The organism is Neobacillus sp. PS2-9, assembly GCF_030915525.1.
Classification (GTDB): Bacteria; Bacillota; Bacilli; order Bacillales; family Cytobacillaceae; genus Neobacillus.
In genome coordinates this window covers 3,992,817-4,108,159 of the sequence record NZ_CP133269.1, presented here as the reverse complement: position 1 = coordinate 4,108,159, position 115,343 = coordinate 3,992,817, and the positions used below count along the sequence as shown (strand labels likewise).

At 37.3% G+C, this 115,343-nt stretch carries 113 protein-coding genes and 2 riboswitches (2 of these 115 cut by a window edge); of the genes, 66 read left to right on the top strand and 47 right to left on the bottom strand.

Translation table 11 applies throughout. The features are described 5' to 3' along the window. A protein-coding gene (locus RCG25_RS20595) for an undecaprenyl-diphosphatase (protein ID WP_308080694.1) crosses the window boundary here: on the bottom strand, positions 1-229 show its start. 353 nt of this gene lie to the left of the window's left edge; the window shows 229 of its 582 coding nt (coding positions 1-229); it begins with the start codon at positions 227-229; its stop codon lies off the left edge, out of view. A gap of 72 nt (positions 230-301) precedes the next feature. After that, on the bottom strand, positions 302-3,424 hold the full coding sequence (locus tag RCG25_RS20590; protein ID WP_308080693.1) for an efflux RND transporter permease subunit: 3,123 nt from the start codon (positions 3,422-3,424) through the stop codon (positions 302-304). A 244-nt stretch (positions 3,425-3,668) separates the two neighbouring features. Between RCG25_RS20590 and pssA the strand changes: the two genes are divergently transcribed. The 4 genes from pssA to RCG25_RS20570 all read left to right on the top strand — a co-directional run bounded on the left by pssA (position 3,669) and on the right by RCG25_RS20570 (position 7,758). Further along, entirely contained in the window at positions 3,669-4,160 is a 492-nt protein-coding gene (gene pssA, locus RCG25_RS20585; RefSeq protein ID WP_308080692.1) for a CDP-diacylglycerol--serine O-phosphatidyltransferase, read from the top strand. Positions 4,161-4,366: 206 nt separating this feature from the next. Continuing rightward, positions 4,367-5,644: a VTT domain-containing protein gene (locus tag RCG25_RS20580; RefSeq protein WP_308080691.1), complete on the top strand. Its 1,278-nt coding sequence runs from the start codon at positions 4,367-4,369 to the stop codon at positions 5,642-5,644. A 58-nt stretch (positions 5,645-5,702) separates the two neighbouring features. After that, positions 5,703-6,419, top strand: coding sequence for a response regulator transcription factor (locus tag RCG25_RS20575; protein ID WP_308080690.1), 717 nt, complete (start codon positions 5,703-5,705; stop codon positions 6,417-6,419). Then, positions 6,397-7,758, top strand: coding sequence for a sensor histidine kinase (locus RCG25_RS20570; RefSeq protein ID WP_308080688.1), 1,362 nt, complete (start codon positions 6,397-6,399; stop codon positions 7,756-7,758). The genes RCG25_RS20575 and RCG25_RS20570 overlap by 23 nt, the downstream gene beginning before the upstream one ends. Positions 7,759-7,820: 62 nt before the next feature. On the opposite strand, the gene RCG25_RS20565 is transcribed toward RCG25_RS20570, so the two are convergent. The 4 genes from RCG25_RS20565 to RCG25_RS20550 form a co-directional block, all read right to left on the bottom strand. After that, positions 7,821-8,426 (bottom strand): YdhK family protein, encoded by a 606-nt coding sequence (locus RCG25_RS20565; protein WP_308084235.1) that lies wholly within the window; start codon positions 8,424-8,426, stop codon positions 7,821-7,823. A gap of 172 nt (positions 8,427-8,598) precedes the next feature. Further along, entirely contained in the window at positions 8,599-9,783 is a 1,185-nt protein-coding gene (gene alr, locus RCG25_RS20560; RefSeq protein ID WP_308080687.1) for an alanine racemase, read from the bottom strand. A 65-nt stretch (positions 9,784-9,848) separates the two neighbouring features. Continuing rightward, entirely contained in the window at positions 9,849-10,982 is a 1,134-nt protein-coding gene (gene ald, locus RCG25_RS20555) for an alanine dehydrogenase (RefSeq protein WP_308080686.1), read from the bottom strand. A 128-nt stretch (positions 10,983-11,110) separates the two neighbouring features. Further along, positions 11,111-12,343: a PucR family transcriptional regulator gene (locus tag RCG25_RS20550; RefSeq protein WP_308084234.1), complete on the bottom strand. Its 1,233-nt coding sequence runs from the start codon at positions 12,341-12,343 to the stop codon at positions 11,111-11,113. Between the two features lie 344 nt (positions 12,344-12,687). Between RCG25_RS20550 and alaP the strand changes: the two genes are divergently transcribed. Continuing rightward, positions 12,688-14,088 carry an alanine permease AlaP gene (alaP, locus tag RCG25_RS20545; RefSeq protein WP_308080685.1) on the top strand — a complete coding sequence of 467 codons (1,401 nt, stop codon included), beginning with the start codon at positions 12,688-12,690 and terminating at the stop codon, positions 14,086-14,088. A gap of 43 nt (positions 14,089-14,131) precedes the next feature. On the opposite strand, the gene RCG25_RS20540 is transcribed toward alaP, so the two are convergent. Together RCG25_RS20540 and RCG25_RS20535 are read right to left on the bottom strand one after the other, a co-directional pair. Continuing rightward, the gene (locus RCG25_RS20540) at positions 14,132-16,363 is read right to left on the bottom strand and encodes an MMPL family transporter (RefSeq protein WP_308080684.1); all 2,232 of its coding nucleotides are present in this window, start codon (positions 16,361-16,363) and stop codon (positions 14,132-14,134) included. An 82-nt stretch (positions 16,364-16,445) separates the two neighbouring features. Continuing rightward, positions 16,446-17,087 (bottom strand): TetR/AcrR family transcriptional regulator, encoded by a 642-nt coding sequence (locus tag RCG25_RS20535; protein WP_308080683.1) that lies wholly within the window; start codon positions 17,085-17,087, stop codon positions 16,446-16,448. A 150-nt stretch (positions 17,088-17,237) separates the two neighbouring features. Here RCG25_RS20535 and RCG25_RS20530 point away from each other — a divergent pair, with 150 nt between their 5' ends. The 3 genes from RCG25_RS20530 (at position 17,238) to RCG25_RS20520 (ending at position 19,916) form a co-directional block, all read left to right on the top strand. Continuing rightward, positions 17,238-18,023 (top strand): 5'-nucleotidase, lipoprotein e(P4) family, encoded by a 786-nt coding sequence (locus RCG25_RS20530; RefSeq protein WP_374121088.1) that lies wholly within the window; start codon positions 17,238-17,240, stop codon positions 18,021-18,023. Positions 18,024-18,168: 145 nt separating this feature from the next. Beyond that, positions 18,169-19,053 carry a permease gene (locus RCG25_RS20525; protein ID WP_308080680.1) on the top strand — a complete coding sequence of 295 codons (885 nt, stop codon included), beginning with the start codon at positions 18,169-18,171 and terminating at the stop codon, positions 19,051-19,053. Positions 19,054-19,067: 14 nt separating this feature from the next. Then, positions 19,068-19,916, top strand: coding sequence for a TIGR03943 family putative permease subunit (locus tag RCG25_RS20520; RefSeq protein WP_308080679.1), 849 nt, complete (start codon positions 19,068-19,070; stop codon positions 19,914-19,916). Positions 19,917-19,989: 73 nt separating this feature from the next. Here RCG25_RS20520 and RCG25_RS20515 read toward each other — a convergent pair whose 3' ends face one another. The 5 genes from RCG25_RS20515 to atpB form a co-directional block, all read right to left on the bottom strand. Beyond that, positions 19,990-20,355 (bottom strand): cytochrome-c oxidase, encoded by a 366-nt coding sequence (locus RCG25_RS20515; RefSeq protein WP_308080678.1) that lies wholly within the window; start codon positions 20,353-20,355, stop codon positions 19,990-19,992. A gap of 324 nt (positions 20,356-20,679) precedes the next feature. Then, on the bottom strand, positions 20,680-21,936 hold the full coding sequence (locus RCG25_RS20510) for a DUF445 domain-containing protein (RefSeq protein ID WP_308080677.1): 1,257 nt from the start codon (positions 21,934-21,936) through the stop codon (positions 20,680-20,682). A gap of 117 nt (positions 21,937-22,053) precedes the next feature. Next, complete coding sequence (locus tag RCG25_RS20505) at positions 22,054-23,004, bottom strand: AtpZ/AtpI family protein (RefSeq protein WP_308080676.1); 951 nt, start codon at positions 23,002-23,004, stop codon at positions 22,054-22,056. Between the two features lie 3 nt (positions 23,005-23,007). Further along, positions 23,008-23,406, bottom strand: coding sequence for a F0F1 ATP synthase subunit B (locus tag RCG25_RS20500; RefSeq protein WP_308080675.1), 399 nt, complete (start codon positions 23,404-23,406; stop codon positions 23,008-23,010). Between the two features lie 23 nt (positions 23,407-23,429). Then, the gene (atpB, locus tag RCG25_RS20495; protein ID WP_308080674.1) at positions 23,430-24,143 is read right to left on the bottom strand and encodes a F0F1 ATP synthase subunit A; all 714 of its coding nucleotides are present in this window, start codon (positions 24,141-24,143) and stop codon (positions 23,430-23,432) included. 318 nt (positions 24,144-24,461) lie between these two features. Here atpB and RCG25_RS20490 point away from each other — a divergent pair, with 318 nt between their 5' ends. After that, positions 24,462-25,010, top strand: a complete 549-nt coding sequence (locus tag RCG25_RS20490) for a hypothetical protein (RefSeq protein WP_308080673.1) — start codon at positions 24,462-24,464, stop codon at positions 25,008-25,010. A gap of 70 nt (positions 25,011-25,080) precedes the next feature. On the opposite strand, the gene RCG25_RS20485 is transcribed toward RCG25_RS20490, so the two are convergent. After that, positions 25,081-25,392: a HesB/YadR/YfhF family protein gene (locus RCG25_RS20485; protein WP_308080672.1), complete on the bottom strand. Its 312-nt coding sequence runs from the start codon at positions 25,390-25,392 to the stop codon at positions 25,081-25,083. Positions 25,393-25,673: 281 nt separating this feature from the next. Between RCG25_RS20485 and RCG25_RS20480 the strand changes: the two genes are divergently transcribed. Next, positions 25,674-25,934 carry a CGCGG family putative rSAM-modified RiPP protein gene (locus RCG25_RS20480; RefSeq protein WP_308080671.1) on the top strand — a complete coding sequence of 87 codons (261 nt, stop codon included), beginning with the start codon at positions 25,674-25,676 and terminating at the stop codon, positions 25,932-25,934. 132 nt (positions 25,935-26,066) lie between these two features. Then, positions 26,067-26,363: a hypothetical protein gene (locus RCG25_RS20475; RefSeq protein WP_308080670.1), complete on the top strand. Its 297-nt coding sequence runs from the start codon at positions 26,067-26,069 to the stop codon at positions 26,361-26,363. Positions 26,364-26,436: 73 nt separating this feature from the next. On the opposite strand, the gene RCG25_RS20470 is transcribed toward RCG25_RS20475, so the two are convergent. The 4 genes from RCG25_RS20470 to RCG25_RS20455 form a co-directional block, all read right to left on the bottom strand. Beyond that, entirely contained in the window at positions 26,437-26,619 is a 183-nt protein-coding gene (locus tag RCG25_RS20470; protein WP_308080669.1) for a hypothetical protein, read from the bottom strand. Between the two features lie 113 nt (positions 26,620-26,732). Then, positions 26,733-28,085: a hemolysin family protein gene (locus RCG25_RS20465; protein ID WP_308080668.1), complete on the bottom strand. Its 1,353-nt coding sequence runs from the start codon at positions 28,083-28,085 to the stop codon at positions 26,733-26,735. 61 nt (positions 28,086-28,146) lie between these two features. Then, a complete protein-coding gene (locus RCG25_RS20460; RefSeq protein ID WP_308080667.1) occupies positions 28,147-28,581 on the bottom strand; it encodes a MerR family transcriptional regulator in 435 nt (144 codons plus the stop codon). A gap of 152 nt (positions 28,582-28,733) precedes the next feature. Next, on the bottom strand, positions 28,734-30,044 hold the full coding sequence (locus RCG25_RS20455; protein WP_308080666.1) for a hemolysin family protein: 1,311 nt from the start codon (positions 30,042-30,044) through the stop codon (positions 28,734-28,736). A 189-nt stretch (positions 30,045-30,233) separates the two neighbouring features. Between RCG25_RS20455 and RCG25_RS20450 the strand changes: the two genes are divergently transcribed. Both RCG25_RS20450 and RCG25_RS20445 read left to right on the top strand, forming a co-directional pair. Continuing rightward, positions 30,234-30,701, top strand: a complete 468-nt coding sequence (locus RCG25_RS20450; RefSeq protein WP_308080665.1) for a hypothetical protein — start codon at positions 30,234-30,236, stop codon at positions 30,699-30,701. Beyond that, positions 30,698-31,195: a hypothetical protein gene (locus RCG25_RS20445; RefSeq protein WP_308080664.1), complete on the top strand. Its 498-nt coding sequence runs from the start codon at positions 30,698-30,700 to the stop codon at positions 31,193-31,195. Before RCG25_RS20450 ends, RCG25_RS20445 begins: the two co-directional genes overlap by 4 nt. Here RCG25_RS20445 and RCG25_RS20440 read toward each other — a convergent pair. Both RCG25_RS20440 and RCG25_RS20435 read right to left on the bottom strand, forming a co-directional pair. Continuing rightward, positions 31,192-31,746, bottom strand: coding sequence for a GNAT family N-acetyltransferase (locus tag RCG25_RS20440; RefSeq protein WP_308080663.1), 555 nt, complete (start codon positions 31,744-31,746; stop codon positions 31,192-31,194). The two genes, RCG25_RS20445 and RCG25_RS20440, sit on opposite strands and share 4 nt — an antisense overlap. 133 nt (positions 31,747-31,879) lie before the next feature. Beyond that, a complete protein-coding gene (locus tag RCG25_RS20435; protein WP_308080662.1) occupies positions 31,880-33,004 on the bottom strand; it encodes a histidine kinase N-terminal domain-containing protein in 1,125 nt (374 codons plus the stop codon). Between the two features lie 235 nt (positions 33,005-33,239). Next, a riboswitch (TPP riboswitch) is annotated at positions 33,240-33,347 on the top strand. Between the two features lie 87 nt (positions 33,348-33,434). Between RCG25_RS20435 and thiT the strand changes: the two genes are divergently transcribed. From thiT to RCG25_RS20395, 8 genes are all read left to right on the top strand, one after another. Continuing rightward, the gene (gene thiT / locus RCG25_RS20430) at positions 33,435-34,013 is read left to right on the top strand and encodes an energy-coupled thiamine transporter ThiT (protein WP_308080661.1); all 579 of its coding nucleotides are present in this window, start codon (positions 33,435-33,437) and stop codon (positions 34,011-34,013) included. Positions 34,014-34,176: 163 nt separating this feature from the next. Further along, positions 34,177-34,401 (top strand): FeoA family protein, encoded by a 225-nt coding sequence (locus RCG25_RS20425; RefSeq protein ID WP_307289639.1) that lies wholly within the window; start codon positions 34,177-34,179, stop codon positions 34,399-34,401. Then, a complete protein-coding gene (gene feoB, locus RCG25_RS20420; RefSeq protein ID WP_308080659.1) occupies positions 34,401-36,404 on the top strand; it encodes a ferrous iron transport protein B in 2,004 nt (667 codons plus the stop codon). Before RCG25_RS20425 ends, feoB begins: the two co-directional genes overlap by 1 nt. A 21-nt stretch (positions 36,405-36,425) precedes the next feature. Continuing rightward, complete coding sequence (locus RCG25_RS20415; protein WP_308080658.1) at positions 36,426-36,584, top strand: FeoB-associated Cys-rich membrane protein; 159 nt, start codon at positions 36,426-36,428, stop codon at positions 36,582-36,584. Between the two features lie 115 nt (positions 36,585-36,699). Then, the gene (locus RCG25_RS20410; protein ID WP_308080657.1) at positions 36,700-37,152 is read left to right on the top strand and encodes a helix-turn-helix transcriptional regulator; all 453 of its coding nucleotides are present in this window, start codon (positions 36,700-36,702) and stop codon (positions 37,150-37,152) included. A 317-nt stretch (positions 37,153-37,469) separates the two neighbouring features. Continuing rightward, the gene (locus tag RCG25_RS20405) at positions 37,470-39,500 is read left to right on the top strand and encodes a transglycosylase domain-containing protein (RefSeq protein WP_308080655.1); all 2,031 of its coding nucleotides are present in this window, start codon (positions 37,470-37,472) and stop codon (positions 39,498-39,500) included. Between the two features lie 595 nt (positions 39,501-40,095). Then, a complete protein-coding gene (locus RCG25_RS20400; RefSeq protein WP_308080654.1) occupies positions 40,096-41,853 on the top strand; it encodes an ABC transporter ATP-binding protein in 1,758 nt (585 codons plus the stop codon). Next, positions 41,850-43,865: an ABC transporter ATP-binding protein gene (locus tag RCG25_RS20395; RefSeq protein ID WP_308080653.1), complete on the top strand. Its 2,016-nt coding sequence runs from the start codon at positions 41,850-41,852 to the stop codon at positions 43,863-43,865. The genes RCG25_RS20400 and RCG25_RS20395 overlap by 4 nt, the downstream gene beginning before the upstream one ends. Before the next feature lie 40 nt (positions 43,866-43,905). On the opposite strand, the gene RCG25_RS20390 is transcribed toward RCG25_RS20395, so the two are convergent. Then, positions 43,906-44,526, bottom strand: coding sequence for an NAD(P)-dependent oxidoreductase (locus tag RCG25_RS20390; protein ID WP_308080652.1), 621 nt, complete (start codon positions 44,524-44,526; stop codon positions 43,906-43,908). Positions 44,527-45,010: 484 nt separating this feature from the next. On the opposite strand from RCG25_RS20390, the gene fumC reads away from it, so the two are divergent. Next, positions 45,011-46,390, top strand: a complete 1,380-nt coding sequence (gene fumC, locus RCG25_RS20385; RefSeq protein WP_308080651.1) for a class II fumarate hydratase — start codon at positions 45,011-45,013, stop codon at positions 46,388-46,390. A gap of 73 nt (positions 46,391-46,463) precedes the next feature. Here the strand turns inward: fumC and RCG25_RS20380 are convergent, their stop codons facing one another. From RCG25_RS20380 to RCG25_RS20340, 9 genes are all read right to left on the bottom strand, one after another. Further along, complete coding sequence (locus RCG25_RS20380) at positions 46,464-46,670, bottom strand: alpha/beta-type small acid-soluble spore protein (RefSeq protein ID WP_308080650.1); 207 nt, start codon at positions 46,668-46,670, stop codon at positions 46,464-46,466. 552 nt (positions 46,671-47,222) lie between these two features. After that, complete coding sequence (locus RCG25_RS20375; protein ID WP_308080649.1) at positions 47,223-48,323, bottom strand: ABC transporter ATP-binding protein; 1,101 nt, start codon at positions 48,321-48,323, stop codon at positions 47,223-47,225. Positions 48,324-48,429: 106 nt separating this feature from the next. Continuing rightward, positions 48,430-49,338 carry a PucR family transcriptional regulator gene (locus RCG25_RS20370; protein WP_308080648.1) on the bottom strand — a complete coding sequence of 303 codons (909 nt, stop codon included), beginning with the start codon at positions 49,336-49,338 and terminating at the stop codon, positions 48,430-48,432. A gap of 120 nt (positions 49,339-49,458) precedes the next feature. Next, positions 49,459-49,650, bottom strand: a complete 192-nt coding sequence (locus RCG25_RS20365; RefSeq protein WP_308080647.1) for a hypothetical protein — start codon at positions 49,648-49,650, stop codon at positions 49,459-49,461. Between the two features lie 62 nt (positions 49,651-49,712). Then, complete coding sequence (locus tag RCG25_RS20360; RefSeq protein WP_308080646.1) at positions 49,713-49,922, bottom strand: YheE family protein; 210 nt, start codon at positions 49,920-49,922, stop codon at positions 49,713-49,715. 78 nt (positions 49,923-50,000) lie between these two features. Next, a complete protein-coding gene (locus RCG25_RS20355; RefSeq protein WP_308080645.1) occupies positions 50,001-51,041 on the bottom strand; it encodes a YheC/YheD family endospore coat-associated protein in 1,041 nt (346 codons plus the stop codon). Then, positions 51,038-52,402: a YheC/YheD family endospore coat-associated protein gene (locus RCG25_RS20350; protein ID WP_308080644.1), complete on the bottom strand. Its 1,365-nt coding sequence runs from the start codon at positions 52,400-52,402 to the stop codon at positions 51,038-51,040. Before RCG25_RS20350 ends, RCG25_RS20355 begins: the two co-directional genes overlap by 4 nt. Next, positions 52,380-53,483 (bottom strand): YheC/YheD family endospore coat-associated protein, encoded by a 1,104-nt coding sequence (locus RCG25_RS20345; RefSeq protein ID WP_308080643.1) that lies wholly within the window; start codon positions 53,481-53,483, stop codon positions 52,380-52,382. The genes RCG25_RS20350 and RCG25_RS20345 overlap by 23 nt, the downstream gene beginning before the upstream one ends. Further along, positions 53,480-54,865: a YheC/YheD family endospore coat-associated protein gene (locus tag RCG25_RS20340; protein ID WP_308080642.1), complete on the bottom strand. Its 1,386-nt coding sequence runs from the start codon at positions 54,863-54,865 to the stop codon at positions 53,480-53,482. Before RCG25_RS20340 ends, RCG25_RS20345 begins: the two co-directional genes overlap by 4 nt. Positions 54,866-55,207: 342 nt before the next feature. Between RCG25_RS20340 and RCG25_RS20335 the strand changes: the two genes are divergently transcribed. The 5 genes from RCG25_RS20335 (at position 55,208) to RCG25_RS20315 (ending at position 62,087) form a co-directional block, all read left to right on the top strand. Next, positions 55,208-55,555: a YlbF/YmcA family competence regulator gene (locus RCG25_RS20335; protein WP_308080641.1), complete on the top strand. Its 348-nt coding sequence runs from the start codon at positions 55,208-55,210 to the stop codon at positions 55,553-55,555. Positions 55,556-55,704: 149 nt separating this feature from the next. After that, a complete protein-coding gene (locus RCG25_RS20330) occupies positions 55,705-56,574 on the top strand; it encodes a Cof-type HAD-IIB family hydrolase (protein WP_308080640.1) in 870 nt (289 codons plus the stop codon). Positions 56,575-57,021: 447 nt separating this feature from the next. After that, a complete protein-coding gene (locus RCG25_RS20325; RefSeq protein WP_308080639.1) occupies positions 57,022-58,533 on the top strand; it encodes a coproporphyrinogen III oxidase in 1,512 nt (503 codons plus the stop codon). 998 nt (positions 58,534-59,531) lie between these two features. Then, complete coding sequence (locus tag RCG25_RS20320) at positions 59,532-61,151, top strand: long-chain fatty acid--CoA ligase (RefSeq protein ID WP_308080638.1); 1,620 nt, start codon at positions 59,532-59,534, stop codon at positions 61,149-61,151. A gap of 150 nt (positions 61,152-61,301) precedes the next feature. Beyond that, positions 61,302-62,087 carry an enoyl-CoA hydratase gene (locus RCG25_RS20315; protein WP_308080637.1) on the top strand — a complete coding sequence of 262 codons (786 nt, stop codon included), beginning with the start codon at positions 61,302-61,304 and terminating at the stop codon, positions 62,085-62,087. Between the two features lie 517 nt (positions 62,088-62,604). On the opposite strand, the gene RCG25_RS20310 is transcribed toward RCG25_RS20315, so the two are convergent. Beyond that, a complete protein-coding gene (locus tag RCG25_RS20310; RefSeq protein WP_308084233.1) occupies positions 62,605-62,790 on the bottom strand; it encodes a YhzD family protein in 186 nt (61 codons plus the stop codon). Between the two features lie 122 nt (positions 62,791-62,912). Between RCG25_RS20310 and RCG25_RS20305 the strand changes: the two genes are divergently transcribed. From RCG25_RS20305 to RCG25_RS20280, 6 genes are all read left to right on the top strand, one after another. Continuing rightward, positions 62,913-63,812 carry an ABC transporter ATP-binding protein gene (locus RCG25_RS20305; protein WP_308080636.1) on the top strand — a complete coding sequence of 300 codons (900 nt, stop codon included), beginning with the start codon at positions 62,913-62,915 and terminating at the stop codon, positions 63,810-63,812. Then, positions 63,805-65,058: an ABC transporter permease gene (locus tag RCG25_RS20300; protein ID WP_308080635.1), complete on the top strand. Its 1,254-nt coding sequence runs from the start codon at positions 63,805-63,807 to the stop codon at positions 65,056-65,058. Before RCG25_RS20305 ends, RCG25_RS20300 begins: the two co-directional genes overlap by 8 nt. A 103-nt stretch (positions 65,059-65,161) precedes the next feature. Next, a complete protein-coding gene (locus RCG25_RS20295; protein ID WP_308080634.1) occupies positions 65,162-66,382 on the top strand; it encodes a metallophosphoesterase family protein in 1,221 nt (406 codons plus the stop codon). Between the two features lie 18 nt (positions 66,383-66,400). Further along, entirely contained in the window at positions 66,401-69,403 is a 3,003-nt protein-coding gene (locus RCG25_RS20290) for an AAA family ATPase (protein ID WP_308080633.1), read from the top strand. 51 nt (positions 69,404-69,454) lie between these two features. Further along, positions 69,455-70,399 (top strand): 3'-5' exoribonuclease YhaM, encoded by a 945-nt coding sequence (gene yhaM / locus RCG25_RS20285; RefSeq protein ID WP_308080631.1) that lies wholly within the window; start codon positions 69,455-69,457, stop codon positions 70,397-70,399. A 104-nt stretch (positions 70,400-70,503) separates the two neighbouring features. After that, on the top strand, positions 70,504-70,692 hold the full coding sequence (locus tag RCG25_RS20280; RefSeq protein ID WP_308080630.1) for a sporulation YhaL family protein: 189 nt from the start codon (positions 70,504-70,506) through the stop codon (positions 70,690-70,692). A 132-nt stretch (positions 70,693-70,824) separates the two neighbouring features. Here RCG25_RS20280 and RCG25_RS20275 read toward each other — a convergent pair whose 3' ends face one another. Next, entirely contained in the window at positions 70,825-71,709 is an 885-nt protein-coding gene (locus RCG25_RS20275; RefSeq protein ID WP_308080629.1) for a peptidylprolyl isomerase, read from the bottom strand. Between the two features lie 207 nt (positions 71,710-71,916). Between RCG25_RS20275 and RCG25_RS20270 the strand changes: the two genes are divergently transcribed. Continuing rightward, positions 71,917-72,003: a YjcZ family sporulation protein gene (locus tag RCG25_RS20270; RefSeq protein ID WP_074432824.1), complete on the top strand. Its 87-nt coding sequence runs from the start codon at positions 71,917-71,919 to the stop codon at positions 72,001-72,003. 40 nt (positions 72,004-72,043) lie between these two features. Beyond that, positions 72,044-72,133, top strand: a complete 90-nt coding sequence (locus RCG25_RS20265) for a YjcZ family sporulation protein (RefSeq protein WP_307289594.1) — start codon at positions 72,044-72,046, stop codon at positions 72,131-72,133. An 84-nt stretch (positions 72,134-72,217) separates the two neighbouring features. On the opposite strand, the gene RCG25_RS20260 is transcribed toward RCG25_RS20265, so the two are convergent. Then, a complete protein-coding gene (locus RCG25_RS20260; RefSeq protein ID WP_007084261.1) occupies positions 72,218-72,397 on the bottom strand; it encodes a hypothetical protein in 180 nt (59 codons plus the stop codon). A gap of 209 nt (positions 72,398-72,606) precedes the next feature. Between RCG25_RS20260 and RCG25_RS20255 the strand changes: the two genes are divergently transcribed. Then, the gene (locus tag RCG25_RS20255; RefSeq protein WP_308080628.1) at positions 72,607-72,945 is read left to right on the top strand and encodes a DUF1878 family protein; all 339 of its coding nucleotides are present in this window, start codon (positions 72,607-72,609) and stop codon (positions 72,943-72,945) included. A 7-nt stretch (positions 72,946-72,952) separates the two neighbouring features. Here the strand turns inward: RCG25_RS20255 and RCG25_RS20250 are convergent, their stop codons facing one another. Then, positions 72,953-73,528 carry an HTH-type transcriptional regulator Hpr gene (locus RCG25_RS20250; protein ID WP_308080627.1) on the bottom strand — a complete coding sequence of 192 codons (576 nt, stop codon included), beginning with the start codon at positions 73,526-73,528 and terminating at the stop codon, positions 72,953-72,955. Positions 73,529-74,061: 533 nt separating this feature from the next. Between RCG25_RS20250 and RCG25_RS20245 the strand changes: the two genes are divergently transcribed. Beyond that, entirely contained in the window at positions 74,062-74,253 is a 192-nt protein-coding gene (locus RCG25_RS20245) for a membrane protein YhzF (protein ID WP_308080626.1), read from the top strand. Between the two features lie 64 nt (positions 74,254-74,317). Here the strand turns inward: RCG25_RS20245 and RCG25_RS20240 are convergent, their stop codons facing one another. Beyond that, on the bottom strand, positions 74,318-74,845 hold the full coding sequence (locus RCG25_RS20240; protein WP_308080625.1) for a tryptophan transporter: 528 nt from the start codon (positions 74,843-74,845) through the stop codon (positions 74,318-74,320). A gap of 148 nt (positions 74,846-74,993) precedes the next feature. Next, the gene (locus RCG25_RS20235; protein ID WP_308084232.1) at positions 74,994-75,413 is read right to left on the bottom strand and encodes an HIT family protein; all 420 of its coding nucleotides are present in this window, start codon (positions 75,411-75,413) and stop codon (positions 74,994-74,996) included. A gap of 750 nt (positions 75,414-76,163) precedes the next feature. Between RCG25_RS20235 and RCG25_RS20230 the strand changes: the two genes are divergently transcribed. From RCG25_RS20230 to RCG25_RS20220, 3 genes are all read left to right on the top strand, one after another. After that, entirely contained in the window at positions 76,164-76,904 is a 741-nt protein-coding gene (locus tag RCG25_RS20230; protein ID WP_308084231.1) for an ABC transporter ATP-binding protein, read from the top strand. Then, a complete protein-coding gene (locus RCG25_RS20225) occupies positions 76,897-78,108 on the top strand; it encodes an ABC transporter permease (protein WP_308080624.1) in 1,212 nt (403 codons plus the stop codon). Before RCG25_RS20230 ends, RCG25_RS20225 begins: the two co-directional genes overlap by 8 nt. A 98-nt stretch (positions 78,109-78,206) precedes the next feature. Continuing rightward, complete coding sequence (locus RCG25_RS20220) at positions 78,207-78,926, top strand: EcsC family protein (RefSeq protein ID WP_308080623.1); 720 nt, start codon at positions 78,207-78,209, stop codon at positions 78,924-78,926. Positions 78,927-78,948: 22 nt separating this feature from the next. Here RCG25_RS20220 and RCG25_RS20215 read toward each other — a convergent pair whose 3' ends face one another. After that, the gene (locus RCG25_RS20215; RefSeq protein WP_308080622.1) at positions 78,949-80,121 is read right to left on the bottom strand and encodes a M20 family metallopeptidase; all 1,173 of its coding nucleotides are present in this window, start codon (positions 80,119-80,121) and stop codon (positions 78,949-78,951) included. Between the two features lie 330 nt (positions 80,122-80,451). On the opposite strand from RCG25_RS20215, the gene RCG25_RS20210 reads away from it, so the two are divergent. Then, positions 80,452-81,090, top strand: coding sequence for a phosphatase PAP2 family protein (locus RCG25_RS20210; RefSeq protein ID WP_308080621.1), 639 nt, complete (start codon positions 80,452-80,454; stop codon positions 81,088-81,090). A gap of 220 nt (positions 81,091-81,310) precedes the next feature. Here RCG25_RS20210 and RCG25_RS20205 read toward each other — a convergent pair whose 3' ends face one another. Continuing rightward, positions 81,311-82,708 carry a hypothetical protein gene (locus tag RCG25_RS20205; protein WP_308080620.1) on the bottom strand — a complete coding sequence of 466 codons (1,398 nt, stop codon included), beginning with the start codon at positions 82,706-82,708 and terminating at the stop codon, positions 81,311-81,313. Between the two features lie 284 nt (positions 82,709-82,992). Between RCG25_RS20205 and RCG25_RS20200 the strand changes: the two genes are divergently transcribed. Then, positions 82,993-83,259, top strand: coding sequence for a hypothetical protein (locus RCG25_RS20200; RefSeq protein ID WP_308080619.1), 267 nt, complete (start codon positions 82,993-82,995; stop codon positions 83,257-83,259). Positions 83,260-83,750: 491 nt separating this feature from the next. Here the strand turns inward: RCG25_RS20200 and RCG25_RS20195 are convergent, their stop codons facing one another. Then, a complete protein-coding gene (locus RCG25_RS20195; RefSeq protein WP_308080618.1) occupies positions 83,751-84,242 on the bottom strand; it encodes an antibiotic biosynthesis monooxygenase family protein in 492 nt (163 codons plus the stop codon). A gap of 266 nt (positions 84,243-84,508) precedes the next feature. Between RCG25_RS20195 and hemE the strand changes: the two genes are divergently transcribed. The 11 genes from hemE to RCG25_RS20140 all read left to right on the top strand — a co-directional run bounded on the left by hemE (position 84,509) and on the right by RCG25_RS20140 (position 97,727). Continuing rightward, positions 84,509-85,555, top strand: coding sequence for a uroporphyrinogen decarboxylase (hemE, locus tag RCG25_RS20190; protein WP_308080617.1), 1,047 nt, complete (start codon positions 84,509-84,511; stop codon positions 85,553-85,555). 178 nt (positions 85,556-85,733) lie between these two features. Further along, positions 85,734-86,666 (top strand): ferrochelatase, encoded by a 933-nt coding sequence (gene hemH / locus RCG25_RS20185; protein WP_308080615.1) that lies wholly within the window; start codon positions 85,734-85,736, stop codon positions 86,664-86,666. Between the two features lie 37 nt (positions 86,667-86,703). Further along, positions 86,704-88,146 (top strand): protoporphyrinogen oxidase, encoded by a 1,443-nt coding sequence (gene hemY, locus RCG25_RS20180; RefSeq protein ID WP_308080614.1) that lies wholly within the window; start codon positions 86,704-86,706, stop codon positions 88,144-88,146. A 237-nt stretch (positions 88,147-88,383) separates the two neighbouring features. Further along, on the top strand, positions 88,384-90,657 hold the full coding sequence (locus tag RCG25_RS20175) for a YhgE/Pip domain-containing protein (protein ID WP_308080613.1): 2,274 nt from the start codon (positions 88,384-88,386) through the stop codon (positions 90,655-90,657). A 103-nt stretch (positions 90,658-90,760) separates the two neighbouring features. Further along, positions 90,761-91,495, top strand: coding sequence for an MBL fold metallo-hydrolase (locus RCG25_RS20170; protein WP_308080612.1), 735 nt, complete (start codon positions 90,761-90,763; stop codon positions 91,493-91,495). Positions 91,496-91,511: 16 nt separating this feature from the next. After that, on the top strand, positions 91,512-92,501 hold the full coding sequence (locus tag RCG25_RS20165) for a lipoate--protein ligase (RefSeq protein ID WP_308080611.1): 990 nt from the start codon (positions 91,512-91,514) through the stop codon (positions 92,499-92,501). Between the two features lie 166 nt (positions 92,502-92,667). Beyond that, the gene (locus tag RCG25_RS20160; protein ID WP_308080610.1) at positions 92,668-94,230 is read left to right on the top strand and encodes a fatty acid--CoA ligase family protein; all 1,563 of its coding nucleotides are present in this window, start codon (positions 92,668-92,670) and stop codon (positions 94,228-94,230) included. Between the two features lie 75 nt (positions 94,231-94,305). Then, positions 94,306-95,082, top strand: coding sequence for an enoyl-CoA hydratase-related protein (locus RCG25_RS20155; protein ID WP_308080609.1), 777 nt, complete (start codon positions 94,306-94,308; stop codon positions 95,080-95,082). A 93-nt stretch (positions 95,083-95,175) separates the two neighbouring features. Beyond that, positions 95,176-95,907, top strand: coding sequence for an AzlC family ABC transporter permease (locus tag RCG25_RS20150; protein ID WP_308080607.1), 732 nt, complete (start codon positions 95,176-95,178; stop codon positions 95,905-95,907). Further along, positions 95,897-96,205 (top strand): AzlD domain-containing protein, encoded by a 309-nt coding sequence (locus RCG25_RS20145; RefSeq protein WP_308080606.1) that lies wholly within the window; start codon positions 95,897-95,899, stop codon positions 96,203-96,205. The genes RCG25_RS20150 and RCG25_RS20145 overlap by 11 nt, the downstream gene beginning before the upstream one ends. Positions 96,206-96,455: 250 nt before the next feature. Further along, complete coding sequence (locus RCG25_RS20140) at positions 96,456-97,727, top strand: M48 family metallopeptidase (protein ID WP_308080605.1); 1,272 nt, start codon at positions 96,456-96,458, stop codon at positions 97,725-97,727. An 88-nt stretch (positions 97,728-97,815) separates the two neighbouring features. Here RCG25_RS20140 and RCG25_RS20135 read toward each other — a convergent pair whose 3' ends face one another. Beyond that, positions 97,816-98,052: an IDEAL domain-containing protein gene (locus RCG25_RS20135; protein ID WP_308080604.1), complete on the bottom strand. Its 237-nt coding sequence runs from the start codon at positions 98,050-98,052 to the stop codon at positions 97,816-97,818. A gap of 189 nt (positions 98,053-98,241) precedes the next feature. Between RCG25_RS20135 and RCG25_RS20130 the strand changes: the two genes are divergently transcribed. Continuing rightward, on the top strand, positions 98,242-98,820 hold the full coding sequence (locus RCG25_RS20130; RefSeq protein WP_308080603.1) for a competence protein ComK: 579 nt from the start codon (positions 98,242-98,244) through the stop codon (positions 98,818-98,820). 18 nt (positions 98,821-98,838) lie between these two features. Here RCG25_RS20130 and RCG25_RS20125 read toward each other — a convergent pair whose 3' ends face one another. Further along, positions 98,839-99,204, bottom strand: coding sequence for a YhjD family protein (locus RCG25_RS20125; protein ID WP_308080602.1), 366 nt, complete (start codon positions 99,202-99,204; stop codon positions 98,839-98,841). Positions 99,205-99,470: 266 nt separating this feature from the next. Here RCG25_RS20125 and RCG25_RS20120 point away from each other — a divergent pair, with 266 nt between their 5' ends. From RCG25_RS20120 to addA, 5 genes are all read left to right on the top strand, one after another. Next, entirely contained in the window at positions 99,471-100,412 is a 942-nt protein-coding gene (locus RCG25_RS20120; protein ID WP_308080601.1) for an LCP family protein, read from the top strand. 49 nt (positions 100,413-100,461) lie between these two features. Next, positions 100,462-101,127: a TVP38/TMEM64 family protein gene (locus tag RCG25_RS20115; RefSeq protein WP_308080600.1), complete on the top strand. Its 666-nt coding sequence runs from the start codon at positions 100,462-100,464 to the stop codon at positions 101,125-101,127. Continuing rightward, on the top strand, positions 101,117-101,671 hold the full coding sequence (gene lepB / locus RCG25_RS20110; RefSeq protein ID WP_308080599.1) for a signal peptidase I: 555 nt from the start codon (positions 101,117-101,119) through the stop codon (positions 101,669-101,671). The genes RCG25_RS20115 and lepB overlap by 11 nt, the downstream gene beginning before the upstream one ends. A 165-nt stretch (positions 101,672-101,836) precedes the next feature. Continuing rightward, complete coding sequence (gene addB, locus RCG25_RS20105; RefSeq protein ID WP_308080598.1) at positions 101,837-105,334, top strand: helicase-exonuclease AddAB subunit AddB; 3,498 nt, start codon at positions 101,837-101,839, stop codon at positions 105,332-105,334. Next, positions 105,327-109,109, top strand: coding sequence for a helicase-exonuclease AddAB subunit AddA (gene addA, locus RCG25_RS20100; protein WP_308080597.1), 3,783 nt, complete (start codon positions 105,327-105,329; stop codon positions 109,107-109,109). Before addB ends, addA begins: the two co-directional genes overlap by 8 nt. 42 nt (positions 109,110-109,151) lie before the next feature. Here the strand turns inward: addA and RCG25_RS20095 are convergent, their stop codons facing one another. Genes RCG25_RS20095 through RCG25_RS20070 form a run of 6 tightly spaced genes read right to left on the bottom strand, consistent with a single transcriptional unit; the run spans position 109,152 to position 111,164 of the window. Then, the gene (locus RCG25_RS20095) at positions 109,152-109,370 is read right to left on the bottom strand and encodes a spore germination protein (RefSeq protein ID WP_308080596.1); all 219 of its coding nucleotides are present in this window, start codon (positions 109,368-109,370) and stop codon (positions 109,152-109,154) included. A gap of 54 nt (positions 109,371-109,424) precedes the next feature. Beyond that, a complete protein-coding gene (locus RCG25_RS20090; RefSeq protein ID WP_308080595.1) occupies positions 109,425-109,823 on the bottom strand; it encodes a spore germination protein GerPE in 399 nt (132 codons plus the stop codon). A gap of 2 nt (positions 109,824-109,825) precedes the next feature. Further along, positions 109,826-110,008, bottom strand: coding sequence for a spore gernimation protein GerPD (locus tag RCG25_RS20085; protein ID WP_308080594.1), 183 nt, complete (start codon positions 110,006-110,008; stop codon positions 109,826-109,828). Then, positions 110,005-110,619 carry a spore germination protein GerPC gene (gene gerPC / locus RCG25_RS20080; RefSeq protein WP_308080593.1) on the bottom strand — a complete coding sequence of 205 codons (615 nt, stop codon included), beginning with the start codon at positions 110,617-110,619 and terminating at the stop codon, positions 110,005-110,007. Before gerPC ends, RCG25_RS20085 begins: the two co-directional genes overlap by 4 nt. Positions 110,620-110,673: 54 nt before the next feature. Then, the gene (locus tag RCG25_RS20075; RefSeq protein WP_308080592.1) at positions 110,674-110,925 is read right to left on the bottom strand and encodes a spore germination protein GerPB; all 252 of its coding nucleotides are present in this window, start codon (positions 110,923-110,925) and stop codon (positions 110,674-110,676) included. A gap of 17 nt (positions 110,926-110,942) precedes the next feature. After that, entirely contained in the window at positions 110,943-111,164 is a 222-nt protein-coding gene (locus RCG25_RS20070; RefSeq protein ID WP_308080591.1) for a spore germination protein, read from the bottom strand. Positions 111,165-111,424: 260 nt separating this feature from the next. Next, a riboswitch (cyclic di-GMP riboswitch) is annotated at positions 111,425-111,511 on the top strand. A gap of 127 nt (positions 111,512-111,638) precedes the next feature. Between RCG25_RS20070 and RCG25_RS20065 the strand changes: the two genes are divergently transcribed. The 7 genes from RCG25_RS20065 to RCG25_RS20035 all read left to right on the top strand — a co-directional run. Then, positions 111,639-111,980 (top strand): DUF192 domain-containing protein, encoded by a 342-nt coding sequence (locus RCG25_RS20065; protein WP_308080590.1) that lies wholly within the window; start codon positions 111,639-111,641, stop codon positions 111,978-111,980. 16 nt (positions 111,981-111,996) lie between these two features. Then, positions 111,997-112,179, top strand: coding sequence for a Flp family type IVb pilin (locus RCG25_RS20060; protein ID WP_308080588.1), 183 nt, complete (start codon positions 111,997-111,999; stop codon positions 112,177-112,179). A 106-nt stretch (positions 112,180-112,285) separates the two neighbouring features. Further along, a complete protein-coding gene (locus RCG25_RS20055) occupies positions 112,286-112,795 on the top strand; it encodes an A24 family peptidase (protein WP_308080587.1) in 510 nt (169 codons plus the stop codon). Beyond that, positions 112,792-113,175, top strand: a complete 384-nt coding sequence (locus RCG25_RS20050) for a TadE/TadG family type IV pilus assembly protein (RefSeq protein ID WP_308080586.1) — start codon at positions 112,792-112,794, stop codon at positions 113,173-113,175. The genes RCG25_RS20055 and RCG25_RS20050 overlap by 4 nt, the downstream gene beginning before the upstream one ends. A gap of 9 nt (positions 113,176-113,184) precedes the next feature. Continuing rightward, positions 113,185-114,102, top strand: coding sequence for a pilus assembly protein TadG-related protein (locus RCG25_RS20045; protein WP_308080585.1), 918 nt, complete (start codon positions 113,185-113,187; stop codon positions 114,100-114,102). 10 nt (positions 114,103-114,112) lie between these two features. Next, positions 114,113-114,814 carry a Flp pilus assembly protein CpaB gene (gene cpaB, locus RCG25_RS20040; protein WP_308080584.1) on the top strand — a complete coding sequence of 234 codons (702 nt, stop codon included), beginning with the start codon at positions 114,113-114,115 and terminating at the stop codon, positions 114,812-114,814. 20 nt (positions 114,815-114,834) lie between these two features. Continuing rightward, positions 114,835-115,343: the 5' portion of a CpaE/TadZ family protein gene (locus RCG25_RS20035; RefSeq protein ID WP_308080583.1), read on the top strand. Its footprint extends 334 nt past the window's final position; only the first 509 of its 843 coding nucleotides appear in the window; its start codon is at positions 114,835-114,837; the stop codon falls past the right edge of the window.

The window sequence follows — 115,343 nt, the reverse complement described above, 5'->3', positions numbered from 1 at the left end:
GTTCATAATAAATATGCCCTAGGATAAAATTTATAAACAGCCCTAACCCACCAGTTATTGCAGCATACACAACAGAATATTTATGTTGTTCTTTGCCAAAAAACCACATAAGAAGTAAAACGATAGCGTAAACAATCAGAGCATAGTGCGTAGTAAAAACCATTAATCTATCCATAATGGGATGTTTACCTGCAAATTGATTGATTGCTTGAAATATATTGTAATTCATTTTATCACCCATTTCTTTTATCTGACTTCATTCATTGTTAATGAAGCCAGATACAAAATTGTACATAAAATTCTAATTAATAGTTTTTGTAGTTGTTGTAATATTTTTTGAAGCAGATTTTTTATGCAACCATTCATAAATGATTGGAATGATGATAAAGCTGTTGATTGTAGAAGTTATCATGCCACCAATCACAACAATACCAAGTGTTTGAGAAATGACCGTATCAGCATTATGAGAAAATGCAAGTGGTAACAACGTAAGGACTGTTGCTGCTGCTGTCATTAATATAGGTCTAATCCTTGAAAGGCTACCATTTAATACTGCCTCTTTAATAGGCATTCCTTCTCTGCGATTTCTTTCAATTTTATCAATTAACACTATTCCGTTCGTCACTACAATACCTGTAAGCATAAGAACACCGATTAATGCGGCCAAATTCCATTCTCCATGGAACAAAATTAGTGTAATGACTACACCACTTAAAGCAAGTGGAATGCTTAAAAGTACAGATAACGGTGCTCTCCATCCCTTGAAAATGGAAGACGTGATTAGTAAAACTAATAGGATCGAAAAAGCAACGGCAACTGACATATCGAAAATCATTTGTTTTACTTGTTCTGAAATTCCTCCTAATGAGTACGTTACATCTTTAGGAAGTTTCATGCTGCTTAGAGCTTTGTCTGCTTGACTTGACACTTTACTAATATCATTTGATGTAATCTGTGCTGTGACAAGGGAGAATGGTTCGCCATCTCGTTCGCTAATCGTTGAAGGAGCCTGATTTTTTGTAATCTTTGCTAATTGGTCAAAACGGACCATTTCACCATTATTGCCAATAAACGTTTCAGTAGATAGAGATGCAATAACATCATCAGCAGTTGCATTTATGCTAATCGTTGCATTTGTTCCTGATGCGATTTGATCTAAATATTGGTCAACAGGAAGTGCTTTGTGATCCACCGTAATAGTTGCGTCTTTCGATTGAGACATATAACGATTGATGACCATTAGAATGTCCGCAACTTTTACACCTTTATTTTGAATTGCTTTTTGGTCAAATGTTACTTTGTACTTAGGTGCACCGTTCGTTAAATCAACTTTTCCATCAACACTTAAGTCGGCAATTTTTGATAAGTTCGTTCTTGCTTCTTGAGCTACTTGATCCAAAGTCGCTTGATTTGAACCAGTAAACAAGATACGCATTTGTGAATCATCACCAGAAATGTTTTGGCTTGTTACAGTAAAAGTAACATCTTTAGATAATGACGGAAGTTGCTTTTTCAATTGTTTAATGACTGAATCAGCATCTTTGTCATTCTTCAATACGACGGAAAGGTTAGCGACGTTTGGATAGGTTATAAAGCCGCCACCCTGGTCAAACACATCATCACTTTGTGGTGTCATGGTTGAACCGAAATTGGCTGAGTATGCCGTAACCTTTGAATTTTCTTTTAATGCTTTCTCGATTTTTTGTACTTCAGAATTTACTTGAATTAAGGTGCTTCCTTTTGGCAATTCTGCTTTAATGGCAATTTGTCCGATTTTTCCACTAGGTAATAAACTTACTGGAAGAAAAGCGGAATAAGCACCAGCAGCTAAAAACACTAAGATCGATACAATAATCATTTCTTTCTTATGTTTAAAAGCTGATTGAAGAATTGGCTTCATTTTTGAGTCGAGTTTGACGGTTTGTTTTTCCCCGTTTCCGCCTTTCCATCCTATAAAAGCAAGTGCAGGAATCACAAGCATCGCAACAAAGAATGAAATGATTAAGGCAATTACGACCGACCAAGCAAAACCGCTGTATGAAGCACTTATGGCTCCACCAACAAATGCAATAGGAATATAAACAGAAATCGTTGTTAACGTAGAACCTAAGATTGCTGGAATCATTTCAACGACAGATAATGCGAGAATAGCAAGTAAGGGCTTATCCTTCTGTTCTTCTCTCTTTCGGTACATGTTGTCAAGGATAACAATCGAGTCATCGACAATTCGGCCCATCGCTACAATCAAACCTGAAACGGTTAGAATATTTAGCGTGATACCCATTGATTTTAAGAAGGCCGTTGTTGCTAGTAATGAAATTGGTAGTGAAATCGCAATTAATAATGTGCTTCTTACATTTCGGAAAAAGAAGAACACACAAATCATTGAAAATAAACAGCCAAGTAAACCTTCTCGTACCAATCCGAACAGAGAACTGTTTAATTCTTTTTCACGGTCAAGTAGAACTTTGAACGAAACATCTTTTGGATTTACGGTATCCAATTGAAGATGTGCCACACGGTCTTTTACTTGGTCAGCCACATCTGTAATATTGGCCGATGGTGTTTTGATAACATTTAAAGTTACACTCGGCGCTCCGTTTGTTCTGGAAACGGTTTTTACGTCATTTAAAGAATGAGTGATGGTACCAAACGCTGATATAGGAATAACTTTTCCTTCCTTATTTTTAATTGTTGCGTTTTCCATTTGTTGCACTGTTAATGGTAATCCATCAAATGAAACTGGTATGGATAATTGATTGTTTACGATATTCCCTTGAGGCATGGATGGAACTGCCAACACAAAAGATTTATTCACATCATCCAAAGTTAATCCGTTTTTTAATAGGTCCTTCATACGGATGGTTAATACATATCCATCTTTCGCTCCACCAATGACTGATACATCTGATACACCAGGAACAGATTTTAATTGTTTCCCAATTTCCTGTGTTGCAGTTGAACGTAGTGTTTGTTCATCCAATTTTGAACTGGTGACACTGTAAGTCAAAATCGGGAATGAACTAGTTGTTAAACGTGTTACCGAAGGAGTGCTTGTAATAGTTGATGGAAGATCCGCATTTGCCAACGCTTTGTTTACTTGATCTTCCGCTAGTTTCATGTCTGTATCCATTGGGAAATACAAACTCATAAATAATCCGCCATCATAAGATGTGCTTTCCACATTAGAAAGTTCATCTACTACTTTGACAGCACTTGCCAAATTATCGGTCACTTGCTGTTTTACTTGTTCAGCCTGTAAACCAGGAACTCTCATACTAACTGAAAGAGTAGTATTGTTAATCCCAGGCAAATAATCTTTTTGCATCTGGTAAGCAGAGATTCCTCCCCAAGCCAAAATGATTACAACACACACAATCATAAGAATGGCTCTTTGCATGGTAGCTTCTATTAGTCTTTTCATTGCTTTTCCTCCCCAAAGTTTTATATCAACTTAACCCAAATAACTTTGTTGTTTTTGTAGTGAATTCAAGAATAATACTTCAATCAAGTAGGGCAAGTTAATGATATAAAATAAACCTGTATATTCCCCTAATAAATCATTAATCTTTCATTAAGATGCAAAATGTGGTTTAAAGAATAAACGGAAGGATATATAGAAAATTCTAATTAAAGTGGTGAAATTGCTAAAGTCAGGAGGGACAACCTTGTTTAGTCAGGTAGCAAAAGCGGTACCCAATTTATTTACATTGGGAAATTTATTGTGTGGAGTTCTTTCCATAACTTGTAATATGAGTGGATTTTTAGAAGTTGCTTCTATTTTAATTGTTATTTCAGCTATTTTTGATCTTCTTGACGGGAGGGTTGCAAGAGGATTAAAAGTTAACAGTGAAATAGGTGTACAATTGGATTCCTTAGCGGATATTGTTAGTTTTGGTGTTGCTCCTGCGCTGATATTTCATACAATTGAATCAACGTCCATTTTAACTTCTTTGGCATTTATCCTTTTCCCAATAATGGGTGCGTTAAGATTAGCTAAGTTTAATGTTAAACCAACCATTGGGTATTTTAGCGGATTGCCAATTCCAGCAGCTGGATTGCCGCTTGCTGCAATGGGGTTCTTTTCTTATAGCAATGCATGGATTACTTTAATTCTTGCTCTTTTAATGGTAAGTCCTATTAAGGTTAAAAAACTTTAATCTATAATTCAGAAAAAAGCTAATAACCTTTTCGAAGGGAAATAGCTTTTTTATTTTATCCATTAATCTTTTTGTACTCTTAATAAAACATTAATTATCCATTAAAAAATAAAATCCAATCTAAAATGGTGGTACATTGTTAGTAAAGCTAACACGATTGTTCTACTTAAGTTGATTTCCTTTTCATAAACTATGGGGGCATTAATATGTCATATTTAATATCATTATTTGAACAACACAGTTATCTGATATTATTTATTGGTATTTTTCTAGAACTCTTAGCTCTGCCAATATCAGGGGAATTTTTAATGAGCTATGCTGGCTATTTCGTATTTCAGGGGAAAATGAATTACGCTTTGGCACTCTTTACTGTCTTTCTTTCAGGTGGTGTTGGTATTACCGTAACGTACTGGATTGGTAAAGCTGGAGGCTATAAATTAATCGAAAAATATGGGAAATTCATTCATCTGGGACCTGAGAGATATAAAAAAACGGCCGCTTGGTTTGATCAATCAGGTAGTAAACTCTTGGTCTTTGCCTATTTTATTCCAGGGATAAGGCACTTTACTGGTTATATTTCGGGTATTTCTAGAATGCCTTTCCGAAAATTTTTCATTCCCGCTTACACAGGATCATTTCTATGGGGATTTTGTTTTATTACTTTAGGAAAAGTTTTGGGACCTCGTTGGGAGGTTTTTCATCAATCAGCAAGTAAGTATTTTATGTTTTTTATTATTGTTTTTATGATAGTGTTACTTGGGTATTTAGCTTATCGATATTATAAAGTTAAAATAAAGGAATCTATTATTCATTTGTTGAAGCAATTGATTGTACGATTGAAAACAATTAGAGCAACTGAAATATTTCTTATTTTTCTTACTTTAGTTTTAATTGGAATGGTTACCTTGATGCTTGGACTAGCTCAAGATTATTTATATAATGAGTTCACTCAATTTAATGAAATTGTTGAATACATGGTTCAATCTGTGGTTTATATGAACTGGATGAAAATATTTCTCGTATTCAAAACTCCATATGCTCTAGGTGCATTGATTTGTGTAACGATTATAAGAATTTGGACAAAAGGAAGGAACAAGCTCTTAGAATATCTTCTACTCATTGTTTCAATATTAGGAGCAATGCTGTTTCATGAAACAATCATACAAATTTTTAGCTATCTTGAATTGATAGGGTTCACTGGAAAATATCATTCCGATAAATTTCCTGATCTAAACGCTACTATTACCTTCATTATATATGGAGCATGTTTATTTTTACTTAACCGACATTCGCAAAAGAATTATAAGCCTATTTTGGGAAGTATCTTTGGATTTATCTTATTAATAGGTATAGCAATTGAAACAATTGCATCGAATAATGCACTGCCAAGTGATATTGTTGGTGGTTATGTATATGGCTGTGTCTGGCTAGTTTTTAATATCTTATTGTTTGAAATGTTACGACTTGTGATGGAAAAGTATTGAGCGGAAATTAAGGTAACAAAGGGGTTTATTTACTATTGGTTAGAAGGGATGAGTGTAGATGAGTACACATATTCTTGTCATTGAAGATGAGGTTCAGATTGCTCGTGTTTTAAAAGTGGAATTAGAGTACGAGGGCTATCAAGTAACAGTAGAACATGATGGTAAGGCAGGATTAGAAACCGCCTTGCAAACGAAAATGGACTTGATTTTGTTGGATGTCATGCTGCCGGGGTTAAGCGGAATAGATGTTTTAAGAAGATTAAGAAAGGAAAATTGTAATACCCCTGTCATTCTTTTAACAGCTAGAAATACTACTTTTGATAAAGTAGCGGGATTGGATCAGGGTGCTAATGACTATGTCACAAAGCCTTTTGAAATAGAAGAATTATTAGCAAGAATACGTGCATGCCTGCGAAATACTCCTAAAAATGAAGAATCCTACGAAGAGAAATCTATATTGACAGTGGATGACCTAATCATAAACACAGAAACAAGAGAAGTAAAAAGAGGAAGAAAATCTATTACATTAACACCCAAAGAATATGATTTCTTGGTGTATTTAGTACTCAATAAAAATAAAGTGGTTACACGAGATAATATTATTCTTAAGGTTTGGGGGTATGAATACGAGGGTGAAACTAACGTAATTGATGTTTTTATTAGACATCTAAGAAAAAAAATTGATGAAGACTTCCCTACTCAATTAATTACTACTATAAGAGGAATTGGTTTTACCATAAGGGAGATTATTGATGAAGATCACAACAAAAATTAATTTATTAACGACTGCTTGGATGCTTTGCATATTAATCCTTATAAATTTCGGTGTTTTTTTATTATTTATGAAAACAACAGTAAATATGGAAGAAGATATGCTTTTTCAAAAAGCAGGAGATATAGTAAAAGACCTTAATACAATTCAATCTTTTACTAGTATGAAAAGGGAATTAGAAGATTATTTAACAGAACATTCCTATATAAGAATTATGGATCAAAAGAACAAGCTGATTTATGAGGTGACAAATGACAAGTTACTTTCAAAAAAAATTAAAGGTCAATCAACATTAATAAAACAGACTAAAACCCATCTGATTTCTACTGAACATGGAGAAGAGGAAGTATTGATTGTTCGTGTTCCATTTTATAATGGAAATAAAACCTTGGAAATTGGAGAACGATTAAGGGGGCTAGAAGCGAGAAAAGAAATGTTAAGGGCAATCTTAATTATTTCTACTGTATTAGCTGCTTTATTATCTTTGCTGGGAGGAAGATGGCTAGCTAATATGATAATGAGACCGATAGCTAATATGATTAAAACGATGGAGGAAATAGAAAAGAGTGGTGTTCCTAAAATCATCACCGTTCAAAATAAGACAAAAGATGAACTCCAAACCATGGCGAGAACCTTTAACCGTATGATTAATAGGCTTCTAATAAATATGGAAAGACAAAAACAATTTGTTTCTGATGCATCGCATGAATTAAAGACACCATTAACAGTCATTAAGAGCTACGCTAATCTTCTAAGGAGACATGGAATAGAAAATAATGAAATGGCGGAAGAAGCACTTAAAGCCATTCATTCTGAGGCAACTAGAATACAAAAAATGACCGAAACTTTTTTAGAATTAGCCACATTAGAAAAAGAAAATGTATTAGAAATAAACGAAGTAAATTTGGTTAATTTATGCAAAGATATTTTAAAACAACTAAAAGATGTTTATAAGCGGGAAATAACATTACATTATGAAGAAATTCCCATCATCATTCGTGCAGATGAATTAAAGATTAAACAAGTTATCATCATCTTGCTGGATAATGCGATTAAATATAGCAATGACAGAATTGAAGTCTTTTTAAAAAAGGATCAGCATCATGCAATCATTGATATAAAAGATTATGGAATTGGGATACCAAAAGAAGAAATAGACAATATTTTTGAACGGTTTTACAGAGTGGATAAAGCAAGAAGCCGAGAAACTGGAGGTTCTGGATTGGGTCTTCATATTGCCAAAAGTATTATAAAACTACACAAAGGGGATATTAAAATAATTAGCAAAGAAGGATCAGGAACCAATGTAGAGTTACTTTTACCAATTAATAATGGAAATTGAAATAAGTTATAGTGAAAAAGGAATAGCCAAATATGTAAGGGCTATTCCTTAAACTTTTATGATTATTGCTTAGCTGAAAGTTCGCCTTCTGTTACCCATTTATGATTTGTCACTTTTTCTCCACCAGTTGTCGGTGTGTAATCAACCATATAAACTGTTGTTTGTTCGGCTGAATCAATTACAGCAGTCGCACCCTTCATCCCCTTCATATGGTCTGCCTCTACGTTAATTTCGTCCCCTGGATTATAGGGCTTGTCACTAGCGTCTTTAATTTCTTCATGTATAATCCATTTGTGATTTGTCACCTTGTCTCCGCCAGTTGTCGGTGTATAAGAAATTGTATAAACAGTAGTATCATAAGCACCTACAATGGTTGCTTCTGCACCATTCATTCCTTCCATATGGTCTGCGTGAATTATTGCATGACTTCCGACTTTAAAGGTTGGATTTTCGGCTTCTTTTAAATCTTCTGGTACTTCACCAGTACTTGAATGATTCATGCCTTCCATACCTTTATGGTTCATATTACTTGAATCCTTATCTTGCTCTGTTTTTTTCTCACCATGATTAGTATTTGAATGTTCATTCCCGTTAACATTTGAACATGCCGCTAAAAATAAGGCAGTAATCACGGTGAAAAGAAATAAGACAGTACGATTTTGCACTATTATTACCTCCTTGTAGTTAGTTACTGATTCATTATACAACCTAAATGTGCAGGATTTATGCAGAACGAATCATACTCGGGTGCTCTAAAATTGTTTTTCCCTTTTTTATGAAAATAACACATCAATAAAGCCCAATGAAATAATCCCTCTTGTGTTAAAAGAGGGATTATTTTTAGCTAACATAGCATTTATGTTTATTTATTTCAAAATCAACTGAGTCTTTCTTAAATAAATATACTCTTGGTACTCGTTTTCCGATCAAACAAACAACTTCGTAATTGATGGTGCCCATCCATTCTGCCAGTTGATCTACGGATTGAAAGGAGGAATGACTGGTCCCAAAAATGGTCACTTCATCACCTACCGTGCAATTTTCTATCTCTGTTATATCAATCATTGTTTGGTCCATACATACCCGGCCTGTAATCTTAGCATGCTGATTACGAATTAAAACCGTTCCTTTATTTGAAAGAAGACGGGAAAGGCCGTCAGCATATCCGATTGGAAGAGTGGCAATCTTACTATCTTTTTTTGGACTCCAAGTACATCCATAGCTAATTGGTTGAGAAGCCTCTACATTTTTCAAAGCAGCAATTCTAGTTTTCAGACTCATGGCTTGTTTTAGTTGAAGGGGGTGACTTTTTAAAGACCTATCTGGATACAAACCGTACAAGGCAATTCCAATTCTGACCATATCCATATGCATTTCTGGAAAATTCATGGTGGCAGCACTATTACAACAATGCTTAATTGGAATGGGAATTTGCTTGCTGTCCAAATAGGACAGGATTGATTGGAACTTTTGGAACTGCTTATAAGTATAAGTGGGATCCTCATTGTCTGCATTGGAGAAATGAGTAAATACCCCTTCAAGATATACGTATTCAGCAGTCATAACTTTTTCGGCAAGAAGTGAGGCCTCTTCAGAGGAAGTCACACCAATTCTAGACATGCCAGTATCAATCTTTAAATGGACATATGCGGTTTTACATAACTGAGCAGAATGGAAGATAATTTCGTCCAATACTTCATCATCAAATACAGTTAGTGTAATGTTGTACTGAATAGCTTCTTTAACTGATCGTGGAGGCGTATAACCTAGAATGAGAATGGGTGTTACTAATCCAGCCTCTCTAAGCTGAATAGCTTCATCTAAAAGAGCCACCCCTAAATAGTCAGCACCTGCCAAAATGGCAGCTTTAGCGACGTATACAGCCCCGTGTCCATATCCATCTGCCTTTACAACAGCCATTAGTTTAGATTGATGTTGGACAAATTGTCTGAACTGAATCACATTAGCTTGAATATGATCAAGCGATACTTCGGCCCAAGTATCACGGTAACTCATTTGGTGCATCTAATACCATCTCCCTATAAAGAAAAAATCCCCTCAAGAGTTGTCTCGAGGGGATTAATCAATTATTAGTTAGCAGCTAGTTCTTTTTCTAATGCCTTTTCTACTGTTACATAGTCATAGCCTAGATCTTTTGCCACTGCTTCGTAAGTGATTTCTCCGTTTGCCACGTTCACACCAAGCAATAATGCAGCATTTTCAGAAATAGCTTTGAATACCCCTTTGTTTGCAATCTGCAACGCATATGGTACAGTAACGTTTGTTAGAGCAATAGTAGAAGTTCTTGGAACTGCTCCAGGCATATTAGCTACAGAATAATGTACGACACCATGCTTAACAAATGTTGGGTTATCATGAGTTGTTACATGATCGATTGATTCAACGATACCACCTTGGTCGATAGCTACGTCGACAATCACGGAACCAGGTTTCATTGCCTTAACCATTTCCTCAGTCACAAGCTTAGGAGCTTTTGCACCTGGAATTAAGACTGCACCAATTAAAAGGTCAGCTTCAGCTACAGCTTCAGCGATATTGAATGGATTAGACATTAATGTTTTGATTTGGTTTCCGAAAATATCATCAAGCTGACGGAGACGGTCCGCACTTAAATCGATAATAGTTACATCAGCCCCAAGGCCGATTGCCATTTTAGCTGCGTTTGTTCCAACGATACCGCCACCAACTATGGTTACTTTCCCACGGTTCACACCAGGGACACCCGCAAGTAAGATACCTTGTCCGCCGTTATTTTTTTGTAAGAACTGTGCGCCAATTTGAGCAGCCATACGTCCTGCAACTTCACTCATTGGTGTAAGAAGTGGAAGAGTTCTGTTTACTGATACAGTTTCATAAGCGATGGCGATTACGCCTGACTGCTTTAATGCTTCTGCTAAAGCAGGTTCTGCTGCAAGGTGTAAATAAGTAAATAATATTAACCCTTGACGGAAGTACTTGTATTCACTTGATAAAGGCTCTTTAACCTTCATGATCATTTCAGCTTTTGTCCATACTTGCTCTGCTGTATCAATAATCTCAGCACCAGCTTTAGCATAATCCTCATTAGTGAAACCGCTTCCAATTCCAGCGTCCTTTTCAATTAAAACTGTATGACCAGCATTTAAAAATGAAACAACACCAGCCGGAGTAAGAGCTACACGATTTTCATTATTTTTAATTTCCTTAGGAACCCCAATAAACATAATCTATTTCCTCCCCTTGAAACATTGAATTGATTTGCTATGGCTAAAGTATAAAACGTTTACAAAAGAATTTCTTTGTTAAGAAAGGAGAAAGATTTTCATTCTTTTTGGGGATTTTCACAAAATGTTCAAATCCCCTGGTATTTGGCTAGCTTCAAATCGAGAAGAAGCATTATTTTTTGATTGGGGTCCTTGAAATTAACTTCACCAATCTCTGTAATGCGTTTGAGTCGATAATTTAGCGTGTTGGCATGGACATTTAATTCCTTGGCTGCATCATTAATGTTTGAATCCTTATTTAAAAAGACCTCTAACGTTTCAATGAGATTGCTTTTATGTTTTTGGTCATACTCTTTGATTCTTTTTAATGCGTAATTTTCGTACGCTTCATTTTTTCTGTTTTCTAGGATCATTTCAAAGAGTTGATAAATTCCCAGTCGTTGATAACTAAAGATCTCCTTCGTTTCTATAGGGAATTTTTCGTTTATTGATAAAACAATTAATGCTTCCTTATAGGCTTTTCCTATTTTTTGAAAGTCATCATAAATACTGCTATAGACCGGATGGATATTCCTCATTCCATAGCGGTCGTTCATTTTTGAGAGGAAGTTTTCGGCAAAATGATCGAGTTCTTGTAAGGGATTCTCGATATGAGATGCTTGTACCAGTAAGATCAGTTGGTTGCAGTCAATGGTATTTAGTAAAATCTTCATTCGCTGAGCGGTCTTTAATAGATAAGAAATTTCATGTTCTTCTTTAGTTGTGATATTTTGTTGGAACTGAAAAACAAAAACAGCAAAAGACGATGGGGGAGTAATTTGCAATGTTTGAAAGTGCTGAATAATCTCCTCTTTCTCTTTTAAGTGGCCAGTTAATAGTTTCCAAAAGAATTCTTGGGAGCGTTCTTCTTTTTTATTTTTTCTAGTTTGTAGCTGTAACAGTTTATTTTTTACGGCATCTGCGGCCTTTTTTAACAGGGTAAAGTCCTCATCTGTTAATGTTTTATCAATCTCTATTGCCCAAATAAATCCTAATACCTCATCCTGTTTCCAAATCGATATTGCCACTCTATCGCCAAGACCAATGTCATTCATACTTTTCACACGAATAGGTTCATCCGTTTTTAAAAGCGCTGGAATAGTTCCTTCTTTCCACAATTGGTTGATTACTTTTTCCGGAACTCTTCGGCCGATAATCGTAGAAATTCTAGCGGGATCTGTCCGTTCGTCATGTGTACTATAGGCAAGAAGGCGGTGATTCGCATCTTCAATGGTGATTGGGCATTTAAGAACTTGGCTGATAAGATCGGCAAATTCATCTAAGCTTTCAAAGGTAATTTTAAATGGATCATGGTGTTTCATATTCAATTCGGTTTCCTCCAAGATTACGAGAAATAAAAGTTACTTTGTTTAATTTTACAAAAAAAACATGGAAATTTCTCGTATTTCTACAAAAAACTTTGTTCACAAAAATGTTAAGATAATTTCGAGTATTTGTCACAATAGTATTTATTTTCGTAAATACTAATTTGTAAGCGCTAACACATTCTGAAAAGGAGGATTAGAGCGAAAAAATTAATGAATTTTCTTAAAAATAATAGTATTATTTATATTTTAAGAAAGTTTATTATTAAAGGGAATTGTGAGTTTTAACAAAGTGGAGAATGGGAATATTAGAGGTTTGATGATCAAGGGGAGGTTATGATATGAGTAATAACACTCATGGGAAAGAACTTCATCGCGGATTAGAAGAAAGGCATATTACGTTAATGTCATTAGGGGCAGCTATTGGAGTTGGTTTATTTCTTGGGTCTGCAACAGCGATAAAAATGGCTGGACCTGGGATTCTGCTCGGATATGCATTTAGTGGTTTAATCATGTTTTTTATTATGAGAGCCCTTGGAGAAATGGCTATTCAAAAACCTGTTGCAGGGTCATTTAGTAAATATGCAAGAGACTATTTAGGACCACTTGCTGGGTACATAACAGGCTGGAACTATTGGTTCTTATGGGTAGTTACCTGTATGGCAGAGATTACAGCCGTTGGAATTTATATGGAATATTGGTATCCGGATGTTCCACGCTGGATTTGGGCGTTAGCAGCTCTTGTCATCATGGCTACGGTTAATTTTCTTGCAGTAAAAGCATATGGAGAACTCGAATTTTGGTTTGCATTGATTAAAATTGTTACCATTCTGGCGATGATCGTTGTCGGAGCGGGGATGATTTTCTTCGGGTTAGGAAATGGCGGAATTGCAACTGGTATTCATAATTTATGGCAACATGGCGGTCTATTCCCTAATGGAATAAAGGGGGTTTTACTGTCATTACAGATGGTTATGTTTGCATACCTTGGCATTGAAATGATAGGTGTTACTGCAGGTGAGGTAAAGAATCCAGAAAAATCTCTTGCAAGGGCCATTGATTCTGTGTTCTGGCGTATTCTTATTTTTTACGTAGGGGCTTTGTTTGTTATCATGTCTATCTATCCTTGGGAAGAAATTGGAACAAAGGGAAGTCCGTTTGTACTTACATTCGAGAAAATTGGAATCCCAGGTGCAGCAGGAATTATTAACTTCGTTGTACTGACAGCTGCACTTTCATCTTGCAATAGCGGAATTTTTAGTACCGCAAGAATGTTGTTTAACCTTGCAGAGCATGGAGAAGCACCAAAAAATTTTGGTAAGGTTACGAAAAATGGGGTTCCAGGCATGGCTGTAATAGCTTCTGCTGGGGCCTTGTTAATCGGTGTTGTCTTAAATTATATCGTTCCGGCAAAAGTCTTTACATGGGTTACGAGTATTGCTACATTCGGAGCTATTTGGACGTGGGCCGTCATCCTTTTATCACAAATTCGTTACCGTAAAACGTTAAAGCCAAGTGAAATAAAAACATTAAAATATAAGGTGCCGTTCTTCCCTTATACCTCTTATATTTCCTTAGCGTTTTTAGCATTTGTTATTGGTTTGATGGTATATAATCCAGATACTCGAATTGCGTTAGTTATTGGGCCGCTATTTTTAGTATTCTTGGTGGTAGTTTACTATATGAAAGGATTCCATAAGAAAGAATCCCTTCAATCTTCAACGAAAAAACGTGTAAGCTAATTGAAAAGAAAGCAGTGGATTTTCTCCACTGCTTTTTGCTTTGTTATTTTTCTATGTTCCGTTCGACTGCTAACAAGTTCCGCTTGGAGGGCCAGAATGCCCATTTTCCGAGGAGCACAGTAAGCGCAGGAACTAGTAATGGACGAACAATAAATGTGTCTAACAAGACACCGATTGCTGTGATCGTGCCAAAGTGGACTAGTACTTGAATTGGCAGAGTAGTTAAAATGGCAAAAGTTCCTGCGAGAATTAGTCCCGCAGAGGTAATTACAGCACCAGATTCAGCCACCCCTTCTTTAATGGCTTGAAGCAGTGGCATTTCCTTGCTCTTTTTCCAAATACTCGAAATCATAAAGATGTTGTAATCCTCCCCTAATGCCACAATAAATACAAAGGAATAAAGAGGAATAAATCCTTGGATTGCGTCTACATCAAATAGATAATGCAGAACGACCCAACCAAGGCCAAGCGCACTGAAGTATGACAACAGAACTGTTCCTATTAAATAAAGCATGCTAGTAATTGAACGAAGATAGACTAATAATAGTAAGGCAATGATACCAATAACAATGGGGATGATAACAAATGCATCATCTGTTGTCGTTTGTCTGGTATCAAATTGTACGGCAGTTTGACCACCTATCCAAACTTTTTTAGAAGTATCAGCAATACCATCATTTTTCATGATGGATTCAATCTTCTTACGGAGGTCAGGGATATAATCCATGGCTTCATTTGAGTATGGATTAACGTCTAATTCCACATTGTAGCTAACGATATTTTGATCCTGGGCTCCTTGATTTGGATCAGAGACATGTGCCACGTATGGCAGCTTTTCTACACCAGTTTTAACTGAACTTTCTTTCCCGTCTGTTTGCAGGATGATTTGAACAGGGGCAAGTTCGCCTGGATTAAAGTGTTCTGCAATTAGGTCAAATCCCTCTCTTGATGGCATATCCTTTGGAAAAGAAGATAAGGTATCGTACGTATATTGGATCTTAGTTGAGAATAAAGCGAATACCCCTAGAAAGAGAATGGTAGCCGTCATTAGAAGCTTCGGCCTTTTAATAATGAAATCTCCCAGCTTTAATCCAAACCCTTCTTTCTTTATTTTTACTGGGATGGATTTTCCTTTTTTACGTGCCCGTTCTTCTTGCATCTCAGTTGTACGTGGGATGAGCGGGAAGAAGGAGACTCTGCCAAAAATGCTTAATAGGGCTGGAATCAAGGTTAAGCTGGCAATCATCATAATTAAAATTGATACGCTAAAAGGTATAGCAAAACGATGGATGGCACCGTATTTTGATAACAATAACACTAACAATGAAAAGACAACGGTTAGACCACTCATCGCAATGGCTCCGGATGAACCTTTTAAGGAGCGGATCATTGCCACACGTTTATCTTTTTCTACTTCCAAATAACTTCTAAATCTTGAGATAAGGAATAAGCAATAGTCTGTTCCTGCGCCAAAGAGTAGTACCGTCATAATGGAAAGCGCTTGTGAATCGAAGACTGCCCAGCCTGCTTTACCAATTCCTCCAAGTATTGGACTTATAACCCCGTATGCAATTCCTACTCCAAGTAAAGGGATAAGAGCTAAAATAGGGGAGCGGTAAATAACAAGTAGGAGTACTAGAACGATAGCAACTGTACCAAGCAGTAAGGAAAGATCCCCTTGGCTAAATAATTCTGTTGCATCTTGTGCGATACCTGCAGGACCTGTTACCCGCAGAATTAACTTGTTTGCATCTTTGATTTTTGCTTTCGTTGGATCTGGTGAAAATATCGAAGCTGATTTATCTTTTAATTGTTTTATTCCTTCTGCAATCTTTTCCTTGTCTGCCCCCTTTTTAAAGCTTAGGGGCAAAATGAGTGTTGTTCCATCCTTAGATAACTGTTCCTTTAGTACAGGGAGTGGGAACTGATAAAACGGAACAATTGTATCTTGGGATGAAACCGGATTTTCCGTTACATCCTTTGTATATTGCTGAATAAGTGAAAGATCATTGTCTGTAATCCCTGAAACTCGGTACCAGGTTAGGAGCGCAGGAGTCCCTGAGCTTGCTGGAAATTCCTTCTCGGCAATTTTATTTGCTTGCTCCGACCAAGTTTCCTCCGCTAAATTTGGTGCCATTTCATTCTTTTGCGAATTGGCTTGAGGAAGAGTCACGTTTAGAACAGCGGCAAGGACGAGCCAAGCCAAAAGGACAATCCATCTTCCTTTTTTACCACTGACTGCATTTCCATAATTTTTTATCCATTTTTTCTCCAATGTAGTTCACTCCAATCTAAAATTCTCCTTATCAATTGATAAGCTATAGGCAAAGAGAAAAGGCTGTTATTCAGCCTTCTATTTAACGACTAATCCCTTTTAAAAAAATTTCAACAATGAGATTGGCTTTATGCTTTATCATTGCGGTTTGTTCATTCTTTGGCAAGCTTCCAATGTTTGAGGGCTGCAGAATGGATTTAATAATGTTAAGTATTAAAAAAGCCATCTCAGTAGAAGTTGAATCAATCTCTTCTGGATTTTTTATTTCTCCATTAGAGACCCCATCATTAATCATTGTAACTATTGGCATTAGAAACCCTTTTACCCACAATTGATGAACTCGTTGCTGATCTTCAGGGCTTATTTCATGCTGCATGTCATGGAACATTTGTGACATATCCATTTCAAAATGCACCATCATGTAGGTGGTAATTTGAGCGAGTCTATCATCAAAGGCAGCAAATTGAGTTAAGATCCCATTTAAATCCTTTTCAGTGTGATGGAGTGCATGCTCGATCACTGCCACATAAAGTGTTTGTTTGTTTTTAAAGTGATGGTATAGAGCAGGTTGGCTTATGCCGCATAGGTCTGCAATTTGCCTTGTGGATACAGCGCGATACCCATATTCCATAAATAAACGCTCAGCTGTTTTGATTATGATTTGATAGGTTTCTTTAGGATTTATTTCATCATTATGCTTAAAATCTTTACCCATTTTAGACATAGGGTCCTTTCGGAATAATTTGCTTATCAGTTGATAAGTAAACTATATAGAAAAAATAGGAAAATGTAAAGTGAGTAAAAAAGATTTTTTTTTCCATACTAACAAGAAAAAAGTGGGGGGACCTCAGTGAAAAGATGGTTTTCGATTTGCATGACAATTACAGTATTTTTAGGATGCTGCAGCTATACGAAGGCACAAACTATCCAAGGTACACAAGCCAAGTTGCATGAACAAAATACGATGTCTGTATTATGGTTTCAACAATCTGGTGAAGCTAAAGCTTTATATTATCAAGGTTATAACTTAGGAAAATTAAGATTGGATGATTATTTAGGCAAAAAGAAGAAGCACACTAGCTTAAAGCCAGCTATTGTTTTGGATATCGATGAAACGATACTAGACAATAGTCCATACTTGGCTTCGTATGCTGTTTCAGGGAATGGAAACCCTTTTGATTGGAGTAAGTGGTTTAACCGTGCAGAAGCCAAACCTCTTCCAGGCGCGCTTGAATTTTTGAAGTATGCAGATTCTAAAGGAATTGAGATATTTTACATAACAAATCGTTTTGAAGCACAGAAAAATGCAACAATTAAAAACTTAAAAATGGTGGGTGCTCCACAAGCAGATAGAGAACATGTCCTATTACTTCAACCAGGTGAAAAAGGGAAAGAGTCAAGGCGCCAATATGTAGCCAAAACACATGATATTGTCCTATTATTTGGCGATAATTTAGGCGATTTTAGTGAATTTGAAGGATTATCCGTCAAAGAAAGAATAAAGGAAACTCAAAAATACAAAGATATATGGGGAAAGAAATTTATCGTTCTACCTAATCCAATGTATGGGGATTGGGAAGAAGCCATTTATAATTATGATTATAGGAAAACGGACGAAGAAAAAGCTAAACTAAGGATAGAAAACCTGGAGAAAAGATAGCAACCGAAGGGGCTGATTTATTTGTAATGAAATCAGCCTTATTGTTTTGGGAAAATTTATCACTTAAGACCATATTTTTCGTTGGACGTACTAATAAAATAAGAGTATAGTAGACTCCATGATTATAGGTAATAGGAGGACTACTATGTTTGGAATAACATTACCGCAATCATTCTACCAAATGAACACTATATTTATCTCGATCCTAATTGAGGCATTGCCGTTTGTGACGCTGGGAGTTCTAATTTCTGGTATCATTCAAATTTTTGTTACAGAAGAAATGATAGCGAGGATTATGCCAAAAAATAAAATCCTAGCTGTCATTTTTGCTTGTTTTCTGGGGATATTATTTCCATCATGCGAATGCGGGATTGTTCCCATTGTTAGTCGTTTAGTATCAAAGGGTGTACCGATTTCAGCTGGGATTGCCTTTATGTTAACTGCACCGATTATTAATCCCGTTGTATTGTTTGCGACATTCATCGCGTTTGGAAGTGATTGGAAAATTGCGCTTTATCGTGCTTTAGGTGCTATCATTGTTTCCATTCTAGTTGGTATTTTAATCGCCTATGGCTATAAGGATTCTCCATTTAAAGAACAATTTCATCACCATCATGTACATCGAGAGAAGAGTTTGTTAAAGAAAATATGGCAAACACTTGAGCATGCAGTAGAGGAATTTTTCTCCATGGGTAAGTATTTAATTATTGGCTCCTTAATTGCTGCAGCCGTACAAACGTATGTTAAAACAGCTACACTTGTTTCTATAGGTCAAGGTCCAGTATCATCTTCCTTCGTGATGATGACACTATCATTCATTTTATCTCTATGTTCAGAAGCGGATGCTTTTATCGCTTCCTCGTTCAGAACGACTTTTTCTACAGGATCACTATTAGCATTTTTAGTATTTGGACCAATGATCGATATCAAAAATTTAATGATGATGTTGGCAACATTTAAAAAACGGTTGGTATTTATGATTGTGACAGGCGTAACAATTACCGTCTTTTTATACTCTTTATTGTTTTAAGGAGTGATTATATTATGATAAGAAGTTTAATACTCATTGGATTTACTTATTTTTTATTTCATTTGCATATAACCGGAGATATTAATAAATATATTAATATGAAATATTCCTATTTATCTGCAACCGCAGGCTATGCCCTGTTGGTCTTAACAATTGTTCAAATATTTATGCAGAACAAGGACCAATCTAAAGAGCATGAGTGTGGCCATGATCATTGTGGACATAATCATGCTAAGGAAGATAAATGGTACAAAAAGCTTTTCATTTATCCTATCTTTATCTTCCCTATTATTTCGGGATTATTTTTCCCAATCGCAACGCTTGATAGTAATATTGTAAAGGCGAAAGGTTTCCACTTTCCTATTTATGATGAAGGGAAAGGGGATTCGTTCATGCAGCAGCAATTCTTACGTCCTGATACCAGTGTTTATTATGGGAAAGAAGCGTACGATGCGTTAATGAAAAAAGAAAAAAAGAAATATATTAACAAAGATACAATCGTTATAAATGATCAAAATTATTTAAAAGCAATGGAGACTATCTATAATTACTCGGGGGATTTCCTAGGGAAAGAAATTGAGTTCAAGGGCTTTGTTTTTAATGATAGTGAAACGATTGAAAAAAATCAGCTGTTTGTTTTCCGATTTGGAGTCATTCACTGTATTGCAGACTCAGGTGTGTTCGGGATGCTTGTTGACATGCCAAAGGGAACTAACCTCAAAAATGATGAGTGGATTCGTGTAAAAGGAGAAGTCTCAACGATTTATTATCAACCTTTTAAAATGAATATTCCTTATTTAAAGGTTAAAGAGTGGTCAAAGACCACGGCTCCAAAAGAACAATACGTTTTTAGAGGATATTAAGAAGACACCGGATTTTCCGGTGTCTTTTTACTTGATATTGGAAAATGTAATTAGAGTATGATAACAAAGACAATTAGTTCTTCACATTCTTAAGGATGTTAATGGCAAAGAGGATGATGCCTAATACCATTAGGGTGCCACCGACCGCAACGGCTGGCCCTGCAGCCTTTACTCCTGATACTAAAAAGGCAAGCCCGATCATCATGATGGGCAATGCAATATTATGGAGCCAAAAGTGAACCTTCGCTAAAGTTGTTTCCGCCGCTGTTGGAAAAGCTACATAAATAAGTCCAGCAAGAGTCATGGCCGTCCAACCTAATAAATTAATATGGACGTGAACAGGCCTAAAATCAAACTTCTCAGTCATTGACATATACATACCTAAACATACCCCAACAACAAAATAACAGACAGATATTTTAATAAACTTTACGCCCATTTTCCTACCCCCTTTTACCTAAAAATAGTACCTATAGTAGTAAATATGTGACAAAAATGTGAACTAGAACATTGATTTTTAGGGACAATGGCGATATTTTAAATGAAAGGCTGTGTTAAAGAACAGTGTTGATTTTTACACCCTGTTGATTGGAGCGGAAGGCACGAAGACTCCTGTGGGAGTATGGTTCAGGGGAGACCCCGCAGGCGCTAGCGCCGAGGAGGCTCGCCGAAACACCCACGGAAAGCGTAGTGCCTGGAGCGGAAATCAACAGGCAAGTTTAACAGAGCCAAATGAAAAAAGAGCAACCGAGGTTGCTCTTCCTTAGAAAAAGGCTTTAATTCCTACTAATACTAGTCCGATTAGAAACCCACATACAGCCCCGTTTACACGGATCCACTGAAGGTCTTTTCCGACATTTGTTTCCACCATTTTGATGAGTGTTTTATCATCGAGCTTTTCTAAGTTTTCTTCTACCAACTTACCAATTTTTTCGTGATTTTTATCTACAAAATTAGAAATTTGCGACTTAATCCAACCCTCAAACTGACTAACTTTTTCAGGATTTGCTTCGATTTGATTAAGACTATTTTTTAAAAGGGGAAGCAGGTATTCATCGAAAAAGGTAGGTTCTGAAACAAAATCAAGTACCTTTTTCTGAAACTGATTTAGAAGTTCAGTTAATTGTTCTTGTGGTTCCCATTTTTCAATTAGATGTGTTTTGAGATTATTTAGTTCTCCATACAACTGTTCATCATTTTTTATCGAATGCAGTTTAGTGTGAATATGACTGATTAATGATTGTCTATTTTGATTAAAAGGGTCACGGTAGCTATCAACCCCTTTTAAAATAAGGTTTTGAATAATATTACCGAGCTTTTCTTCATTAACAAGGCTGCTAAAGGATTTTAAAGCGAACTGCATAAATCCATCTGCTTTAATATTTTCAACGGCATCGACTGCCATTCCGCCAAGCCTATATTTTGTACTATCCTTTTGAGCCCATTCGTCGATTTCTTTTAGAATATAATCAAGTGTTTTTTCATCATATTTTCTGACCATCACTTGATCAATCAGAAGTGGAAGATAGTCCTTACTATCTAATTTAATTAAATGTTGCTTTATTTCTTTTTCAATCATTGGCGCTATTTTCTTACTATCGACTTTCATAATAAAATGCTGAATGAGTGTAATGAGATTTTCCTTAACCCCTTGAGAAGTAATTTCTTTTTGAAAAAGAGCAAATAATTTTTCAGTAAAAGGAATGGTCTCAATTTTACTTCGGATACTTTCTTTTGTTAACCAATCATTTTCTAGCATGGAGATTATTCCAGCAATAATTCTTTTTCGATTTTTTGGCAGAAGTGCTGTGTGTGGAATGGGAATACCTAATGGGTGCCGAAATAAAGCAGTCACTGCGAACCAGTCAGCCAAACCACCTACAAGACCCGCTTCAAACCCTCCTTGTAAAATCATACCCCATATTGAATGCTGTAATGGAAGGGTAGCTAGAAAACCTACTCCCATCACAGCAAGAGAAATTGTTGCTAAATGCTGTGATTTATTTTTCTGCTTTTGCATACTACTTGTACCCCTTTATAATATTTACTAATGCTATTATCTCAATTTAGCAGAAAAAAAAGCAAAAAAAAACATCCGATATATATGATTGCAAGAATCTAAGCCGAAAAAATCCTCTCAAGATAGAGAGGAGTTTTTTTTCTTTGGTTTTATATGTGTGATTAATCCATCTAGGTCTGTGAGATAAAATTGGATTTCGGGTGTTTTCTTTAGATAGTGGTCTTGTAATAACTGATAATAATTCACTCTGTGCTGCGGATCAAATTTTAACATAGGAAACTCCTTATGGTCCTTTACATATTGGTCAACAGCCTTTTGCACCATATCCATTTCGATGGGGATTTGTTTCTCATGCTCTTCAAATAAATCATAAGTTTCTTTAGACATATAGAAATCTTTAGATGGGACACCTCCGAGGATGGGAGCAAGTTGGTTGAAGTCGATACTATGATCCTCTTTAACCAGGATGGTCCTATAGACACCCTTTGGTAAATTATCGGAAAAGGTTCTAACCGCTTTTCGAACCTCATCGATACTAACTTCTATAACGGGATAGTCTTTAATTTGTTCCACTTTTGGTTCAGGTATCTCATTTTTTTGTGAGGTTAGAAAATATTTATGGACCAATGAATAAACGGTAGCCCCTCCAACACCAATACCTAGAAATATCCCAATTAGAGTAAATAAAGGGTAGATATCATAACGATTATCTAATAAATCACCTAGTTTATAGCCAGCAAAAACGGAGATAGCAATAGCTATACCAAAAACCATATTCAAGGACACGGCTTTCATTAGAAAGTTTGTCGAATCCTTCCAATGTTTATCGCTTTGTGACTGTCCGTTTATAAAAAATGTTTTAATTTCTTTTCTCATTTCCTCAGACACCTTATTTTCTTCAAGAAAAGCCTCAAGATATGCTTCCTCTGATTTATTTTCATTCTTTAACAGACACGCTGTTTTTTCAATTGATCCTTTTGTATAGTGAACATAAATCCATTTCTCTTCTAGTCCAATTTCTAGGTTTTCCGTAATTCTACCTAAATATTTAGTGAACTTGTGTTTCATACATTATGCCCCCTCTTTTATTTGGTCTGAGTGTGAAAAGGGTCGGGCATGTTGCAAAAAGGCCTCTTCTTTTGCTTTTTTTACTATATTTTTGGCCTCTACTTTAGCGTCATGAATAATTTGCTTTGCTTCACTCTCAGAATACGTTCGGATCTCTCTTGCCTCTTTTTTTGCCTGTTTAAGAACGTCTTTGCTCGCTTCTAAGTGTTGTTCCGCTTCCAGCTTATACTGTTCAGTTAAAAGTAGCTGTCTTTCGATGTGGTGTTTCCTCTTCTCAAGAATATCCACCATCTTTTTAAAAACCAACTTTTTTAGTATAAAAACAAGAATGGTAAAAATGATAGCTTGATAAATCATGGTCCCTAAAGAAACTGGAAGTCCGAATAATGAAAAGTCGCCCAAAACAATCAACTCCCTTCATATTATTATGTTAATCGGTGAGCAATATAAACCATTGTCAGAGTGACAAAGATATAAGCCTGTATGGCGCCAATAAAGATACAAAATGCCTGCCAAATCAACATAGGGATAGATGCCAGAGCAGCAACAATAAAACCATGATTTACTGCATTTGCTAACAGGGCAAGAAGGATTTCCCCTGCATAAATATTTCCAAACAAACGTAACCCTAAGGTTAAGGTTGTTGCAAGTTGTTCTACAGCATTGATAGGAAAAAAGAATGTAAAGGGTTTGAAAAAGCTAAGAGCAAAATGTTTAAATCCATTCATACGGATATCAATAAAATGTGTATAGGCAATTATCATTATAGCCAGGGTCATGGTTACATGTGCATCTGCAGTAGGAGATTTCCACCAAGACACAGGATGTTCTTCAGTAGTAACAATTAAAAATGGTACTCCTAAAAGATTTGAAATAAGTAGATACATTAGTAAGACTACACCAGTGGATAAGATGAATATATTGTTAGAGTTTCCAATGGAGTTATTCATAATATCCTTAACAAACTCTAAAATCCATTCCATGAGATTTTGCCATTTATTTGGAGTGTGTAAGGAAGAATTTTTTGTCAATAGATAGGCAATGAGGAAAACAATTATAGCGACAATAGTTGTGGTAAGTAGAATGGATAAATCAAACGTTAAATGAAACAACGATATTTGTGGTCTTGTATGTTCCAAGATGTCCAACCTCCCTTTAACAAAAAATGAATGGACTTTAGTAATGGAACGAGGAGAAAATAGAAAACTTATGTCATGTTTATTATATACAAAAATAGTTATTATTGTAAGATAGTTCACAACTTATTCTTAATTTTCTGAAAAATAAAGCGAGTAACGTAAAAAATATAAAAAACTTATATTACGTTACATATATTCTTTCAGTGAGAGGAATTTTATAAAAAAGTACATTTTTTTGTAACCTTTAAAAACTTTCCTCGTCAGATAAGTTGTTGTAGAATTAACAATGCACAAAAAGAGAAATTGGGGGAAGTAACGATGAAGAAGAAGTTTTTATTAGTAGTATCAGCATTTACAATGGCAATCGGACTTGCTGCTTGTTCAAGCTCTGATGAAACGAAAACAACAGAAAAGAAAGAAGTAACCAAAGAAGCAGAAGCACCGAAAGTTGACGTTAAAAAAGAATTAGTGAGATTCTATATGGATCTTGGAAAGAGAATTAATGCAAAAGATGGGGATTTAAATGCTTACTTAGCAAAGGCAGCTAAAGCAGCTGCACCAGATGCTAAACCTGAGGATGCACCAACGGCTGAGGAAAAAGCAAAAGCCAGTGAAGCAGCAGCAGCTGTTGCTGCTGATTTAAATAGTGTGCAAGTACCTGATTCACTAAAAGATCAAAAAGCTGACCTTGAGGCGGCTGTGAAGGACTATGCAGCATCTTACCAAGCTAAAGCGGACGAACTGAAAAAGGATGCACCATCATTAGATGCGGCAGATGCAACTTTTGCTCAAGGTGAAGAAAAACTTAAAACCGTATTTGAAAGTGCAAAACTAATGGCACCAAGCTTAGATAAACAAGTAAATTAAATTAATTTACGTCAAAAACAAAAGGTATCCACTAGTAAAAACGTGGATACCTTTTGTTTTTATTGGAACGTTAATTAATTGTAGTTTTATATTCTTCCTTGAACGTAACTAAAATCTCATCCACCAAGTCATCAACTGATAGGTATGTTTCCGTATCTTCAAAAAACCACACATCATTTCCCTCTACAAAAAAGGTAATTCCATTGATTTCTTTTACATATCCAGCATTTGCAGGAATCTCAGCAGAAAAAGCAAGGCTGTAACCCTTATGCTTCTCACCAAATCCTGCATATTGAGGAAACATGCGAATACTGAATGGTTTATTGAATTCAAATTCTTTCGTAAACCATGAGGTAGCTTTTTCGTCGATTGAAATAAACATATTTATACACCAACCTTTTCCTAGTTGATTATCAATTTAAGGCCAGAGTGAAGGCAAATAATGATTGTTTAATTGCCTTTTTCCTTATAGTGAAAGAGTATAACTTTTCTATTGTTTTGCCTGTGATAAAATTCACGGTTAACGCACACCAGTTACCTAATTAAAAAAATGTTCATTTTTTCGATTCGAATTGTTCACATGTGTGAGATAAAACAATAACTTTGACTAAAAAAAAGGGTTTAATTAAATTACAAATAAAATTCACATGCATGGAGGATTATATGAATAAAGATTGGACGAAGGATTTAGAGCATGATGAATATGAGCACGATGTAGACCTGATAATAAGTGATGCATTATTATCAATAGAAGAAACTAAAGTTGGCTGTTTTGTTAATCTAGTTACATCTGTTGTATTTGGTAATCCGATGGACTATTTACAGCCCTTAATCCAAGAGTTGTATGCAGAACATGTAAGAATAAAATTTATTGACCAATGTGGGTGTGGAGGGTATGTACTGAGGGTTTGGAAATTGAAGTAGGAATGATGTAGAACCTCCTTAGACTTATTATTGCTCACTTTTTCATTGTTGCTGTTTTTGTAACATGTTGATAGTGAAAACGATGTTAAAATAAAAGAAAAAGAAAAAGAAAAAGTTAAAGGAGTGTTCGAGATGGAAAAAGAACTTGAAAAATTAACGGAAAATATCACGGATATTAAAAGTTTAATTCATACATTTAATACAACTTTAGAGAACATTGAAAAGAGGCTTTCCAGACTAGAAAAGATGGATAGCATTGAACATAGAGTAGAGGTCAATCAAATTGACTTATCTGATATTAAAGATTCTTTACAACGTATTGAGGACACACAGAGCAAAGAAATTCAGCACATTAATCGCCGGCTTGATTCACATTTAGTTAAAATAGCTAAAGCGGAAGAGGAGCTCATCATATTAAAAGACAGATAATTTTTGAATATTGATACAAAAAGGGATCAGAGGGGTTTCATCTGATCCCTTTTTTAAAAATTATTTAAAACGCTTACATTTTTGTGAGCGATTTAAGGCCAAGGTAAATAATTGCAAGAGCAAAAACGATAACTACTAGTGCACCAACAATAATAATAAATGATGACAAGCTTGATAAGAATCCAACTGTTGCCACTTTCATTAGGGCAAACCCAGCCAGAATACAAGCTAAAAATAAAACTGAAACATGGTTCATTCTTCATCCCTCCTTTACAATAAAATACGTAAAAAGCGGGCTAATTGATTGGATATATGTCCTATAAATTGGTTATTTAGGCAAAAAAAATAGACCAATCTGATTGGTCTATTTTATGAAAGTACTTCTGAATTCGGTACGGCCATTTGCTGAATTACAGCTTCGCCATCATTAGAGATTTTTGTGACTTCAATATACCGGATATGATGTTCCTCCATATCCAGGATTTTAAAGGTAAAGGCGTCGTGAATAAAGGTGTCTCCTTCTTTTGCTTCATAATTTTCAGTTAGGATCCACCCACCAATAGTATCTATATCTTCATCATCAATTTCAATTCCCAATAAATCATTAACCTCGGTAACTAAAACCTTAGAGTCTATGATATAATGGTTTTCTTTTATTTTACGGATTTCTGGAATTTCATCCATATCAAATTCGTCACGAATTTCCCCTACAATTTCTTCGAGTATATCTTCAACGGTTACAAGGCCCGAAGTACCACCATATTCATCCATTAAAATAGCCATATGGACTCGATCCTTTTGCATTTTTACAAGAAGGTCATGAATAGGAATCGTCTCTATCACTCTAATAATTGGTCGAGTATAGTTTTCTAATGTTTGAGAAGAAAGACTTTCATTGCCTATTATATCAGTCATCACTTCTTTAATATTCACTAATCCGATAATATGGTCTTTATCTCCATCAATAATTGGATACCTTGTAAACTTTTCTTCTCGTAACACTTGTAGAAATGTTTCTAATGAGTCATCTTTTGATAAAGAAACCATTTCTGTCCGAGGGACCATTATTTCTTTAGCAATTCGATTATCAAACTCAAAAATTTTATTTACATACTTAAACTCTGATTGGTTAATTTCACCACTTTTATAGCTTTCAGAAAGGATGATTCGAAGTTCTTCCTCTGTATGAGCAATTTCGTTCTCTGATACGGGCTTCAGTCCAAATAGACTGGAAACAACCCGTGCAGACCCATTCAGTACCCAAATAAAAGGGTACATGATTTTATAGAAGAGGATGAGTGGACGTGACACAATTAAGGTAATTAATTCAGCCTTTTGAATGGCCAAAGTCTTAGGTGCGAGCTCTCCAACCACTACATGCAAAAAGGTAATGGCTGCAAACGCAATTCCTACCGATAATACCTGCGTTGCACTCTCAGGAATGTTTATTTTATGGAAAAGAGGACTTAGCATATGCTCAATGGTTGATTCCCCAATCCACCCTAAACCTAAGGCAGTGATTGTAATTCCTAACTGACAGGCAGAAAGATATTCATCCAGGTTTGAAATCACCTTTTTTGCAGAAACTGCCTTCGAACTTCCTTCCTCAATTAACTGGTCTATCCTTGAACTTCTTATTTTTACAATTGCAAACTCTGAAGTTACAAAAAAAGCAGTTAAAGCAATTAAAATGGCTATAATAACCAAGTTAAATATGTCCAAATAAGTTCCCTTAACCCGTTGTAAGACGAGTAAGGAGTCACCTCCCAATATAATAAAAAAATTAACTCGTTACTTTCATCAGTGACGTCTTTAGTGCATTTCTGAGCAGGCTCAAGTTGTTCATTAATTTTTCCTTCTGATGTTCATCCAAGTTTTCTAAAACTGGTATGAGATCAAATAAATCGCTATGAAGCTGCTTCATTTGCTGTGTTACTGCACTAACATGTCTATCCACTTCTGATTCACGAATATTCTTTGCCTTTCTCATTTCTAGCTTTCTTCTAATCTCGTCTAAAGGGTAATGCAGACTCTTGCATTCTTCTATAAATTTTAGATCCTCTAATGAATCATCCGAATAGATGCGGTAATTTGACTTAGAGCGTTCTGCTTTTAATAAGCCAATAGACGTGTAATAGTCGATCGTTCTCTTTGACACATGCGCTATTTCGGCTATTTCGCCAATACGATAGACAGCCCCATCATACCACCTCAACATAATTAAAATTACAATAATTATAAATAATTTAAACTATACAGTCAAACGTTCTGGTTAATTAGCAGTTGTTATCAACATTTTATGGGAAAGCAATGTAAATATGAATAATAAAATATAGGTTTATAATAAAAAAATGATCAAAAAAACGCCTCCTACTGAACAGAAGACGTTGGTGCTTTTTTAACTTCAATATATAGTATATGGTGTCCTTCAATTTCTTTTATCTGAAAAACAAATCCTTCCATTTCAATGCTTTCTCCTTCATGTACATCAAATTTTTGTGTTAAAAACCAGCCTCCAATCGTGTCAACCTCTTCTTCTTCGAGGTTGGTACCTAAAAGATCATTTACCGCACTAATTAGTACTTTTCCATCCAGCACGTAGTGGTTTTCTCCCTTTTTCTGAATAAGAGGGAGCTCGTCCAAATCAAATTCATCCCGTATTTCTCCCACAATTTCTTCAAGTATGTCCTCAACGGTTACAATACCGGCTGTGCCACCATACTCATCTAATAACACTGCCATATGGCTTCTGTTTTTTTGCAGTTTTACTAATAGTTCTTGAATGGGAATCGTTTCTATCACATGAATGACTGGTTTCAAGTATGGAAGGAGGGGTTCCTTACCATTGCATTTTTGCTGGATACAATCCGTTAGTACTTCTTTAATATTTACAACACCTAAAATATTGTCCTTATCCCCATCAATTAATGGATATCTTGTATATTTTTCTTCCTTTACAATATTAATAATTTCTTCCATACAAGCATCTTTAGAAAGGGTGATCACTTCTGTCCTTGGTACCATAATTTCTTTCGCAATCCGATTATCAAACTCGAAAATTCGATTCATATAGCGATATTCAGATTGATTAATTTCTCCACTCTCATAGCTTTGGGAAAGTATCATCCTTAGTTCCTCTTCGGAAAGAACCATGTCTTGATCAGAGATTGGGGCAATCCCGAAAAGACCGGTAACAAAGCGTGCTGATCTATTGAGGGCCCAAATAAAAGGATACATTAGTCTATAAAACAAAATAAGTGCTGGAGCAAACAGCAAAATGATTTGTTCCGCTTTCTGAATAGCAAATGTTTTAGGAGCGAGTTCTCCAACCACAACATTAAAATAAGTGATAACACCAAAGGCCACTATAAACGAGAGGATCTGTTTTATTGAAAAGGGTAATTGAATCCATTCAAATAGGGGATTTAGTAATATTCTTATGGTTGGCTCCCCTAGCCAGCCGAGTATTAAGGAGGTAATAGTAATTCCTACTTGAGTAGCGGATAAATATCCATCCAAATTGGAGAGTATTTTCTTCGCCTTCTCTGCTTTTGTATTGCCTTCTGCGATTAATTGATCAATTCTTGTTGTTCGTACCTTTACCATTGCAAATTCAGAGGCCACAAAAAATGCAGTAAAAGCAACTAGGATAACAATAATCCCTACATTTATCCCAATCATATCTCACCTTACAATAGTAAGGGTGCCACCTCACTTACGATTACTTTTCTTTCATTATGCCCTAACTCCGTAATTCTACTTGAAGAGAGGCAATAAACTTATAATCGCTTCCTATGGAATATGATAATGCTTAAATTTTCTACAATGTGGAATAATAAAGGAAATTTTCTAGTGCCAAGTGGGGGAAAAATGATTATTTTCTTTTCAACACTAATGACCTTAATTTTAGCAGCTATTTTTACCTTTCAATCGAAAAAAATATCTTTTGTGAATCAGTTGAATCTTTTCTTTCTTTCTTCGATGCTGCTGATCAATTCAATGACTATCCTTTCGTTAAATAAGCATTTCATTGAATACACACATCAAAAGGAAGGTTTCTTTGCATTCATTCTCTATCGTGATGGCGTATGTCCACTACTTTTTTTAATATTCCTTAATGCTTATAAACAAATAAAAAAAAACAAGGCGAAAACACTCCTCGTTTTAGGGATGATAGCTTCATTCTTTTTAATTGAATTTACAGCCATTAAGGCAAAGCTTTTAGTTTATATACATTGGCATTTGATATTATCTGTCCTTCTTTACTTAAGTTTTTTTGTGATATTGGTTTATGTTCTTAAATTTCTAGAGCATAAAGAAAGTGAGGAAGAAATATGACCATATATGATCATTCATTCAATCAAAATGAATGGTTTGTCATCATTATGAATATTGTTGGATTCGGGGCCATTTTTTTTATGAAAAAGCGTTTTTCATTTAATATAAGCCTCTTCTTAGTGTTATTTGGTATTTTTGTTGGTTTCTTTTTCGATCATACCATTAGTATCGAACCATTTAATTTTTACAATGTAAATGATAATTCTTCCTTTCAGTTGATTGATTTTTTCTCTTATACCATGTTTGGCCCATCCTCATATTTTTTTATTTATATTTGGGACTGGTTTAAGATACCATTCAAGTATTTCTTTTTCTACATTCTTTGCTGGTCACTTTTTGGGTTTACTCTTGAATGGTTCGCCCATGAACTTGGTGTGTATCATTATAGAGAAGGGTATATGATTTTTTATTCATTTCCGTTCTATCCGATTGTCCAAATAATGTTAATTTGTCTTTTTTTTAAGGTGAATCAATCTATAAAAAAAATAGCTTAACTCGAGACAAAACCATTCCAGTCGCGAGCAAGCATGCCATAGCAAATGAGGTCATGATATTTACCGTATAATTGTTCACCGTCTCTTATTGTGCCTTCCTTTACAAAACCAAGCCTTTCAGGAATGGCACGACTTTTTTTGTTATTTTCACCGCAGCGTATTTCTACCCGATTTAAACCCAAATCGAAGAAAGCATAATTAAGTAAAGCTTGAACGGAACGTGTCATGACGCCATGTCCTACTGCGGATTGGGAAAGATAGTAGCCAATACTAACCGTTCTGTTATGCCAATCTATTTGGTGTAAGCCAACGGAACCGACGAGTTCTCCCTTAAAGAGAATTCCAACATTGAACCCTTGATTTTCAGCAAATTGGTTGAGCCAGATGGGGATAATCGATTCAAATTGATAAGGGGAATTCATGGAGTCCACCCAAGGCAGCCATTCTCGTAAATGGTCTCGATTCTTTTCAACCAGTTGATAAAGTTTTAAAGCGTGGTGGTGTTGAAACAACTGAAGTTCAATTTCATTATCAACTTTTAATGTAAACATACGCCTAGTCTCCCCAAATTTTTAGTACATCATATGCAAAATGGTTATATTGCGGAAGATGTATATAAGGAAGAAATAAAAAAATCCCTGCTTTTTAAAAGTGGGATTTGAAAGGAGGTAGGTTTGTCCCTTTTTAAGATAGTACAGGTAAGCAGATAGAAAAAGTTGTTTTATCAAGAGAGGAATCGCATGTTAATTCTCCCTTATGTTTCTCAATAATTTCTTTACAAACAAATAATCCAAGACCAGTACCTAGCTTTTTAGTTGTAAAAAAGGGTTCAAAAATGGTTTTTCTTAATTCCGCCGGAATGGCAGGTCCATTATTAGATATACTGATTTTAATCAACTCTTCATTTTCCACACAGGTGCTTATTTCAATTGTAGGTAAGTCCACTTCGTGATGATTTAGAACATCAATTGCATTAAAAATAATATTAATAAAGACTTGTCTAATTTCATCAGCATATCCATTCAAAGTGAAATCTTTGCTCAAATCTCTTTTAATTTTCACTTTTCCATCCAATATACTAGGATAAAGGAAATTTAACACCTCATCGATAAGTTGATTCAATTTGAAATCAATTTTTTCTTTCCCAATAAGTTCCTTCTTTGAAAGCAGAAGAAACTGGGATATTCGAAAATTAAGTTGGTCTAACTCCCCTGAAATGATATCTAAATATCTCATGTTTGGATAATCTGCCTTAAGTAATTGGATGAATCCTTGAACTGAAGTGAGCGGATTCCTAAATTCATGAATAAAGCTTGATGTCATTTGACCGAGAAGGGTTAATCGGTCCTGGTGAGTTGAATCAATGAACATCGTCTTTTCTTCAATAATCTTGTTTTTTGCTTCTGAATAATGGGAAACTGCATAGTATAAAAATTTATCAAAACAAAAATTGATCTTATTTATGGATTCCTGCAAATCTGACCAGGAAATTCCTGTTTTACTCAAATAACTATATAGAATGGTCCGACCGAGATTAACATTGTAGACAAAATCACCAATATTGATATTAGCCAGTACCCTTTCTTCTGAAACTTCTATGGCAATCTTTTTTACGATTTCTATAAGTTCCTCTTTAGATACCTTATGCATTGAAAGGATTACATTAAGTAGGGCTTCCCCATTTTCCCTGATTTTCAACTTGAAGGGGTCCCCATGATTAATCACAATGGAATCTTCCCACTCTTGAACTAGTTTCTCTTTATTTTTTTGAAAAAAAGCAACTAAATCCGTTTGTTCTCCCGTAAACATTGTTGTGTCCCCCTATGGTTTTAACAAAACTGATTACCATGTAAATTCGAGGGTAAAGGCAAAAATCCTCTAAGATATAAATAAAAAAAATATTTCCCAATAATTTCTATAAATAAAACGAAGGTGGATTTTCGTATTTTATCTTTTAAGTTATTGTTTCTATAAGGCCCAGCATGTAGATATTCCTTGTAAAAACAAAGAAACAGTAGTATATTTTTAAGGGAAAACAATAGAATATTTCCACAAGGGGAGCTGCTTTTATGCGGCTGAGAGTGAACGGTAGAGTTCTGACCCTATGAACCTGTTAGTTAACGCTAGCGTAGGGATGTGGTTTGCCGATAGCAAAGCAATGCAGACATTCCTAATAGTCATGCATTGCTTTTTTTGTGGACTGTTTTATTGGATTTACATATAAAAGGGGGAAACAAAAATGAACAAGAACAGGAGTAACACGCTTTTTATTACAGAAGTAGCGGTGTTTACCGCACTTGCTTATTTATTAGATTATGTTGGGAATATCCTTTCATTTAAAATTTGGCCACAAGGCGGATCTATTTCGATTGCCATGGTCCCGGTGTTTCTTATGGCTTATCGCTGGGGGGTTAAAGGTGGCGTCCTTACAGGATTCTTACTAGGCCTGTTACAATTTATTCTTGGATATTCACAAATTTATACCCTGATTCAAGGAATTATTGATTACTTTATTGCCTTTACTGTTGTGGGCTTCGCCGGTATTTTTGCAGCACAAATAAAGAATGCACTTAATGATCAGAACAAAGGAAAATGGATGACCTACGTAGTACTTGGAGCCTTCTTAGGAAGTGTTCTTCGTTACCTTTGCCATGTTGTATCAGGAATTGTATTTTTTGGAGAGTATGCTCCAAAAGGGCAGCCAGTAGCTGTTTACTCCCTGCTATATAATGGTACCTATATGCTCCCAAGTTTTATTATCAGTGCCATTATCATTATTCTAGTTATCAGTGCATTACCAAAAAGACTGTTCAAATAAACCAGGTTAGTAAAAAAAAGGAAAAGCGAGACGCTCTTCCTTTTTTTTATGAAATTTTTTCGAAACTTTGTCAAATTTAATATGCTTATTACCTAAAAAAAGTGTTAAAATGGCAATATAGAAAGATAATCATTCTCAATTAACCTAGATAAGGGTGATATACATGTTTGGTTCATTAAAAGCGGGAGATAAAGGGAAAATATTAGATCTTTCTCATGTTGGTCACCTAGTTCAAAGACGATTGCTTGATTTAGGAATCACAGAAGGCTCAGAAGTATGTGTAAAATGCGTCATGCCGTTTGGTGGCCCAATTATGATAGAGTCCTGCGGACAATGCGTTGGAATCCGCCGCAAGGAAGCCGTTCAGATTGAGGTGGAAAGAATCTAATGGAAATTGCTCTTATAGGAAACCCAAATACAGGAAAGACATCATTGTTTAATAACTTAACAGGTTCCTATGAATATGTTGGGAACTGGAGCGGTGTAACAGTTGAAAAAAAGGTTGGAGTATTTAAGAAAAACCTTGGACATTTAATAGATTTACCTGGAGTATACACTCTTAATCCATTATCAAAAGATGAAGGTGTTGTCACTTCCTTCTTTTTAAATGAATCAGTTGATCGTTTATTGAATATTTTAGATGCCTCACAATTGGAGCGGAATCTCCATTTAACACTCCAATTGCTTGAGTTTGAAAAGCCTGCACTTATCGGATTAAATATGATAGATGTTGCTAATAAGCGAGGCATTCAAATTGATTATATGAAACTTTCAGAGATTCTCGGTGTTTCAGTAGTGCCTGTTGTGGCAAGAAGTGGGAAAGGGTGCGATAAGCTTGTAGATGTAATCGGAGCGAAATCCATCCAACCAACTAAAAAGAATCTCACTTATTATGGTAAAGAGCTCGAGGAAGCAATTACTGCATTTTCAGGAGAATTAACTGGAAAAACAAATCACTCTCTACGTTTTTTAGCGGTCCAATACTTTGAAGGCAATGAATATGTAAAAAACTATGTTAATGGCCTAACCAACCCACAAAAGCTTAAAGCTATTATGGGAAAATTAGAATCGGAGTTACAAAAACAGACCGACTTTAAATCATTAACAAACTTTATTTATCTAAAAAGAAAAGAAGTTATTGAAAAAATCATTGCTGAAGTGGCTAGAAAAAGTGATACCGTAATACCTTTGTCTGAAAAGATAGATTCTATCGTTACAAATCGATACCTTGGTATGCCGATCTTTTTGCTGTTAATGTATTTTATGTTTATGTTAACGTTTGATTGGTTGGGAACTCCCTTATCAGACGTTTTAGATGCTTTCTTAACCGGCCCTGTAACGGCTGGCTTTGAGAAAGTGTTAGGAGCCATTCATGCATCAGCATTTATTCATGCATTAATTATTGAAGGTTTGGTAGCAGGTGTCGGTGGCGTACTTGTGTTTGTTCCACAAATTTTTATACTCTTCTTTTTCATTTCATTACTTGAGGACTCTGGGTACATGGCTCGTGTTGCACTAGTAATGGATCGAATTATGGAATCGGTTGGACTAAACGGAAAAGCATTTATTCCGATGATGATAGGTTTTGGTTGTAATGTACCTGGAATCATGGCAGCACGAACAATTGAAACCCCACGTGAGCGTTTGTTAACGATCCTGCTCACCCCGTTAATGTCATGTTCCGCACGATTACCTGTATATGCCTTATTTGTCGGAGCATTTTTCGCCGCTCATAAAGCATTTGTTGTGTTAAGTCTTTATGTTCTAGGGATTGTTGTTGCCTTAGTATTGGCCAAAGTATTCTCTACTACCTTACTAAAATCTGAAACTTCCTTGTTTGTTATTGAACTGCCGCCATATAGGTTGCCACAGTTTCAATCTCTTTGGAGAAGTACATGGGATAAAGGGAAAGGGTTTGTAAGAAAGGCTGGTACATTTATTTTTGCAGGTTCTGTATTTATTTGGTTGTTATCCTATGCGGGCCCCAAAGGACTAAATGTAGATATGGATCATAGTTTCTTAGCAGCAATTGGAAACGTAATTGCTCCAATCTTTGATCCAATTGGCTTTGGAACATGGCAGGCTTCGGCATCGTTAATTACTGGATTTCTAGCAAAAGAAGCGATTATCTCAACGATGAATATTATTTATTTTGTTCCAAATGATGCTGGTTTGCAAGCATTGCTGGCTAATTATTACACACCGCTTGCTGCTTATAGTTTCATGGTATTCATTTTGTTATATATTCCATGCTTAGCAACTGTAGCAACGATATATAAAGAAACTAATTCAAAAAAATGGACAGCTTTTTCTATGATTTATGCCTTTGTGATTGCCTATGTATTGTCATTAATCATTTACCAAGGTGGTATGTTGTTGGGAATTGGTTAATTCTAAAAAGAGGTGAGAGCTATGATTGCCAATATTATTATTGGTGCAGCGATTTTTGGATATGCAACATGGGCTTTAGTAAAGTTCATAAATAAATCTAAAAAAGGGAAATGCGCTGCATGTGAACTTAAAAATTCCTGTTCAAGTCAGTGTGGACTTCCGCCAAACATAAATAAATAACCTAGATATAAAACTGCTATCAGTTGAATGGATAGCAGTTTTTTTCATAATATTTGAACGAGAGACGGAAGTTGTGTAAAATTACACTAGATGTTAGTGAAGGAAGGGCTTATATGTGACCAGGGATGAAATTATTATGCAGGTTTCTGAAAAGCTTCGTCTTATTCGGACGGAAGCAGGATATACTCAGGATAAAATGGCAGAAATTATTGGTGTCTCAAAAAAAACACTTGTACAAATTGAGAAGGGAAGAGTTCTTGCCAACTGGTCCACTGCTGTTTCTATATGTGCTCTTTTTCGTGAAACAGAAACAGTTCAATTCTTATTTGGAAATGAGCCTTTAGAAGTATTGGAAACTGTCGCACGTGAAGGAATAGATTTTCGTAAAACGAAAACACTTGGCGGCCGAATTTGGTGGAAAGTAGTATATAAGAAGAATGGATTTATTCTTCAACAAAATATACTTAGTAAACATTTTCGAATACTAGATGAGCAAAACTATAGGATTTTTAGTAGCTTCGATGAAAAGCTTACAAAACAACGCTTTAAAGAAATAACAAAAAGCTAATTATAATGACGAATGAAGAAAGATGGCACTTGTCCATCTTTTTTTATTTTTAGCTGTGTAAAAGAAACTTGATGATTTTTATACCCTGTTGATTGGAGCGGAAGGCGCGAAGACTCCTGTGGGAGTACGGTTCAGGAGAGACCCCGCAGGCGCAAGCGCCGAGGAGGCTCGCCGAAACGCCCACGGAAAGCGAAGCGACTGGAGCGGAAATCAACAGACACGTTTAACAGAGAATTATTTTTATTGAAACCGTCATAAAACATTGCGAATCATCGAAAATTATACCTGTCATAATTTACAGAGAAGGAAGTCATCAAATGATATTTAAAGATATTTTTAAGAACTGGAAAAAGTGGCATTTGCTTCAATTCATTGTTTTATTTGTATTAATCATCATCCTAGGTTTTTTTGGAATTATTTCTTACTTTGCAAATAGTGCCGATATATCTAAATTGAAAAATGAACTGCCACAGCCCACAGTTTTTTATGATGTGAATGAAAAAGTGGCAAGTAAGGTTTCAGCTAATAAGAATGAAGGAGTTCCTATTAAGGAAGTTCCCGTGTCAATGAAAAATGCTGTTGTTGCCATCGAGGATCATCGATACTATCAACATAATGGTGTCGATCTGATAGGTACCTCGAGGGCTCTCTTTCGGGACCTTAAAGCAGGAGGAATGGTCGAAGGGGGTAGTACGATTACCCAACAATTAACAAAAAACACACTACTTACATCTGAAAAAACATTGAACAGAAAAATACAGGAAGTTTTCTTATCCCTTGCGGTTGAAAGAAAATATTCAAAACAAGAAATCCTCCAAATGTATTTAAATCAAATATATTTTGGGAATGGAGCATATGGAATTAAACAAGCAGCGAGTAAATATTTTGCTAAAGAGGTGAAAGATTTAACTGTTAGTGAATCTGCATTACTTGCAGGCTTAATTAAAGCTCCTTCTGCTTTAAATCCGTATGACCATATGAAAAGTGCAACGGAACGTCGTAATATCGTCTTATTACAAATGAAAAAACAAGGATATATTTCGAGTAAGCAATATGAACAAGCTTTACATGAGGAAGTAGTTTTAAATGATAAGGGAGGAGATCCGTTTCGTGGAAAATTCCCTTATTATGTTGATCAAGTGTTAGAGGAAGCAATTAAACAATATGGTTTATCACAAGATGATTTATTAACAGGGGGATACCGAATTTACACGGAGCTTGACCCAAAAGTGCAAGTAGCGATGGAGAAAACGTATGAAAATGATACCTTGTTCCCTAAAGGAAACGATCGGCTTGTTCAAAGTGGTGGTGTCATCGTTGACCCTAAAACTGGAGGAGTCAGAGCACTTGTTGGTGGTAGGGGCGAGCACACTTTCAGAGGATATAACCGTGCTACACAGTTAGAAGCACAACCAGGATCTTCTTTTAAGCCGTTAGCCGTGTATACGCCTGCACTTGAAGAAGGTTGGAAAATTACTGATATGTTAAAGGATGAGCCAATGAAGTTCGGAAGCTACCAGCCGAGTAATTATGACCATCAATATGAGGGCGAAGTACCGATGTATGAGGCAGTGAAAGAGTCGAAAAATGTCTCTGCCGTATGGCTACTTAATCAACTTGGGATACAAAAAGGGTTGGATTCAATCAAAAGGTTTGGTATTTCCTTGGATAAAGCTGACCGTAATCTATCACTTGCTCTTGGCGGGTTGCATAAGGGGGTTTCCCCTCTTGATATGGCAGAAGCCTTTTCCGTGTTTCCTAATAATGGCGTCCGTATAGAAGCACATGTAATCAAAAAAATTGTTGACGCAGATGGTCAGGTTGTCGCCGAGTGGAAAGAAAAGAAAGTGAAAGTGACGACAAAATCAGTTACGGATAATATGACTACCATGCTCTTAGGTGTAGTGGAACAAGGAACAGGAAAAGCGGCGCAAATACCTGGTAGGGAAACAGCAGGGAAAACAGGTTCCACTCAGGTGCCAATTAAAGGGATCAATGGGTTGAAAGATCAATGGTTCGTTGGCTATACTCCTCAACTAGTTGGAGCGTTTTGGGTTGGCTATGACAAAACAGATGCCAGTCATTATATAACTCCAACAAGCGGTACAGGTTCAGCGGTGTTATTCCGTGATGTGATGACGGACGCTCTTAGAAACCAACCTAATCAAAGCTTTAAAGTGACCCATATTTCTACTTTGATGGAGAAGAAAAAGAAAGAAGAAGAGAGTAAACGGGGAATCGAACAGCAGTTTAATAACGAAGTCCAAAAATGGGAAAATAAATGGAATAAACAAAAAGAAAAGTGGGATAAAAAGAACAAGCATAAAGGAAAAGGTAAAGGGCATTAAGCAGAAGTTTGAAGGTTTCTGAAAAATGGGAATTGACTTTAAAAACCGTCGATGATAATCTAACAAAGAAGAAAAAAAAGGAAATGGAGGGTTACAACATGAAAAAGAACAATTTAAATTCAACAACTGAATATGTGAATGTAACCTTACCATCAATCGTTTTCTGTTAATTATTTTCTGTTTGACGTGATTAAACCAAACACAGGTTGCGTTTACTTCGCTGCGCAACTTGTGTTTTTTTGTCCCATTTTAAAAGGAGGCATACTGCACCATTTGCAGTATGCTTTTTTTTATAAAGGCTGTGTTATGAACATGGTTAATTTTTATACCCTGTTGATTGGAGAGGAAGGTGCGAAGACTCCTGTGGGAGTACGGTTCAGGGGAGACCCCGCAGGCGCAAGCGCCGAGGAGGCTCGCCGAAACGCCCACGAACCGCTCGCACCTGGAGCGGAAATCAACAGACAAGTTTAACAGAGGCTTTATGAATATTAATCTATAGGAGGAATGAACGATGTTAATCATTTCAGAAGTGAGACTAGCACACACAAAAAAGGAGCCAGAGGGCGGATAGGTTAACAAAGGGAGGAATTCGGAAATGTTTTCGGTATTAAAAAAATTAAGCTGGTTCTTTAAAGAGAATTGGAAACGATATGTGGTAGCTGTGACGCTATTGATTTTAGTAGGTCTTCTAGACGTAATACCGCCAAAAATAATTGGTATGGCAATCGATGATATTCATATCGGTGTAATGAATAAAGAAAAAATTATACACTATCTTAGTATTCTTTTAATCATCATGGTAAGCTCCTATGCTATCACCTATATATGGATGTATCAATTGTTTGGAGGAGCCTTTTTAGTTGAGCGAAAGCTAAGGTCCCGTTTTATGAACCATTTGTTAAAGATGACACCAGCCTTTTACGAACAAAACCGTACAGGTGATTTAATGGCACGTGCCACTAATGACCTAAAGGCTATTTCGATTACAGCTGGATTTGGAATATTAACCCTTGTTGATTCAAGTGTCTGGATGTTGACTCTACTTATCACGATGGGAGTTATGATTAGTTGGAAGCTAACTCTAGCTGCCATTCTTCCACTCCCCATAATGGCACTACTAATGAAAATGTATGGAAAAAGACTTCATACTCGCTTTATGGAAGCCCAAGATTCTTTTGGTGAGCTCAATGACAGTGTCTTAGAATCAATCGCTGGAGTAAGGGTTATTCGGGCCTATGTTCAAGAAAAGGCTGATTGTGAGCGATTCCATCAATTAACGGAAGATGTGTATGAAAAAAATATCAGAGTAGCAAAGATTGATTCATTGTTTGACCCAACTATCAAAGTGCTTGTTGGAATTAGTTATTTAATTGGACTTGGATATGGAGCCTATCTAGTTTTCCACCAAGCAATTACATTAGGAAATCTTGTATCTTTTAATGTTTACTTAGGAATGCTAATTTGGCCGATGTTTGCAATAGGAGAGTTAATTAATGTCATGCAGCGCGGAAATGCCTCATTAGACCGTGTTAATGAAACTCTTAGTTACAAAGAGGATGTGGTAAATCCAGTTCAAGTGGTTGAAGTATCAAATCCTAGTCGAATTGACTATAAAGAGGTTACCTTCCGTTACCCATCTTCTAAGGAGAATAATCTTATCAATGTAAATGTTGAGCTGTTCCAAGGGCAAACATTAGGGATCGTTGGGAAAACGGGTAGCGGAAAGACAACTTTTATTAAACAATTATTAAGGCAATACCCATTAGGATCAGGGGAGTTGTCCATATCCAATGTTTCGTTAGAGCAACAAACACTTAACCAGATTCGCCATTGGATAGGCTATGTGCCTCAGGATCATGTGCTTTTTTCAAAAAGTGTGAAAGAAAATATCCTCTTTGGTAGACGAGAGGCGAGTGAGAAAGATTTAGAAATGGCTATAGATTTAGCTGCCTTTCGTAAAGACTTAGACATGCTTCCTGATGGTCTAAATACTCTTGTTGGTGAAAAAGGAGTGGCTTTATCTGGTGGGCAAAAACAAAGGATATCCATTGCGAGGGCATTAATTAGAAATCCAGAAATACTTATTCTAGATGATTCCTTGTCAGCGGTAGATGCCAAAACGGAAAAAAGAATCATTGAGAATATTCGTAAAGTTAGACAAGAAAAAACGACCATTATTACTACTCATCGAATGTCAGCAGTACAGCATGCCGATCATATTTTAGTCTTGGACGAAGGCCGGATTATCGAAGAAGGAACACATGAACAGCTTTTAGAAAAAGACGGGTGGTATAAGGAACAATTTTTACGCCAGCAGATTGAAAATAAAGTAGAGAGTGAGGTGACAGCATGACAACAGGACGTCGTTTAGTTAAATATGCTTTGGGTTATAAGAAAATTATTGTTGCTGCATTGTTCATGCTGACCATCTCGGTTGTAACTGATTTGGCTGGACCGTTTATTGCAAAAAATATCATTGATCAGCATATTTTAGGGATTGAGTCCACTTGGTATGAAACAAAAGAGGGCAAAAAGGCTGTCAAATTTAATGGGAAATATTATATAAGAGAGAAATATCACACTAGCAATCAAGAAATAGGGAAACCCATTCGTATTTTGCAGGTGAATTCAACATTTGTATTCGTAGACCAAAAGCTTAAATTCGATGGAAAAAGAAGCTTAAAGGGAGAAAAGCTAACTATTCAAAAAGGAAACAATAAGGCTGAATATCAGGTGGAAATCCTGACTGGCTCAGAATTATTAGCATTTTATCAGCCAGAAATTCCGAGTATCTTTCAACTATTAGCTCTCTATTTTGGTCTTTTAGTACTGTCAGCCATTTTTCAATATGGGGAACGGTTTTTCTTGAAAAAGTCAGCTAACCGTATTATTCAAAAGATGCGTGAGGATGTTTTTGGACAGATTCAACGATTACCTATTCAATACTTTGATACCTTTCCCGCCGGTAAAGTGGTGGCACGGATCACAAATGATACAGAAGCAATAAGAGAGCTTTACGTCACAGTTTTAGCCACATTTTTTACAAGTGCCATTTATATTACAGGGATTTATGCAGCTTTGTTCATTCTAAATGTAAAACTTGCTGCGATTTGTTTATTATTATTACCTATCTTATATGCTTGGACTATTATTTACAGAAAGTATGCAGCGAAATATAACCGTGTCATACGATCAAGAAACAGTGATATAAATGCGATGATTAATGAATCAATCCAGGGAATGAGCATTATTCAAGCATTTAGCAGAGAAAGGGATACAAAAGAAGAGTTTGGAAAGCTTAACCAGGAACATTTTCACTATCAAAATAAATTATTAAGCTTGAATAGCTTAACATCACATAATTTAGTCGGGATTTTAAGGAATTTAGTATTTGTAGCCTTCATCTGGTATTTTGGTGCACAAGCACTACTCCCAGCTAACGTTATTTCCTTAGGGGTGCTATATGCTTTTGTCGATTACATTAATCGTTTGTTTCAGCCGGTTCAAGGGATTGTCAATCAATTAGCTAACTTAGAACAGGCATTAGTTGCAGGTGAACGGGTGTTTAAATTAATGGATGAACCTGGGGAAGATGTTAGCAATGTGAGAACTGACCGCTTTAAAGGAAATGTAAAGTTTGATCATGTTTCTTTTGGTTATAAAGAAGGGGAATATGTATTAAAGAGCATTGACTTTGAGGCGACCCATGGTGAAACGATTGCTTTAGTAGGTCATACTGGTTCCGGAAAAAGCTCCATTATGAACTTACTTTTCCGCTTTTATGATGTTCAGAAAGGGCAGATAACCATTGATGGAAAGGATATTAAAACTATTCCTCGCCAAACCATTAGGAACCATATGGGGATTGTCTTGCAGGACCCTTACTTGTTTACCGGAACTATTGCTTCAAACGTAAGCCTAAACGATCCTTCCATTTCAAGGGAAACGGTGGAAAAAGCACTTAGAGATGTTGGGGCGGATAAAGTGTTTAGAAACCTGGAACATGGTTTTGATGAACCAGTGATTGAAAAGGGAAGTACTCTCTCAAGTGGACAGCGGCAGTTAATATCCTTTGCCAGGGCTTTAGCATTTAATCCCGCCATCCTTATCCTTGATGAGGCGACTTCAAGTATTGATACTGAAACAGAAGCACTCATTCAAGAAGCAATGGATGTCCTTAAGAAGGGAAGAACCACTTTTATCATTGCTCACCGATTATCAACTATTCGGAATGCAGACCAAATTTTGGTGTTAGACAGAGGGGTTATTGTGGAGAAAGGCAATCATGAGGAGCTTATGGCCAGTAAAGGTAAATATTATCAGATGTATCAACTTCAGCAGGGAAGTTCAGAATTAGCTGGATAACAATAGAAAGGGAGTAACCAAATTGGTTACTCCACTTTTTTTAATAGGTTAATCCCACTCTAGCTCCTATAAATTCATTGGAAAACAGCTGTTGAAAGGTGAAATCCCCAGTGTCATAAATCGAAATGGAAGATGGATTCTCCGGAAGGAAGTCCTGTTCATACCTGTACTGTCCTACCCTTACTCCTATGGGTAAATAAGTAGGGCAGACAATGGTCCACTCAAGGCCGGAATCCTTGAGTAATAAATATGCCTTCAAATGTTCTTCTGCATCCCGTGTGCTCGTTCGCTTGGACTCCAAAGATTGAAAGCGGTAGAGATGTGGAGCAGACCGTGCTTGAAGAATTCCAGCAGTACCAACTGTAATTATTCGCTTAATTCCATGGTGCTTCATTTGTTTAATAATTAGTGGCATCGATTCTGAAAGAGTTGTACTTTTATCTGTATTCAGTGTACTTATAACCACGGTACTTCCCATCATGGTTAAGGCAAGATCCTTCTCATTTAAAACATTTCCTTCCCTCACAGTAAGGCCATCAGACGTTACTTGTAATTTAGATCGGTCTCTAACGAGTACTTTTACAGATAACTTGTGTTCCAGGGCATTCTCTAGAATTACAGATCCAACTCTACCTGTTGCACCTAAAAGGCAAATGTTCACAAAAAATTCACTCCTCATTCACTAAAGTGTAACTTATATCACTTGATCATCGGTTTTTCTATGATAATTTAAAAATGTTTAGGTATTTAAATTATTATGTAAGGTGGGATGGATATGGGTGAGTATTCAGTTGTACTGTTAATTGGTAGTTTTTTAATTCTTTCTTATTATATCGGATATACGATTTATAAAGCATAGGCTGTGGACAAAATGTCCGCAGTTTTTTTTATTATAGCTTTGTTAAACTTGTCTGTTGATTTCCGCTCCAGGCGCTTCGCTTTCCGTGGGCGTATCGGCGAGCCTCCTCGGCGCTTGCGCCTGCGGGGTCTCCCCTGAACCGTACTCCCACAGGAGTCTTCGCGCCTTCCGCTCCGATCAACAGAGTATAAAAATCAACAATGTTCTTTAACACCGCCTTTATTATAATAATTTGGGTAAAATTGGGTATACATAATGGATGAGTAATAATAGTGGGGTGAAGATAATGGAGGACTTCCGATTAGAAAAGGATACGCTTGGTGAGGTACGAGTTCCAATTGATAAATTTTGGGGAGCACAAACACAAAGGAGCCGCGAGAACTTCAAAATTGGTATCGAGAAAATGCCCTTAGAACTAATCTATGGGCTCACTTTTATAAAAAAGACAGCAGCAATGGTCAATTATAGGCTAGGAAAGCTCAGTGAAGATAAACAGAACGCAATTAATTATGTATGTGATGAAATCCTTAATGGCACATATGATGAACATTTTCCATTGGTTGTTTGGCAAACAGGTAGTGGTACTCAATCCAACATGAACGTTAATGAGGTAATAGCTCATCTTGGAAACAAGTGGTTAGAAGAGCAAGAAATCCTTGAGAAAATACATCCTAATGATGATGTTAATAAGTCACAAAGTTCTAACGACACCTTCCCAGCAGCCATGCATATTGCATCGTATATGATGATTACCGAGAAACTTTTACCGACAATAATAGAACTGAAAAATTCGTTAATAGAGAAAGAACAAGCTTTTGCAAAGATTGTTAAGATTGGAAGAACCCATTTACAAGACGCAACTCCATTGACACTGGGACAAGAGATTAGCGGCTGGAGATATATGCTTGAGAAAAATGAAAAGATGATTAAGGAAGCAAATCAATATTTACTTGACTTAGCAGTAGGAGGTACGGCAGTAGGTACAGGAATTAATGCGGACCCTCAATTTGGTCAGTTGGTGGCTGAGCAGTTGAATCAACTAACGGGATACTCATTCCGTTCATCAGAAAATAAATTCCATGCATTAACTAGTCATGATGAAATTGTCTTTGTCCATGGAGCCCTAAAAGCTTTAGCTGCCGATTTAATGAAAATTGCCAATGATGTACGATGGCTGGCAAGTGGGCCGAGAAGTGGTATCGGGGAAATCAGCATTCCAGCCAATGAGCCAGGAAGTTCGATTATGCCGGGAAAAGTAAATCCAACTCAGAGTGAGGCCTTAACGATGATTGCATGCCAAGTGTTTGGAAATGATGCAACAATTGGCTTTGCAGCAAGCCAAGGGAATTTTGAATTAAATGTATTTAAGCCAGTTATTATCTATAACTTAATTCAATCAGTCAGGTTGCTGACTGATGGACTCCGATCCTTTAACAAAAATTGTGTGGTGGGGCTAGAAGCAAACGAAGCGGTCATAAAGGAACATGTGGAACGATCACTCATGCTTGTTACAGCTTTAAATCCGCATATCGGCTATGAAAAGGCGGCAGAAATTGCCAAGCTTGCCTTTAATGAAAATAGCTCATTAAGAGAAGCAGCAATAAAAACGGGGTATGTTACATCAGAACAGTTTGAAGAATGGATTAAGCCTGAAAATATGGTATAAAATCATGTGAAAGCCCTCTCCATAAAGGAGAGGGCTTAGCCATATTATTAATTTGTCTTGGTTTTACTAAAAATTAGCGTTGGAACCCGCCGCCAAGTTGAGACTCAGCCATTGCAACTAGACGCTTAGTGATTTCTCCACCTACAGATCCGTTAGCACGTGAAGTAGTATCTGCACCAAGGTTTACACCAAATTCAGATGCGATTTCATACTTCATTTGACTTAATGCTTGCTCTACGCCTGGTACTAAAAGTTGATTAGAGTTGTTGTTACTTGCCATAGTTGAATAACACTCCTCTTAATAATTTTGGGGTCAGTATGGAATTGAACCATAATATTGCCACCTTAGGCCTAACCCATATTATAAATGGTTGTTTGTTTCATCCACCGCTTTGTTTGTGTTGCTTTGTTGTGTTGCTTTGTAATGTTTATTATGAATCATTCTTAAGGACTTATTCGAGATATTATTTAGTAATTTATTCCACTACATAGGGTGGTTAATCTAACGCAAACTAAGATAAATCATAATCAAAAGGGTGAAGCATATGTCAATCTGCCCGGTGTGTAATGGCTTGAGGGAAGTTTATTTATTGTGTACCAAGTGTGGTAATCCAATGTTGGAAAGTGGGAGGCTAAGTGATTATTACGATGATTATAGCCCATATATGGAGATTGATTTAATGAAAATGGAAGACGGGTACCCCGATTCCCATTCTGGACAGAAATGCCCTCATCTATACCGGTGTCCAGTCTGTGATAACGATGAACTTATTTTCATAAAAGAATAAAAGGCTGACCCCAAATGAGTCAGCCTCTTGATTTATAAAAAACATTATGGGCGGATTCTAAATTCTGAATCAGCATCAAAGAAATGAGCTTTGTTTAGATCAAAAGCAAGGTCTACTGTATCTCCAGGGTGAACATCTGCACGAGAATCGAGGCGTGCGACAAAATCTTGGTCACTAAGAGATGAATAAACCATTAATTCTGCGCCTGTTAATTCAGCTACATCAATTGTTGCAGAGATTTTTGTACCTACAGAGGCATCAATGAATACTGGCTCATCATGAATATCTTCTGGGCGAACCCCAAGGATAATTGATTTTCCTACATAGCCTTGCTCACGAAGGAATTTCATTTTTCCTTCTGGAACAGCGATTGAATTTTTTCCAATGACAAACTTACCGTCTTCTAGCTTACCATTAAAGAAGTTCATAGCAGGAGAACCAATGAAACCACCTACGAACACATTTTCAGGCTTTTCATACACTTCTTTTGGTGAACCTACTTGCTGAATGATCCCGTCTTTCATAACGACTAATCTTGTCGCCATTGTCATGGCTTCTGTTTGGTCGTGAGTAACATAAATAGTTGTTGTATCTAAACGGCGGTGTAATTTTGCAATTTCGGCACGCATTTGTACACGAAGCTTTGCATCAAGGTTTGATAATGGTTCGTCCATTAAGAATACTTTTGCATCACGCACAATCGCACGTCCTAGAGCAACACGCTGACGCTGACCACCTGAAAGAGCTTTTGGTTTACGTGTTAAGTAAGCTTCTAATCCTAGAATTTTTGCTGCTTCTTTGACACGACGGTCAATTTCATCCTTAGGGAATTTGCGTAGCTTTAAACCGAAAGCCATGTTATCATATACAGTCATGTGTGGATAAAGAGCGTAGTTTTGGAAAACCATCGCGATGTCACGATCCTTTGGAGCTACATCGTTTACTCTTTTTCCATCAATGAAAAAATCACCTTTTGAAATATCTTCAAGTCCTGCAATCATTCGAAGTGTTGTTGACTTACCACAACCAGATGGTCCAACGAATACGATAAATTCCTTGTCTTCAATGTGTAAATTGAAATCTTGAACTGCTGTTACTTTGTTATCATAAATTTTATAAATATGGTCTAATTTAAGTTCTGCCACTAGTGATTCCTCCTAGTACTTTTGATAAACCTAGTTTACAGGTAAAATGAATAAATCAGAATAGACAAGTTGCACAAAGATGAAAACGCTTTTTTTAGGCACTTTGTTATTTTTTATGGTTTTGTTCAAAAAGTAGACAGGCTAAGAAAACCGTAAAGGCTCCATAAAAATCCTTTAAACCTATCCCTGTTTTATCGTGAAATTTATCGATACGATATTGGAGCGTATTCCTGTGAATATACAATTTTTTTGCCGTCAAACTCGCATTTAAATTGCTTTCTAGAAAAACTTTTATAGTCGAAAACAAGTCTTGGTCCTCAGTAAATACTTCTGAGATTCCTTGAATGCATTTATTCTTTAATTCCATTGGCAAGTGGGCAGCTAAATACGCTGGAAATATATGTTCAAAAGTAAAAATATCATGTGTTCCTAAATAGGACATTCCAAAAGAAAAATATTCCTTCTCCTGAAGAAATCTTAACCGGAGTTGCTCTGAAATGGGATGGAATTTCCCAATGAAGAAAGAAGTTTTTACATAAAAATCACTTTCCAATGTTTCAGACATGGATATTAATTCTTCTTCTGATAAAGATACTTGTTTCTTTTCTTCTATGACAATTCCTCGCCGGCTGCTTTCCCAGATGATGTTGACCTCTTCCGTGAAAAAACCTTTTAAAGCCGATTCCATTTCTATCTGACTGGCATCGCTATCGTTAATATGAAACTGAATTAATCGAAAATAGCTATCAGATGGGAATATGGGAGGAGGCCCGTCTAACAATAAAAAATCGTACCATCCCTTAGCGGTTGATGGGACCAAGTCTGCTTGATAATCAACAAATGTATAGATCGTTTTTAAAAGGGTTAATTCCTTATCACTGATCTCATTCTTGGGGATTCCAATCCATTCATCTCCAATGTCATTAAAAAAAACATATAATTGGTCTGATGGATTTTTTGGTTTTTCAGTGAACAAAATCGAATTCTCATAAAGTAACAATAATTTTTTTAGCATAATTTAGTTCCCTTATTTAGATTTTCTATATAATTTTTAATTCCTTTTATTATAACAAAGGTAGTAGGACAATAAAAAAAGCTGAACCTTTTATTTGAGGTCAGCTCTTTCTCTTTTAATTTAATCACATTCATATGGTGGTTGCTCTTCAGGGAGTTCACGTGCTTCTTCAATATTTGTTGATTCATAGCGAGAATGCACGGACCCACCGGAGAGACCCTCATTAATCATCCGGTCCACATCAACAAATGCCTGATCCCGACCCTCATAGGCAGAACCCTGATCTACTGGATTATTCTTTCTTCCTTTCATTTCACCAGTCCCTTCCACATTTCTAACAATAGTTTATGGAAAGGAAACATTTTCATTCAGAATTATTCGTACACATGATAAAGCATTAACTCATGAATTTGGCTCGTTAGGGACTCAATCTCTTCTTGTTCAGGAGTGTTTGTTGTCCATTCTACCTTTCCTGTCTGATGATATATGCCTGTATATCTTTGTTTTTTATAGTAAAAGGAAAAATTCCAACCAGGAATATTCTTATTATCAAATAACGCTTTAAACTGAAAGTGCATAATCATGCTAATAACCTCCACCCATTAAAGTTCCTTTACTAATAGATTACCTCTAATAAATGAGTATTTAAATATAATTTACAGTTAATTTTTTATCAACTGTAGAAATAGGCGGCAAAGCTGCTCTATTTTTCTATCTTCAATATGGGGTTCATCGAAACTCATCGGTTTCGAGTTTACCTCAAAGATATAATACTTACCATCTTCACTAATACAGGCATCAATAGAAAATTCACCGAAATAGCCAAACTTGGTTGATAATGCGTTGCCGATATAAGGGACAATCAGTTGAAAGAATTGATCATGTTCCTCTGATTGCAGTAGCTTATATGGAAGGAGTTTTCCTCCAGATGGTATATGCGTGGTGATGACTTGTTTGTGGGATTGCCTAATACCAACTCCAGTAAGAATATAGGTATCATATTCTGCATGGGCTAGAATACGAAAATCAAATCGGGCCCCTTCATATTTTGCAGATTGTATTTCTTCTTGTGCCAAATAGTTTTTGTCGAGCAGTTCCTTACTCCATTTCTCCCAAAAGTCATCTAAGGAACGAAAGTTTTCAGTCATTTGAATGGATTCAAACTGGAGTTGTTCCGGGCCAATCCGATTTAAGCGAAATATGCCTTTACCTTTAGCTGATTGTGCTGGTTTTAAATAAATGCTTGTATGTTTGTTTAGAAAGAAAGCCAATTCTTGCCTGTGATTGACCTGTTTTGTTTGTGGTAGGAAGCGGTGAAGGACATCATGATTTTTTAACAGTTCATAGAGCTCATACTTATCGATAAAACCAGGATTAAAATACGGAATCTTTTTTTCTTTTAACCTAGAAAAAATTCTTTGACTTGGTACGTCTTGTTCTGATTTTCGAAAGGGAATGCGATTATAAACTAGATCTGGATAGGGGAATGTTTCTTTTCTCCAGCACTTTTTTTCAAGGGAGTAGGAATAGCCAATGATTCGTTCATCTTCTACATCCTCTGGAGTAAAAACAAAGCTTATTCCGTTTAATGAAATAAGCTTTTTTTGTAATTCTATAAAGAGGAGTCCATTACCGGCTAACGTTCCATTTGCTTTTTTTGCAGTCATAATTCCAATCAGTGGACGTTCATTTTTAGAAATCATTTGAAAAGTTCCTCAGGGTGTAACAAAGATTGCTCGGTAAGAAAAACGGCGAATGCAATCGAAAGCTTACGGGTTAGCAAATCAAACTCTTCTAATTCAGGATGACTAAAAATGGAACGGCCTGGTTTTGAATTTGCTTCAAAAAGCCAAACCTCTCCATTACGATCAATCCCTATATCAAATCCAATCTCACCAATAATTCCTTCAATTACTTGATCAAGAGCCGAACTGAGCATCAGAGCTGCTGTAGACAACTTTTCTGTGTATATCTTGCATTCTTCTTTCGTAAAAATCTCTTCCAGTGTTTTAATTTCTCCACCACTCCTGGTATGTGTTGTCACGCTGCCCGCACCAGCAATTTTTGCAGCAATCGCGGTCATATGCCATTTCCCAAATTCATCTTTATTCGTATGAACACGAAAGTCTATAGAACGCTGTTCGTTTCTGAGCAAGTGAATTCCTTGTTGAACTATCATGTTTTCAAGCGATTGATTCGCAAAAACAGAGTTGAATAGTTTTTCAATAGTAGAGAATTTGCGCAAGCGGTTTGTTCCTTCTCTGTCCTGATATCGAATATAATAATCGTCAGTTAATTTGTCATAAATAATTTGATGAACACCTAACCCTAGGCTACCATTTTTGGGCTTTATAAAAATATGACCATATTTGGATAACATGATTTCAATAATAGAAAATGAGATAAAAGGAAAGGTTTCAGGAAGATAGCTTGTCACAGATGTGTCCTGTTGAAGTCGCTCGTAAATATCAAGCTTATTAAAGAATCCTGGATTGTACCACGGAATGAGATATTCCTTTTGCAATCTGTCCCTAACCATAATTAGTTTTGGATTTCCTTCACTTCTCCGATTGGGAAGTCGGTCATAAATTACATTTGGAAACGGCACATCCACTGTTTCCCATGAATGTTGATGAAAAAAATACCCCTCAATCGTTCCATGTTCCCAATTAATATGCTGCTCTCCAAAGACAAAAGGCAGGGCACCTACGGTTTTATTAACAGAGAGCAGTTTTGCAAAAAAAGTCGTCCTGTCACCCATTGGAAGGAATGGATCAGTTGTAAAACCTGCCGTAAATATGCCCACAAGTGGACCGATGGTGAGGATTTGATTGTCTATGAACGCATGAAGGGGAACCTTAAAGGAGGGAAGCTGAATGGCTTTTTGAATTCTCCGACTCATTACGATTGTCTCTTCATTGTCTGGATGTTGTAGAAAATCAACCTCCACAGATTTTGAACCAAAAGCAATACTTTTTATTTGTGTGTCTCGAAGTATAGCTGATGGACAAAAAACAACCATTTGGTCATTATCAACTACCTCAATGAGATAATGTTTTCTCATAATAGATCTTCCTTTCTGTTTCTTCCGACTGAGAAAGGTATTTTCCATAAAGAAGGGGAGCGCGCGAGAGTACATCTTGAACATTTGGTTGGGTTTGTAAAAGAACTTTTCTTCCTGGTTTTGAATTCATATCAAGAATCCATAACCCTCCATTTTTTGCCACGCCTATATCTACTCCAATTTCAAATAAAGGCATAAATTCTTGTTCTAAAATGGATGGGAGGTTCGTAAGAATATAATTTAATTCTTGGCGGATATACTCGGCAGTTATAGTGGGTAACGTTTTTAGCCAAGTATTAAAAGGGAACACCGAGCCACCGGCACTTAAGTTTGATAAGATTCCCCCAGTACTGCCTACACGGACCCCTCTACCACCTTCAACCCAACCCCCTTTTTCATTTTTTTGAAGAAGAACACGTATATCAAATGGTTGTAATTCATTATTGGTTAACTCTAGGTATGGTTGTAGTAGATACTTATGCTTTTTTAGCAATGTGTTTAGCCAAAGAAGAAGTTTCGTTTCATTTGGAAAAATACGCGTAATAATTTCTTTGTTCTTTTCTGTTTTTACTTGATAGGTTTTGTCATTCCTCTTCAAGTAATAAATACCGTACCCTTGTGACCCGTTAACTGGCTTTAAAATAATTCTTTGAATGGAAGATAATTTTTGTATGATTAGGGATGGTTCTGATACGGCTTGACTTACAGGAAGGTAGGAAGATAGAAGTGTTTCTTTCAATGAATGATATAATTCAAGTTTATTTGGTAATCCATATCCTAAAAAAGTAATCTCCTGTCTGCTTTTTAGCCAGGAGACAATTGGCATGCATTGTTTGGAATGGTCATCATCTCCGTAAAAACATCGATCATAAATAATGGTGGGAATCGGACATTCACATTCGACCCAGGATTGGTCTATTGGTTGATATTTTCTCCCGTTAACCATAAGCGTGAGTGGATCAATCTGGGATGGAGAGAACCGGAAAATCTCCATTTGGCATTCTTTCGCATGACGAGCTATATCGTTAATATAAGACTGTTCACTATCCATAGTTAAAGTCATTATTCCAAGCGTAATCAAGTAAAATCCTCCTTCACTACCGCAAAGTCAAAAGCAAGTTCTGTGCAAAATTGAATGATTGCTTTGGCAGACGGTCTAATTTTTCCTAAGCCATCCTCAAAGTTCTTGGAAGGCTTAGAATTTACTTCAATTAACCACGGTTTACCAGCTTGATCTATGCCTATATCAATTCCAAGTTCGCCAAATAAACCTTCAGTATGTCGGCTAATGACTGAAGCAGTCTCAATTGCTAATTCCTTCATAAGGGTAATAGCTTCTACCGCCTTTTTTTGAGTCATCCCATTCTGTAAAGCATATATAGGTCTCGTAATGGTTCCCCCTCTTGCGATATTGGACACAAATTCATGTTCTGCTGCAATTCGCGCAACTGTTGAAGTTACCTTCCAATTGTCATTTAACTTTTTGTGGCACAAGACTCTAAAATCCACTGCACAAGAATTGTGGGTGAATAAGTCAATGCCCTGCTGAATAATATAGATGCGATTATTAAGTATGGGCTTTAAAAGTTGGTAAATCTCATCAATGGTATATTGTGCTAACAAATTTTTTAACGGAACGGATAAGGAGGTTTGAAGTGTATAGTGGTTTTCTTCAGTATTTTTGATTATTTTAATAATGTTTCTTCCTTGACTTCCATGGATAGGCTTTAGAAATATCGTCTGATATTTATTAGCGAACTCTTTCAGATGATCTTTAGAAAAGAGTTTAGTCTCCGGAATAAAAGGAGTAAGCTGATTTTCTTCCTTTACATGTTCGTAAATTTCCCATTTGGAGAGAAAGCGGTCATTAAATAAAGGAATCATCAATTGTTCGAGTCCTTGGCGAAAATACAGGTAGGACTTCTGTTTCTCGAGTCTTCTAGAGTGTATACGGTTATAAATCACATTTGGTAAAGGTAGTTTAGCTAAGGTCCATTTTTCATTTTCAAAATAATACCCTTGGCCCATAGGTTGATCATAAGTAAACACGTAAAAGAAACCACCACGCTCAGTTACTTCCTGATGCAGCTCTTCACAGAAGGCATGGATGGAACGAAAATGAATGTCACTAGTGTTAGTGGAAGGGAAATTGGTTAATAAACCAATGATAGGTCCGAGGGTCAGTTCTTGATTGTCCGGTTGATACATGGCTTGTAATGTAAATTTTTTAATTGGAAGATGAAATTCTTCGAGAGTAGATTCAGATAAAAATAATTCGTTCACTGCTCCTGCGAATTGCTGCACGTACATGGTTATTGTTTTTTGTCCGATCGTTACTTTTAGACGCTGCCCTTTATTTAATTGTAGTTGAGCAACCAGTGAATCTGACATTTGTAAAAGGTACTTGTTTTCATTATCTATTTTTGTTGGAATCATCGTAATGGGGATTAACGGAACTGACATACACACTCCTCATTTACTAGGCTTCTGGGTATTTGCTGATATAGTATGCTATGTTCATTCAATCGGTAAGGTGATTTTAACATTCTCGCGTTTATCGGAATAGTTTGTTATAGTTGTTAGGAATTGTTATTCAAAAGGCTGTGTTGAAGATCATTGTTGATTTTTATACTCTGTTGATTGGAGCGGAAGGCGCGAAGACTCCTGTGGGAGTACGGTTCAGGGGAGACCCCGCAGGCGTGAGCGCCGAGGAGGCTCGCCGAAACGCCCACGAACCGCTCGCGCCTGGAGCGGAAATCAACAGACAACTTTAACAAAGCCATTCAAAAAAAGGAGTGAACGAAAGTGGCAGTGAATTTACATGATACCGCTTATGCTTTAGAAACAGCGATCCGCCAAAGTGCTGAGTATACCCAATTACAAGAGGCGTATAAAGTAGTTAACGCAGATCCCCAAGCAAAGCAAATGTTTGATCAATTCCGTCAAATTCAAATGAACTTATCCCAAAAGCAGATGATGGGCCAAGATATTTCTGAGCAAGAGGTTCAACAGGCACAGTCCACAGTTGGACTCGTTCAGCAGAATCCTAAAATTGCCAATCTGATGCAGGCGGAACAACGGATGAGTATGATTATTGGTGAACTAAATCAAATCATTATGAAACCATTAGAGGATTTATACGGAAAAATGTAAGCTATCTTACCCATTGACCTTCGGTACTAGAAACCGAGGGTCTTTTTCTTTGTATCACTGAGCCCTCTTTTTTTTGTACTGTTCTATTCAGAAGTGAAAAGTCATAAAAGTGTAATAAGGCAATTTCACCAAGGACAGGGGGCAAATTAATGATTTATCGCTTACTTGCGTTAAATATTGATGGTACGCTTCTTCAAACGAATGGAAAAATTCATAAATCAACAAAAGAAGCTATTGAGTATGTACAACAAAAAGGCATTTATGTCACGCTTGTCACTTCACGTAGTTTTCCTTCAGCAAAAAAGGTAGCCAAAGCGTTAAAAATAAAATCACCACTTATTACACATCAAGGTGCTTTCATTGCAAACTCCGCCGAAAAACCAGTATACGTACAAAGAATTAATGAGGATATTACCTATGATACGATCCGCTTTTTAGAGGCATTACCATGCCAAATTCGTTTGGTTCATGAACAATTTTCTTTAGCCAATAAATTTAAACTAAACAATCAACTGTTAGCAAAAACGATATTCACTTCAGGTGATCCCATGTTTTATTCGCAGCAGTTTGTCTCATCTCTAAGTGAGTACTTACATGACCAGCCAGTTACACCGCCAAAAATAGAGGTATATTTTGAAAGCAAGAATGATCTCCTTGATGCGAAGACGGCATTGGGTAAAATGTTTAATGAAATTGATATCATTGAACTAGATTCACTGCGTTTAGACATCGTTCCAGCAGGTATCTCCAAGCTAGACGGATTAACCTACCTAGGAAGTCAATTAGGAATTCGTTTAGGTGAAATGGTTTATATTGGCGATGGAACCGATGATATTCCATTGATTGAGGCGGTTGGCCTTGGGGTTTCCATGTGGAATGCCGATTTCGATGTAAAAAAAGCTTCGGATTGGGTAACGAGGTCGGAAAATGAAAATGGTGTAGCTTATATGGTAAAAGAACATTTTCGAAAGCAACAGCCAATTGAGTTTTTAAGAAAAATGAAGATTATAAAAAACTAATTTGAAAAAATATCATTGGCAATTGCCTTTGATATTTTTTTTAGTTCTATCAAAATTGTACTTGTTGATTTCACTGTGTTTGAAAAATAAACGGTAAAATTCCGTTTAAATTGAAAAATACCCATAATTCCTTAAAAATAAAGGAAGTTTTTCCGTTTATATTATCCAAATCTTTGGATTTTGTCTTATTTAGAGCAGTTAATCGGAATTTCTCCGCCTATTTCTGCTTCTTAAGCTTCCTCTATATACATTAGCCGGAAATTCTCCGCCTATGAATTCTCATACCTGCAACGAAAATCAACAATGAATAATAACAGAGTCTATTATTTATTGAATAATTTCCACCGTATTGACCTTATTTTCATGAATTTGTACACTTAAGGGAGATTGAGATGAAAAGCTTAGGCGCCGGTTAAGGCGCTTCTGCTTTTTCCTAGAGGTGATTTTTTGCGAATTTCTATAATAGGGTTAGAGGATGAAAGATTTAATCGTCCGCTTCAGTTGATTGCTAATTTGTTCTTTGAAGAATCGCAGATTATAAAAGCAATAAATGAGGAAGCGGATATATGTATAGAGTTTAAGATGAATGTTCAGGAAACTATTTCTGTTTCTGCTGAGTTAAAGGACCAGGCGGAAAAAGTAGTAGTTGCTGAATATGAAAAAGAGTGGTCCCCCACAAATTCCGAAAAGGAAAACTTTAAGCAAATAAAAAATGCGGTTGCCCAAATCTATTTATCCGTTTTGCAAGGATTTACTGGTATTATCCAAAAGTGGGGTATCTTAACAGGAGTAAGACCAACAAAATTACTTCATAGAAAAGTTCAAGAAGGGATTCCATTAAAGGATGCTCATCAGCAATTAAAGGATGATTACTTAATATCTGATGAGAAAATTGAACTAATGCAGCATATTGTCGACCGTCAGCTTACTGTCGTTCCCGATCTCTACTCGCTTCAAAAAGAAGTCAGTATTTATATTGGCATTCCATTTTGTCCGACGAAATGTGCATACTGCACTTTTCCTGCCTATGCAATCAATGGACGTCAAGGATCTGTGGATTCCTTTCTTGGTGGACTTCATTACGAAATGAAGAGAATTGGAGCATGGTTAAAAGAAAAAGGTGTTCGTATCACCACTGTATATTATGGGGGAGGTACCCCAACGAGTATTACTGCTGAAGAGATGGATATGCTATATGAAGAAATGTATATGTCTTTTCCTGATGTAGAAAACATTCGTGAAATTACGGTTGAAGCGGGACGTCCGGATACCATTACTCCTGAAAAATTAGAAGTCCTTAAGAAGTGGAATATTGACCGGATTAGTATCAATCCGCAGTCATATACGCAGGAGACGTTGAAAGCCATTGGCAGACATCATACGGTAACCGAAACGATTAATAAATATCACTTAGCTCGTGAAATGGGCATGAACAATATTAATATGGATTTAATTATTGGTCTCCCTGGTGAAGGGATTCCTGAATTTACTCACTCTTTGTTCGAGACAGAGAAGTTAATGCCTGAATCACTGACTGTTCATACACTTTCATTCAAGCGGGCATCAGAAATGACCAAGAATAAACAAAAGTATAAGGTAGCAGATCGTGAAGAGGTTGAAAAGATGATGGGGCTAGCCCAGGATTGGACCACAGCTCATGGGTATGTGCCATACTACTTATACCGACAAAAGAACATCCTTGGTAATCTAGAGAATGTTGGCTATTCTCTCCCAAATCAAGAAAGTATCTATAAAATTATGATTATGGAGGAACAGCAAACAATCATCGGGCTCGGCTGTGGGGCAGCGAGTAAATTTATTGACCCGTTAAGCGGGAAAATTACTCACTTTGCTAACCCTAAAGATCCTAAAACTTATAACGATAGCTTTGAAAAATATACTGAGGATAAAATCAACATCCTAGAAGAGCTATTCACCGAAAAAGGTTCTCCTGCTTAAACTAGCAGGGGGATTTTTTTTGAAGGCAAGAAAGTATAAAATTTGTCAAAGCCAGTCTTTGATAGTGTGGTATATCATGTCCCGATTCAATGGAAAGAATTCCGAACGGTAAAAGAAAGGAAGTGTATCTAATATTCGTGGTCAGAGAAAAAGTGCGGGAGCTGTAAATAGGGGAAGTTTCTAATGCCCGTGGGAAGGGGAAAAGTGTCCGACCGGTAAATAGGGAAAGTTTCTAATGCCCACGCCAAGAGAATAAGTGGGCAAGCTGTAAATAGGGGAAGTTTCTAATGCCCGAGCCAAGAGAAAAAGTGCCCGAGCGGTAAATAGGGAAAGTTTCTAATGCCCATGCCAAGAGAAAAAGTGCCCGAGCGGTAAATAGGGAAAGTTTCTAATGCCCATGCCAAGAGAAAAAGTGCCCGACTGGTAAATAGGGAAAGTTTCTAATGCCCGAGCCAAGAGAAAAAGTGCCCGAGCGGTAAATAGGGAAGTTTCTAATGCCCGAGCCAAGAAAAAAGTGGGCGATCGGTAAATGGGGAAGTTTCTAATGCCCGAGCCAAGAGAAAAAGTGCCCGAGCGGTAAATAGGGATAGTTTCTAGTGCCCGAGCCAAGAGAAAAAGTGTACGACCGGTAAATAGGGATAGTTTCTAATGCCCGTGGGAAGGGGAAAAGTGCCCGAGCGGTAAATAGGAAAAGTTTCTAATGCCCGTGGTAAATGAAAAATAACGCGATCGGTAAGTAGTAGAAGTTTCTAATACATATAGGAAGGTTGCTTGGATACTTAAAGATAAGAACTTTTGTGCACTTAAATGCGACTAGGTCTAGGCCTGTGCTCGACTAAATCGACCAGTCTTTTTGATCGGGGCTGATCAAGGCGCTTGGGTTTTCTTAAGTTGTGTTCTTTATAAAGGAAATATCTATCTGAATGAAGAATAATTAATAGGATGATCATCATAGAATTCTATGATGAGAAGCTTTCATTAATGGAGGGGATATCGCTATGATTCAAACACCTTTAACGATGACGCAAATGATGGAAAGAGCAGAAAAGTATTTTCCAAAGAAACAAGTAGTTTCAAGGACGGCAACAGGAATCCACAGACTTACCTATAAGCAAATAGCAGAACGAACGAGACGTCTTGCAGACAGCCTCACAAAATTAGGAGTAGAAAGAGGAGACCGAGTAGGAACCTTAGCGTGGAATCATCACCGCCACTTAGAAGCCTACTTTGCTATTCCATGTATGGGTGCTGTCCTCCATACCATCAACATTAGACTATCCCCTCAGCATATTTCCTACATTATTAATCACGCTGAAGACAAAGTTCTCCTAGTTGATTCAGACATTCTGCCATTACTTGAAAAATGTGCTCCTGATATTAAGAATATAAAAGCCTTTATCATTATGACGGATGAAGAGGAGCTTCCTGAAACATCACTATCCCCAGTCTATCATTATGAAAAGCTATTAGCTGAAGCGAATCCAGAATTTCATTACCCGAATGATATAGACGAAAATGATGCTGCTGGTATGTGCTATACATCTGCCACTACAGGGAATCCAAAGGGTGTCGTTTATTCCCACAGAGGAATTGTTCTCCACAGTATGGCATTGGGCCTAGCGGATAGTGCTGCAATAAGTGAAAAGGATATTGCCCTTCCAGTAGTACCTATGTTTCATGCCAATGCATGGGGAATGCCTTTTGCGGCCGTGTGGTTTGGGACATCCTTAGTGTTGCCGGGACCATACTTTACTCCAAAACTACTTGCTGAGTTAATTGAGCAGGAAAGAGTAACTATAACAGCAGGTGTTCCAACCATTTGGCTCGGATTATTAAAAGAGCTAGATGAAGGGACCTATGATATGAGTAGTTTACGAGGAATTCTGTGTGGAGGCTCTGCTGCACCGAAAGGAATGATTAAGGCATTTGAACAACGGCATAAGGTACCATTTATGCATGCCTATGGGATGACAGAAACGAGTCCCCTAGTTGTCATTTCCACATTAAAAAGCTACCAAGAAGAACTTGAACCAGAGGAAAGATTAGAGTTAAGAGCTAAGCAGGGGACGCTTGTACCTGGATTAGAGATCAAAATCGTTGGTAAGGATGGAGAAGTTGCCTGGGATGGGAAAGAAATGGGTGAACTGTGTATTAGAGGCCCGTGGATTGCCTCTGAATATTATAGGGATGAACGAACAGAAGATGCCTTCCGTGACGGTTGGCTTCATACAGGTGATGTGGTCACGATCGATGAAGAAGGTTTTGTGAAAATTGTTGACCGAACGAAGGACTTAATTAAAAGTGGGGGAGAATGGATTTCCTCGGTCGACTTAGAAAATGCATTGATGGCCCATGAAGCAGTATTTGAAGCAGCGGTTGTGGCCGTGCCACATGAGCAGTGGCAGGAAAGACCGATCGCATGTGTAGTATTAAAAGACGCATACAAGAGCAAAGTGGTGAAAGAAGACTTATTTGACTTTTTGAGGCCGCAATTTGCAAAATGGTGGATTCCTGATGACATTCTTTTCCTGGAAGAAATTCCGAAAACTTCGGTTGGTAAATTTCTAAAGATGACATTGCGCGAACAAGTTCAAAAAGAAGTACTCAGAAAAAGCTAACAATTGAGGACGAGGGAACATACCCTTGTCCTTTTTTACTACAAGAATAGTAGTGAGGAAAATTCAAAATATATAGAAAGCTTATTTTTATTCTTCTTCATTACATATATAATGGGAGTGGATGAAGAAAATGGGGGGAGTGTGCTTACAATGAATTTTGTAACGGACAAGGTGAATCTACAGGTCAACGGTCGTGTAGCCACATTAGAAATGAATAGACCAGAATCGTTAAATGCAATGGATGCTGATTTAATTAAGGGGTTAATCTGTAAACTTAAAGAAATAAGTGAATCGGATGATGTTGATATTGTTGTATTAAGAGGAAAAGGAAGAGCCTTTTCATCAGGTGGAGACATTAAAACCATGCTTTCCAATATGAATGAGAGCGACTTCTTTCCTGTGATGGATGCTATTAGCGAATTAATTATTACTCTTTATAGCATCCCTAAATTAACTATTAGTGCTATTACAGGTGCAGCTGCAGGATTAGGATTTAGTTTAGCTTTAGCAACGGACTATATTCTTGCAGATAAAACTAGTAAGCTTGCAATGAATTTTATTGGAATCGGTTTAATACCGGATGGAGGGGCGCATTTCTTTTTAGAAAAGAGATTAGGTGAAACCCGAGCTAAACATGTGATTTGGGACGGAAAAATGATGAGTGCAGAGGAAGCCTTGAAGTGGGGACTTATTCAGGAAGTAGCGGAAGGTGATCTACAGCCAGCCTTAGAAGCGAGGGTAACGGATTGGTTAAGTCGTCCTGTTCAAGCAATGGTTAAAACAAAGAAAATATTAGCGGAAAAAAATCGACCACAGCTACTGAAAATTTTAGAATTAGAAAAGCACGGTCAGCAAAAAATGCGCGAAACCCTTGATCACCAAGAAGGAATCAAGGCATTTATTGAAAAAAGGAAACCAGTCTTTATAGGAAAATAAATTACTAGAGACGGTCGTGTAAGAGCTTAACTACGCGACCGTCTTTGATATTTTAGAAAGAGGAAGGTCGCGTAGAACCTCACTATGAACCCATGAATGAGTTTTCGAGAGAGGAAGGTCGCGTAGAACCTCGCTACGAGCCCATGAATGAGCTTTTCGAAAGAGAAAGGTCGCGTAGAACCTCGCTACGAGTCCATGAATGAGCTTTTCGAAAGAGAACGGTCGCATAGAACCTCGCTACGAGCCCATGAATGAGCTTTTCGAGAGAAAGGTCGCGTAGAACCTCGCTACGAGCCTATGAATGAGCTTTTCAAAAGAGGAAGGTCGCGTAGAACCTCGCTACGAGCCCATGAGTGAGCTTTTCGAAAGAGGAAGGTCGCGTAGAACCTCGCTATGAACCCGTGATTGATTTTTTCAAAAGAAAACGGTCGCATAGATCCCCGCTATACGACCGTAGTTGATGTTTTCGATAGATGATGGTCACTTAGACCTCCGCTACCCTTCTGTTCACTTTCAATTAAGAGTGGAAAAGAAGCAGCTTGCCGCTAGGTGAGGTGCATCGGTGCGTTTTTTCTAATAAGTTTTTTTCTGATAATAGTTTTTCCCCTTGTTCTTTGGCTGCTTGATCAGTTTCTGCTTGAAAGGCTTCATCTAAAATCTTTTCACCATTCGCTTCAAACGCGGTTAATTTATACGTTTTCATCATAAAACCCCTTTGTTCAAAAATTCTTACTATTATTTTTGCATAGTTTACTAAATTGTGCAAAAGAAAAGTGAAACCGAAAAATGGATAATACGTATTAAAAACAGAGAGGAGTGTGTAACATGGTACTTAAACTTGAAGATGTCACTAAACGGTTTGGAAAATTTACTGCAGTGGACCATTTATCATTAACGATTCCCGATAGAGAGATGTTTGGCTTTCTAGGGGCGAACGGTGCGGGGAAAACGACAACGTTCCGAATGATTTTAGGATTACTGGATAGTAGTGGGGGAAGAATTACTTGGGATGGAAAATCAATTGATTATACCACCAGTCATTTGGTCGGCTATCTACCTGAGGAGAGGGGTTTGTATCCTAAGCTTAAAGTCAGTGAACAAATAGTATATTTAGCCAGGTTAAGAGGAATGCCCAAGGTTGAAGCACTCTCTGAATTAAGATTATGGCTTGAGCGTTTTAAAATCCAAGAATATGAGAATAAAAAGGTAGAAGAGTTGTCCAAGGGTAACCAACAGAAGATTCAATTTATTGCGGCTGTCGTACATAAGCCTAAGCTATTAATTCTAGACGAACCGTTTAGCGGGCTTGACCCTGTGAATGTGGAAATGTTAAAGGATGCTGTTTTATCCTTACGGGAAAATGGAGCCACGATTGTTTTTTCGAGTCACCGAATGGAGCATGTAGAAGAAATGTGCGAACATTTATGCATTTTACATAAAGGCAGCCCTGTTGTTCATGGAGCATTAAAAGAAATAAAGCGAGCTTTCGGAAAAAAGAACTTAGTGATCCATGCAGACTTTCCATTAGATTCATTGAAAGACTTCCCTGGGGTAATTAAGACAAAATTGACAACAGAAGGAATACACTTACAAATCGAAGGAGAGGACATTGCCGATAGAATTCTTAAAAAGATTGTGGGGAATGGTTTCATTAGGAGATTTTCCCTTGAAGAGCCTTCTTTAAATGATATTTTTATCGAGAAAGTAGGTAATTCTTATGAATAGCTTCTGGATTATTCTGTTTCATACTTATTTAAACAAACTAAAAAGCAAATCGTTTATTGTGACGACCATTCTGACAATCGTGATTGTCCTGGCCTTGACGAATATAAATAACATCATTGCATTATTTGATCAAGATGGCGGAAAGGACCAAATAGCTGTACTCGATGAAACCGGCCAGCTCTATGTGCCATTAAAGCAGCAGGTTCACACTATTAATAAGGATATTAAACTGTCACTTTATAAAGGCGATGAAAATGCGGCAGAAAAGGCGGTAGAAGAAGGAAAGTATAAGGGAGTCATTCAGTTACGTTTCAATGAGGAAAAATTACCAGAAGCCACTTTTAAAGCTATGAGTATTGCTGACTCAGCGCTGTTTTCTGATCTTCAAACAGGATTACAGCAAGTTAAAGCAATGCTTGCCGCTTCACAAATTAACTTAACGCCAGTGCAGCTTCAAAAGTTGTATGAGCCGGTATCATTCGAAAAATTTGCACTTGAGAAAAATGCAAAAACGGAAGAGGAATTAAATCAGGCCAGAGGACTGGTCTATGTTCTACTGTTCATTATTTATTTTTCAGTCATTATGTATGCAAATATGATTGCAATGGAAGTGGCAACTGAAAAGTCATCGAGGGTTATGGAGATATTGATCTCTAGTGTTTCGCCGATTAAGCAGATGTTTGCAAAAATAATTGGGATTGGTTTATTAAGTCTTACGCAACTTGCTGCTTTTCTTATAGTCGGTTATTATTCTCTTTCAAAAAATATGGATTCTTTGAAGGATGGGTTTTTCGGCGTCTATGGTTTTGAAGATATCCCATTTGAAACTGTTATTTATGCGGTTATATTCTTTATACTTGGTTATTTTCTTTATGCTACACTCGCAGCCTTTTTAGGTTCGCTTGTTAGTCGCATTGAAGATGTTCAACAAATGATCACTCCGATGACCTTGCTTGTGGTTGGAGGATTTATGATTGCCATGTTTGGACTGGGCAAGCCTGATGCTCCCTTCATTACGATTACATCCTATATCCCATTCTTCACACCAATGATTATGTTTCTTCGCGTAGGAATGCTGACCATCCCTTTATGGGAAGCGCTCCTAGGAATTTCAATCCTCGTCGTCACAATTGCAGTGTTAGCTATCTTTGGTGCAAGAGTTTACCGCGGAGGCGTCCTAATGTATGGTCAGTCAAATTCCTTTAAAGATATTAAAAAAGCACTCCAATTAACAAAAAACGAATAATCTTTCAAGAGGCTGCTCAAAGAGAGTGCCTCTTTTTTGGTAGAACGTGCATTCGTATTTCAGAGGTGCTACAATAAAGAAAAGACGTTGAAAGGATTATCCTATGAAAAAAATATCGTTTATTCATGCAGCGGATTTGCATTTGGACAGCCCTATGGTCGGGTTAAAACATTTACCGGAAAGTATTTTTACAAGGGTGAAGGAGAGCACCTTTACAGCGTTGAAGAAAATAACGAAAGACGCCATTGAAAAGCAGGTTGACTTTGTTATTTTAGCGGGAGATTTATTTGATGGAGAGGATCGGAGCTTACGGGCACAATCCCGTTTTCGCAGTGAAATGCTGAAGTTAGAAGAGAATGGAATCCCCGTTTATGTCGTCCATGGAAATCATGATCATCTAAATGGTACATGGGTACAGTTAAGCATGCCAGCAAATGTTCATGTATTTACTAGTAATGTAGAAACAAAAGTGTTGCACACGAGGAATGGAGAAATCGTCCATTTATACGGATTCAGCTATCCAACCAGGCATGTGTTCACTAGGAAAATAGATGACTATTCAAAGTTAAATAATATTGGATTCCATATTGGTATTCTTCATGGCAATGAAAGTTCGGGGTCTGAGCATGATAATTATGCGCCGTTTGCAATTAAGGACTTATTAGAAAAAGACTTTGACTACTGGGCATTAGGCCATATTCATAAAAGGGCTATTTTGGCTGAATCTCCACCGATTATCTATCCAGGAAATATTCAAGGTAGAAATAAAAAGGAAACAGGTTCAAAGGGTTATTATCATGTGGAATTGTCTGATCTCGATGCCAAGCTGAATTTTGTTGAAACATCAGATGTTGTTTGGGAAGAGACAGAAGTCGATGCTACAACAGCCAACAGCTTTAACGACATTTTTCAATTATGTCAAATGACCCTCAACCAAGTGCGAAAGAATCAACAGGGGACTTTATTGACTCTCTTCTTAAAAAACGTCCAATTAAATGATGAGCGGGAAAAAAGGAACTTAGATGGTGAACTTCTAGACCTTCTATTAGAGGATGAAAAAGACGAAGCCTCTTTTGTATGGACCGTTGACATACATATAGCCGACAGTCAGCTATTTGATAAAGAGCAATTAAAAATGGAAGCTAATTTTTATTCAGAGCTTTTTGAAACAATTAAAGAGTATGAGGATGCTGATTACGCATTAGCCCCTTTATATGAGCACCCATTGGGCAGAAAGTATGTATCACATTTAAATGAAGCAGAACATAAAGAACTAATAGAAAGAGCGGAGAAATTATTAATAGAATTACTTAGTGAAGCTTAGAAGAAAGGAGTAGATGCTATGAGAATTCTGGAGTTATACATTTATGGTTATGGACAATTAGAAAATGTAATCATTAAAGACCTTGCTGATTTCCAAGTGTTCTATGGAGAAAATGAGGCAGGGAAGTCAACTATTATGGCATTTATCCACGGTATTCTTTTCGGATTCCCAACAAAACAACAAACTGAACTTAGGTACGAACCAAAACATAGCAACAACTATGGCGGAAAAATCAGAGTCTATCATGAAGAGCATGGATTTGTCGTTATTGAGCGTGTAAAGGGAAAAGCAGCAGGTGATGTGAAAGTAGTTATGGATAACGGTATGATGGGCGGGGAAGAGCTTCTAAAAGAACTAGTTGCCGGCTTTGATAAAAATTTATTCCAGGCTGTTTTCTCCTTTAATATTCACGGACTTCAGAACGTTCATCAAATGAAAGGTGAAGATATTGGGAAGTTCCTATTTTCTGCTGGAACGTTGGGGACGGAGCGGCTATCCATAACGGAGTCTTTCCTGCAGAAAGAACTGGATAACAGATTTAAACCATCGGGAAAGAAGCCTATTATAAATGAAAAGTTACAAGCACTTAATGAAATCAATCTAGAACTGAAAAAGGCAGCATCGAAAAATAAAGAATATGAAAGCTTGCTAGAAAAAAGAGAGATGCTTCTTCAGGAAATGCAAGAGATCAATGGTCAGCTTAAGGAACTGGGGAGCAAGATAAATCAATTACATGAGTGGAAAAGAATAGAGTCAAATGTAAGAGAAGAAAAATGGACAGAGAAGGAGCTTAGTGATCTAGGAGGGGTTTCATTTCCTACTCATGGATTGGAAAGATTAGAAAAATTATTAGAGCTCATCCATCCATATGAGGCAGAGCTCATCAGCCTATCAGAAAGAATCGAAAATGAAAAAAAAGAACTTGCTGAAATGAGACCTGAACGATCTTTACTTGAAAGTGAGTCTGTACTCTTAACTTTACTTGATCAAGTCCCACTTATGGAACAATTGACAATTGAGAAACAGCAATGCGAACTGAAAATTGCTGAATGTGATGAAAAGCTTTCAGTAATTAGAGAGAAACTACATTTGCCTATAGCAGAAAAAGATGTTTTTGCTATTAATACAAATATTTATATGAGGAACCAAGTAGAAATCACTTCTAGAAAAAGACAAAAATTACAAGAAGTAAAGGAAGAGTTAGAGGAACGCTTTCAGGAAGAAACAAGAGTATTGCAGGAGATAGAAAAAGAAGTCCGAATGGCAGAAAGCAACCTTCTTGCAAAACAGGAGAGGGAGCTCATTGAGAAGCAAGTGTTTAATGGTAACGATAAGAAGAGTGTAGAAGCTGATTTGAAAGCATTAAGGGACAAGATTGAATTTTACCAACTGGGTTATGATCGAGATCAAAAGGAATGGGTGAATAGTAGAAAGCAGAAAAGGCTCCAATTTTTCCTTTTTGAAGGAATTCTACTAGGACTACTATTTTATGGATTATTGACGAATCAGTGGGTACTTTTATTTATAGGATTGATTGGCTGTATCCTAACTGCTTATTTCATGACAAAAGCTTCAAAAGAGTCGAAAGCAGAGGAGATGCAACAGACTCTAGTAGAATTAAAAGAAAAGGAAAAACAATTAGTAGAAAAGCTTCATTCAGCAGAATATATGGATTTGACAAAACTCGAAGAGCATTTAAAGAGGGATACTCTCCGGCGCGAAGAGGTTCAAGTACTTAAGCTGAAGCTGAAACAACAGCAATCACAATATGATAAGGTAATTACCAAGTTTGAAGAATGGGAATTGGAATTTGCGCAAAACAAAGAAAAGCTGTTATCACTTAGTTTAGAGTTAAACATACCTGAATATATCGCGGTTCCGTTTCTATTGGAAGCATTCGAGCTTATAGAACAATATAAAACTACCTCTCGAGAAAAAAATCAATACCAAACGAAAGTAGAGCAAATTAATCATCAACAAGCTAAGCTCTATAAAGAACTGAATAAATTTGCAACACGTTTTTTATCAGAGCAAGGGTTGGCTTTACAAGAAATAGCCTATCTATTACGGAACAGATTAAAAGAGGAGCATGAAAAGAAAATAAAAAGTCAAGAGAGAGAGAGGAAGATTGCAGAACTTGCGGCAGATGTAAAACAAAAGGGGCATGAAATTGAGCACTTAAAAACTGAATATAACAAGCTTCTACATGCTGCGGGGGTAGAAACAGAGCAGGAGTTCTACGAACTTGGTAAGAAGGCAGAAAAACAAGGGAAACTCTTGGGAATACTTGGAACACTTAAAAATCAGCTTGAGTATTCCCTCCTACCTAGGCCGATTTGGGAAACCTTTTTGCACATCCATAATAGTGATGAAATCATAGCCCAACACAATCATGAAGTTCTACACTTACAAACAAGATTAAAAAAACAGCAGGAAGAACTTGCCGCTCTTAAATACGAAATTCAGGTACTAGAGGAAGGTGGAGTTTATTCGACTATTCTTCACAACTATAAACAGAAGAAGTATGAATTAGAAGAGTCGGCAAAAGAGTGGGCAGTCTATTGTCTCGCCCAAGAAATACTATCAAACACCGTTGAAAAGTATAAGAAGGTCCACGTACCAAGAATGATTTCGAAAGCAGAGGAATATCTATTCTTCCTCACCAATGGAAATTATAAAAAAATTCATCTGCAACAAACTGGCACAGGCTTTTTAGTGGAAAGAGAGGACCACACTATTTTTGAGGCAAATGAACTCAGTCAAGCGACAACGGAACAATTATATGTTTCTATACGGCTTGCCTTAGCAACAACATTATATGAAAAATTTCAATTCCCGATCATCATTGATGATAGCTTTGTTAATTTTGATGCCAAAAGAACACAAAAAGTAATTGAACTTTTGCAAAGTTTACATGCCAATCAAGTGCTATTTTTTACTTGTCATGAACATTTACTGCAGCTATTCGAAAAGGAAAATATCCTTAATATAACAAAGGGTGCAGTTCAGATTATTTCCTAGAGTGATAGTTGGATATGTTATACTTTTACTAATGGGAGGAGCGTGAATAGCTTGAGTAAAGGAATATTAAATTATGATGTGGGTGAACAGGTAGAGTTATTCCTTTTGATAAAGAGTTCAACTAAGGGGATTGCAAGTAACGGAAAACCCTTTTTAACATTGATATTGCAAGATCAGAGTGGTGAAATTGAAGCAAAGCTCTGGGATGCGAATGATGAGGATGAAAAGAACTATGCGGCCCAGAATATTGTTAAAATAATGGGTGATGTGCAAAATTATCGAGGAAAAAGCCAACTGAAAATCCGGCAGATCCGAAAAACGGGTCCTGCAGACGGAGTGAAATTGGACGATTTCTTGGAAACAGCCCCGTTAAGTCAAGAAGAGATGGTCAGCAAGCTGACTCAATATATTTTCGAAATGAAAAATCCTAACATTCAAAGGATTACTCGTCATTTAATTAAGAAACACCAAAAGGCATTTTTGGAATATCCTGCAGCAACAAAAAATCATCATGAATTTGTTTCTGGTCTCGCCTTTCACGTGGTTAGCATGCTTGATTTGGCCAAAGCTATCGCTTCACTGTATCCTAGCCTCGATAAGGACTTGCTATATGCGGGTGTGATCCTGCATGATATGGGAAAGGTGATGGAGTTATCTGGTCCTATTTCAACCGTTTATACTATTGAAGGTAACTTATTAGGCCATATCACAATTATGATCAATGAAATTGGCAAGGCTGCGGAGGAATTAGGGATCGCAGGAGAGGAAGTACTCATCTTACAGCATCTTGTCCTAAGCCATCACGGAAAAGCCGAATGGGGGAGTCCAAAACCACCATTGATTAAAGAAGCAGAAATTCTTCATTATATAGATAATCTGGATGCAAAAATGAATATGCTTGATCGTGCCTTAGAAAGGGTAAAGCCTGGAGAATTTACAGAGCGGATCTTTGCATTGGATAATCGTTCATTTTATAAGCCCGTTTTCAATAAATAACCCGAATAGGGTTATTTTTTTTGCTATAAAAGAAGAATATTTCTTCTGTAGAAGGAATAAGTTGTAATAAAAAGTGGACAACCACAATGGAGGGAGCAATGATAATGACTATACCTATTTGGATTTATGCAGTCGTGGTTGGAATTGTGATTAGTGCATTGATGGCAATAAAAACGGGTCGAGAAGAGCGGAAACTAGAACTTGAAAGCATTGAGCAAGAAGGAGAAATCTATATCAAACGATTAGAAAGAGAAAGGGAACAAAGGGAAGATCTAAAAGCTACAGGGGAATAAAAAAGGAGGATGTCCCAAAACAAAGTGCCAGACCCCACAACCTCAATATATAGCTGATCTTTTCCTAAAGTTCGACTATATATGAGTGTTAAACGTGAGGTCAGACCTTTTGGGAAATCCTCCTTTGTCTTATTATTGGTGTGCAGCAGCTGCTGGTGTTTGTGGGTTAAGAGCGTCTTTTAAATCTTTATCGCTTACTTTTACATTTGCAGCTTTTAGTTCCCGTTGCATTGCTTTATTAATTGAATCACTTGTTAATTTAGAAGATTTAACTTGATATTCAATTTCTTTCTTCATATCTTCAAATGATTTTTTCTCTTTTTTATCCGTTAATTGGATGATGTGATAACCGAATTGACTTTTCACTGGTGCACTAATTTCATTCACTTTAAGCGCATATGCAGCTTTTTCAAAGTCAGGGTCCATTTTTCCAGTACCGAACCAACCTAGATCTCCGCCATTTTGTGCTGACGCTGTATCGGTTGAATATTCTTTTGCTACGTCCTCGAATTTTGCCCCGCCATCAAGCTTTTTCTTCACTTCATTAGCAGTTTTTTCATCTGCAACTAGAATATGACGTGCTTTAATTTCAGGCTGGTAGCTGTCGTAGTAATCCTTTAATTCTTTTTCAGTTACCTTTACATCTTTCATTGCCGCTTTTTCTTGCATCATGCCAAGCTTCATCGTTTTCTTTAAATCTGCTTCGCTTTTATAGCCATATTGTGCAAGAGTAGTTTCAAAATTTGCACCAAGGTCAGCTTTTAGCTGGTCAATTTTTTCATTTAGTTCTTTATCCGTTACTTTGTACTTTTTTGAAAGAACTTTTTCATATACAAGCTGTTGAAGGGCTTGTTCACCGTATTTTTCCTTCATTGAGTTATATAGCTCTTCTTGTGTTACATTTCCAACCTTGCTCTCAGCTACAGTATCAGAACCAGAGCCAGAACCACTTTGATTACATGCACTTAGTGCAAGAACCCCGCCTGCTATAGTAAGGGCTAATATCCATTTTTTCATGATGAAATCTCTCCTAAACAGTAATTTCTTGTCCACAATCTCTACTATAACATAAATGGTAACTACTGCAAAAATTAAGTTGTGATTGTTTTTAGAAAATTTACAAATGCAACCTAGACCTTTTCCAAAAAAAAATTGGTAAGTGCCTAAACGAAATCAATCCTGTCTGAATAGTATATCTTAGAAAATGAAAAAGGAGGTATTACGATGAGCGCAGGATATGGAGCTGGATTTGCTCTAATTGTAGTCCTTTTCATCTTATTGATTATAGTTGGAGCTTCTTGGGTTTACTAAATAAAACCAATTTTAAGTTCATGAAGAGGAGGGGAAATATATGTCAGGAGGAGCGTACGGTGGAGGATTTGCTTTAGTTGTAGTCCTTTTCATCTTATTAATTATCATTGGAGCATCTTGGATCTATTAATGAAAAATAAAAAATTAAAAGCGATGAGAAATTCCTCATCGCTTCGATTTTTTATTCTTAAGTTAAATCCCGCTATAAACAGGATTATGTATATAAAATTTCCAAATAGGAAGAAATTAGTAAAATCGTAATAAGGACATTGATCGTACGAAATACTTTATGCTGGTTTTCTTCCGGTATTTCTTTTTGGATGCATAGAGAATTGGTCATTTTATTTACATAAAACAAGATGAAAATAGCAAAGACAATAAAAACGGAGATCATCAATGATTCCCTCCCCAGTTGTTCATATTATGTTTTATACAATATCAAAAATTAGAAAAAAAAGATAGTCATAAAGAATAGAAGCTTGTAAGACTTTCTTATCATTTATAAATAATTTATATATCAGTTGCTTAAATTAGGTTTACCTACGTCTTTAAAAGGTGAATAATGTACATAGAGTATTGTTGGGTTGAAAAGAGGGTTATTAAATGAATGAAATTGATGGATTGTTGGAAAGAATTAATCTTTTAGAATACCACCAAAAACTTTTACTGCAATTATTACTCAATCCGAAGCTTGAGTTTTACAAACTTATCATTGAGAAAGGTCTCACTGAAAAGGAAGTAAAAGATTTTTTTCAATTATGTGACAAAATGAGCATACAATTGGAAGAACAAAAAGCGGAAGGGTATGTATACTTTCATCCGCTTTTCAATGAATTTGCTGATTCATTACCGAAAAATCTGTCTGTCGATGAAGCAATCATGGCATGTTTAACACAGAATCTTTATGAATTTCTTTTTCAAGAACTAAAAAAGTATATTTGAGTTGCTTTTAAACTAGTTCTTGTTGAGTCTTGTTCTGCTTTTGTAACTTTCCATTTTCTTCTACAAATTCACTTTCGATGTTATGGAAAGAACGTTCAAAAATCTCCATAAAGTCATCCCCATAAATGTTTCGAACGATCGCCATCATTTCAATGATGTCAGGGAATTTTCCATATAATTCGCGAAGGGGCAAAGCACCTGTAAACACTGCATTACCGTCCGGATTATAGGTTTCCATTAGTTTGAGCAAAATGTCTTCTCCTTCAGCAGTAAGCTGAATATACGTATTGCGCTTATCATTTTCTTTTTTTGAAAATTGGAGTAAGCCTCTTTCTTCCAGTTTTTTCGAGAAATTAAATGCTGTCGAGACATGCATGACCCCAAACTTTGCCACATCTGAAATGGAAGCACCATTTAAATGGTATGCGATCCATAGAATATGGTGTTCATTAATGTTTAGGTCAAAAGGCTTAATCCATTGCTGCCAGTCTTTCTCAATTGATTTCCATAAGGCTTTACTTAATTGTGCAATTCTCTGACTAAAAAGCATCGCTTCCTTCATTGAATATTGTTTCTCAGTCATCCCCATTTTCACCCACTTTTATATTTCTCTATTATCATTATGCCAATAAAATAAAAATTAATAAAGATATAAATTCACAAAATTTTTAGAAATTATATAAAATTTATGTTGAAATTTGTAAATTTAACAAAATAATATTGAAATTTCAATTTTATTTTAATCTCTCGCTGTTAATAATGGCAACTTTTAGAATATTTAACTTATAGGCTTTGTTAAATTGCCTGTTGATTTCCGCTCCAGGCACTTCGCTTTCCGTGGGCGTTGCGGCGAGCCTCCTCGGCGTTTGCGCCTGCGGGGTCTCCCCTGAACCGTACTCCCACAGGAGTCTTTCCGCCTTCCGCTCCAATCAACAGGGTGTAAAAATTAACAATGTTCTGTAACAAAGTAAATCTATAAATTAGTTTATTTAAATAGTTTAATACACAGATCCCCCTGGATAAACGATGCCTTGTTCATAGGAATGGACGATAAAACATATAAATAGTTACAACAATTGTTTCGAATTTTCAAAAGTTAGTAGGGGGATAAGAAAGATGAAGAGTGTAGCTGTGACGTTTTTTATCTTAAGTGCCATACTAGTATTAGGAACAATCAAACATTTATTGGATATTTCTAAACCAGGTGTGTATCCGCCAAAACAAGTAATAAAGAAAAGAGCTGCTGCATTAGCTGGTGGTGGAATTGTGTGTTTGCTAGTTGCATTAATGCTTTCCTATTTGTCCTAAAGTTTAATGGGAATTTAAGAAAAAGAACCCTTTCGGGTTCTTTTTCTTAAAAGGATCCCGTGTTTTATTTTTGAATCACGGAAGCTGAAGATAATTTAGTTCTTTTAAAAATTGACTGAGCAATTGGATACAAAATGACCATTGTTACAGTGTTTAGTGCAATGGCTGGTAAAACACCCGCCACGAATAGCGCTGTGAAAGGTCCGGGTAAACCAACAATAAAATAAGCGGCTGATAAAAAGACGGTTCCAGAGATCAACGTTCCTACAGCTGTTAAAATTCCAACACTAACAAGGGAATTCTGGTATTTTTTTAAAGCTAAAAATAAACCAAAAAATATTAACGCAGTAATAGGTTTATCGATGATGTTTGGAATCTGTCCACCCGGGAAACCAGTTGTTAATGCAGACAATACGCCAGTCACAATAGCTAGAAGCATCACACTTTTCAATTCTGGAATAAGAATAATTCCTAAAAACATCATTGCCAGCATCATATCTGGCTTAATTGTTAGGAAGGCTGGCATAACCGTATGCAAAACTACCCCAATCCCCGCTAAAAGTGCTAAAATAACAATGTTCTTCGTATTCATTTCTCTTCTCTCCTCTGCTATACTAATCTATTTGTTTCTCCTGCAGTGCCCTCATTGCCTACAGCGAAAAACTTGATTTCATTATAACATAATAATGTAATAATTTTAAAGAAATAATTTTCAGATAATTTGGGTGGTGAAAGGCCAGTTAAAGTTGTTTACTTATTCCTTCAGCCATTTCCTGCAGGATCTGTGGTGTGTATTCACTTTGGTTGTTTTTCCAAACGGCACCGAACCCATCACCTTTGCCATATCGAGGAATCAAGTGCATATGGTAATGAAACACAGATTGACCAGCATGTTCTCCATTATTATTAATCGAATTTAATCCAATTGGGTCAAATTCCTGTTTTAACGCATTGGCAATGGCTGGGACAACCTCAAAAAGATTTCTAGCTATTTCAGGAGTCAATTCAAATAAGTTTTCCTTATGTATTTTAGGAATGACAAGTGTGTGTCCTTTTGTTACTTGACTGATATCCAAAAAGGCAAGTACATGTTCATTTTCAAAAACTTTTGCAGCTGGAATTTCTCCATTAACAATCTTACAAAAAATACAATCACTCATCATAATACAGCCCCTTGTAATTAGTTTGTATTATTTTACCATACAAATAAGAAAAGCGTAAGCGCCTTGGTCAGCCCCGACAGGCAAATGTTCTTCTGTAAGAAAAGTCGCTCTTTGACTTTACTTGCAGAAGGTTATTTGACCCGAGGGGCTAGGTGCTGGAGCTGGACAATTCTCAAAGTAGAATTAATTTTATACGTTCTTATAATGTGAAAAAGGCAGGATCCGCATGGAATCCTGCCCTCTCGAAGGGGAATTGCTTCAAAAGGTACGTTCATTCAGGAGTGTTCTTTGATAAACACCTCATTTTTCGTAGAGTGTTTTTTTATAAAGAAACAATATTGTTCAAGCTGACCATCCCCTATTTGTTTTTATATGTTTTCCCAACTTATAAAAACGGGTAGCGATCTGCGGTAAACACCTCATTTTTAGTTTATTTGTGAATAAACCTTAACAGTGGTGTTACTTGAACTCAAAATGGTTACCATGCACTTTGTACAAAACAACCATCCCCTTATCTGAAACGAATTGGAAGCTCTACTTGTTTGAAAGGAAATTGTCTTTAACAGACACCTCATTTCAATTTTTGATGAATCTCTTCATCGAAGTAAGTTGTTTCCCCTTCGAATATTATGATGTCCGATTGCAAAAGAAATATACAAAAAAATATCAAAAAATTGTATTCCTGTTTTTATCTAGCTGGATTTGATAAAATGAAAAGCATAATCTGCTACGGAGGGACGTATGCAAATGTCACTATTATCAATTGAGAATCTTGTTGGAGGATATACAAGAAACCCAGTACTAAAAGATATATCCTTTGATGTAAAAGAAAAAGAACTGGTTGGACTGATTGGACTTAATGGAGCAGGTAAAAGTACGACCATTAAACATATTATCGGGTTAATGGAACCACATAAGGGAACGGTGAAAATTAACGACCAGTCGTTTACGGAAAATAAAGAAGCCTACCGACGTCAATTTACCTTTGTTCCGGAAACGCCTGTATTATATGAGGAACTCACCCTGGAAGAGCATTTGAAATTAACGGCTATGGCTTATGGGTTGAAGGAAGCGGACTTTAAACAGAGAGTGGGCCCATTATTATCGGAGTTCCGGATGGAGAAGCGGTTAAATTGGTTTCCTGCGCATTTTTCAAAAGGGATGAAACAAAAGGTTATGATCATGTGCGCCTTTTTAGTTCAACCTTCCCTTTATATTGTAGATGAGCCTTTTGTTGGTTTGGATCCGCTAGGAATTCAGTCATTGCTTGATTTAATGAAGAAGATGAAAGAGAACGGTGCAGGTATTTTGATGTCCACACATATACTTGCGACCGCGGAGAAATATTGTGACCGCTTTGTCATTTTACATGAGGGGAAAATACGAGCCAAAGGAACGCTTGAAGAGCTAAGAGAGCAATTTTCTATGCCTACTGCTTCTTTGGATGATCTATATATTCAATTGACGAAGGAAGAAAAATATGTTTGATGATAAAAAACTGTGGAAGGACCGTGCTGGAGGTCGTGTAAGGGATTTAGGAAGATACCTGCGTTATATATTCAATGGGCATCTGGTCATTGTTTTGTTATTCCTAATTGGAACAGGTGCATTTTACTATCAACAATGGGTGGAGAAGCTTTCTTCCAATTTTCCAGCGGAAATTATTATTGCTGTTGTTATAGGTTTATTCTTAACGTACAGTCCGGTTTATAATTTTCTGCTAGAAGCGGATAAAGTGTATATCCTACCACTCGAGGATAAGCTAAAAGGGTATTTTTTTCGGTCTGGTATAGCGAGTTTTGTATTTCAAGGGTATATACTTCTTATGGTACTTGCGGTACTTATGCCAATGTATGCCCATGTAAACAGCAGCGGTTTTCAATTGTTTTTACCTTATTTAGTTGTCCTATTAGCATTAAAGGGATGGAATTTAGCCACTAGTTGGCGAATTTATTATTTTGTTCAGAATTCTGTACATAGATGGGATATGGTTGTCAGATATTTTATCAATGCCGTATGTACCTTTCTGTTATTCAAACAAGCAAATGTATTTATTTTGCTTATTCTTGTTGTAGTGATGGCCTTTTATTATCGTTTCTTTTATGTTCGAACAAAGAAGATGGGGCTTAAATGGGATTTGTTAATCGATCAGGAAGAAAAGAGAATGGCTTCGTTTTACCGATTGGCAAATATGTTTACAGATGTTCCGAATCTAAAGGATACAGTTAAAAGAAGAAAGTGGCTTGATTGGCTCATTAGCAACATTCCTTTTTCTCAGGATAAAACCTATTTGTATTTGTATTCTCGTGCGTTTCTACGTTCTTCTGATTACTTAGGTCTGTTTATCAGGTTAACAGTCATTGGCACGTTGGCCATTTATTTCATTTCGTTTGGATTAGGACAACTCTTATTGAGCATTTTATTTTTGTATTTAACAGGTTTTCAGCTGCTTCCATTATGGAACCATCATCAAAACAAGCTCTGGGTTGACTTATATCCTGTTGCACAAAAATGTAAAATTTCCTCGTTTCATTTTTTATTGATGATCATCTTATCTACAGAAGCGGTTATTTTTGCTTTGTTTATTGCTCTTAAAGGCGAAATCATGAATAGTCTGTTTGCCTTAATTTTAGGGTTTGTATTTAATTACTTATTTGTTTATATTTACAGTAAAAAACGTATAAAGGCTTAAATTAAAATCCCCTTTGCTGATGAAGGGGATTTTTTTGAAACCATTGGCTGGGTTTTATCGTAGGTAAGCATAAAATGTTTATGGAAGGAGTGAGGCTAATGAATGAATATGAATTAAAAGTTTATGATGAAGTCGAAGAATGGAAACGGAAATTATCCAGACGTTCTGGGATGATGAATCGAATTTCTAAGAAAGCTCAAGTGAAAATTAATGAATGGATTCCAGATAAGGTCCATGAGGTCATGACTGAAAGTATTAAAGGGATGGTAAAAGCAACTTTATTTGGCTCAAAACTTACAACAAAAAAAGATCAAGCAAAGGGCTTAACCCTTTCTGAGAGAGATGAAATGGTGCGAAAAAAAATAGCCACATACCAAAAAACTGCCATTGTTGAGGGTGCCGGAACCGGTGCTGGAGGGATATTACTCGGACTTGCTGATTTTCCACTTCTCCTTACGATTAAGATGAAATTTCTTTTTGAAGCGGCTGAAGTTTATGGATTTAATACAAATCAATATGAGGAAAGACTTTTCATATTGCATATTTTTCAATTGGCCTTTTCAAGTGATGATATTCGAAGAAGCACGCTTTATGAGATTGAGAACTGGGAAGAAAGGAAACAAGTGTTAGTTGAAATGGATTGGCGGAAATTTCAACAGGAGTATCGTGATTATATTGACCTTGCCAAGATGCTGCAGCTGGTACCAGGGATTGGTGCTTTTGTAGGAGCCTATGCGAATAATAATTTACTGAAACACCTTGGAGAAACAGCAATGAACGCCTATCGGTTGAGATTATTACAAAAAGCCCCTGAATGATGAGAAATTCAGGGGCTTTTTCTTACTCATGAACTTTCAGTGCTGCAGTACCAAGGGTTTTGGCTGCAATCAACATGGCGTTTTCATCAATGTCAAATTTAGGATGGTGGTGTGGAAAGGTTGTATTTTCACCCATTGGCTTAGCCCCTGTGTAGAAGAATGTGCCAGGTACTTTTTGTAAGTAATAGGCGAAATCTTCGCCGCCCATTTGTGGCTCGGTTTCTTCAATTGTTTTTACCTCAGGTACTTCTTTGGCGCATGAAATGAGAAACTCTGTTTCATTAGCATGATTTACTACAGCGGGATAGCCTCTTACAAAGGTATACTTATACGTGCAGTCAGATGTATAGCACGTGCCATGGATGATTCGCTCCATTTCTTTTTCGATAAATCCTCTTATTTCTTCATTAAAAGTACGTACAGTACCAACTAGTTTTGCCTTATCTGCAATAACATTAAATGCATTTTGGGCTGTAAATGAGGCAACCGTCACTACCGCCGCTTCTACAGGGTTTACCTTTCGGCTGACAATTTGTTGTAAATTGAGAACTAGCTGGGATGCCGTGACAATAGCGTCTTTTGTTTTATGGGGCTGTGCGCCATGGCCGCCTTGACCTTGGATTTCAATTTCAAAACGATCTGCAGCTGCCATTATGGGTCCCGTTCTGTATTGGATTGTACCTGTGGGTTCGCTTGCCCATAAATGAGTACCAAATATGACATCAACACCGTCTAAACAACCATCTTCAATCATGGAAGCTGCTCCACCAGGTGCATATTCCTCGGCATGTTGATGGATAAAAACATAGGTTCCTTTAAGTTCTTCTTTACATTCGTTTAATGCTTTCGCAAGGACAAGAAGAGTAGCTGTATGTCCATCATGGCCGCAGGCATGCATGATCCCTGGTACTAATGACTTGTAGGGTACATCCTTTTCATCTTGAATGGGAAGTGCGTCAAAGTCTGCCCGTAGTGCAACTGTTTTTCCTGGCAGTTTCCCATGAATTATCGCAACGACTCCATTTCCACCAACATTACCCTTAACTTCAATATCTAACTTTTTATAATAAGAATAAATGAACTTGGCTGTTTCATATTCCTGAAATGATAACTCAGGATGCTGGTGCATGTATCGACGGATGGAGACCATCTCATCGTAGTATCCTTCTAATTTTGCAAAAAGCTGGTTTAACATAGGTAATCCCCCCATTTTATTAGTTGAAAAAGAATGTATTTTCAAACTATTTTAACACTTTTTCACTATTATATAGATTTTTAAGTTTATTTTCTTTATACTTTTAAAGGATTTTAAAAAGAAGGCTCTGTTTAAATTGTCTGTTGATTTCCGCTCCAGGCGCGAGCGGTTCGTGGGCGTTTCGGCGAGCCTCCTCGGCGCTTGCGCCTGCGGGGTCTCCCCTGAACCGTACTCCCACAGGAGTCTTCGCGCCTTCCGCTCCAATCAACAGGGTTTAAAATCTATAATGTTCTTTAACACAACCAAAAAGAAAGTGAAAGGAATTGGGGAATGGAAGCAAAAAGCAAAGTAAATTACTCTTTTATTTTTATGGGTATGGTCATTATATTCGCACTATTTACAACCATTAAAGTGGCCACACACAGTATTTTCTGGATGGATGATAAAATTGCAGGATTATTTTCACATGTACCAAATTCTGTCATTCCATTTTTTATTCAACTAACCGAAATGGGGGATAAAAAGGGAATTGGGGTTGTCGCCATATTAATGTTAATTTGGTTATTGGTTAAAAAAAGAAATTATCTCGGGGCGGCTGTTTTTGCTTTATCTATAGCATTGGGTAATGAAATTAGTAAGCTCCTCAAGGATTACTTTGCTCGACCAAGGCCTGATCTTGAACATCTTGTTGATGTGAAAAGCTATAGCTTCCCAAGTGGGCATGCCATGGTTGGGATGACTGTGTATTTTTTAATTGCTTACTTATTGATTGAGTCAGCTGTTTCAAAAAAGGCAAAGATCATTATTGGAGCATGTGCTGCTATTTTACTGCTCTTAATTGGAGCAAGCCGGATTATCCTACACGTACATTATCCATCAGATGTTCTTGGGGGCTATGCATTAGGATATATATGGGTATCCCTTTCGATCGTTCTCTATAATTATCTTAAAAAGAAGAAGATTAATTAGGAAAAGAGGCTGAATTCAGCCTCTCTTCTGATTTTATATTCCATATTAAAATTGTCTGTTGATTTCCGTTCCAGGCGCTTCGCTTTCCGCGGGGCGTTCCGGGAGCCTCCTCGTCGCTCACTCCTGCGGGGTCTCCCGTGACCGCTACTCCCGCAGGAGTCTTCGCGCCTTCCACTCCAATCAACAGGTGTGTAACATCAACATAATGCTTTAACATAGCCTATATTAAAAACATAGCCGCTATGGTTGTTACGACTAGCCCGATAATTACTGGGACTAGGTTCCGTCTTGCTAGTTCAAAAGGGTCCACCTTACATATTGCAGCAGCTGGAATTAACGCCCATGGTACGAGAACTCCACCACCGACCCAAATAGCTGATATTTGTCCTAGAGCAGTAAGGGTAGCAGCGCCTTTTCCAATTGCTGTTGCGAAAAGGGCAGCAATAGAACCAGCAAGGGAGATTCCTGAAAAACCTGAACCATCCAATCCTGTGATTGCCCCCACAGTCGTTAATGTGACGGCACCAACTGCTTTGCTTAAAGGAACAATGCTAGCAAGTGCTACACCTAAGTCATTAACGATACCATGAGATGCTTTTGGTAAATATTCTCCAATGATTTTTGTGAATCCACTGTCACCTAAATAGAAGAAGGCAGCAATAGGAATAACTGGACCAAAGACCTTAAATCCAAATTGGAACCCTTCAATCAAATACTGGGTGGTTTGCTCTAGGCCTTTATTTTTATGACTGGTTAAGGTAATTAATAGAAGAATAAGAATAGAGGTTCCACCGATTAAGGCTGTAGCATCACCGCCGGTCAAATCTAGAATCGTCATGGCAGCGACGTCTGCAGCAAATAACAATGGTACCAAAATGGCAAAGAAACGTTTTTGTCCTAAAGATAAGAGGGTGTTATGCTGAGGGGATTCATCTGATGAATCCGATAAGACAGATGAATTGACTTGAAGAACCCCACGTTTCATATCTCTTCTTAAAAAATAGAAAGCGGTAACGGTTGTAACCAGCCCCATTATAAATACTAAGGGAATGCTGGCATTAATGACGTCCTGTATCGGAAGTCCAGCAGCATCTGCCGTTAGCTTTGGAGCAGCTTGAATGACAAAGTCCCCAGATAATGCAATCCCGTGACCAAATAGATTCATTGCCATGGCGACGCCTAGTGCCGGCAAACCTGCTCTAATTGCTACTGGTAAAAGTACCGCACCTAGAAGGGCAACTGCAGGAGAAGGCCAAAAGAACCAGGAAATCACCATCATTAAAATACCAATCGTCCAATAGGCAAGGGTAGGGTTACGAATTAATTTTGTAAAGGGTGAGATCATGACATCATTAATGCCAGTGGCAGTTAATGTATGGCTCATGGCAACAATAATAGAAATGACGAGTATCGTAGACAATAATTCAGTTATGGCATAACTAAAACTGTTGAATATACTACTCACTGAATGACTTAAACTGCCTGTGGCAACTAAGGCAATTAAGAATATCCCCGCAATACAAATGATGGTCGTGTCCCTTCTCATTATCATAAATCCAATAATAAGAACAATAAAAGTCACATATATCCAATGAAGAGCCGTAAGTTCGACGATCATTTAAACTCCCTCCTTTCTTATATCCAACAGGGCTATAGCCCTGTTGGATGTAATACAGAATATGAAAATAGCCAAAAGTGGTGAAAGAGAAGGGAAAATATTATTATATTTAAGGCTTGAATCTAGGGGATGGGTTGCCCTTTTTGTAGATTTTTCTAGTGTGGAGGCTCATTAGGAGAGGGTTAGCCGGGAATTTTGAATTAATTGGCTTATTCAGACATGTCGGGTAAGAATAGGCAAGGTCGTGTCCGAATGCCTAGCTCATTCGGACAGGGGGAGAAGGAGTGGGCGTAATCGTTTCTGAATACCTGGTTCATTCGGACAGGGCGAGGAAAAAAAGACGTGATGGTGTCCGAATACCAGTTCATTCGGACAGGGAGAGAAGGAAAAGGAGTGATGGTGTCCGAATACCAGGTTCATTCGGACAGGGGAGAAGGAAAAGGAGTGATGGTGTCCGAATGCCTGCTCCATTTGGACAGGGCTGGGAGGAAAAGAGTGATGATGTCCGAATGCCTGGTTCATTCGGACAGGGAGAGGAGGAAAAGGAGTGATGGTGTCCGAATGCCTGCCCCATTTGGACAGGGCGGGAGGAAAAATAGTGATGATGTCCGAATGCCTGGTTCATTCGGACAGGGAGAGGAGGAAAAGGAGTGATGGTGTCCGAATGCCTGCCCCATTCGGACAGGACGAGGAGGAAAAGGAGTGATGGTGTCCGAATGCCTGCCTCATTTGGACAGGGAGAGGAGGAAAAGGAGTGATGGTGTCCGAATACCTGCCCCATTCGGACAGGTCGAGCAAGAAGAGAAGTAATGGTGTCCAAATACCTGGCTCATTCGGACAGGTGAAGGAGGAAAAACCGTGAAGGCGCCAAAATATCTAGCTCATTCGATCAGGATGCTAAGCTCTCTAAAACACAAAAAGAGAATAGCCCTGAAAAATTCCAGGCTACTCTCTAAGTGAAACATATTGCTTTTTTAATTTGTGCTGAGATTCTACACTTAATTTAATTTCCACTGTAAATTAAGTCTAACTACATCTAAATTCATTCCGTAATCATATATTTGCTAACATAAGGGGCGCTCGAAAAAATCTTTGCCTGAGAATCCATTCCTGTCAGTTTACTAACATCAAAAAAAGTCTGAGAAGATTTCCATGCTTGGTAGGAGGCTTCATCTTTCCATACAGTCATGATTACATACTGACTAGATGTTAGGGGACGAAGTACTCGTAAAGCTAAGAATCCTTGTTGACTTTTAACAGCGTTCATTTGATTTTTTACTTGATGCTCAAATACTGACTTTCCTTCATCTGTGACTGGTACGTTGTTTAAAACAACAAAACCTTCTTTTTTCATCTCGCCAATAGAAAGTAACTCTTCAAATTTTCGAGGCTCATTAAAAACAGTTTCGCCAGCCGTCTCATGAAATAATAAGGCATTGTTTTCGTTGATCATTGTTACCATTAAATCATTAGGGTATTTTCCTTCAATCTTTTTTAAAAAATCCAATGTTCCTAAGGTAATATAGGCATTCATATGTTTTCTCCTCCTTATGTATCCATTTATTAGTGTATACCCAGCTTAAGTCAGTATTCTCCTTTAAATTTTAACAATTCTAGGAACCTAAAAACGACTTTTTTTTGACAGTTATTAGTGTTATCTATACACAAATAGGATTAATAGATATAGTGAAGACAGTCTAAATATAACAATCATTTCAAAGATGATAAGAAAGTTTTTAAATTTAAGCCAACTATATTAAAATGGAAAACAGACATGTGTTTGAAAGGTGGATAATAAAAATGACAAGACCGATTAATGAAACATTCTTAAAAGCAGCTAGAGGTGAGAAAACAGACTACGTACCTGTATGGTATATGCGTCAAGCAGGACGTTCACAACCTGAGTACAGAGAGATTAAAGAAAAATATTCTTTATTTGAAATCACACACCAGCCTGAACTTTGTGCGTATGTCACACGGTTACCGGTTGAGCAATATAACGTAGATGCAGCCATTCTATATAAAGATATAATGACTCCACTGCCAGCAATCGGGATGGAAGTAGAAATCAAGGGTGGCATTGGCCCGGTAATTGATAATCCGATCCGCTCACTATCTGATGTTGAAAAATTGGGTGAAATCAATCCAGAAGATGACGTTCCTTATGTACTTGATACCATTAAATTATTAACACAGGAGCAGTTGTCTGTCCCGTTAATTGGTTTTTCAGGAGCACCATTTACCTTAGCAAGCTACATGATTGAAGGGGGACCATCCAAAAACTACAACAAAACCAAAGCATTCATGTACACAGAGCCTAAGGCATGGTTTGCCCTAATGGATAAGCTGGGCGATATGATCATTACATATGTAAAATCACAAATAAAGGCAGGAGCAAAAGCCATCCAAATTTTCGATTCTTGGGTTGGAGCCTTAAATGTCGAGGATTACCGTTATTTCATCAAGCCTGTCATGAACCGTATCTTTTCGTCATTGAAAGAAGAAAATGTTCCGTTAATTATGTTTGGGGTTGGTGCTAGCCATCTTGCATTAGAATGGAATGAACTACCGTTGGATGTAGTAGGGTTAGATTGGAGATTGCCTATTAGCCAGGCAAGGGAACTTGGAATTCATAAAACCGTTCAAGGAAACCTGGATCCTGCAATTTTGTTAGCTCCTTGGGAAGTTATTGAGGAAAAAGCAAAAGCTATTCTAGACCAAGGTATGGCACAGGATGGGTATATTTTTAATTTAGGACATGGTGTTTTCCCATCCGTAAATCCAGAAACATTAAAGAGACTAGCTTCATTTATTCATGAATATTCAGCATCCAAATTAAGTCGTTAATACTCATTTTGAGTGTTAAAATTGGTAAGACGTCCAATTTTTTGGCACAATAGTATGAGTTGCTATTTTACTGGGCCATTAATATGACAAGGTAAATTTTCATAGCCCAATGATTATTACTGGCCTATTCCATAAATAAGTGGATCTTGAGAAACAGACTTAAAGATGAGGTGTGAATATGGCGAAAAAGAAAATGGGTCTGCTAGTAATGGCATACGGTACCCCTTATACATTAGATGACTTAGAAGGATATTATACGCATATCCGTCATGGACGGAAGCCATCGCCTGAAATGATTGAAGATCTTAGAAATCGGTATGAAGCTATTGGAGGAATTTCTCCACTCGCTAAAATAACGCAAGACCAGGCAGAGAAGTTGGAGGAACATTTAAATACCATTCAGGATGACATTGAATTTAAAATGTATCTTGGATTAAAGCATATTAAGCCTTTCATCGAAGATGCAGTGAAACAAATGCACGAAGATGGTATTAAAGAGGCAGTTAGTATAGTGCTTGCTCCTCATTTTTCAACGTTTAGTGTAAAATCCTATAATGGACGAGCAGTAGAGGAAGCAGAGAAATTAGGCGGACTTAAAATAACTAGTATTGAAAGCTGGTACAAAGAACCAAAATTTATTGGGTATTGGGCTAACAAAGTAAAACAAGTTTTTGAACAAATGCCTCAAGAGGAAAAAGAGCATGCGGTACTAATTGTTTCGGCGCATAGTCTTCCAGAGAAAATCTTACAATTAGGTGATCCTTACCCTCAGCAGTTAATGGAAACGGCTGATTTACTGGCAGAACAAGCAGGAATTGATAATTATACTATTGGATGGCAAAGTGCAGGAAATACTCCAGAGCCATGGATTGGTCCGGATGTACAAGATTTAACAAGAGAATTGTACCAGCAGCATCACTATAAAGCATTTGTCTTTGCGCCTGTTGGATTTGTATGTGATCATCTGGAAGTTCTTTTTGATAATGATATCGAATGTAAAGCAGTGACGGATGAATTGGGTGTTAGCTATTATCGTCCTGAAATGCCAAACGCAAAGGAAGAATTTATTGATTGCCTTTCTACCGTGATCCTAAAAAGAATATCTCATTAAATACTAATAGGGAATTAAAGGGAAGAAGGTGACGTCCGTGGCGGAAGAAAAACAGAAGGTTGTTATTATTGGAGGAGGAATAGCAGGTTTAACAGCTGCATTCTATCTTCAAAAACAGATTCATGAACACAACCTTCCTATTGAAATTAAACTTATAGAAGCTTCCCACCGTCTCGGAGGCAAAATGCAAACCGTTATAAGAGACGGTTTTACAATTGAGAGAGGCCCTGATTCATTTTTAGCAAGGAAGACAAGCATGATTCGACTTGCTAAAGAAGTAGGGATGGACGATCAATTAGTTCATAATTCCACGGGTAAATCATATGTTCTAGTGAATGAGAAGCTACACTCAATGCCCGGTGGTTCGATCATGGGAATTCCAACACAAATAGGCCCCTTTTTAACAACAGGCTTATTTTCGATTCCTGGTAAATTAAGAGCTGCGGCCGATTTTATTTTACCTCGTTCTGAAAGTGGGAAAGACCAATCTTTAGGAGAATTTTTTAGACGAAGATTAGGTGATGAAGTGGTTGAAAATTTAATTGAACCATTGTTATCAGGCATTTATGCAGGTGATATCGATCAATTAAGTTTAATGTCTACTTTCCCACAATTTTATGAGGTGGAACAAAAATACCGAAGCCTGATCGTTGGCATGAAAAAAGCGACTCCTTCTCAACCGAAAAAGACCGAAAGTAACCAGAGTACTAAAGGAGCTTTTTTAACTTTCAAATCGGGGCTCCAATCTTTTGCGGAAGCCATTGAAAGTAAAATAGACCCGGATTCTATTTTAAAAGGTCATCGAGTTGAAAAGATTACAAAGTCCAATCAAAAGTATGAGATATATCTTAATAATGGGGAAACCATTCAGGCAGATAGTATTATTGCTGCCACTCCTCATCAAATAACACAAGGAATGTTTTCAGATTATCGCTTTTTTGACCCATTTAAATCGGTCCCATCTACATCTGTTGCCACCGTTGCATTGGCATTTCCAATGGAAGCAATCAAGCAGGATATTGACGGAACCGGATTTGTTGTCTCAAGAAATGGTGATTATTCGATTACTGCTTGTACGTGGACTCATAAAAAGTGGGCCCATTCGACTCCAAAGGGTAAAGTTCTCCTTCGCTGCTATGTGGGAAGAGCCGGTGACGAAACCATTGTCGATCTATCAGATGACCAAATTATTAAAATTGTTTTGGATGATTTAAAGAAAACAATGGATATTACATTGAACCCTGATTTCGCAATTGTATCACGTTGGAAGAATTCAATGCCGCAATATACGGTGGGGCATAAACAACGGCTTGCTACCATTCTAGACCATGTTAAAGAGGAGCTGCCTGGTGTTTTCCTAGCAGGTGCTTCATATGGAGGAGTAGGTGTTCCAGATTGCATTGACCAGGGTGAGGCGGCTGTACAGAATGTTTTAGAATACTTTAATAAGAAAACACCCTTAAAAGAAGCTGTTCAATAACAACAGCTTCTTTTTCTATATCTTCTATAGCGAAGGAAGAACTTTCATTTTTTACTTGCAAATCATTAATAATGGATGTATACTTCTAAAGTATTAAATGACCGAAATGTTCATTTGGTCACTGATGAAATTTCAAAAATACCTTTTTAAAAGGATTGTCTAAATAGATAGTCCTTATTTTAGAAATTGAAATGACCAAATGAACAAAACAGTCAGTATAAAAAGGAGGCATCAGGGTTGAAAAACATCTTGTTAAAGGAAGAACTGTTATCTATCTTTAAAAATAGAAAAATTCTCATTCCCATAATAGCTGTCATGTTTGTCCCAGTTTTGTATGCCGGTATGTTTTTATGGGCTTTTTGGGACCCATATGACAAGCTGGATGAGCTACCGGTTGCAGTAGTCAATAATGATGAAGGTACAGTACTGGATGGGGAACACCTGCAGCTTGGGGATGACTTAGCGTCCAAACTAAAGAAGAGCAAACAATTTGATTTTCAATCGGTTGATAAAAAGGAAGCCTATAAAGAGCTAGAGGACCAAAAGTATTACATGGTCATTGAGATTCCTAAAAATTTCTCTGAAAATGCAACCACCTTATTAGATAAGCAACCAAAAAAGTTGGAACTGATTTATACCCCAAATGAAAGCTATAATTTCCTTTCAGCACAGATTGGTGGAACAGCTGCTGAAAGAATAAAAACGGCTGTGTCAGAACAGGTAACTGAAACGTATGCAGAAACCATGTTTGGTAAAATCAGTGAACTTGCCGATGGGGTAGAAAAAGCCAGTGATGGTGCTGGTCAATTAAGTGACGGGTCCAGTGACTTAAATAAAGGATCTAAAAAATTAAATGATGGACTTAATACACTAGCAGAAAAATCAATAGAATTTAATAATGGGATGAAAGCGGCAAATGATGGTACTAACAAGCTTGCGGCGGGTTCATCCGATTTATATACTGGGATTGATACATTATCTAAAAAATCTATTGAGTTTGACCAGGGTGTAAAACACGCAGCTACTGGGTCACAAAAATTAACTGCTGGTACTAAGGAATTAGAGAATGGGTTGGCAAAAGCTGACTCTAATATCCCACTCCTAATTAATGGAACAGAGGAAGTAAAATCTGGTGCCGAGCAACTAAAGAGTGAGCTTCCAGCTGGAATTGCGGACGCATTGGAAAAACAATTATCTAGTAGTGCTGGTGATCTTGCATCGCAGATTGCTGAACAAACAATCGCAGCACAAACGAGCAAAATGAAGGAGTTAGCCCAAGTATTAATAGCTAACGGTGTTTCACCACAACTTGTAAATGCAATTATGGTTGAAGAGCAAAAAAATGCTCCAACAAAAGATCAACTTCAACAACAAATTTTGTCTGAACTTAGTCCTAAATTAGCAGTTGCAACCAAAGGTTTAGATGAAAAAATAAAAGCTCAAACGGATCCATATTTTAATCAATTAATTGGTGGTATTGGCATTATTAATGAAAACCAGAAATTATTACAGCAAGGTATTCATCAGCTATATAATGGTTCAGTACAATTATCTGATGGAACTAGCGAACTTTCAAACGGTATGAGTCAATTATCTGCTGGTGCTGATAAGCTAACAAATGGAACAGGTCAATTGGCTGCAGGGTCAGGTGAGTTGAAGCAGGGAGCTTATGATTTATATAAAGGTATGAATCAATTATCTGCTGGTTCAACAGCCCTTAGCTCGGGTGCAGGACAGTTAGCAGATGGTTCAAACCAATTAAAAGATGGTTCAATAAAATTATCTGATGGTGCTAAAGAGCTAGCAGATAAGCTCGCTGACGGTGCTCAGGAGGCATCGAAAGTACATGCTGATGATAAGACCTATAACATGATGGCAAAACCTGTTAAATTAGATAAGGAAAGTGTGAATCATGTCCCTAATTATGGAACAGGATTTGCACCATACTTCCTTTCATTAGGTTTATTTGTCGGAGCATTATTATTATCAATTGTATTCCCACTTAGGGATACAGCTGTTACCCCAACTAGTGGCTTTAATTGGTTTGCCGGTAAGTTTGCCATTATGGCTGGTGTGGGAGTGATTCAGGCATTATTGGCAGATATGATCCTCCTTCTCGGATTAGGCCTTGATGTTCAAAGTGTACCGAAGTTTATTTTATTCTCTATTATTACAAGTTTAACTTTTATTGCATTAATTCAGCTGCTTGTTTCCGTATTTTCCGATGCAGGGCGTTTTATTGCAATCATTATTCTTATTTTTCAATTGACTACAAGTGCTGGAACCTTCCCGCTTGAGTTAATTCCTAACTTCTTACAGCATTTTAATGCTTTCCTACCAATGACTTATTCAGTTTCTGGTTTTAAGGCAGTGATTTCGAGTGGTGACTTTAGTTTTATGTGGGAAAATGTCATGATTCTAGTAAGTTTCTTACTTGCATTCGCGCTAGGAACCATTGCATATTTTACAATCCGAGTTAGACACCAGTTTAAACATGCAATAAATGAATAACGATAAGAAGACCAGCCGAATAATTATGGCTGGTCTTCTTCATTAGGAAATTAGACTTTTTTTGAGTATATTAAAAATAGTACTCTAAACGGAGGGAATAATTATGAAGTTAACAACCATTGGTTTTTGGGGTGGATATCCTAAGAAAAATGGCGCAAGCGCAGGCTATCTACTTGAACATGAAGGCTTTCGACTATTAATAGATTGTGGAAGTGGAGTGCTTTCCAAGATGCAGAATGTGATTCAACCAGAAGAACTGGATGCCGTTATTATTTCACATTACCATCCTGATCATATTGCGGATATTGGTGTGTTGCAGCATGCAAGATTAATCCTAGGATTTTTAGGGAAGAATTGCCCAACCCTTCCGATATATGGTCACCATTATGATGACCATGAATTTACGAAATTAACCTACAAACAAATTACAAAAGGGATTGCTTATGATCCTGCAAGTACTATTGAAATCGGGCCGTTTACGGTATCGTTCTTAAAGACAGACCATCCTGTCCCATGCTATGCGATGAAATTTGAAGCAGCTGGAAAGTCGCTGGTATATACGGCAGACACTTCATTTAAAGAAGAATTTATTGAGTTTAGCAAAAATGCAGATGTCCTGTTATGTGAGTGTAATTTCTACGGCAATCAAAACGGTAAACCAGCCGGTCATATGAATAGTCTTGATGCGGGCAAGTTGGCTCAACAGGCATCCGTCAAGCAATTGGTCCTTACTCATTTACCCCAATATGGTACATTATCTGAGTTAATGGAGGAGGCATCCACACAATTTACTGGTATAATTAAGCTTGCAGAAGAATTCCAATCTATTTCATTATAAAAAGGGGAAGTATAGTATGTTATTTATCGATAATAAAGGCATTACAGATCCTCATATTAATTTAGCGATAGAAGAATATGCACTAAAAAATCTGGATATTGATGAGACCTATTTATTATTCTACATAAATGAACCAAGCATTATCATCGGCAAGAATCAAAACACAATTGAAGAAATAAACACAGAGTACGTAGAGAGTAAAGGGATCCATGTTGTTCGTAGGTTATCTGGTGGTGGCGCTGTGTACCATGACCTTGGTAATTTAAACTTTAGTTTTATCACAAAGGACGATGGTGAGAGTTTTCATAATTTCCGGAAATTCACTGAGCCAGTTGTGGCGGCATTAAAAAGCTTAGGAGTAAACGCGGAACTAAGTGGCCGAAATGATTTACTTGCGGAAGGAAGAAAGGTTTCTGGAAATGCTCAATTTTCAACCAGAGGTAGAATGTTCAGCCATGGTACTCTTTTATTCAACTCAGAAATGGATCATGTTGTCTCTGCTTTAAAGGTGAAAAAGGATAAGATTGAATCAAAGGGAATTAAATCTATTCGCAGCCGCGTGGCCAATATCTCTGAGTTTCTACCTGAGAAAATAAATATTCAAGAATTTGGTTCTCTCATCCTCAAGCATATATTTGAAGGAAAAGAGGATATTCCTGAATATGTACTGACGGAAGAGGATTGGGAAAAAATCCATCAACTTTCGAAGGAACGCTACCAAAATTGGGAATGGAACTATGGGAAGTCACCGAAGTTCAATCTGCAGCACTCACATCGGTTCCCCGTTGGGTCGATTGATGTACGTCTGGAGGTTAATAAAGGATTAATAGAGAATTGTAAAATTTATGGTGACTTTTTCGGTGTTGGGGATGTTAGTGACATCGAGACGAGGTTAATAGGTCTCCGCTATGAAAAAAGCGAATTAGAAAAGGCACTTGCAGACTTGGAGATTTCCCGTTATTTTGGAAACATCACCAAGGAGGAATTTGTTAATCTAATCTATTAATAGGGAAGCTGATTCAGGAAGGTGCCAGGCACCAACTGAATCAGCTTCTTTTTTTGTGAGATTTTAAGGTATTATACTTGAATACTTAAATTTCTAGCAATATAATATATTTAGAAAATTTTTATTATTAAGTGAATGAGTATTCATTCATATAGGGAGGGAAACTATGAATTTATCAACCAAGTTTCATGAAACAGCAAAAGCCTATGCTGATAAACCAGCGTACTATTTTATGGGACAATCGAGTACCTATGCTGAATTAGATGTTGCAATTATGAAATTTGCCTCAGGTCTCGAAAAATTAGGGATTAAACAAGGGGATCACATTGCACTATTATTAGGCAACTCACCACACTTTGTCATCAGTCTCTATGGGGCTTTACGGTTAGGGGTAACTGTTATCCCCGTAAATCCGATTTATACTGCAGATGAAATTGGCTACATTTTAAATAATGGTGATGTCAAAGCAGTCGTTGCCCTCGACCTTGCGATCCCATTGGCGGACAAAATGCACACTTTCTTACCAAAGATAGAGCATTATGTAATTTGTGAAACAAAGCCAAACAGTCTGGAATCATCTGAAATTGAAACTCTTTCTGTCTACCCTAAAATGAAATCGTTTACAGAAGTGGTAGGAATGGGAGATAGTGCTTTTCAAGGCCCTGATCTGCAAGACGACGATGTAGCAATTATTCTTTATACCTCTGGAACAACAGGTAAGCCTAAGGGAGCTATGTTAACCCATCAGAATTTGTTTAGCAATGCCAGTGATGTTGGAGATTATTTAAAAATGAATCAAGATGACAGAGTGGTAACTGTTCTCCCAATGTTTCATGTATTCTGTTTGACGGTTGCCCTAAATGCACCGTTATTAACGGGAGCAACCCTGTTGATTGCACCAAAATTTAGTCCAAAAGAAACCTTTCAGCTAATTAAAGACTATGAGGCTACTGTTTTTGCTGGTGTTCCGACAATGTACAACTTCCTATATCAATATCCAGAGGGAAATCCAGATGACTTACAATCTTTACGTTTATGTATTTCAGGTGGTGCCTCCCTTCCTGTTGCCTTGTTAAAGAATTTTGAACAGAAGTTCAATGTATTGATTTCTGAAGGGTATGGATTATCCGAAGCATCACCGGTCACGTGTTTTAACCCGCTCGATCGTCCGCGGAAGCCTGGTTCCATTGGATGCTCCATTCTCCACGTGGAAAACAAAATCGTGAATGAGCTTGGGGAGGATGTACCTGTTGGTGAGGCAGGCGAGTTAATCGTTCGAGGTCCCAATGTTATGAAGGGTTATTATAAAATGCCAGAAGAATCTGCGGCTGCTATTCGAAATGGTTGGCTTTATACAGGTGATATTGCAAAAATGGATGAAGACGGATACTTTTATATTGTTGACCGTAAAAAGGATCTAATTATTGTTGGCGGTTATAATGTCTATCCACGTGAAGTAGAAGAAGTAATCTATGACCATCCTGATGTCGTCGAAGTAGCTGTTTTGGGAACTCCTGATCCAAACCAGGGGGAGGCAGTGAGTGCGTATGTTGTCAGCAAAAATCCAGATTTGACAGCTGCTCAAGTACTGGCATATTGTAAAGAACACCTAGCAAAATATAAAGTTCCATCGTCGATTGAGTTTTTAGAAGAACTCCCGAAAAACACAACCGGGAAAATATTAAGACGAGCATTAAGAACGCAAGTTACACAATCGGTTGGAAAGTAAGTTAAAATTTTTTCTATGAAAGGCAGGCATTTAGCCTGTCTTTTTCGAATTCATTTATATAAAGGGGGAGTTCTTATGGAACAAATTTTACTACAAATATCTAATCACCTTGCAATCGTAACTATTAATCGTGAGGAATCACTGAATGCGTTTAATTACGAAACTCTGTTAGAATTACAGCAAAAGGTCGAAGAGATTCGGATTCATCCCGATGTTCGGGTCGTGATTTTTATTGGGGCGGGGGAAAAGTCTTTTAGTGTGGGTGCAGATTTAAAAGAGCGGAAGAACTTAACGGATGAGCAAGTGAAACGAAATTTGTTTAAAATCAATGAGGTGTTTAATGCAATCGACCAACTACCACAGCCTACTATTGCAGCGATAAACGGTTTTGCCTTTGGCGGAGGGATGGAGCTTGCGCTAGCATGTGATTTTCGCTTAGCTGCCAAAGAAGCGTTAATGGGACTAACGGAGACAGGTTTGGCTATCATCCCTGGCGCTGGTGGAACACAGCGGCTCCCACGCTTAATCGGTCAGGCAAAAGCTCTTGAGCTTATCCTAACTGCCCGAAGAATGACGGCTGATGAGGCATTGAGTGCTGGGGTGCTAACACGTGTTATTGAGCGGAAAAACTTATTGAATGAGTGCATTGATTTTTGTGAACAATTGCTTGCAAATGGCCCCATCGCATTACAGCAGGCAAAGTTTGCAATAAAAAATGGCATGAATACAGATTTACATACAGGTCTTCAAATTGAACGGAAAGCTTATGAGGTAACGCTACCAACCGAAGATCGGGTGGAAGCATTGCTAGCCTTTGCAGAAAAAAGAAAACCAGTTTTTAAAGGAAAATAAACATGGTCACCGCCATGTTTTTTGTTTTTATTTTACCTGAAAATTTGCTAAAATTTATGTTTAAATGAGAAATGTATTATTGGGGGAATTAAGTTGGCAGATATGGCAATTGGGAGAGAGACATCTGAGTTTAAGAAGGGACTCCAGGCAGGCATTACCATCGGGATTGGTTATTTTCCTATTGCACTAACTTTTGGGCTCCTCGCAAAAACTTCTGGCCTATCCATTTACGAAACCGTTTTAATGAGTATCATTGTATTTGCTGGTGCATCGCAATATATATCATTAAGTCTGATCGCTTACGGGACGGGGATCTTCGAAATTATTCTAACGACGTTTATTGTGAATATTCGTCACTTTTTAATGAGCACCACCTTAACGGAAAAATGTGAGGAAGACCATTTACTAAATAAACTACTATACTCTTTTGGCATTACGGATGAGACGTTTTCAGTGGTTGCCACGAAAGAAGGCACCGCTACAACCGGTTTTATGTTTGGTGTTATTTCCGTATCCTATTCAAGCTGGGTTGTATTTTCTGGAGTGGGTCACCTCATCGGGGCAAGTTTGCCACAAACCCTACAAGAAAGTATGAGTGTGGCACTTTATGCCATGTTTGTCGGTCTATTAGTCCCTTCCATGAAAAAAAGTGTAAAAGTTGTTTTTCTTGCTGCACTTGGTGCGGTGTTTAATTCCATTTTTACAATTAATCAACTTATGGCCCAAGGATGGGCTATAGTTACGGCAACTCTTTTATCAGCGGTTCTTATAGAGTTAGGAGAAGTTTTGAAAAATAAGCATCGGGGTGTACAACATGAAGAGTGAAATCATTTGGATGATTATTGGAATGGGACTAGTCACTTATATTCCTCGAATGCTGCCATTTGTCTTATTTAAAGGAAAAGAGCTGCCCCCATTTGTTCAGGGTGTCTTAAAAAATGTTCCATACGCTACTCTTGGTGCATTGATTTTTCCAGCTATTCTTTTTATTCAAAAGGGGGATATTTGGTATGGTGTTTTGGGGGCAGCCGCTGCTTTTCTTGCCGCATTTTTAGGAGCAAATGTGATTGTGGTTGTCCTTGGATCCATTGCTGTTCTTGCTCTTTATTCGTATCTTATGTAAGCCGGTCATGTACTGGCTTTTTTGCTTTAGAGGGAAGCATTTACTTCTACTTCGAGAATTGTCCAGCTCCAGCGCCTAGCCCCTCGGGTCAAATAACCTTCTGCAATAAAAGTCAAAGAGCGACTTTTTTGCAGAAGAACATTTGCCTGTCGGGGCTGATCAAGGCGCTTGCGCATTTCTTTGTTCTAAAACCGGCTGATTAAACTAAACTAAATATAGAGAGAGGCTGTACACAAAGGGGGACAAAGTGATGGTAAGAAAAATGGGGGTCTATTCGGTATTGGCCTTCTGTCTGTTTGGATTGTTTTTTTATTGGTACTTATTTTACTTTGCTGATACAAAGTTACCTTTTGAATATGAAGGATCTAAAGCAGACCCGGCTACCTTTTTAAATGGAAGGGAGCTTATGTTGAGCGAAGAGTATTCAAAAATTAGAAATCTATTGTTTTTTTTATCTACACCCTTTGAATGGTTATTTTATTTTTTACTATTATTGTTTGGCTTTTCTAAGGCTTTTAAGCGATGGGCAGATAGCTCCTCAAAGTACAAATTTCTGCAAACGGCGATCTATCTAATTTGGTTATCCTTTTTTGCCTTTTTAGCAACATTTCCTTTAAATTATATTAGTTATACCCTATCTAAGACGTATCATATTTCCACTCAAACCTTCCCTTCTTGGATGAAGGATGAATTAATTGATTTTTGGCTTAATTATGGGACATGGTTGATTATTGTGCCTGTTTTATATTGGCTTATGAAAAAAAGCAGTAAACGCTGGTGGCTCTACGGATGGTTGTTATCCATACCGTTTACCTTATTTATGATGTTCCTGCAACCAGTTGTTATTGACCCACTATACAATGATTTTTATCCGTTAAAAAATAAGGAATTAGAAACAAAGATTTTAGCCATAGCAGAGAAGGCAGACATTCCCGCACAGCATGTTTTTGAAGTAAATATGGCAGATAAAACAAATTCTTTAAATGCGTATGTAACGGGGATTGGTTCGAATGCTAGGATTGTCCTATGGGATACTACCTTGAATCGGTTGAATGATAACCAAATCCTCTTCATTATGGCACATGAAATGTGTCATTACGTCGAAAAACATATATACTTCGGCATTGGGGGATATCTGCTGCTCTCACTGCTCGGATTATATTTGACCTATAGGTTGATGAACTGGGCAACAAAGCGCTGGGGTAAGGAACTGAAAATAACGGATGTAGCGGATATACGTTCACTTCCTTTATTTTTCATGATTTTATCCATGCTTATGTTTGCGGCCAGTCCTTTTACAAATTTTGCTTCTCGCTATCAGGAAACACGGGCAGACAAATATGCGATTGAGATGACGAAAAACCCAGAAGCTGCGATTGCTTCGTTTCAGGAGTTAAGTCGCTCAGGTTTAAGTCAAGTCAACCCACCTTTCTTAGTGAAAATTTTTCGTTATACACATCCTTCTATGCTCGACCGAATTTCAAAGCTGGAGGAATACGAAATCAAACTAAAAAATAAATAACAAACTGAGGCTAAAGATCATACGTGACTTTAGCCTCTTTTTCTTAAAACAAAAAACCGCCCAATTCAGGCGGTTCACGAAGGTTAATTTACGTTCCAAATCGTTTGTTAATGTCCTTGAGCTGTCCAGATAGAAGGAGAAATAATCGTTTGTCTCGCCTGTCGATGGCCGAATCAATCTTACGTAATAATTTTTCCTTTTCCACTGTTAGCTGAATTTCCGATAAAAGCATGTCGATGTATAAATCCTGGACGAAGTTCTCTTTCAGTTGATTGCGTTTCATGGCACCAAGTTTCATTAATTCTGTGTATGATTTTTCATTCATGAAAATCACCTCTGATGCTTTTTTCTATTATATGGAGTTTTCTTATTATTATCAATACTATTTATAATTTTCTGAAAAATAATTACTTGACACTTAATGTGAACAATTTAGCAACAATTCAGAAAAAACAATGAATTATTTGTAAAAAGTGGTAAGATGTGGTAGAAACTATTAAAGGAGCTGAATGGATTGAAGCAAAAAATTATTGAAGAATATGAGGTTAACTCATCCACCATGTTTATAAAACCAGTGGAGTACGGCAGTAAAATATATTCTCAGATCTATGAGGCGGATGGTGAATTCTTGTCTCCATATAAACCATTTGATATCATCAAACATAGTTGCGAATATTATTTAGCTGATTACCAATCAAGGCGAAGGGCAACAAAAGATCTAACTAATTACACACGTAAAGTACCAATTGCGATTGAACCGAGTAACGACATCTTCTTTTTCCCTACTGCTTCACCTGAGAGTTCTGTTTGTATGTGGTTTTCGCTATCACAAATTGAAAATCATTTGCCAGCACCAGGTGCGAAAACCAAAGTTCTGTTTCAAAATAAACAATCACTTCTATTCGATGTTCCTTTTGCTACATTTAACAATCAGATGGAAAGAACTTCTCATGTAAAAGCGAAGTTTTTACAAAGATTAGAAAGAAAAGGAAATAAAAAGACATTTTATTTAATAAACAGGCCTAAATTAGGGAAGGCATCAGAAACCCAAAGAGAATATACGAATCATAGTAAAACTCCGAATCCGAAATAAGAGTTGCTACCCATTATTTTAACGGGACAGATGTTTTTTTAGTAAGTAGGCTTCCATTAATTCTTGAACCTTATTTCGAATTCGTGGATTAAAGTAATTATGGTTTTCCTCATAGCCTTTGTAAACAAACATATACATCGTAAAAGCGTCGTCCCGTTTTATTTCAATTACTTGGAGTTTATTTTTTTTCATATATTGTTTTACCTCAGCCAATTCCCGCTGAATTTCCTTCATTGTTTCCTCAATCAAATCCAAATACGGTTTTTTTAATTTGAAGGGACTTTTTTCTACAACAGATAAATCCCGGTTTAGGACAATCAGAACCATCGGTAAATAAATGGCTTTCTCCATAATGTCACGATCATTCTCTGGAATTCGGGTCATGGATACTCCACCTTTCTGCAGAATAGAACAAGTGTTCCTTTTTATTTTACGAAAAAGCAACAATAAAAGCAATAGGACTTTATTTTTACCAAAGCTCGTCTTGTGGCGAGCTTTCTTTGTTGCAAATTTCGCCAAATTTATGAGAAAGTTTTTATTAATAGAAGGATATCTGGTAGGGGAAAATGAATTAAATGGAGAAACCTTTAAAAAGAAATACCAGTCATATATAGGTGAAGATAAAACAGGGACGAATGGGTGGTAAACAAATGAGAGCTGACAAACATCAACATAAGAAAAAGAGAAGATGGACGTCCATTTTGCTTGTATTCTTACTTTTAATTGGAGCAGGAGCTGGTTATGCCTATTTTCAATTTAAACAAGGAGTAAATCAATCATTAAAGAAATTAAATAAGGGCAATACGGATACGGAAGAAGTCTATACATTTGAAGGACAAAAGGATCAGTATGGAGATACGAATATTTTATTGCTTGGAAGTGATGCTAGAGGGAAAGAAAAGTCCCGGGCAGATACCATTATGATTGCACACTACAACGAGGACAAAGGGACCTTCAAACTAACATCCATTATGAGGGATAGTTATGTAGAAATTCCTGGTCATGGGAAACATAAGATTAATTCAGCTTTCGCACGTGGGGGTCCAGAGTTAATGAGACAAACGATTAAACAAAACTTTAATATTGACCTTCAATATTATGCTATTGTTGATTTCCAAGGCTTTGTCCAGTTGATTGATGAAGCATTTCCAAATGGAATAGAAATAGACGTGGAGAAGAAGATGTCTGGTAATATTTACATGACGATTGAGCCAGGCCTACAAAGATTGAATGGTACACAATTGCTTGGATATGTTCGCTTCCGTCATGATGCTGTAGGCGATTTTGGGCGGGTCGAACGTCAACAAAAGGTAGTAAAGGCAATTGGAGACCAGTTGAGTGGTTTTCAAACCATTACGAAATTGCCCAAACTTATTGGGGTTGTTACACCGTATGTGAAAACTAATATGGACACATCTGATATGTTATTTATGGCAAAGGATTTCTTTTCAGATAAAAGAGGAAATGTAGCTACCCTACGAATCCCAGTGGAAGACAGTTTTACAGAGCCGAGAATTAAAGGAGAAGGTGCTGTTTTAGATATTGATGTCGAAAAGAATAAAGAAGCTCTTCATCAATTCATTACACAGTGAAATTTCTCTAGTACAAAATGAATAGTACAAAAAATAAAGGAGAAATGGGATGGACTTTGATGCATTGAAAGCATGGTTTACGCTTGAAAATATTATGAGTCTAATACGGGAATATCGAGCCCTTGGTCCATTACCTGGCATCTTGCTAACCATTATTGAAGCATTTCTTCCGTTTCTCCCATTATTCCTATTTGTAATGGCTAATGCAAGTGCATTCGGACTGTGGTTAGGTTTTTTATATTCATGGATTGGAACTTGTATCGGGGCACTACTGGTTTTTTTGCTAGTCAGGAAATACGGGCAAAGAAGATTATTATCTTTTTTGCCGAAGCACCCTAAAGTTCGTAAGCTCATGGATTGGGTGGAGCACCACGGTTTTGGTCCGCTTTTTTTACTACTGTGCTTTCCATTTACCCCATCGGCAGTTGTCAATATTGTCGCTGGTCTTTCAAAAATTAGCACTGCCCAATATATGCTTGCTGTTTGCATTGGTAAAATGGTGATGATTTTCACTATAAGTTTTATAGGATATGATATTCATTCATTAATAACTAAACCTTTTCGCACGGTCATAGTATTTCTTGTTATTTTCATTCTTTGGTATATAGGAAAAAGAATTGAACTTAGATTGAATAAGAGTACAGAAACTGACCATAATGAAGAATTATATAGAGACATAGAGCTGGAGAAAAGGAGGAGTTACAATGAAGATTGAATGGAAAAAGGAAGGAATGGAATGGGTTAAGGCGTTTGCAATAGGTATTATTATTTTTGCTTTTATTCGGACATTTTTCTTCTCCAACTATATTGTGGAAGGCGAATCAATGATGCCAACTCTACAGGATGGAAACAAACTTGTAGTGAATAAACTTGGCTATCAAGTGGGGGAATTGAATCGCTTTGACGTAATCGTGTTTCACGCAAATGCAAAAGAAGACTTTGTTAAAAGAATTATTGGGCTTCCAGGTGATAAACTAGAGTATCGTAATGATCAATTATATATTAATGGGCATAAATATGAAGAGCCGTTTTTAGATGTTTACAAACAGAAGTCACCTGGTTTAAAAATAACAGGCGATTTTAGTTTGAAAGAAATAACAGGCGAAAATACAGTGCCTGAAGGGAAATTATTCGTACTGGGTGATAATCGACTAGGAAGCTGGGACAGCCGTCAATTCGGCTTTATCTCCGCAACCCAAGTGGTTGGGAAAGTAGATTTACGCTACTGGCCATTGAATGAAATGGACATCCATTTTTAATATTTTTAGAGCAGGACAGGCACGATTGGTAAAATCGTGTTTTTTTTTGCGGAAAAATACCAATTATGGTTTTAATCACAGTAATAGATACAAACATTTGTACTACTTTTTATGATAAAATGAAAGATAGAGATTTTTACAGTTTATAGGAAGTGAGGTTGGCATATGACATTAAGAATGGTAATTGGACGATCAGGAAGCGGCAAAACTGCCCTGTTTCTTGATGAAATACGTACTCGACTAATCAATCAACCAGAAGGCACTCCCATTATATATATTGTTCCTGATCAGATGACATTCTTATCAGAATACCGCTTGGCTACTGACCTAAAGCTAAGGGGGATGATTCGGGCACAAGTATTTAGCTTTTCCCGGTTAGCGTGGAGAATCCTTCAGGAAACAGGCGGTATAAGCCGGGTACATTTAAGTAATGTCGGAATTAATATGTTAATCCGCAAAATAATTGATGAGCAGAAGGACCAATTGAACCTTTTTCAAAGGGCTGCAGATAAGACTGGATTCGTTCAGCAAGTGGAGCAAATGATTATCGAATTTAAGAGGTATTGCATTAGTCCCGAGGAACTAATGCAAGCCCCAAAACAGGTTGGAGCAGGAGAAACCTCTGGTTCAATGGCCCTGAATGATAAATTAATGGATTTAGAAATCATTTATCAAAAATTCGAAGAGGAAATATTTGGAAAATATCTCGATTCTGAGGATTATTTTCGTCTTCTGTCAGAGAAGATATCTAGCTCTTCCTATTTGAAAGAGGCAGAAATCTATATTGATGGATTTTATAGCTTTTCACCGCAGGAATATCGTGTGTTGACCGAGTTGATGAAACATTGCCAAAGGGTTTCCATCGCGTTGACAACGGAGCACCTTTCGGTAGAATCTAAACCAGATGAGCTTGATTTGTTTCGCTTATCAAGTGAAACCAGTTACTCCATTTATGATTTGGCAAGGGCAGAAGGGATAGAAATGGAGGAGCCTGTTACCCTCCAAGAGCAAAAAAAATGGAGTCATCTGTCCTTACGTCATTTAGAGGGGAATTTTGATGCCCGTCCGGCCATTCCTTTTTATGGGAAGACGGAAATCAATATTTGCCAAGCGGTCAACCGCCGAGCTGAAATTGAAGGAATTGCAAGAGAAACTCGCCGCTTAGTTAGAGAAAAAGGGTACCGCTACCGAGACATCGCATTACTAATCCGTAACGGACAAGACTATCATGAAATTGTTGAGCCAGTATTCGAAGATTATCAGATCCCTTATTTTATTGACCAAAAACGGACAATGTTAAATCATCCTCTTATAGAGCTAATCCGCTCGACGCTGGAAGTGATTAACACATACTGGCGCTATGAATCTATTTTCAGAGTCATTAAAACGGAATTAATCTTTCCGTTACAGGAAAATCCGATAAAAATGCGGGAGAAGATGGATAGGCTTGAAAATTACGTCTTGGCTTACGGCATTAAAGGAAGTAAGTGGACGAAAAAGGATCGCTGGAGTTACCGGAGAATTAGAGGGCTAGAGTTGGATGGAAATGGCCAAACCGATGCCGAACGCAAAATGGAGCAGGAATTAAATGAGTTAAAGCTAATGGTAACGGCACCGATTCTCCGCCTTTCAAGGCGATTGAAGAAGGCAGATACCGGACGTAAACTTTGCGAAGCCATCTATCTATTTTTAGAAGAATTAGATATTCCTGAGAAGCTTGAAAAGTGGAAAGTGGAAGCGGAAGAAAAGGGTAATCTTGTGAAAATGCGAGAGCACGAACAGGTGTGGAACGCGGTCATTGATTTATTAGACCAATATGTAGAGATTTTAGGAGATGAACCAGTCTCACTAAAGTCCTTTGCAGCTATCTTAGAATCTGGATTTGAGTCTTTACATTTTTCCCTAATACCACCTGCACTAGATCAAGTTTTAATTGGAGACTTAGAGAAATCAAGATTAATGGATATCAAGGTCTGTTTCGTGGTTGGCGTCAATGAGGGAGTATTACCAGCAAAAATATCAGACGAAGGAATACTATCAGATGAAGATCGGGAAATGCTTCTTTCAGCAGGTATCAACGTCGCACCAAGCTGTCGAACACGTTTGCTGGATGAGAATTTTCTAGCCTATAAAGCTTTTACTGCACCCGCTGAGGAGCTTTACGTAACCTATCCATTAGCAAATGATGAGGGGAAAGCTCTAATTGCCTCTTCGTATATCAAGAGGATAAAAGATATGTTCCCTGAGGCGAGAGAACATTATTATGTTTCAGACCCAGCTGAATTGCCGGAAGAGGGACAGTTGAGCTTTATTACAAACTTTACCACAACATTATCTTATTTGAATTCCCAACTTCAGCTGAACAAACGAAATTATCCGATCTCAAATCTATGGTGGGATGTGTATAACTATTATTTAGAAAGTCCGGGAAAGGAAAAGGCAAAAAAAGTGTTTTCGAGCCTTTTTTATACGAACCAGACGGTCCAGCTTTCTAAACAGGTAGCAGACGAATTATACGGAGATACCATTCAGGCGAGTGTATCGAGAATGGAATTGTTTAATAGCTGTGCTTTTACTCATTTTGTTCAGCATGGTTTGAGGCTTCGAGAAAGACAAATTTACCGCTTAGAAGCGCCTGATATAGGAGAGTTATTTCACGCAGCTATAAAGTATATTTCTGATACAGTTAATACACAAAACATCTCATGGGCGCAGTTAACGAAAGTGCAATGTGAGGAATTATCCAAAGAAGCAGTCAATGCCATAGCTCCAAAATTACAAAACGAGATTTTGTTGAGTTCCGAGAGGCATCATTATATCAAGCGTAAATTAGAGCAAATTATTACCCGTGCTTCACTTGTGTTAAGTGAGCATGCAAAAGTAAGTGGATTCTCCCCAATTGGATTAGAATTGGGATTTGGAGCAAATGCGGAACTGCCGCCATTAAGTTTTCCATTAAAAAATGGAAAGAGAATGGAGTTAGCTGGGCGAATTGATAGGGTCGATCAAGCAAAGAGTGAAGACGATAATGTGTTCTTAAGGGTAATTGATTATAAATCGAGTGAAAAAGACGTGCATTTAAGTGATGTATATTATGGTCTCTCCCTGCAAATGATCACCTATTTGGATATTGTTATGACCTACTCAAAGGAATTAGTCGAGATGGAGGCAAGTCCTGCAGGTGTCCTTTATTTTCATGTTCATAATCCGCTTATTAACTCAACAAAATTGTTGACGATGGATGAAATCGAAGCAGAAATTATGAAGAAATTTAAGATGAATGGTTTATTGTTAAGTGATCAAAGTGTAATCAAACTCATGGACCAAACACTTGAGTCAGGTGATTCACACATTATTTCTGCTGGAATTAAGAAGGATGGTAACTTAACCAAGCGCTCAAAAGTGGCTAGCATGGAGCATTTTAATGATTTAAGAAATTATGTAAGGACAATGTATCAGAAATCGGGGAACGCTATCGTCGATGGACATGTAGAGATTTCTCCATATAAACAGAAGGACAAAAAGGCTTGTACCTTCTGTCCTTATAAATCAGTTTGTCAATTAGATGAAGGAATTGAGAGTAGTCCTTATCGTGTGATTACACCGTTATCAAATGAAAAGGTACTTGATTTAATCCGAGAGGAGTTGAGTGGAAATGAGTAATTCTTTTATCCCGCCGAAACCTGCAGATGCTACTTGGACAGAAGATCAGTGGAAAGCGATTATGGCTAAGAATAAAGATATTCTCGTAGCAGCTGCGGCCGGATCAGGAAAAACGGCAGTCCTTGTAGAAAGAATCATTCAAAAGATTCTTTCAACCGACGACCCCATCAATGTGGATGAATTATTAGTAGTGACGTTTACGAATGCTTCCGCTGCGGAGATGAGGCATCGAATTGGAGAAGCATTAGAAAAAGCGATTGATGCGGATCCTGGTTCTCGGCACTTACGAAAGCAGCTCAGCTTACTAAATAAAGCCTCCATTTCCACTCTTCACTCTTTTTGTATGGAGGTTATCCGGAAGTATTACTACTTGATTGATGTGGACCCCGGGTTTCGAATCGCAGATGAAACCGAAGCACAGCTAATTAGAGATGAAGTAATGGACGAGCTTTTTGAAGTAGAATACGGTAAACCAGAAAACGAAGCCTTTTTTAATCTAGTTGATTCGTTTACGAGTGATCGAAGTGACGATGCACTACAGGATATTGTGCGATCGATTTATGATTTTGCCCGTTCAAATCCGATTCCAGAGCAATATTTACAATCTATTATTGACATGTATAACGTTGTTCCGACAACAAATATTGAAGACCTTCCATTTGTCCAGGCGCTTCTTTTTGATATTGAATTGCAACTGGAAGCTGCAAAGGAAATGATAAAGCGAGGCTTGGAGATTACCAAGCTACCGAATGGACCAGCACCTAGGGCGGAGAATTTTTTAGAGGATCTGCATGTAATTGATACACTAATAAAAGCGAAAGAAGATTCTTGGGAGATATTGTATCAGGCCATGCAAACCTGGTCCTTTTCACGTGCAAAGCCAGTGAAGGGTGATCACTTCGATAAGGAATTAGCAGAGAAGGCCCAGAAACTGCGGGAAAAAGCAAAGAAGAAAATTCAAGATATTGGTGAAGAACTCTTTTCACGTAAGCCAGATAGTTTCTTGCGAGATATGGAAGAAATGAAACCGTTAATTGAAACACTTGTCTATCTTGTAAAAGACTTTGCTGAGCGGTTTGAAAAAGCAAAGAGAGAAAAAGGACTAGTGGACTATGCCGATCTCGAGCATTTTTGTCTGCAAATTTTAACAGGAGAAAATCCTGGTGTAGGTGAATTTCAACCTTCAGAGGCAGCTCTTGCATATAGGAGACATTTTAAAGAAGTCTACTGTGATGAATATCAGGATACAAATATGGTGCAAGAAACAATACTGAAGCTAGTGACGAAGGATGAGGAGCAATTTGGCAACCTGTTCATGGTAGGGGATGTGAAACAGTCCATCTACCGGTTCCGGTTGGCAGAGCCAAACCTATTTTTAGGTAAGTATAATCGTTTTACTGTTACTGGTGAATCAACAGGATTGCGAATTGATTTGGCACGAAATTTTAGAAGCAGGAAAGAAGTACTCGAGGCGACCAATTATATATTCAAACAAATCATGGGTGTAAGAGTTGGTGAAATCGAATACGATGAAGCAGCAGAACTGCGGAATGGGGCACCGTATCCAGACGATGAACCATTTCCTGTAGAGCTGATTCTTATCGATCAAAATGCTGAATTACAAGAAACGCCTGAGGAAACAGAAGCAGTGGCTGAAATGGCCCAGGCCGGATTTGATGCAGCAGAACTTGAACAATCTCAGCTTGAAGCCAGAGTAATTGCTGCTAAAATTAAAGAATTAGTCCAACAGAGTTCACCTGTTTATAATACGAAAACGAAGACGAACCGTCCGTTAATGTACCGAGACATTGTCATTCTGCTAAGATCCATGACATGGGCACCGCAAATAATGGAGGAATTTAAGCAGCAAGGCATTCCAATCTATGCCAATTTATCCACAGGCTATTTTGAGGCAACTGAAGTTGCAATTATGATGTCCTTGCTCCGAGTGATTGATAATCCTTCCCAGGATATCCCGATTGCATCCGTGCTGCGTTCACCTATCGTAGGTCTAAATGAAGAGGAACTTGCAAAAATTCGCATTCACCAGAAAAAGGGGTCTTTTTGGGATGCCGTTACCACTTTTTGTCATAGCAAGCCTGACGAGACAACTGAAACTTTTTATGAAAAAGTCCGACGCTTTTATGATGCTCTAACAGAATGGCGTTCAATGGCAAGACGTGGTTCACTGTCGGAGTTAATTTGGCAGTTATACCGTGATACCCAGTTCTATGATTTTGTCGGAGGTCTGCCGGGTGGAAAACAGCGCCAAGCGAATTTACGAGCTCTTTATGACAGAGCGCGGCAATATGAACAAACCTCCTTCCGTGGGTTATTCCGGTTTTTACGTTTTATTGAACGAATGATTGAAAGAGGGAATGACTTAGGCGCTGCCAGAGCGTTAGGTGAGCAAGAGGATGTTGTGAGGATTATGACCATCCATAGCAGTAAAGGGCTCGAATTTCCGGTTGTGTTTATGGCAGGAATGGCAAGACAATTTAATTTGTCCGATATTCGTAAACCATATATGCTAGATAAAGAATATGGATTTGCTGCGAAGTATGTCAATATAAAGAAACGGATATCGTATCCATCACTGCCGCAAATTGCTTTTAAGCGAAAGAAGAAAATGGAAATGCTCGCCGAGGAAATGCGTGTATTATACGTGGCAATGACAAGGGCAAAAGAGAAGCTATATGCAACGGCTACCTTAAAGGATGCCTTAAAAAAAATCGATCAGTGGAATGATGTCTCCTCTAATACAAAATGGCTGTTAAAGGATTATGAAAGGGCATCAGCAAACAGCTACATCGATTGGATTGGTCCTGCACTTATTCGCCATCAAGACTGCAGTGAATTACGAACTAGAGGTGAAGTCAATATACTAGTTCCATCAGAAATTACCAATCATCCTTCTTCATGGAACATTTCATTGCTAAATGCGGAAGAAATTAAAAAACAGGAATTAACACTTGAACTGGAACAAGACCACTTTATGGAGATGGTACAAAAGGCAGAACCAGTACCAGTAGAATCCCTTTTTGCTGAGGAAATACATGACCGATTAACTTGGGAATATTCTTATCCAAGCGCAGCAATCCATCGCTCAAAGCAATCGGTTTCTGAAATCAAGCGCAGCAGGGAAATAGCGGATGAACATAGCGGTACAGAACTTGTTCGGCATTTTAAGAAGACCATCTCAAAGCGACCTAAGTTTATGCAGGAAAAACAATTAAGCCCTGCTGAGCGGGGGACAGCCATGCATATGGTGATGCAGCATGTGGACCTATCAAGACCTTTTAGTGAGGAATCCATAAAGGAACAACTTGAATGGATGGTAAATAATGAGCTGCTTACCCCGGAGCAAGCGGAGGTAATTGATAGCAATTTAATTGTTCAGTTTTTTCATTCAGAACTGGGACAAAGGTATTTTCATGCGAAAGCTATTCATAGGGAAATCCCGTTCACACTCTCACTGCCTGCAAATGAAGTTTATCCAAATTGGAAAGATTCAGAGGAAGCTGTTTTTGTACAAGGAATTATTGATTGCATCCTTGAAGATGAAAATGGCTTGGTACTAATTGATTATAAATCAGATGGAATTACAGACAGGTATAAAGGTGGTTTTTCACAGGCAAGCCCTATCCTTGAAGAGCGTTACAAGCTGCAAATTAATTTATATACAAGGGCGATTGAACAGATTTGGAAAAGAAATGTTGTAGAAAGATATTTATTTTTCTTTGATGGAGCCCATATCTTAAAGGTTAATAAATAAGTTAATTAAAAAATGAGGCTGACATTGAGTCATCCTCATTTTTTAATTATTACCCGCTATAGGCTGGTCGATAAGGTTTGTATCAAGAACATTCGTACCGCTTAATCCATTATTTGTTATAATGAATCCCCCAGTATTAAATGCTCCTGAACCGGCATTTGTTTTGGATCCGCTTTTCGGTGAAATATATAAAGCATCCCCAAATTGCACAATTCCCCCGCCTACGTTAACGATTTGTACTGGACCGATAATCGCTGGCATCTAAAACATCCTTTTCATTGACTGATTCCATATAATATTTAACCTATGCGTGGATCATTGTCCTTGTTCTTGGTCTTCCTCTCTAGGAACAGGCAGAAGCTGTCTGATATGCTTTACCCGTACCTCCATTGAAACATCTTTGCTGTTACCTACATGTAAGAGCGAGGAGGATGAAATAGCGATGATGTCAATGTTATGAACCTTAATAACTGGGCTTAAGTGATGTTGAGAAAATAAAAGGTCCTCGTTTACTGGTTCGAAGGGTATTGGCTCACTATAGACAGGATAGGAAAAAAGATCCCCTTCATTTCCATAAAACTGCTCTGTTTCCCTTTGTACAGCGAGTGCTTTAGAAAATCCATTAATAATACAGGAATCTCCTAGTTGGAGGATAGAAGCAAACGAGACGATGTCTATATTAATTGCATCTACACATGATGTTCTGCCAAGCATAATCAAGTCACGTCCGATTGCAGTGGGACAAAGGGACCGATAATTAAGGATTCAGCAGGTGTATCAAAAGTTGATGCTAATTGAATCGATTCCGTATCGCCTACCAAGACTAATGACGAGCTGGCTACCCCAATAATTTTTATATTTTGGACGATTAGCTCACGGTTATAGACTTCAAAGTTCATTCCGGTTTCATCCCTTTCACGTGTTCTGGCAGGTTAGTAAAAAACACGGATACTCCATTCTTAATCTCCTGCTTGATTGCTTCAATGATTAAGTCATCAACATTTGTATTTTCTGATGACCGCTGGTTTTGTAGATTAGCTTTTAAATGATGTTCAATTCGGTTAGGAAGTTGCTTCGTTATATCTTGCTTGATAAAGGATAAATAAGCTTCATTCGGTGGAACATCTAATTCTCTTTGGGTGGCTTCTACTATTGAAGGTAAATCTGTCTCAAGATATCTGTAAATTGCTTCTTCGATTTTCATGGATCGCTGCATTTGATCCTTCGGTGGAGGTGGGACGTTCATTTGCTGATTTTGAACGGCAAAGTCTTCAATTCCAGATAAGTCAGAAGGATTAAGTCCGATGTTTAATGTTCCTTCAAGAGTTTCTACCTTCAATTGATCAAATTTATATTCAATTTTATCGACTCGAATAGGATGCTTCTCCTTTATTTGCTTCATTTCTTCTTGCATTTTTTGAACAGTAGCCTCCAAGGTAACGATTCTCTTTTCCTGTGCTTGAATATACATTTGCAGCCATTGAAGGTATTGAGAATAATCCTGATACATGAAATCACCTCACTATAGATAGTCTCGAAGAACCCAAAAAGATAGCTGAAAGGTTTAGTTGTCTCCGTCTGCGTTGTCTTGCTTTCTAACAGCTGCCTGTAACGGAACGGCTGGTGTACCTACTAAGCTTCCTAGAGCTTGAATTGGCTTGGGGGATGGAGCTGGGGCTGTAAATCCCCCTGTATTATATAGGTATGCTGAAGGTTTTATCATTCCAGCACTTCCAATTTGCATAACAGATGAATTGGAAATACTTCCAATTCTTATGAAATTAATTTGAATTGACTGCTGAATATAGTAATTCATTTTAAACCACCCATTTTTTAAGCGTTGAGGGTAATTGGTTGATCGATTCCATCTTGGTCTGATGTATTTGTAGAACTCATGTTGTTGTTTAGACGTAAACTCTCCCCTGTATTAAAGGAACCAGCTCCAGAGAAAGTTTTGGCCGTAGAAAATGGCATAATTTTATACACATCACCAATATGGAAAACTGAACTGCTTCCAAGGGTAATAACCTGTGCAACTCCAACAATGGCTGGCATGATCAACATCCTTTTTATTGGTATCTATAAATTATATGTATGGGCGATTGTATGGTGAATGATTCGCCTAAATAAATTGGCAACTGAGGTAAATTGAGGATGATATTCGCATTTCATGTCGATTTTATAAGGGCATAGGTCGAAAATAGGTAAAAATACCTATAAATTTCGACGTAAAATAGTATATTAGTAGGATATTCCAAGAGAGGAAAAAGTCTTATTATGTGAGTAAGAGATCAGTCGGACAAACAAACACTGATTCTCGATAAAGGCAAAGCTGATGAAAATCAGTGACGCAAAGCTAAAGGGGCTAAGGTGCTTTTGCACTACGCCAGCCAGTTACCGAAAGAACAGGGTGTTTCATATTAGCACTACTATTTACTCATAGGTTTCCTATGTCTATTTAGCAGTCTATTTTACTAACCCCCCTTTCGGTAAAGGCGGGGTTATTTCTTTTATTCGGAGGTGAAATAAGTGAAAGTCGTGAATCTGTCAAACGGAGCGGAACTGGCAAACAATCTATCAACAGCTGATACCTTTTTTAAAAGATTAAAAGGGCTGATGTTTTCGAAAAGTTTACCAGCAGGACACGGCTTGTTAATCCAACCCTGCCAATCCATTCACACATTCTTCATGAATTATTCCATCGATGTCCTTTACTTAAGTGAAGATTTTGAAATTGTAGGCCTGGACGAAACGGTAAAGCCTGCAACAGTAGGAAAGTATCACAAAAGAGCAAAGTCAGTCTTAGAATTGCCAGCAGGCATGATTCAAAAAACGGAAACAAAAATTGGAAACTATTTAACTATAAATTGAAAAGGGGTTTTTACAAATGATGAAAAAAATGAAAGCTTTATTAACTGAAGAACAAGGACAAGGTATGACTGAGTATGGTTTGGTTTTAGGACTAATTGCAGTGGGTGTAGTGGCAGTTCTTGTTGCATTAAAAGGTCAAATTACACAATTGTTTAAGGATGCTCAAACAGCTATTTTTGGTGCTAACGCTGAAGGTTAATAAAAATTAATTTCTGATCTTATCTATTCATCATAGCCTTGCGTTCAATTTAAACGTGAGGCTTTTTTCTTGCAATGATACCAAATAGGAAAGGAGACAAAGAAGGATGTGGAGTACCTATTTATTAATTATTCTCTTAATCATTTGTGTAATCACCGACTTAAAGGAAAGTAAAATTTATAATGCGGTATTATTTCCCTTTTTAATAATTGCATGGGTGTTTCATATTATTACAGGGGGATGGCACGGGTTGACAGAAGCCCTCCTTGGTACCGCTGTTGGTTTGGGTATATTATTAATTCCTTATCTCCTAGGCGGAATGGGTGCAGGAGATGTGAAACTTCTTGCTGTAATCGGTGGAATAAAAGGAATAAGTTTTGTTTTAATGGCTTCAATATACATGGCACTTGCAGGAGGAATCATGGCCATCTTATTTCTATTTTATCGTAAAGGACTGTTAAAGAGAGTAATTTACCTGCTACATGGACTGCGTCATGGGATAAGACTTCCTCTATTGGAAGATAGCAACTCGATGAAAACAACTCTACCTTACGGGGTAGCTATTGCAGCGGGAGCTATCTATCAAGCATATTTTCCCGGAGTTCTTTTCCAATGAAAAAGGATGAGCGTGGCCAATCGTTGGTGGAAACAGCGCTTATCGTTCCTATTTTTCTATTAATTTTAGTGGGAATCCTTGATTTTGGTAGAGTGATTTATTCCTATGCGCATTTGCAGATGGCTGCGCAGGAAACGGTTAGGTTAGGTGGTCTCGGGAAGAAGGATGCAGACATTTCAACCTTCGCCCACCAATATATCCATTTAGGGGATCAGACAAAATTACAGGTGACGATTACTCCAGCAGATACAGTCAGGCATTCAGGTGACTATGTAACGGTAAAGCTAAAGTATCCAATGACTTTTTTAACTCCTATGATTTCTAAGTTTTTCCCTTCAGATTTTGCCATCGAAACAAGTTCAACGATTCGCGTAGAGTGAGGGATAAAAATGCGTAACTTTTTTAATAAATTTCTAAAGGATGAAAAAGGGAATGTTCTCATTCTAGGTGCAATCTCACTAATGACAATTCTATGCATGGCAGGTCTGGCGATAGATGGAAGCCTTATTTATATGGAAAAAGCGAAGTTACAAAAGGTTGCAAATGCAGCCGTTCTTTCTGGTGCACAGGAGCTGCCGAATACGGAACAAAAGGTTACTAATACGGTTCAATACATTTTAGATGCACATAAGGCAACTAGCACGTTAACAAATCTTGATATTAACATGGGAAGTAAAGTTACCACACGGTTAACGAAACCGGTTAACTTAACGTTTATGAAATTATTTGGTTTCGAAAAAGTAGACGTCACAGCCAAAGCTACAGCAGGTCTAGGAGTGATAGGAAAAGCAGTAGGGGCTGCACCATTAGGAATCGACGAAAGTGTGGTTCTTGAATATAACAAAACTTACCAACTAAAAGTTGACTCGTCAGGAGTATCTTCAGGTAATTTCGGCATTTTGGCACTTAGTGGACCTGGAGCAAAAACCTATGAACAAAATTTAAGATTCGGATATTCAGAACTTCTAAAGATAGGCGATGTCGTTGACACGCAAACAGGGAATATAGCAGGGAGTACAAGATCAGCAATAAATGAACGGGTAAATGGCTGTACACAGCCACCAGGTGATTACAGTTTACGTAGTTGTTCTAGAATTCTGCTTGTACCGGTTTATAAACCTTACAACTATACGAGTAATCAATTAAAACAGGTAAAAGTCACTGGTTTTGCCTATTTTTATATTACAGATCCAATGAGTTCGACAGATACTTCTATAAAAGGAGTTTTTATAAAAAGGGCTGGAGCAGGGACGTTTGATGTGGGTGCGCTGGACCGAGGAGCATACAGCATACGATTAACGGAGTAGGTGAAGCGAATTGAAGTCGAAGATGGTATTACTGCTATCACTTGTGATGGGAATGATCACAACATTTTTGTTTTTTCAATATACAAAGCAAATGAATACACAAAAGGTTTCTACTGTCGTGATGACCGATGTTGTAGTGGCAAAAGAAAAAATAGATAAAAATGAAAAAATTGCGGCAGACAAATTAGAAGTGGTACAAAAACCGGCGAAAGATGTACTTCCACAAACGATAAAGTCTGTGTCGGAAGCAGAAGGAAAACTAGCAATAGCGATGATTGAAAAAGGGGAGCCCATACTATCACATCGTCTTGGTTCGGAGAAAGAAGAAGGGGTTTATGTATCCCGGAAAGTCATGGAAGGGTACCGTGCTGTAACAGTAGGGGTAAACATAAATCAGTCTGTCTCCAATTTAATAGAGCCGGAGGATGAAGTGGATGTAGTTTTCACAAAAGTAGTAAAAGATGCTACCAATCAACCAATCCCTCAATCAGTAATTTTGCTAGAAAAGGCAAGGGTATTAGCAGTGGGTAGAAAAATGCAGACGCCTGAACAGACGAAAGAGCCCTATACGGAATACAGTTCAGTAACATTAGAACTAAAACCCGAGGATGCGCTAAAGCTAGTTAATGCTTCGGAAGAAGGTAAGATTCATTTCATTCTAAATAAACGGCCGTTAATGGATGAAGGTACGAATACAAAGGCAAATCAATAAGTAATGGAAGGTGACGATTCATGACAAGCCACGATAATATGCAAACTGCAGAACAAAATATGAAACCACAGCGTGGTAAGATGATTGCTGTTTGCAGTGCAAAAGGCGGGATTGGTCGTACCACACTAACTGTAAATTTAGCGGTAGCACTAAGGAAGAAAAATGTTTCGGTTGCTATTTTGGATGGGGATTTCCAATTTGGTGATGTAAATCTAGCAATGGATTTAAAATTCTCTCTCACCATTAAGGAAGTATTAGAAGGTATGGGTTCTATTGATGAGCACAGCCTCAATAATTATTTGGCTGTTCATGAAAGTGGTGTGGACGTACTAACTGCACCGGAAAGGCCGGAATTTGCGGACTTAGTTACAAATGAAGCAGCCAATAAAATAGTAGATCTTCTTTTATCTGGTCATGATTATGTTGTGGTCGATACACCAGTGGGCTTAAATGAACAATCTATACGTTTTATTGAGAAGGCGGATCAAATCTTGGTAGTAACAAACTTAGAGATGGCTTCTTTAAAAAA

What these genes read in the sequence shown, in the direction of transcription:
- RCG25_RS20590 (WP_308080693.1), bottom strand. Translation starts at nt 3,424, where the DNA reads ATGAAAAGACTAATAGAAGCTACCATGCAAAGAGCCATTCTTATGATT.
- RCG25_RS20580 (WP_308080691.1), top strand. Translation starts at nt 4,367, where the DNA reads ATGTCATATTTAATATCATTATTTGAACAACACAGTTATCTGATATTA.
- RCG25_RS20575 (WP_308080690.1), top strand. Translation starts at nt 5,703, where the DNA reads ATGAGTACACATATTCTTGTCATTGAAGATGAGGTTCAGATTGCTCGT.
- RCG25_RS20570 (WP_308080688.1), top strand. Translation starts at nt 6,397, where the DNA reads ATGAAGATCACAACAAAAATTAATTTATTAACGACTGCTTGGATGCTT.
- alr (WP_308080687.1), bottom strand. Translation starts at nt 9,783, where the DNA reads ATGCACCAAATGAGTTACCGTGATACTTGGGCCGAAGTATCGCTTGAT.
- ald (WP_308080686.1), bottom strand. Translation starts at nt 10,982, where the DNA reads ATGTTTATTGGGGTTCCTAAGGAAATTAAAAATAATGAAAATCGTGTA.
- RCG25_RS20550 (WP_308084234.1), bottom strand. Translation starts at nt 12,343, where the DNA reads ATGAAACACCATGATCCATTTAAAATTACCTTTGAAAGCTTAGATGAA.
- alaP (WP_308080685.1), top strand. Translation starts at nt 12,688, where the DNA reads ATGAGTAATAACACTCATGGGAAAGAACTTCATCGCGGATTAGAAGAA.
- RCG25_RS20535 (WP_308080683.1), bottom strand. Translation starts at nt 17,087, where the DNA reads ATGTCTAAAATGGGTAAAGATTTTAAGCATAATGATGAAATAAATCCT.
- RCG25_RS20530 (WP_374121088.1), top strand. Translation starts at nt 17,238, where the DNA reads ATGACAATTACAGTATTTTTAGGATGCTGCAGCTATACGAAGGCACAA.
- RCG25_RS20525 (WP_308080680.1), top strand. Translation starts at nt 18,169, where the DNA reads ATGTTTGGAATAACATTACCGCAATCATTCTACCAAATGAACACTATA.
- RCG25_RS20520 (WP_308080679.1), top strand. Translation starts at nt 19,068, where the DNA reads ATGATAAGAAGTTTAATACTCATTGGATTTACTTATTTTTTATTTCAT.
- RCG25_RS20515 (WP_308080678.1), bottom strand. Translation starts at nt 20,355, where the DNA reads ATGGGCGTAAAGTTTATTAAAATATCTGTCTGTTATTTTGTTGTTGGG.
- RCG25_RS20510 (WP_308080677.1), bottom strand. Translation starts at nt 21,936, where the DNA reads ATGCAAAAGCAGAAAAATAAATCACAGCATTTAGCAACAATTTCTCTT.
- RCG25_RS20505 (WP_308080676.1), bottom strand. Translation starts at nt 23,004, where the DNA reads ATGAAACACAAGTTCACTAAATATTTAGGTAGAATTACGGAAAACCTA.
- RCG25_RS20490 (WP_308080673.1), top strand. Translation starts at nt 24,462, where the DNA reads ATGAAGAAGAAGTTTTTATTAGTAGTATCAGCATTTACAATGGCAATC.
- RCG25_RS20485 (WP_308080672.1), bottom strand. Translation starts at nt 25,392, where the DNA reads ATGTTTATTTCAATCGACGAAAAAGCTACCTCATGGTTTACGAAAGAA.
- RCG25_RS20480 (WP_308080671.1), top strand. Translation starts at nt 25,674, where the DNA reads ATGAATAAAGATTGGACGAAGGATTTAGAGCATGATGAATATGAGCAC.
- RCG25_RS20475 (WP_308080670.1), top strand. Translation starts at nt 26,067, where the DNA reads ATGGAAAAAGAACTTGAAAAATTAACGGAAAATATCACGGATATTAAA.
- RCG25_RS20470 (WP_308080669.1), bottom strand. Translation starts at nt 26,619, where the DNA reads ATGAACCATGTTTCAGTTTTATTTTTAGCTTGTATTCTGGCTGGGTTT.
- RCG25_RS20460 (WP_308080667.1), bottom strand. Translation starts at nt 28,581, where the DNA reads ATGTTGAGGTGGTATGATGGGGCTGTCTATCGTATTGGCGAAATAGCC.
- RCG25_RS20455 (WP_308080666.1), bottom strand. Translation starts at nt 30,044, where the DNA reads ATGATTGGGATAAATGTAGGGATTATTGTTATCCTAGTTGCTTTTACT.
- RCG25_RS20450 (WP_308080665.1), top strand. Translation starts at nt 30,234, where the DNA reads ATGATTATTTTCTTTTCAACACTAATGACCTTAATTTTAGCAGCTATT.
- RCG25_RS20445 (WP_308080664.1), top strand. Translation starts at nt 30,698, where the DNA reads ATGACCATATATGATCATTCATTCAATCAAAATGAATGGTTTGTCATC.
- RCG25_RS20440 (WP_308080663.1), bottom strand. Translation starts at nt 31,746, where the DNA reads ATGTTTACATTAAAAGTTGATAATGAAATTGAACTTCAGTTGTTTCAA.
- RCG25_RS20435 (WP_308080662.1), bottom strand. Translation starts at nt 33,004, where the DNA reads ATGTTTACGGGAGAACAAACGGATTTAGTTGCTTTTTTTCAAAAAAAT.
- thiT (WP_308080661.1), top strand. Translation starts at nt 33,435, where the DNA reads ATGAACAAGAACAGGAGTAACACGCTTTTTATTACAGAAGTAGCGGTG.
- RCG25_RS20425 (WP_307289639.1), top strand. Translation starts at nt 34,177, where the DNA reads ATGTTTGGTTCATTAAAAGCGGGAGATAAAGGGAAAATATTAGATCTT.
- feoB (WP_308080659.1), top strand. Translation starts at nt 34,401, where the DNA reads ATGGAAATTGCTCTTATAGGAAACCCAAATACAGGAAAGACATCATTG.
- RCG25_RS20415 (WP_308080658.1), top strand. Translation starts at nt 36,426, where the DNA reads ATGATTGCCAATATTATTATTGGTGCAGCGATTTTTGGATATGCAACA.
- RCG25_RS20405 (WP_308080655.1), top strand. Translation starts at nt 37,470, where the DNA reads ATGATATTTAAAGATATTTTTAAGAACTGGAAAAAGTGGCATTTGCTT.
- RCG25_RS20400 (WP_308080654.1), top strand. Translation starts at nt 40,096, where the DNA reads ATGTTTTCGGTATTAAAAAAATTAAGCTGGTTCTTTAAAGAGAATTGG.
- RCG25_RS20395 (WP_308080653.1), top strand. Translation starts at nt 41,850, where the DNA reads ATGACAACAGGACGTCGTTTAGTTAAATATGCTTTGGGTTATAAGAAA.
- fumC (WP_308080651.1), top strand. Translation starts at nt 45,011, where the DNA reads ATGGAGGACTTCCGATTAGAAAAGGATACGCTTGGTGAGGTACGAGTT.
- RCG25_RS20380 (WP_308080650.1), bottom strand. Translation starts at nt 46,670, where the DNA reads ATGGCAAGTAACAACAACTCTAATCAACTTTTAGTACCAGGCGTAGAG.
- RCG25_RS20370 (WP_308080648.1), bottom strand. Translation starts at nt 49,338, where the DNA reads ATGCTAAAAAAATTATTGTTACTTTATGAGAATTCGATTTTGTTCACT.
- RCG25_RS20365 (WP_308080647.1), bottom strand. Translation starts at nt 49,650, where the DNA reads ATGAAAGGAAGAAAGAATAATCCAGTAGATCAGGGTTCTGCCTATGAG.
- RCG25_RS20360 (WP_308080646.1), bottom strand. Translation starts at nt 49,922, where the DNA reads ATGATTATGCACTTTCAGTTTAAAGCGTTATTTGATAATAAGAATATT.
- RCG25_RS20355 (WP_308080645.1), bottom strand. Translation starts at nt 51,041, where the DNA reads ATGATTTCTAAAAATGAACGTCCACTGATTGGAATTATGACTGCAAAA.
- RCG25_RS20350 (WP_308080644.1), bottom strand. Translation starts at nt 52,402, where the DNA reads ATGAGAAAACATTATCTCATTGAGGTAGTTGATAATGACCAAATGGTT.
- RCG25_RS20340 (WP_308080642.1), bottom strand. Translation starts at nt 54,865, where the DNA reads ATGTCAGTTCCGTTAATCCCCATTACGATGATTCCAACAAAAATAGAT.
- RCG25_RS20330 (WP_308080640.1), top strand. Translation starts at nt 55,705, where the DNA reads ATGATTTATCGCTTACTTGCGTTAAATATTGATGGTACGCTTCTTCAA.
- RCG25_RS20320 (WP_308080638.1), top strand. Translation starts at nt 59,532, where the DNA reads ATGATTCAAACACCTTTAACGATGACGCAAATGATGGAAAGAGCAGAA.
- RCG25_RS20315 (WP_308080637.1), top strand. Translation starts at nt 61,302, where the DNA reads ATGAATTTTGTAACGGACAAGGTGAATCTACAGGTCAACGGTCGTGTA.
- RCG25_RS20310 (WP_308084233.1), bottom strand. Translation starts at nt 62,790, where the DNA reads ATGAAAACGTATAAATTAACCGCGTTTGAAGCGAATGGTGAAAAGATT.
- RCG25_RS20305 (WP_308080636.1), top strand. Translation starts at nt 62,913, where the DNA reads ATGGTACTTAAACTTGAAGATGTCACTAAACGGTTTGGAAAATTTACT.
- RCG25_RS20300 (WP_308080635.1), top strand. Translation starts at nt 63,805, where the DNA reads ATGAATAGCTTCTGGATTATTCTGTTTCATACTTATTTAAACAAACTA.
- RCG25_RS20295 (WP_308080634.1), top strand. Translation starts at nt 65,162, where the DNA reads ATGAAAAAAATATCGTTTATTCATGCAGCGGATTTGCATTTGGACAGC.
- RCG25_RS20290 (WP_308080633.1), top strand. Translation starts at nt 66,401, where the DNA reads ATGAGAATTCTGGAGTTATACATTTATGGTTATGGACAATTAGAAAAT.
- RCG25_RS20280 (WP_308080630.1), top strand. Translation starts at nt 70,504, where the DNA reads ATGACTATACCTATTTGGATTTATGCAGTCGTGGTTGGAATTGTGATT.
- RCG25_RS20275 (WP_308080629.1), bottom strand. Translation starts at nt 71,709, where the DNA reads ATGAAAAAATGGATATTAGCCCTTACTATAGCAGGCGGGGTTCTTGCA.
- RCG25_RS20270 (WP_074432824.1), top strand. Translation starts at nt 71,917, where the DNA reads ATGAGCGCAGGATATGGAGCTGGATTTGCTCTAATTGTAGTCCTTTTC.
- RCG25_RS20265 (WP_307289594.1), top strand. Translation starts at nt 72,044, where the DNA reads ATGTCAGGAGGAGCGTACGGTGGAGGATTTGCTTTAGTTGTAGTCCTT.
- RCG25_RS20260 (WP_007084261.1), bottom strand. Translation starts at nt 72,397, where the DNA reads ATGATCTCCGTTTTTATTGTCTTTGCTATTTTCATCTTGTTTTATGTA.
- RCG25_RS20255 (WP_308080628.1), top strand. Translation starts at nt 72,607, where the DNA reads ATGAATGAAATTGATGGATTGTTGGAAAGAATTAATCTTTTAGAATAC.
- RCG25_RS20250 (WP_308080627.1), bottom strand. Translation starts at nt 73,528, where the DNA reads ATGACTGAGAAACAATATTCAATGAAGGAAGCGATGCTTTTTAGTCAG.
- RCG25_RS20245 (WP_308080626.1), top strand. Translation starts at nt 74,062, where the DNA reads ATGAAGAGTGTAGCTGTGACGTTTTTTATCTTAAGTGCCATACTAGTA.
- RCG25_RS20240 (WP_308080625.1), bottom strand. Translation starts at nt 74,845, where the DNA reads ATGAATACGAAGAACATTGTTATTTTAGCACTTTTAGCGGGGATTGGG.
- RCG25_RS20235 (WP_308084232.1), bottom strand. Translation starts at nt 75,413, where the DNA reads ATGAGTGATTGTATTTTTTGTAAGATTGTTAATGGAGAAATTCCAGCT.
- RCG25_RS20230 (WP_308084231.1), top strand. Translation starts at nt 76,164, where the DNA reads ATGTCACTATTATCAATTGAGAATCTTGTTGGAGGATATACAAGAAAC.
- RCG25_RS20225 (WP_308080624.1), top strand. Translation starts at nt 76,897, where the DNA reads ATGTTTGATGATAAAAAACTGTGGAAGGACCGTGCTGGAGGTCGTGTA.
- RCG25_RS20220 (WP_308080623.1), top strand. Translation starts at nt 78,207, where the DNA reads ATGAATGAATATGAATTAAAAGTTTATGATGAAGTCGAAGAATGGAAA.
- RCG25_RS20215 (WP_308080622.1), bottom strand. Translation starts at nt 80,121, where the DNA reads ATGTTAAACCAGCTTTTTGCAAAATTAGAAGGATACTACGATGAGATG.
- RCG25_RS20210 (WP_308080621.1), top strand. Translation starts at nt 80,452, where the DNA reads ATGGAAGCAAAAAGCAAAGTAAATTACTCTTTTATTTTTATGGGTATG.
- RCG25_RS20205 (WP_308080620.1), bottom strand. Translation starts at nt 82,708, where the DNA reads ATGATCGTCGAACTTACGGCTCTTCATTGGATATATGTGACTTTTATT.
- RCG25_RS20195 (WP_308080618.1), bottom strand. Translation starts at nt 84,242, where the DNA reads ATGAATGCCTATATTACCTTAGGAACATTGGATTTTTTAAAAAAGATT.
- hemE (WP_308080617.1), top strand. Translation starts at nt 84,509, where the DNA reads ATGACAAGACCGATTAATGAAACATTCTTAAAAGCAGCTAGAGGTGAG.
- hemH (WP_308080615.1), top strand. Translation starts at nt 85,734, where the DNA reads ATGGCGAAAAAGAAAATGGGTCTGCTAGTAATGGCATACGGTACCCCT.
- RCG25_RS20170 (WP_308080612.1), top strand. Translation starts at nt 90,761, where the DNA reads ATGAAGTTAACAACCATTGGTTTTTGGGGTGGATATCCTAAGAAAAAT.
- RCG25_RS20165 (WP_308080611.1), top strand. Translation starts at nt 91,512, where the DNA reads ATGTTATTTATCGATAATAAAGGCATTACAGATCCTCATATTAATTTA.
- RCG25_RS20160 (WP_308080610.1), top strand. Translation starts at nt 92,668, where the DNA reads ATGAATTTATCAACCAAGTTTCATGAAACAGCAAAAGCCTATGCTGAT.
- RCG25_RS20155 (WP_308080609.1), top strand. Translation starts at nt 94,306, where the DNA reads ATGGAACAAATTTTACTACAAATATCTAATCACCTTGCAATCGTAACT.
- RCG25_RS20145 (WP_308080606.1), top strand. Translation starts at nt 95,897, where the DNA reads ATGAAGAGTGAAATCATTTGGATGATTATTGGAATGGGACTAGTCACT.
- RCG25_RS20140 (WP_308080605.1), top strand. Translation starts at nt 96,456, where the DNA reads ATGGTAAGAAAAATGGGGGTCTATTCGGTATTGGCCTTCTGTCTGTTT.
- RCG25_RS20135 (WP_308080604.1), bottom strand. Translation starts at nt 98,052, where the DNA reads ATGAATGAAAAATCATACACAGAATTAATGAAACTTGGTGCCATGAAA.
- RCG25_RS20125 (WP_308080602.1), bottom strand. Translation starts at nt 99,204, where the DNA reads ATGACCCGAATTCCAGAGAATGATCGTGACATTATGGAGAAAGCCATT.
- RCG25_RS20120 (WP_308080601.1), top strand. Translation starts at nt 99,471, where the DNA reads ATGAGAGCTGACAAACATCAACATAAGAAAAAGAGAAGATGGACGTCC.
- RCG25_RS20115 (WP_308080600.1), top strand. Translation starts at nt 100,462, where the DNA reads ATGGACTTTGATGCATTGAAAGCATGGTTTACGCTTGAAAATATTATG.
- lepB (WP_308080599.1), top strand. Translation starts at nt 101,117, where the DNA reads ATGAAGATTGAATGGAAAAAGGAAGGAATGGAATGGGTTAAGGCGTTT.
- addB (WP_308080598.1), top strand. Translation starts at nt 101,837, where the DNA reads ATGACATTAAGAATGGTAATTGGACGATCAGGAAGCGGCAAAACTGCC.
- addA (WP_308080597.1), top strand. Translation starts at nt 105,327, where the DNA reads ATGAGTAATTCTTTTATCCCGCCGAAACCTGCAGATGCTACTTGGACA.
- RCG25_RS20095 (WP_308080596.1), bottom strand. Translation starts at nt 109,370, where the DNA reads ATGCCAGCGATTATCGGTCCAGTACAAATCGTTAACGTAGGCGGGGGA.
- RCG25_RS20090 (WP_308080595.1), bottom strand. Translation starts at nt 109,823, where the DNA reads ATGCTTGGCAGAACATCATGTGTAGATGCAATTAATATAGACATCGTC.
- RCG25_RS20085 (WP_308080594.1), bottom strand. Translation starts at nt 110,008, where the DNA reads ATGAACTTTGAAGTCTATAACCGTGAGCTAATCGTCCAAAATATAAAA.
- gerPC (WP_308080593.1), bottom strand. Translation starts at nt 110,619, where the DNA reads ATGTATCAGGATTATTCTCAATACCTTCAATGGCTGCAAATGTATATT.
- RCG25_RS20075 (WP_308080592.1), bottom strand. Translation starts at nt 110,925, where the DNA reads ATGAATTACTATATTCAGCAGTCAATTCAAATTAATTTCATAAGAATT.
- RCG25_RS20070 (WP_308080591.1), bottom strand. Translation starts at nt 111,164, where the DNA reads ATGCCAGCCATTGTTGGAGTTGCACAGGTTATTACCCTTGGAAGCAGT.
- RCG25_RS20060 (WP_308080588.1), top strand. Translation starts at nt 111,997, where the DNA reads ATGATGAAAAAAATGAAAGCTTTATTAACTGAAGAACAAGGACAAGGT.
- RCG25_RS20055 (WP_308080587.1), top strand. Translation starts at nt 112,286, where the DNA reads ATGTGGAGTACCTATTTATTAATTATTCTCTTAATCATTTGTGTAATC.
- RCG25_RS20050 (WP_308080586.1), top strand. Translation starts at nt 112,792, where the DNA reads ATGAAAAAGGATGAGCGTGGCCAATCGTTGGTGGAAACAGCGCTTATC.
- RCG25_RS20045 (WP_308080585.1), top strand. Translation starts at nt 113,185, where the DNA reads ATGCGTAACTTTTTTAATAAATTTCTAAAGGATGAAAAAGGGAATGTT.